At 60.8% G+C, this 81,693-nt stretch carries 74 protein-coding genes and 3 pseudogenes (1 of these 77 running past the window's edge); 44 read left to right on the top strand and 33 right to left on the bottom strand.

The annotated features are described in order from the left end of the window. Nucleotides 1-266 precede the first annotated feature (266 nt). From AC3WXD_RS26745 to AC3WXD_RS26720, 6 genes are all read left to right on the top strand, one after another. Entirely contained in the window at nt 267-1,127 is an 861-nt protein-coding gene (locus AC3WXD_RS26745) for a phytanoyl-CoA dioxygenase family protein (protein WP_003118418.1), read from the top strand. 24 nt (nt 1,128-1,151) lie between these two features. Next, the gene (locus tag AC3WXD_RS26740; protein ID WP_059414254.1) at nt 1,152-2,048 is read left to right on the top strand and encodes a phosphate/phosphite/phosphonate ABC transporter substrate-binding protein; all 897 of its coding nucleotides are present in this window, start codon (nt 1,152-1,154) and stop codon (nt 2,046-2,048) included. A gap of 123 nt (nt 2,049-2,171) precedes the next feature. Next, the gene (gene phnE, locus AC3WXD_RS26735; RefSeq protein ID WP_059414256.1) at nt 2,172-3,020 is read left to right on the top strand and encodes a phosphonate ABC transporter, permease protein PhnE; all 849 of its coding nucleotides are present in this window, start codon (nt 2,172-2,174) and stop codon (nt 3,018-3,020) included. 33 nt (nt 3,021-3,053) lie between these two features. Next, a complete protein-coding gene (gene phnC, locus AC3WXD_RS26730) occupies nt 3,054-3,854 on the top strand; it encodes a phosphonate ABC transporter ATP-binding protein (protein WP_041682765.1) in 801 nt (266 codons plus the stop codon). A gap of 19 nt (nt 3,855-3,873) precedes the next feature. Further along, on the top strand, nt 3,874-4,875 hold the full coding sequence (locus tag AC3WXD_RS26725; protein ID WP_026485313.1) for a phosphonate dehydrogenase: 1,002 nt from the start codon (nt 3,874-3,876) through the stop codon (nt 4,873-4,875). Between the two features lie 4 nt (nt 4,876-4,879). After that, on the top strand, nt 4,880-5,749 hold the full coding sequence (locus AC3WXD_RS26720; RefSeq protein WP_013743899.1) for a LysR family transcriptional regulator: 870 nt from the start codon (nt 4,880-4,882) through the stop codon (nt 5,747-5,749). Between the two features lie 232 nt (nt 5,750-5,981). Here AC3WXD_RS26720 and AC3WXD_RS26715 read toward each other — a convergent pair. Both AC3WXD_RS26715 and AC3WXD_RS26710 read right to left on the bottom strand, forming a co-directional pair. Further along, nucleotides 5,982-6,221, bottom strand: a pseudogene (locus AC3WXD_RS26715) (integrase core domain-containing protein); the annotation flags it as partial. Nucleotides 6,222-6,627: 406 nt separating this feature from the next. Next, a complete protein-coding gene (locus tag AC3WXD_RS26710; RefSeq protein WP_049286361.1) occupies nt 6,628-9,612 on the bottom strand; it encodes a Tn3 family transposase in 2,985 nt (994 codons plus the stop codon). Nucleotides 9,613-9,939: 327 nt separating this feature from the next. Between AC3WXD_RS26710 and AC3WXD_RS26705 the strand changes: the two genes are divergently transcribed. The 10 genes from AC3WXD_RS26705 to AC3WXD_RS26660 all read left to right on the top strand — a co-directional run bounded on the left by AC3WXD_RS26705 (nt 9,940) and on the right by AC3WXD_RS26660 (nt 19,641). Continuing rightward, nucleotides 9,940-10,452 (top strand): hypothetical protein, encoded by a 513-nt coding sequence (locus AC3WXD_RS26705; RefSeq protein ID WP_017513000.1) that lies wholly within the window; start codon nt 9,940-9,942, stop codon nt 10,450-10,452. Nucleotides 10,453-10,467: 15 nt separating this feature from the next. Beyond that, nucleotides 10,468-13,344, top strand: coding sequence for a type VI secretion system Vgr family protein (locus tag AC3WXD_RS26700; protein WP_017513001.1), 2,877 nt, complete (start codon nt 10,468-10,470; stop codon nt 13,342-13,344). A 28-nt stretch (nt 13,345-13,372) separates the two neighbouring features. Beyond that, nucleotides 13,373-14,224, top strand: coding sequence for a DUF4123 domain-containing protein (locus AC3WXD_RS26695; RefSeq protein WP_017513002.1), 852 nt, complete (start codon nt 13,373-13,375; stop codon nt 14,222-14,224). Continuing rightward, nucleotides 14,221-14,763: a DUF3304 domain-containing protein gene (locus AC3WXD_RS26690; RefSeq protein ID WP_017513003.1), complete on the top strand. Its 543-nt coding sequence runs from the start codon at nt 14,221-14,223 to the stop codon at nt 14,761-14,763. The genes AC3WXD_RS26695 and AC3WXD_RS26690 overlap by 4 nt, the downstream gene beginning before the upstream one ends. Before the next feature lies 1 nt (nt 14,764). Beyond that, on the top strand, nt 14,765-17,044 hold the full coding sequence (locus AC3WXD_RS26685) for a T6SS phospholipase effector Tle1-like catalytic domain-containing protein (protein ID WP_039376341.1): 2,280 nt from the start codon (nt 14,765-14,767) through the stop codon (nt 17,042-17,044). Between the two features lie 365 nt (nt 17,045-17,409). Continuing rightward, nucleotides 17,410-17,727 carry a hypothetical protein gene (locus AC3WXD_RS26680; RefSeq protein WP_017514042.1) on the top strand — a complete coding sequence of 106 codons (318 nt, stop codon included), beginning with the start codon at nt 17,410-17,412 and terminating at the stop codon, nt 17,725-17,727. Between the two features lie 231 nt (nt 17,728-17,958). Next, nucleotides 17,959-18,618, top strand: coding sequence for a hypothetical protein (locus AC3WXD_RS26675; RefSeq protein WP_017514041.1), 660 nt, complete (start codon nt 17,959-17,961; stop codon nt 18,616-18,618). 59 nt (nt 18,619-18,677) lie between these two features. Next, a complete protein-coding gene (locus tag AC3WXD_RS26670; RefSeq protein WP_038316601.1) occupies nt 18,678-19,028 on the top strand; it encodes a hypothetical protein in 351 nt (116 codons plus the stop codon). After that, a complete protein-coding gene (locus tag AC3WXD_RS26665) occupies nt 19,021-19,365 on the top strand; it encodes a hypothetical protein (protein WP_017514039.1) in 345 nt (114 codons plus the stop codon). Before AC3WXD_RS26670 ends, AC3WXD_RS26665 begins: the two co-directional genes overlap by 8 nt. Before the next feature lie 21 nt (nt 19,366-19,386). Beyond that, nucleotides 19,387-19,641 (top strand): hypothetical protein, encoded by a 255-nt coding sequence (locus tag AC3WXD_RS26660; RefSeq protein ID WP_017514038.1) that lies wholly within the window; start codon nt 19,387-19,389, stop codon nt 19,639-19,641. A 37-nt stretch (nt 19,642-19,678) separates the two neighbouring features. Here AC3WXD_RS26660 and AC3WXD_RS26655 read toward each other — a convergent pair whose 3' ends face one another. The 5 genes from AC3WXD_RS26655 to AC3WXD_RS26635 are packed head-to-tail and all read right to left on the bottom strand — an operon-like array spanning nt 19,679 to nt 22,869. Next, entirely contained in the window at nt 19,679-20,875 is a 1,197-nt protein-coding gene (locus AC3WXD_RS26655; RefSeq protein ID WP_017514037.1) for a tyrosine-type recombinase/integrase, read from the bottom strand. 46 nt (nt 20,876-20,921) lie between these two features. Further along, nucleotides 20,922-21,563: a DUF6904 family protein gene (locus AC3WXD_RS26650; protein ID WP_017514036.1), complete on the bottom strand. Its 642-nt coding sequence runs from the start codon at nt 21,561-21,563 to the stop codon at nt 20,922-20,924. A gap of 14 nt (nt 21,564-21,577) precedes the next feature. After that, complete coding sequence (locus AC3WXD_RS26645; RefSeq protein WP_017514035.1) at nt 21,578-21,853, bottom strand: type II toxin-antitoxin system RelE/ParE family toxin; 276 nt, start codon at nt 21,851-21,853, stop codon at nt 21,578-21,580. After that, nucleotides 21,853-22,122, bottom strand: coding sequence for a CopG family ribbon-helix-helix protein (locus tag AC3WXD_RS26640; protein WP_017514034.1), 270 nt, complete (start codon nt 22,120-22,122; stop codon nt 21,853-21,855). The genes AC3WXD_RS26645 and AC3WXD_RS26640 overlap by 1 nt, the downstream gene beginning before the upstream one ends. 51 nt (nt 22,123-22,173) lie before the next feature. After that, nucleotides 22,174-22,869, bottom strand: a complete 696-nt coding sequence (locus AC3WXD_RS26635) for a GIN domain-containing protein (RefSeq protein WP_017514033.1) — start codon at nt 22,867-22,869, stop codon at nt 22,174-22,176. 254 nt (nt 22,870-23,123) lie between these two features. Between AC3WXD_RS26635 and AC3WXD_RS26630 the strand changes: the two genes are divergently transcribed. Then, a complete protein-coding gene (locus AC3WXD_RS26630; protein WP_017515764.1) occupies nt 23,124-24,161 on the top strand; it encodes a DNA-binding protein in 1,038 nt (345 codons plus the stop codon). Between the two features lie 7 nt (nt 24,162-24,168). On the opposite strand, the gene AC3WXD_RS26625 is transcribed toward AC3WXD_RS26630, so the two are convergent. The 7 genes and pseudogenes from AC3WXD_RS26625 to cadR all read right to left on the bottom strand — a co-directional run bounded on the left by AC3WXD_RS26625 (nt 24,169) and on the right by cadR (nt 30,797). Beyond that, entirely contained in the window at nt 24,169-24,333 is a 165-nt protein-coding gene (locus AC3WXD_RS26625; protein ID WP_156174057.1) for a hypothetical protein, read from the bottom strand. 48 nt (nt 24,334-24,381) lie between these two features. Further along, nucleotides 24,382-24,906, bottom strand: coding sequence for a cytochrome b (locus AC3WXD_RS26620; RefSeq protein ID WP_049286305.1), 525 nt, complete (start codon nt 24,904-24,906; stop codon nt 24,382-24,384). Between the two features lie 148 nt (nt 24,907-25,054). After that, nucleotides 25,055-25,981, bottom strand: coding sequence for a cation diffusion facilitator family transporter (locus AC3WXD_RS26615; RefSeq protein WP_017511440.1), 927 nt, complete (start codon nt 25,979-25,981; stop codon nt 25,055-25,057). A 113-nt stretch (nt 25,982-26,094) separates the two neighbouring features. Continuing rightward, nucleotides 26,095-26,580 (bottom strand): annotated as a pseudogene (locus AC3WXD_RS26610) (TolC family protein); the annotation flags it as partial. Nucleotides 26,581-26,612: 32 nt separating this feature from the next. Next, on the bottom strand, nt 26,613-29,585 hold the full coding sequence (locus AC3WXD_RS26605; RefSeq protein WP_003056098.1) for a Tn3 family transposase: 2,973 nt from the start codon (nt 29,583-29,585) through the stop codon (nt 26,613-26,615). A gap of 2 nt (nt 29,586-29,587) precedes the next feature. Continuing rightward, a complete protein-coding gene (locus AC3WXD_RS26600) occupies nt 29,588-30,145 on the bottom strand; it encodes a recombinase family protein (RefSeq protein WP_001162010.1) in 558 nt (185 codons plus the stop codon). Nucleotides 30,146-30,377: 232 nt separating this feature from the next. Then, entirely contained in the window at nt 30,378-30,797 is a 420-nt protein-coding gene (gene cadR, locus AC3WXD_RS26595) for a Cd(II)/Pb(II)-responsive transcriptional regulator (protein ID WP_005303894.1), read from the bottom strand. Between the two features lie 85 nt (nt 30,798-30,882). Between cadR and AC3WXD_RS26590 the strand changes: the two genes are divergently transcribed. Genes AC3WXD_RS26590 through AC3WXD_RS26580 form a run of 3 tightly spaced genes read left to right on the top strand, consistent with a single transcriptional unit; the run spans nt 30,883 to nt 36,341 of the window. Then, entirely contained in the window at nt 30,883-33,288 is a 2,406-nt protein-coding gene (locus AC3WXD_RS26590; protein WP_005303896.1) for a heavy metal translocating P-type ATPase, read from the top strand. Continuing rightward, nucleotides 33,285-34,376, top strand: a complete 1,092-nt coding sequence (lspA, locus tag AC3WXD_RS26585; RefSeq protein ID WP_096450781.1) for a signal peptidase II — start codon at nt 33,285-33,287, stop codon at nt 34,374-34,376. Before AC3WXD_RS26590 ends, lspA begins: the two co-directional genes overlap by 4 nt. A gap of 18 nt (nt 34,377-34,394) precedes the next feature. Continuing rightward, complete coding sequence (locus AC3WXD_RS26580; protein ID WP_005303902.1) at nt 34,395-36,341, top strand: cytochrome c/FTR1 family iron permease; 1,947 nt, start codon at nt 34,395-34,397, stop codon at nt 36,339-36,341. An 87-nt stretch (nt 36,342-36,428) separates the two neighbouring features. Here the strand turns inward: AC3WXD_RS26580 and AC3WXD_RS26575 are convergent, their stop codons facing one another. The 18 genes and pseudogenes from AC3WXD_RS26575 to AC3WXD_RS26490 form a co-directional block, all read right to left on the bottom strand. Further along, a complete protein-coding gene (locus AC3WXD_RS26575; protein ID WP_005303904.1) occupies nt 36,429-37,043 on the bottom strand; it encodes a recombinase family protein in 615 nt (204 codons plus the stop codon). A gap of 60 nt (nt 37,044-37,103) precedes the next feature. Beyond that, nucleotides 37,104-38,321: a TniQ family protein gene (locus AC3WXD_RS26570; RefSeq protein WP_102079432.1), complete on the bottom strand. Its 1,218-nt coding sequence runs from the start codon at nt 38,319-38,321 to the stop codon at nt 37,104-37,106. Continuing rightward, nucleotides 38,318-39,226 (bottom strand): TniB family NTP-binding protein, encoded by a 909-nt coding sequence (locus AC3WXD_RS26565; protein ID WP_027011230.1) that lies wholly within the window; start codon nt 39,224-39,226, stop codon nt 38,318-38,320. The genes AC3WXD_RS26570 and AC3WXD_RS26565 overlap by 4 nt, the downstream gene beginning before the upstream one ends. Before the next feature lie 2 nt (nt 39,227-39,228). After that, nucleotides 39,229-40,947, bottom strand: a complete 1,719-nt coding sequence (locus tag AC3WXD_RS26560; RefSeq protein WP_019576674.1) for a TnsB C-terminal domain-containing protein — start codon at nt 40,945-40,947, stop codon at nt 39,229-39,231. Between the two features lie 135 nt (nt 40,948-41,082). Next, nucleotides 41,083-41,517, bottom strand: coding sequence for an EamA family transporter (locus AC3WXD_RS26555; protein WP_102079473.1), 435 nt, complete (start codon nt 41,515-41,517; stop codon nt 41,083-41,085). Nucleotides 41,518-41,543: 26 nt separating this feature from the next. Continuing rightward, complete coding sequence (locus tag AC3WXD_RS26550) at nt 41,544-42,899, bottom strand: ATP-binding protein (RefSeq protein WP_102079431.1); 1,356 nt, start codon at nt 42,897-42,899, stop codon at nt 41,544-41,546. Further along, the gene (locus tag AC3WXD_RS26545) at nt 42,875-43,540 is read right to left on the bottom strand and encodes a response regulator transcription factor (protein WP_102079430.1); all 666 of its coding nucleotides are present in this window, start codon (nt 43,538-43,540) and stop codon (nt 42,875-42,877) included. The genes AC3WXD_RS26550 and AC3WXD_RS26545 overlap by 25 nt, the downstream gene beginning before the upstream one ends. 31 nt (nt 43,541-43,571) lie before the next feature. Beyond that, the gene (locus AC3WXD_RS26540; RefSeq protein WP_102079429.1) at nt 43,572-44,123 is read right to left on the bottom strand and encodes a cytochrome b; all 552 of its coding nucleotides are present in this window, start codon (nt 44,121-44,123) and stop codon (nt 43,572-43,574) included. A gap of 39 nt (nt 44,124-44,162) precedes the next feature. Further along, the gene (locus AC3WXD_RS26535) at nt 44,163-44,921 is read right to left on the bottom strand and encodes a COG4705 family protein (RefSeq protein ID WP_102079428.1); all 759 of its coding nucleotides are present in this window, start codon (nt 44,919-44,921) and stop codon (nt 44,163-44,165) included. A gap of 9 nt (nt 44,922-44,930) precedes the next feature. Beyond that, nucleotides 44,931-45,380 (bottom strand): hypothetical protein, encoded by a 450-nt coding sequence (locus AC3WXD_RS26530; RefSeq protein ID WP_102079427.1) that lies wholly within the window; start codon nt 45,378-45,380, stop codon nt 44,931-44,933. 28 nt (nt 45,381-45,408) lie between these two features. Beyond that, nucleotides 45,409-46,191, bottom strand: coding sequence for a COG4705 family protein (locus tag AC3WXD_RS26525; RefSeq protein WP_154205951.1), 783 nt, complete (start codon nt 46,189-46,191; stop codon nt 45,409-45,411). Nucleotides 46,192-46,260: 69 nt separating this feature from the next. Next, a complete protein-coding gene (locus AC3WXD_RS26520; protein ID WP_102079425.1) occupies nt 46,261-46,857 on the bottom strand; it encodes an undecaprenyl-diphosphatase in 597 nt (198 codons plus the stop codon). A 56-nt stretch (nt 46,858-46,913) separates the two neighbouring features. Further along, complete coding sequence (locus AC3WXD_RS26515; RefSeq protein ID WP_102079424.1) at nt 46,914-47,249, bottom strand: PepSY domain-containing protein; 336 nt, start codon at nt 47,247-47,249, stop codon at nt 46,914-46,916. 150 nt (nt 47,250-47,399) lie between these two features. Beyond that, nucleotides 47,400-48,176: pseudogene (locus AC3WXD_RS26510) on the bottom strand (TolC family protein); the annotation flags it as partial. After that, a complete protein-coding gene (locus AC3WXD_RS26505; RefSeq protein ID WP_062739608.1) occupies nt 48,173-51,286 on the bottom strand; it encodes an efflux RND transporter permease subunit in 3,114 nt (1,037 codons plus the stop codon). The gene AC3WXD_RS26505 and the pseudogene AC3WXD_RS26510, both read right to left, overlap by 4 nt. After that, on the bottom strand, nt 51,286-51,576 hold the full coding sequence (locus AC3WXD_RS26500; protein ID WP_492324978.1) for a hypothetical protein: 291 nt from the start codon (nt 51,574-51,576) through the stop codon (nt 51,286-51,288). The genes AC3WXD_RS26505 and AC3WXD_RS26500 overlap by 1 nt, the downstream gene beginning before the upstream one ends. A 1,292-nt stretch (nt 51,577-52,868) precedes the next feature. Continuing rightward, nucleotides 52,869-53,183, bottom strand: coding sequence for a hypothetical protein (locus AC3WXD_RS26495; protein WP_492324977.1), 315 nt, complete (start codon nt 53,181-53,183; stop codon nt 52,869-52,871). A 511-nt stretch (nt 53,184-53,694) separates the two neighbouring features. Next, nucleotides 53,695-54,795: a DNA-binding protein gene (locus AC3WXD_RS26490; RefSeq protein WP_034396223.1), complete on the bottom strand. Its 1,101-nt coding sequence runs from the start codon at nt 54,793-54,795 to the stop codon at nt 53,695-53,697. A 413-nt stretch (nt 54,796-55,208) separates the two neighbouring features. On the opposite strand from AC3WXD_RS26490, the gene phnF reads away from it, so the two are divergent. The 16 genes from phnF (at nt 55,209) to AC3WXD_RS26410 (ending at nt 71,324) form a co-directional block, all read left to right on the top strand. Further along, nucleotides 55,209-55,937 (top strand): phosphonate metabolism transcriptional regulator PhnF, encoded by a 729-nt coding sequence (gene phnF / locus AC3WXD_RS26485; RefSeq protein WP_059414262.1) that lies wholly within the window; start codon nt 55,209-55,211, stop codon nt 55,935-55,937. A 77-nt stretch (nt 55,938-56,014) separates the two neighbouring features. After that, the gene (locus AC3WXD_RS26480; protein WP_423200970.1) at nt 56,015-56,929 is read left to right on the top strand and encodes a phosphate/phosphite/phosphonate ABC transporter substrate-binding protein; all 915 of its coding nucleotides are present in this window, start codon (nt 56,015-56,017) and stop codon (nt 56,927-56,929) included. A gap of 87 nt (nt 56,930-57,016) precedes the next feature. Continuing rightward, nucleotides 57,017-57,814: a phosphonate ABC transporter ATP-binding protein gene (gene phnC, locus AC3WXD_RS26475; RefSeq protein ID WP_034396216.1), complete on the top strand. Its 798-nt coding sequence runs from the start codon at nt 57,017-57,019 to the stop codon at nt 57,812-57,814. Between the two features lie 11 nt (nt 57,815-57,825). Next, entirely contained in the window at nt 57,826-58,857 is a 1,032-nt protein-coding gene (phnE, locus tag AC3WXD_RS26470; protein WP_080747452.1) for a phosphonate ABC transporter, permease protein PhnE, read from the top strand. Between the two features lie 26 nt (nt 58,858-58,883). Next, entirely contained in the window at nt 58,884-59,363 is a 480-nt protein-coding gene (phnG, locus tag AC3WXD_RS26465; RefSeq protein WP_003118414.1) for a phosphonate C-P lyase system protein PhnG, read from the top strand. After that, nucleotides 59,353-59,940, top strand: a complete 588-nt coding sequence (phnH, locus tag AC3WXD_RS26460; protein WP_079263529.1) for a phosphonate C-P lyase system protein PhnH — start codon at nt 59,353-59,355, stop codon at nt 59,938-59,940. Before phnG ends, phnH begins: the two co-directional genes overlap by 11 nt. Next, complete coding sequence (locus tag AC3WXD_RS26455) at nt 59,940-61,061, top strand: carbon-phosphorus lyase complex subunit (RefSeq protein ID WP_034396212.1); 1,122 nt, start codon at nt 59,940-59,942, stop codon at nt 61,059-61,061. Before phnH ends, AC3WXD_RS26455 begins: the two co-directional genes overlap by 1 nt. Further along, nucleotides 61,058-61,963, top strand: a complete 906-nt coding sequence (locus AC3WXD_RS26450; RefSeq protein ID WP_003118411.1) for an alpha-D-ribose 1-methylphosphonate 5-phosphate C-P-lyase PhnJ — start codon at nt 61,058-61,060, stop codon at nt 61,961-61,963. The genes AC3WXD_RS26455 and AC3WXD_RS26450 overlap by 4 nt, the downstream gene beginning before the upstream one ends. After that, nucleotides 61,960-62,790, top strand: a complete 831-nt coding sequence (locus AC3WXD_RS26445; RefSeq protein WP_034396209.1) for an ATP-binding cassette domain-containing protein — start codon at nt 61,960-61,962, stop codon at nt 62,788-62,790. Before AC3WXD_RS26450 ends, AC3WXD_RS26445 begins: the two co-directional genes overlap by 4 nt. A 13-nt stretch (nt 62,791-62,803) precedes the next feature. Beyond that, nucleotides 62,804-63,529: a phosphonate C-P lyase system protein PhnL gene (gene phnL, locus AC3WXD_RS26440; RefSeq protein ID WP_003118408.1), complete on the top strand. Its 726-nt coding sequence runs from the start codon at nt 62,804-62,806 to the stop codon at nt 63,527-63,529. Then, nucleotides 63,526-64,680, top strand: a complete 1,155-nt coding sequence (locus AC3WXD_RS26435) for an alpha-D-ribose 1-methylphosphonate 5-triphosphate diphosphatase (protein WP_003118407.1) — start codon at nt 63,526-63,528, stop codon at nt 64,678-64,680. The genes phnL and AC3WXD_RS26435 overlap by 4 nt, the downstream gene beginning before the upstream one ends. A gap of 13 nt (nt 64,681-64,693) precedes the next feature. Then, entirely contained in the window at nt 64,694-65,263 is a 570-nt protein-coding gene (gene phnN / locus AC3WXD_RS26430; RefSeq protein ID WP_003118406.1) for a phosphonate metabolism protein/1,5-bisphosphokinase (PRPP-forming) PhnN, read from the top strand. Next, nucleotides 65,254-66,021, top strand: coding sequence for a phosphonate metabolism protein PhnP (gene phnP, locus AC3WXD_RS26425; protein ID WP_003118405.1), 768 nt, complete (start codon nt 65,254-65,256; stop codon nt 66,019-66,021). The genes phnN and phnP overlap by 10 nt, the downstream gene beginning before the upstream one ends. Beyond that, a complete protein-coding gene (locus AC3WXD_RS26420) occupies nt 66,018-66,866 on the top strand; it encodes a DMT family transporter (RefSeq protein WP_023121731.1) in 849 nt (282 codons plus the stop codon). The genes phnP and AC3WXD_RS26420 overlap by 4 nt, the downstream gene beginning before the upstream one ends. A gap of 79 nt (nt 66,867-66,945) precedes the next feature. Then, nucleotides 66,946-68,280, top strand: a complete 1,335-nt coding sequence (locus tag AC3WXD_RS26415) for a site-specific integrase (protein ID WP_003118403.1) — start codon at nt 66,946-66,948, stop codon at nt 68,278-68,280. Nucleotides 68,281-68,336: 56 nt separating this feature from the next. Further along, nucleotides 68,337-71,324, top strand: coding sequence for a Tn3 family transposase (locus AC3WXD_RS26410; protein ID WP_492324976.1), 2,988 nt, complete (start codon nt 68,337-68,339; stop codon nt 71,322-71,324). An 8-nt stretch (nt 71,325-71,332) separates the two neighbouring features. On the opposite strand, the gene AC3WXD_RS26405 is transcribed toward AC3WXD_RS26410, so the two are convergent. Continuing rightward, nucleotides 71,333-71,665 carry a DNA-binding protein gene (locus AC3WXD_RS26405; protein WP_492324975.1) on the bottom strand — a complete coding sequence of 111 codons (333 nt, stop codon included), beginning with the start codon at nt 71,663-71,665 and terminating at the stop codon, nt 71,333-71,335. A 911-nt stretch (nt 71,666-72,576) separates the two neighbouring features. Between AC3WXD_RS26405 and AC3WXD_RS26400 the strand changes: the two genes are divergently transcribed. The 8 genes from AC3WXD_RS26400 to AC3WXD_RS26365 form a co-directional block, all read left to right on the top strand. Next, nucleotides 72,577-75,012, top strand: a complete 2,436-nt coding sequence (locus AC3WXD_RS26400; RefSeq protein WP_156173992.1) for a DUF6531 domain-containing protein — start codon at nt 72,577-72,579, stop codon at nt 75,010-75,012. After that, on the top strand, nt 75,009-75,251 hold the full coding sequence (locus tag AC3WXD_RS26395) for a hypothetical protein (protein WP_059414330.1): 243 nt from the start codon (nt 75,009-75,011) through the stop codon (nt 75,249-75,251). The genes AC3WXD_RS26400 and AC3WXD_RS26395 overlap by 4 nt, the downstream gene beginning before the upstream one ends. 472 nt (nt 75,252-75,723) lie before the next feature. Continuing rightward, entirely contained in the window at nt 75,724-76,071 is a 348-nt protein-coding gene (locus tag AC3WXD_RS26390; protein WP_059414328.1) for an ABC transporter permease family protein, read from the top strand. 138 nt (nt 76,072-76,209) lie between these two features. Next, complete coding sequence (locus AC3WXD_RS26385; protein ID WP_059414326.1) at nt 76,210-77,118, top strand: LysR substrate-binding domain-containing protein; 909 nt, start codon at nt 76,210-76,212, stop codon at nt 77,116-77,118. Between the two features lie 295 nt (nt 77,119-77,413). Continuing rightward, complete coding sequence (locus AC3WXD_RS26380) at nt 77,414-78,424, top strand: Bug family tripartite tricarboxylate transporter substrate binding protein (protein WP_059414324.1); 1,011 nt, start codon at nt 77,414-77,416, stop codon at nt 78,422-78,424. Next, complete coding sequence (locus AC3WXD_RS26375) at nt 78,424-79,791, top strand: MmgE/PrpD family protein (RefSeq protein ID WP_059414322.1); 1,368 nt, start codon at nt 78,424-78,426, stop codon at nt 79,789-79,791. The genes AC3WXD_RS26380 and AC3WXD_RS26375 overlap by 1 nt, the downstream gene beginning before the upstream one ends. Next, a complete protein-coding gene (locus AC3WXD_RS26370) occupies nt 79,788-81,479 on the top strand; it encodes a rhodanese-like domain-containing protein (protein ID WP_059414320.1) in 1,692 nt (563 codons plus the stop codon). Before AC3WXD_RS26375 ends, AC3WXD_RS26370 begins: the two co-directional genes overlap by 4 nt. A 2-nt stretch (nt 81,480-81,481) precedes the next feature. Continuing rightward, nucleotides 81,482-81,693 carry the beginning of a dienelactone hydrolase family protein gene (locus tag AC3WXD_RS26365; RefSeq protein ID WP_059414318.1) on the top strand. Its footprint extends 547 nt past the window's final position, so 212 of the gene's 759 nt are visible here — the first part of the coding sequence; it begins with the start codon at nt 81,482-81,484; the stop codon falls past the right edge of the window.

Raw genomic sequence — 81,693 nt, 5'->3', positions numbered from 1 at the left:
GACTTCTTCATCTGCAGAACTCCCTCTTAACGAGAAAATTCTACTTCTCCCAGCGGTGGATTTCAGGGGGTATTACCCTGCGACCATCCTTCTGTGTTGCATTCCGCGTCCCGCTGTCATGCCTATGCCATACCGACGATCTACCATCCTTTCATGATCGATCTGTAGATCAAAGTTACTTATTGATTACATGATCGAATCAGCATGCCGGAAGGAGCCGCAGTTTGCCCTCCCGATTATTCGTTGGAAGACCTTGGAGCATCACCATGTTTGCAGAGCAGCAACGCGAATATCTCGACAAGGGATATACGAAGATTGAAAGCTTTTTCTCCGCGGAGGAAGTAGCGAAGATTCTTGAAGACGTCAAGCAAATTGAATTGGGAGCTATTGGCGTAGCTTCGGACAATGAGACTTACCAGTTCGAAAAGAAGAATGGCGAGACGACGAAGCTACTGCGTCGCGTCGAGAATCCTCACCTTTATTTCGATGCAATAGATTCTTTGGTCAGGTCGGAAAAAATCGTCGATTTGCTTCGGCATTTCCTGGGCGAAAACATCCGTTTGCACAATAGCAAAATCAACTTCAAGCCGCCATCAGGCGCGCCAGTCCAGTGGCATCAGGACTGGGCATTCTATCCCCACACAAACGATGATTTTCTTACTCTCGGAATTTTCCTCGACGAGACAAGTGAGAAAAATGGCGCGATGGCATGCTTGCCAGGCTCCCACAAAGGAAAAGTGTACGACCACCGGAACGTCGAGACGGGCGAGTTTTGCCACGCGATCTCTCGCTCCAACTGGGACGAAGCGCTCGACCCGACAGAAGGGGAGTTACTGACGGGACCCGTAGGAACTGTCACGTTGCATCACGTCCGGACCCTTCATGGTTCAGGCCCAAACCACTCAACGATCAGGCGGCGTTTTCTGCTCATCGGCTATGCCGCGGCTGATGCCTGGCCACTTCTGGGCTGTGGCAACTATGGGGATTATGAAAGCCTCATGGTCTCTGGCCGATCCACCGTATTCCCGCGCATGGTGGAACTCCCTTTGACTGTCCCGTATCCGTTGTCGATGTACGGTGATCGCATCTTTGAAAGTCAACGAGCTTTGACTCAAAAGTACTACTGAAGTCTTTAACTCACTGAGGTCATAATGCAAGTTTTTACTCTGTTTTCGAAATTCAAGAAGGCGTTAACGCGCGCCATTCTTGCCTTTATCGCCACAATCATAGTGTGCACACCCGCGCAGGCAGCTGAGGTTGTCAATGGTAAACTTCACCTGCGTTTTGCAATTGCGCCGTTGCGTCCAACGCCTAGCCAGACCATCAAAGAGTTTGAGCCGATATTCAAGTATCTCGCCGACCAGCTCGGCGCGACCTATGAAATCGTCTCCCCGGAAAGCTGGGCGGCAATATCTGTGGCAATGACAAATGGCCATGTCGATGTGGGCTGGCTCGGACCCTGGGGCTATGTCTTGTCGAATAAAAAGGCCGGCACCGAAGTGCTTGCAATGGCCAAGTACCGCGGGAAGCCGTTCTACAAAGCCCTCATTGTCGGTCGCGCCGATCTGCCGATCAAAAAATGGCCCGAGGACGCGAAGGGTTTGAAGCTGTCACTCGGTGATCAGGGCAACACTTCTGGCTGGCTCATCCCGATGGCGTACTTCAAGAGCATCGGCATCGACCCTGCGAGCTATTTTGAATATCGTGAAGGTGCCACGTTTGGCCAGAACGAATCACAGATTCAGCACGGACTGATCGACCTCGGATCCGATATGGATCGGGGCCGGAACGGGATGATCGAAGCGGGTCAAATCGATCCTTCGAAGTCCAAGATCGTGTGGGAATCCAGCAAGCTGCCGAACGACGCGATATCCGTGCCGAAGGATTTTGATCCTGCTCTGAAAGCGCGCATCACGGAAATACTGACGTCCTTGTCCGAAGAGAAAGCACAGTCGCTGATGGGCTCGGGCTATAACGGCTTCGTGAAGGCAAAGCACAGCGATTACAAGGTAATCGAAGACGCCGGCCGCATCCTGGGAAAACTATAAAGCACGAGGGGTCCGTTCTTGGATGAGGGCAGCGGACGACAAGGTGGACTGACGCACGCCAGCTCCTTGTCTCCGCTGCACGAACATACGGGCGCGCATCGCGATACCACAGAGGATGAACCAATGAATCAGCGAATCGAAGAAGTCATGCTGGCTAATGTCAAGAGGGACGTAGCCAGGAGAAAGCGGCATTTTGCAACGTCGGTCGTAGTACTCAGTTTGCTGGCAGTGGCCTGGTACGTGTGTCAGATAGAATTCCAGAAGCTAGGCGCCGGTTTACCGAGACTATGGTCATTCGTCGTGCAGATGTTTCCACCCGACCTGAGCGACCTGGACGTCATTCTAAAAGGGGCTGGCGAGACGCTCGCCATGGCGACGATTGGCACGATATTCGCCACAATCATGGCATTTCCGCTGGCACTCATGGCTGCGCGTAATACCTGTCCGAACAAGTGGACCTATCGGGTATCCCGCGCCATCCTGAACGCCAGCCGCGGCACGGAGACATTTGTCTATGCACTTGTATTTGTAGCAGCAGTGGGCTTCGGTCCGTTCTCCGGCGTACTGGCCATTACTTTCCACATGGTAGGGGCAATCGGCAAAATGTTTGCTGAAGCCATCGAGCCCGTTGACCAAGGGCCATTGGATGCGCTCGCCTTGACCGGTGCCAGCAGGGCAAAGATTATCCGCTACGGTCTGATCCCGGATGTTATGCCGCACCTGATCGCGAGCGTTCTATACATTTGGGAATTCAGTGTCAGAACGTCCACAGTACTGGGCATCGTAGGCGCAGGTGGAATTGGGCAGACCCTGAAAGATACTGTGGACTTGTTGGAATTCAACAAGATGATTACGGTACTGGCGGTTATATTGCTGATGGTGTCGGCAATCGATTTCATCAGTGACCGGCTCAGGTACTTGATATTGGACACAAAACGCGAGGGATTCGAAACTCTCCCTGCGAATAACTGATTGCTTCACGTATTACTGGAAGGGCGGTTCGCAATGAAAGATGTAGCGTTGCAGTTAAAGAATGTCGGTAAGTCATACGGCAATAAAGTTGTCCTGGAATCGATTGACTTCGAAGTACGTCACGGCTCAATGGTTGCCTTGCTCGGCACAAGCGGGGCAGGGAAGTCGACGCTTTTCCGATGTCTCACTGGCCTTGAGCCGATTGACTCCGGTTCTATCGTGGCGCTCGGAGAATCCATACATGAACTGTCTCCGGCGCGTCTGCGGGCAGTACGTGGCCAGATCGGGTTCGTGTTCCAACAACTGCACCTGGTGAAAAGGTTCTCAGCACTCGAGAATGTATTGGGTGCGCGTCTGGCAGAGATGCCCATTTGGCGCGTCACATTGAAAAGCTTCAGCCGGGCTGACAAAGTGCTCGCGTTCGAATGTCTGGACCGGGTCGGCATGCTCGATTATGCAAACACGCCTACGCAACTGCTGTCAGGCGGTCAGCAACAGCGTATTGCGATAGCGCGAGCCTTGGCGCAGAAGCCCAAGATTATTATTGCGGACGAACCCGTCTCCAGCCTCGATCCGCTGACGGCGCGCTCGGTTCTGCAAACGCTGAAAGCCGCGGCTACAGATCTTAATGTCGCGGTCCTGTGCAGCCTGCACCAGGTAGACCTGGCACTTGAAGTGTCTGATCGAGTCGTGGGATTGCGGGATGGGCGAATCAGTTTGAATATGGCTAACCAACCGAATGATCAAGGCATGATGCAAAAGATACGATCCATTTATCAGCAGCGTGCCGTACACAGCGACAGAGACGAGCCGTTGCAGCGGCATGTCGCGTAGTTCGTTCCTCAGAGGTCCCATGAAACCAAGAATCGTAACAACGCATCGAATCCACCCTGACACGCTGGCCCTCCTTGAGACCGCCGCTGAAGTAATTTCCAATCAGTCCGATTCAACCATGTCGCGGGAAGAGGTACTGTTGCGCACCAATGATGCGGACGGGATGATGGTGTTTATGCCGGATAGCATAGATGCGGATTTTCTATCCGCGTGCCCCAATCTGAAGGTCATCGGCGCCGCGCTTAAAGGATATGACAACTTTGATGTCGAGGCATGTACCCGCCATGGGATTTGGTTTACGATTGTTCCTGATTTGCTTACGAGTCCCACAGCTGAACTAACGATTGGCCTGTTGCTGAGCATCACACGGAATATGCTGCAAGGTGATAATTACATTCGATCACGCCAGTTCAATGGTTGGACCCCGCGGTTTTATGGCACAGGTTTGACGGGTAAAACCGCCGGCATCATTGGGACGGGAGCGGTCGGGCGGGCGGTCGCAAAGCGGCTGGCCGCCTTCGATATGCAAATTCAGTACACGGATCCGCAGCCTTTGCCGCAAGAGTCGGAAAGGGCATGGAATGCGAGCAGAACATCGCTGGACCAGCTATTGGCGACAAGCGATTTCATCATTCCCATGCTGCCGATGTCGTCAGATACCCACCACACCATAAATGCTCGGGCATTAGACCGCATGAAGCCCGGTGCGTACCTCGTCAATGCCTGTCGCGGCTCCATCGTAGATGAGCGGGCCGTGGTGCATGCGCTTCGGACGGGGCATCTGGGCGGTTACGCCGCAGACGTCTTCGAGATGGAGGAATGGGCGCGTCCCGACAGGCCGCATTCTATTCCTGACGAATTGCTTGATCCTGCTTTACCCACATTCTTTACGCCTCACCTGGGTTCGGCGGTCAAATCGGTACGGATGGAAATCGAGCGTGAAGCCGCCCTCAGTATCCTCGAAGCGTTGCAAGGGCGCATTCCACGCGGAGCGGTCAACCATGTTGGAGCGGGGAGATGACTGAGTGATTAATCTCGATCACGTTGAGAGTTTTCTGGCCGTAGTCGCAGCCGGGGGCTTCCGCGACGCCGCAAAACAACTCGACATTTCGCAGTCGACGGTGACGCAGCATATCAAGAAGCTTGAAGAGTCGCTTAAGATGGAAGTGATCGTGCGAAGCAATGCCGGTTGCAGCTTGACAGCCGAGGGTGAAACTTTTTTGCCGTATGCGCAACAGCTCGTCAACCTGGCGTGTAAAGCCGGAACTCTATTTGAAAAGAAAGATGAAATCACGATTGGTGCGAGTTCTAACACGGGCATATACTTGCTTCAGCCATATATAAAAGAGTTTGAAGAGCGAACGCCATTTTCAGTCAAGGTGGTCATCGATAGAAACGAGGCGATAGCGCGGACCATAGAGAATTACGACCTGGACATCGCTGTCGTCGAAAGATGGGACGAGCGCCCGGGATTCGCTGCCAAGCTGTGGCGACGAGAAGAGCTGGTACTTATCGTACCGCTGGGGCATCCGTGGGCGGGCATGCGGAGTGTTGGGCCGAACCAGCTTGAAAACCAAGTCTTGATCGGAGGCGAGGCGGGCTCGGGCACCGGACGGGTCCTTCGGCAGTATCTCGGTACACGGGCAAATACGCTGAGTGTTTCCTTGCAACTGGGCAGTACCGCCGCTGTAAAAAGTGCTGTGCAGGCAGGACTGGGGATATCAGTCGTGATGAAAGCGTCCGTCGAGAACGAGTCCCGACTTGTCTTGTTTTCAACGGTTCCCTTTGAGGGCGATCCGCCCCGGAAGGAGATCTACATCGTGTTTCGGAATGGCATGCTGAAGCATCCGTCCATCGCTGCTTTCGTCGACATACTTTTGAGCCGTCCGCACTAAATCGGCTTGTGAGCTCGGCTTGTAATGCCGCCGCCGACCCTGGGCGCCGAAGTTCGGGCTGTGGCGTCGCCACACCGATTCTTTCCACGGCAGCTTCGGCTACGACGGAGTGAAAGATATGGGCGAGGGCAACAAACAAAATAGCCAGTCAAACGACTGGCTCTTGAAATTTTGAGGACAAAACCTTTGAAGTCTAGCCTCTCATCCCGATAAAGTGACCTGCTCCGTTTTTTCATACCACCGCCATTTGGGAAATGGCATGGATTGATAAACAGTTCCTCAAGCTTTGGGCCATTTGCAACGGCGTCAGGTAGCCCAAGCTGGAATGCGGTCGTACCTCGTTGTAATGGCGCCGCCAATCCGCGATGACGATTCTGGCCTCGATCCGGTTGCGAAACCATTCCAGACTGAAGCACTCGTCACGCAGTTTGCCATTGAAACTTTCGGTGGTGCCGTGCTGCCATGGCTTGCCCATAGCGGGGATACCGAAAAGCTAACTCCTTCAGCAGAAGTTTGCCTGCCGGAGCCTCTCTTCGCTGTGAGATGGTATCGGTTGCGCAGGTACAGATTAGACGGTATTGAGCTGGTACTGTGCAGGGCCATAGACCGACGCCCGCATCGCCCCATACAAGCTTATTAATAACTCGTAATCTCGCAGTAAGGTCAACTACAACTTGGCAGCCTTTCGGACAACTCCGAGTTTAGTTTGATCTCGGTGAACTCTTGGCGGCGGTTGGCTCAGCAACTGGGCATCCAGGCCCCGGTTGCTAGCGTTGTAAGCCCACACAACAAACTGCTCCAGCAGTCTTTCGTTCTCGACCTTAAGCCGGGCATTTTGAGGGTCGGCCGGGATTCGTAAAATTTCCGCCAGAATGAGTCTAAGCGGCTGATTTGAAAGAGAAATCGATCGTCGGATCAAGCGGCGGCACCTTCTTGTGCAGGTCCATCAAGTAATCGCCGAACCGGTTGATGTGGTCCTTCCGGTAAGGCGACAGCACCTTCAGCACTTCGGCGTCGATCGGCAACCCCTTCTCCTGAAGCTCCTTGAGCTTGCGCGACATCCACTGCACGTTGTACAGGATGACCATGTTGGCCACGAGTTGGTTGTACTTGATGACCTTGCGCTGCTCGTGCCGGATGTTCTCGGCGATGACGCCCTCTCCCCCGAACATCAGCCACTGCGCGTAGTCGTTGAACTGCTCGCTCTTGTTGGTGGCCGCATGGATGGCCCGTCGCATGTCGGGGTTGCTGATGTACTTCAGCAGGAACATCGTACGGATGACGCGGCCCAACTCTCGGAAAGCGAAGTACAGCTTGTTCTTGCGGCTCTCGGAGCCGAGGCGCCGGAGGATCGTCGACGGCGTCATACGGCCGACCTTAATCGAGATGGCCACGCGCAGCATGTCCGGGAAATGCCGCTCGATCAGTGCCCAGTCGATGGTGCCCCGGAACAGCGAATCGATGTTTTTGTAGCGCCGGCGCCGGTCGGCCTTGTAGAACACCAGATCCTTGATGTTTCGGATGCGCGGCATCAGGTTGATCCCCAGTAGATGTGCCAAGCCGAACACCGGCCCGCTCTGCGCCTGCGTGTCGCCATGGACGGTGTCGGGCTGCACGCTGGAGGCATTCTTGAGCAACCCATCCAGGATGTAGACGGCCTCGTGCACGCCGCAGGGAATGAAGTGGCTGAACAGCGCGATGTACATGTCGGAGACATGGTAGTAACCGATGCCGCCATAGCCACCGTACCGGATGTGATATTCCGACAGCAGGTTCTGCTCGTAGAGGTTCCACTTCGTGCCGTCGGCCGACACCCGCTTGCCGGAACCCCAGAACTTCGGCAAAGCGAACCGGTTGTAGGCATTGATGACCTGCACGATGGCTTTGTCCAGGCGCTCCTCGGTGACGTGTCGCAGATTCAGCCAGGCGACCTGCTTGCGGCTCAGGTTCTTCACCGAGCGCGCGGTCTGGCTCGGTCCGAGATTGCAGCCATAACAGAACAGCGTTGTGATGAACCGCTTGCGCGGATCGTCGATCTTGGCTTCGAACCCCGACAGCGGACCGAACAGCTTGTGCAAGTCGAGCCACCGCTCGGTCTCGATCAGGATGTCCAGAATGCTCACCGGTGGCATCGACGCGGTGATGGCCTGATCGATCAGCAGCTTGTTGGGCGGATCGGGATCTTTCTCCAGCCGATGCAGGATGAGCCCCTGTTCGCTGATCTCCACATGGTCGTTGGCAGGGAACTCAGAGTCCACCGCGTCAGCGAGCGTACCCAATTCTTCTTTCAACGCCTGGACGAATGCCTTGCCGTCGACCGGGAAATTGACCAGCTCGCTGTAGCGCGGTAGTTCCGCCCGGAACTCCTCCCACGACACCTGGTGCACACGTGGATCGTCGTACTGGTCACTGTTCTCCACATAGATGTCACCCGATTTCAACTCCCGCATGATTTGGCTGAATACGCACAGCTCGAAGTACTTGCGGTGCATCAGCCGGCCGCTCTTGCCATTCGGGAAAATCGGCTTCTCCCACTTGTCCGGTATCCAGCCCAGCGGTAGGTTGGCCGCGTCACGGTCGCTGAGCATCAGGTATTCGCGGTGCGAGGTCCTGTAGCTGCGCATCCAGTCCAGCGCTCGCAGGAGCGCATCGTCTTGCGAGCTGGCCCTGAGCGATAGCAGATCGAGGCACTGGAACAGCAGCGCCCGCAGGTTCCGATACGGACGCAGCATGAAGGGAAACGTATGGTTTCCCGCGTAGGCGATGTGTTCATTGCAGCGGGTCAGTACCCCATCGGGATCGCCGCCCAGCGCCGCGCGCATCTTCGCGACACGGGCTTCCGCCGGCAGCGTGTCGTCCTGCAGCACACCGAGCACGTCTCGAAACTGACCGACCAGGGCCTCAAGCTGGTCCGCGTGCGCTAATTGGTACTGCTGCAGGCGCAATTCGGCCGTATGTTCCAGGTTGCGCACCGTCTTGATGAAGATCTCGGCCACGTCGTCCAGTGCTTTTTGCAACTGCGCAAGGATGAACAGGACAGCCAACGCATAGCGCTTGGTGGGCTTGAGCGACCGCATTTCCTGGACATCCAGGGCGCGCGCTTCCGTGACCAACTGCGTGCACTTTGGCGCGGTGAGGATCTCCGGTGCCACCGGCATGCCATCAGCCAAGACACGCAGCGCCTCGATGTGCTTGAGGAACCCGGCGATCTCCCGTGGCGCGGGCCGCTTGGGTTCCCGTTTGACCTGATCCCAGCCGGTGCGCCCGCCACGGTTGTCGAAGAGCGCATCGATTCTGACGATCAGGTCGGGCCCCAGCGCCTCGACGATCGTGCGGTAGATGGTTTCGTTGACCTGACTGCGGGCGTGGGCAGCGATCCTGGTCAGCGCGGCCAGCGGCGGCAATTCATAGCGGTGCCGGATCAGCTCCTCGATCAGGACGTTGATGATGTCAGGCAGTTCCGTTTTGATGCGCGCCGCGTGCGCGGCCACATCGGCAAGCCACGCGTGTGTCTGCGCGTCCGTGGTGCGAATGCCGATAAAGTCGCGCAGGAGCTTTTGGTGGCGGGATTTGCTTCCTGAACGGTCGTATCGTGCCAGCACGCTGCGCAGCAGTGGGCGGATGCGCAGCACCGAACACACGTGATGCACGATGGCCGTCGGAACGCCCGAAACTGGCGGGCAGTAGCCCAGCCGCTGGTACAGCTTGAGCTGGACGAGGATCAGCGCGCGCGTGGGCGCTTGCCGATACTGGTCGGCAACAAAGCGGATTTCGGCCGGGCTCGGGGTGAACACCGTGGCCAGTTCCGTTTCCCCCAGTTCGGCCGGCAGCATTGGGTAGGCCGTGTCATGGATCTGCTGCATCGTCTCAACCGCCGAGAATGTTTGCGTCTTGAGTCTCGTCACGCCAGGCTACGCATCATAAGGGCTGACCGGTGCGATATCGGCCCCGCCTCGGGCTGAAAACCGTGTCAGCGCGCATGCAAGCAATGCCAGCATCGGGTCTGGTGGACAGTTCTTTTTAAGTCTGATTTCGATATTTTTCAGCGATAACGGGCCACAGCCGCTCTACCATCCCGGGTTTTGGTCAACCCGTGCTGGTCGTCGATGAGGTCAATCAGGTCACCCCGCAAAGCCCGCGGAACCCGACCGCCCACTGTCTGGGAGCAAGGCCGATGGATCAAGGCCGGCTTGCCGCGCGATGGGTGGATTCGCGTCGCTGCCGACGAGGGCGACGCCGGTGTCGGCACGTGTGACCGATGCCGTGGCGTGTTCACGGGGCCGGTGCACGTATTACGTCATCACAACTACCACGGCGTGCTGCGCGTCGACGAAGACTGTTCCCGCGAGTTGCGGGTGAAACCGCAACAGAGCGAGCCGAAGCCGCCGCCGCGCAGCCGGGCGACCAAGCGCCTCTTATGGCTGACCCGCGCATGGAAGCGCGGCGGCAGTTTCGATGGCCCCATGTCGCTTCCGGCCGATGGCTATGTGACCACGGTGTGGCGGCAGGAGAACGGATGGCGTTACGAAATTCGCCCCATCCGGCAAACCGAAATCTGTCGGGCAGAAACGGGCTATGCCTCTGATGAGGCTGCGCGCCTAGCAGCGTTCGATGCCATTACCGAACTTCTCGAAAACAAATCCCCCCGCCCAGATCCTGCGCGCGTGCAGCCGCCGGTGGATGGTTGGACATTGCACCTGTAACGGGCAGATCGCCGCATGGAAGTCACAACCCTTCTTCAGAACCTCTTCGCCCCCACACGCCGCCTGTACACGCTGGAAGGCGACGGGCCGCTTGCGGATCTGGCGGTGGAAGCCTGGCTCGGTCGCGAGGCACTGTCCGAACTGTTCGAATGGCGCGTGGTGGCCGTCAGCGCCAATGCGCGCATCGCGCTCAAATCATTGCTGGGCCAGCGGGTCACGCTGGTCACGACGCTGGCCGATGGTACGCAGACCAAGCGCACGGGCCTGATCCGCCTGGCTGAGAAGCTCGGCGCGGACGGCAGCCTCACGCGCTATCGCCTGACGGTGGTGCCATGGTTCTGGCTGACCACGCAGCAGCGCCACAGCCAGGTGTTCCAGAATCGGCCGCTCGCTGACATCATTGAGCAGATGCTGTCGCCGTACGAGCCGTACGCCTCGTGGCGCTACGCGGCCGGTGCCGAAGCACGCATGAGCGATTTCGGTACACGCGCGCACATCGCGCAGTTTCGCGAGACGGACTACCACTTCGTCACACGCCTTCTCGCCGAGGCGGGGCTCGGCTTCACCACGGTGGAAGACGACCAGGCGCACGGCGGCCACACGCTGGTGATCTTTGCCGACAGCACGCAGCTGCCGGAAGACACGGAGTCGGCTGCGGCCGGCGGCATCCGCTTCCACCGCGCGCACAGCCTGGAAGAGCGCGACGCCATCCAGCAACTGGCCTGCCACACCCGCACAACTGCCGGCGGCGTTGCCGTGGCCGCGTGGGACCCGGAAGGCAAGCACAGCGTGCGTGCCCATGCGCCCGCGCGCTTTGCCACCAGCGCCGGCAGCCCCGACGCGTATCTGTCCATCAGCCCGTCGCTGGCGCCGGATTCCGCCAATGCCCAGCGCATTGCCGAGCAGGTCATGGAAAGCCTGGAGGCGCGCGCACTGCTGTTCTCGGGGCGAGGCACGGTGCGCACGCTGCGCAGCGGTACGCGTCTGCAGGTGGTGGATTGCCCGCACCTGCCGCAAGACGTGGAAGGCGCCTATCCGCTGTTGATGGATCTGGTCGAGCACTGCGGCATCAACAACCTGACCGTCGATACGCACAACGCGCTCAGCCAGCGTTTGGGCGGGCTCGATGCCGCGCTGGCATTCGATACGCCGCCCAGCGCGCCGGAATCCGGCCCGGGCGTTTTTGGTTTCCAAGAAGCAGAAGGCCCCGTCGAACGCAGCACGCCGACTGGCGATCTGCTCAAAGCAGCACGCGCGCACGGTTACGCTGGCGTCTTCCGCGCCGGCGACGCACGCCGGCCCTGGCGCCCGGCCGTGACTGAACCCGATTGCGGCCGTCTCTACGCGGCGCCCACCGCGCAAGGCGTACACAGCGCCATCGTGGTCGGCCCGGACGGCCAGACCCAAGCCGGCGGAGACGGCGAGCACCATGCCAGCCCCGCAGGTGAAATCCGCGTGCGCTTTCCCTGGCAACAAGGCGAGCGTGCAGATGACCGAAGCAGCCGCTGGGTACGCGTCGCGCAGCGGCAGGCCGGTTCCGGCATGGGCTGGCAATGGCTGCCGCGCATTGGGCAGGAAGTGCTCGTCAAGTTCAGCGAAGACGATGTCGACCAGCCGGTCGTCATTGGTGCCCTCTACAACGGTCAGGGCGAGGCCGGCGTTGCGCCGACGCCCGGCGGCCAAACCGCAGCTCAAATGGACACGGCCGCACTCTACAAACAAGGCAGCGATACGGCCCCGAGCGCCCAGGGTAACGTGGCGGGCGGCCACAGCCCCGCCTGGCACGGCATGGGCACCGACGCGGACGGACACCGCAACGCTGCTGCGCACACCGGCTTCAAGAGCGCCGAACACGGCGGCAGCGGCTACAACCAGCTCGTCTTCGATGACAGCGATGGTCAGTTGCGCACGCAGCTTGCCACCACGCAGCTACACAGCCAGATCAACCTTGGCCACCTCGTTCACCAACAGGACAACCGGCGCGGCAGCTTCCGTGGTCAGGGCTTCGAGCTGCGCACCGACGGCCACGCCGCCGTGCGCGGCCAGGCCGGACTGCTGCTGACCACCTACCGCGACGCCGCCAGCGGCAAAGCTGTGCCCACAGGCGACAACGCCGCCGGCATTGCCCTCATCAAGCAGGCCAAGGCGCTCACCCAATCGCTGGGCCAAGGGGCCGTCACCCATCAGACCGCTGGCCTGTCGTCGGCGAAGGACGAGAATGCGCCGCTGGCCAAGCAGGAGAAGGCCGCCGCCGGCATGGTGGACGGCAAGGCGCTCGATGCGGCGAAGCAGGATGCCAGCGCCGGCAACACCAGCACGCCGGGCAAGGTGCCACACCAGGGCGAGGCGATGGTGCATGCGAACGGCCGCGCCGGGTTGGTCATGGTGGCCGGTCAGGATCTGCAGTTGGCCAACGGCGAGAGCATCGCCCTGGGCAGCGGCCAGGACACCAACATCGCCGTCGGCAAACAGGCGCGCATGCACGCTGGGCAAGCGATCGGCGTGGCGGCGGGCCTGTCCAAGGCGGGTGACAACAACATCGGCCTGCAACTGACCGCCGGCCAGGGCAACATCGACGTTCAGGCGCAGCACGACACGCTGAAGCTCATGGCCAAGGATGACCTGAAATTAGTGTCGGCCAACATGAACGTGGATTTTGCGGCGGCCAAGCGGATTCGCCTGGCGACGGCGGCCGGTGCAGCCATTACGCTGGAGGACGGCAACATCACCGTCGAGTGCTCCGGGCCGATTACCTACAAGGCCGCGCAGCGCACCTTTGATGGGCCGGTGAACCAGTCGTATCCGTTGCCGGCGTTTCCACAGAGCATCTGTGTCGAATGCATGTTGCGCGCAATGGCTGGCGGTCATTCGCTCGGTAGCAGGAACGGCTGATTTAGCAGACATCGAGGTCATTGGCACCATGGCAACCCGTTTCCAGATTCAACGCAGACGCTCGGATGAACCTGCTTGGGTGAACGATTTCCCGGATAGCGCTCTGGCACAACTTTTTGGCGCATTGCCGGAGGCGAACGTGTATGCCTTGGTCGACAACGCGTTCGATACCGGTTTCGCGCAGCGGCTACGCTCGCGGTTTCCGGGCTTGCATCCGCAGTCACTCTACGAGGGGCGCTATGACGGGCCCGGCTTGGCAGAAATCGCCCCCTCCGTGGTCCGCATACCGGTTGAAGAATCCGAACGGCGTACGTTCCTTGAGTTCGTTCTGAATGAGACTTCGGGCAAGCCGATGCTGAGCTTCTTGCATCGCATCGCGTCGGCTCTTGATCCAGTCGCGCACCTCCAGGACCAGATGGAAGCTGTGGACCATGAGGGGAAGGCGTTCCTGATCCGCTTCGCGGATACCCGCTCGTTGGATGCGCTGCTGCAGGTGTTTGATGACGCGCAGCGTGAGCGCTTCCTGAATGGGTTGCGGTGGTGGTACTTCCGACGCGATGGCAGGTTGCAGGCTGTCGGTCACCCTGACGATGCTTCAGCCGACCGGACTGACGAACCCTATGTCTTCAGTCGGGAGCAGATGGATCGTCTTGATGCGCTGGCTCGCCCGGATGGCCTGCTGAGACTCATTCAGACGAACGTGCATTGGTGGGGAGAACTAACAGGTACACCATCTCAGGCGCATAGCTGCATTCGGATGGCGCTGGATAGCCCCGAGTTCAACGCGGGCGCGCATGACGCAGTGGTTTTTCGAGTAGTCGCCGGTGCATTGAGTGAAGCTGGTTTGCTGCAGTCGCAAGAAACGACGGAACAGTCATGAAAATTCGAACATGGATGGCACTCGTGTTGGTGGTGTTGGCCACGCTCAGCGCCGGCTGCAAGCCTGCGGAGCAGGCGAATGCTGCCCAGCAAGATGAAGACCTCGGCCTTGAGGTCCGAGTGCTCAACTACATGGATGAGGGACTCGACATCGTTTATGTAAACGGCGTTTGGGTAGGAAGTGAGAAGCGCCATGCAGGGGGTTTTGGTGTTGCAGGGGCAATCGGTGTGCCACGCAAGTGGCATCCAGGTCTTACAGTAGAAGTTGAATGGCAGGACGACACGCTCTACCGGAAGGACCATGATGCGACATACAAGGCACAGGTCCCCGTCGAGCCGTATCCTGACGGCGATCCAAGTTCGCTTTGGCTAGCGTTTTACCCAGGCAAGAAGATAAGAGCCATTGCTTCGCGCTATACGCCTCTCAATCCCAAATTTCCAGGCGGACTGAAGTATCCAGAAGACGCTTGCATGGCGGACAAGGCGTGCGCCGCCAAGTTCTATCCCGAGCGCATGGCGTCATCCAGCCAGGAGCGATGAGATGGCCGAACTCGAACGACTGCAGCCAAATCCCTTCGCCCTAACGCTGGACGAGAAGGGACGGTGCATGGCGAACAACATTGAGGCCTTCTCAGGGCAATGCACCGAGGAATTGCGAATCGGGATCTTCTTCGATGGCACCAACAACAACAAGGATCGGGACGCACCCAAGCACGCCCACAGTAACGTAGCGCGGCTGTACGACATCTTTGAGCGGAAGAAAAATCAGGTGGCCTTCTATGTGCCCGGCATCGGGACACCGTTCGAGAAAGAAATCGGCGACACCGGCCGCGGCTATGACGCACGGGCGGGGCTGATGGCGGGCTGGGGCGGTGAAGCCCGCATCAATTGGGCATTGCTGAAACTAACCGATGCGCTTTACCAGCTGTTTTACGGAGATGATCTGAGTAGGGCGATGGGCACCGAAGATCTGAAGGTGCTTCGCAAAATCTCGGGCGATTTGAGCTTCCCTGTACATAAGCGCGCGGAAGCCGGCGCACGCGACGAGGCGCAGAAGATCAAAGACGAAGTGGAGCAACTGAATGACGCAGGGACGGGGCGCACGCTCGCCGTCGCGTTGGACACGGCGGACAACATTCCCAATGCCATTCCGCGCAAGCAGGAGTTGCAACGGCGGCGCGAGTTCCTTTCGCAAAAGCTGAAGGCACTCATCGCCGACCGCAAGCCGAAGCTCCAGCGCATTCGCCTGTACGTGTTCGGATTCTCACGCGGCGCGGCGGAAGCTCGGGTGTTCAGCAACTGGCTGGAAGATGCGTTCGACCCAGGTATGACGCTGGCTGGTGTCGAGGTGAGCTTCGATTTCCTCGGAATCTTGGATACTGTCGCGTCCGTGGGGTTCGCCCAAAGCTCCATGTTCTCCACCGGCCACGGCGGGTGGGGCCAAGAGGAATTCCTACGCATTCCGAAATATGTCAATCGGACGGTCCACTTGATTTCCTCACACGAAATACGTGGCTCGTTCCCGTTGGACAAGGCGGTCGCCAGGGATCTGCTCGAAATCGCCTATCCAGGCGTCCACACGGATGTGGGCGGGGCATACCGGCCAGGGGACCAAGGCCGTGGTTGCAGGGCCGACGGAACACCCGACGACAGCACCAAGCTCTCGCAAGTGACACTTGCCAAGATGTATCGGGAAGCCGTTGCTGCCGGCGTGCCGTTGAAGCCGTCAGCGGATCTTCCACCTCGGGTTCTGGATGCACTCAAGATCTCGCCCCAACTGATCAAGGACTACAACGCGTACGTTGATGCGGTGAATCCGCTTATCAAAAAGAAGGGCGGAGGAACTACTGGCGCAGCACACGTGCAATACGGCTTGTACCTGCGTTGGCGTCGGCTGCGCCTGGGCAGCGGACCCGATGCCTTTGAGAACCAACCCTTTTTCAGGCGAGCACAGAATTACAGTGCTCAGTGCGCACAGGATCTGAGCGGCGCAAACGAAGAATTGCGCGAAGAAGCCAAGACGATGTCGGAGATGGAAAACTCCATCCTGTACTCAGATGGCTGGATGGCGGCGGTATTCCGCAGGTCAGGTGTGGCCGCTGAGGCGTTGATCAGACTCCACCGTGCCATATGGGGCGACAAAGTTGCACAGTGGCGAGAGGTCAAAGAGTATTGGAATGACACGTCGCCGTTGGACCCGAGGATCGTCAAGTTCTTTGACGACTACGTGCACGACTCGCGTGCGTGGTTCAAGCCAATGGGCGCCACCAATGAAGGGGTCTGGAAGCTGAGGGAAAAAAACCGGCTGGAAGACCTCAAGCGCAAAGATGCCGAGTGGAACGCCAGATGGAAGGCGGAGTGGCAGAAGATGAGCGCGGACCTCCAGCGGGACCCGCGCGGAACGATCGAGCGCTATGCGCCGGTTTCTGACGGCGGCAAGGGTGAAGTCGCGCCGCCACCGCCACCAGTTATGGGTCAGGATCGCATCGATTTGGACCGCTATCTGAAGGACGGCACGCTGCCGTTGGAGAAAACCGGACGCGAGTTCAGTTCAGTATGGGGGTATCTACGCTGGCGCACACACTTCGCGCCGGAGCTGACGCTGGGCGAGCGTGCGCAAGCGGCGTGGGACCGTGTGGCGGCGGTGCCTGGCAAGGTAGCGGACACAGTCTCCCAGAAGGTCGGCGAAGTCGCGCATAGCGCAGAAGAGGGTCTAGCGAGCACAGCTCGCAAGCTCTTGTCTGCCGGCCAAGACGCGCTGGAACGTGGTGCGAAGCGCGTCCTGGAGCAGTACTCAGGCGGCGGGGTCCCCATGCTTTGACGCAGCCAGGAAACAGGCATTTCCTCAGCTGACTTCGACCTCCCAATCGTCCTGCTCGGACTCGGGATCGCGAGCCTGCTCGCTTCCATGGGGATGACTGATACGGGTGCCTCCACGGATGAGGAGGCGCTGCGCTCTATGGCCGCACAGCGACGTGTATTGCGTGCAATCGCCTATGTCTTCATGGGAATCGGAGGGTTGATGCTGCTGCCGTTGCTGGTCTTCAGCGTTGTCGGAATCTCCGGGGCGCCTTGATCGCATAAACAGCATTTCCGTCCTGTTTTCGAGAGACCTCCATGCCTGACCGATCCGACCCACCTTCGCCACATTCCCGCGCCGCTGTCGACTGCCAAGGTGGGCAGCGGATGGACTACCCCGACGGTAGCTTCATGGTCACGTTGCCAGGCGTCGCCACGGTTCACTGCTCACGCGACGGTGACATCGACGGGCGGACGCCGGCTATCCGCGCAGTCACCATCGCCGATCTCTCGAAGGTTGTGAAACACAGCATCATCCGCCTCTACGACACCGTGTCCCATACGGTGCACTTCGCAGGCGGCGGAGTTGTTTCCTACCTGCACGGCGTCGATGGGACCGGCTTTGAATTCAACTGTCGCAACGTCGTTTTCGAGATTTCCGAGGCGGGACAGGTGCTGGTGCTCGGCACCTATATCGAGCAGTAGTCGTTTAGATCCGCCCGAGGGCAGACCATCGTTGCCATCTTCGTGACTGCGTTTGCGTTTGGTTCGGACCAATGGCAGAATCATCACGGGCGCGCATCGCCGCCTGGGCTCCCAGCCCAAGTTTTGAGCGGCTTAAACTGGCACGAATTCATCTCTTCCTTCCGCGTCGCATGATTGTCAAAGGCGGCGGACGCTAAACGCTCAACGTTCGCTGTGCTCTGAGAGACAACCATGGACCAGTTCTCCCGCTGGAGCGGCATCGCGCACGCCCTCCTTGTCAAGCAAGCTCCCAAAATCAAACTCGGCCAAGTGCATCAGCTCCTCGCTGCCTGCCTCGGCCACCGAACGTACGCGTCGCTTCGCGCGACGGATCTCGACACCCTGAATGGCAAGCCCCACTATGTCCTGTTCGACGATGCGGCGGGACTCGCACGCGCGGAGGACCTCGGACTTGCCGTGACTGAAGCGCAGTGGCGAGACGTTTCCTTGGCGCTTCGACCCAGCGGCATTACGCCATTTTGGCTGACCACCATCGGCGGCATGCACAACGCGGCTGAACTTGTTTTCGAGGACACGTCCAATTCCCGAATCCACGCCATCCAGCGATTGGTCGGTTACCCGGATGTCAAGAGAGCGACCTCAAGCCGCTGCCATTGCGCCGAAGATCAAGTGCCGGATATTCTGAGGATTGAGGTTTCAGGGGACGCCTACGCCTACAACCAAGAAACATCGTTCGCGGTACCCGTGATCGCGATCGTGGAGTTTCCAAAGGTCGGCCAACGCATGTACGGACACGGCACGATTGTCTCGGTCGAGCAGAAGGGAGCGCCGGAGCCGCGTATCTTGGAAGACGTGGATGCGGGTGAGTTTTACTGGATGCCTGAAGAATAGCGGCCCGCTGACCGCGCTCTGACTTTGCCGGCTCAGGCCGTATCAACAAGGGAGAAATGGTGGGACAAGCAAAACAACGCGGGACCAAAGAACAACGGGTGGCGCAAGCGCACGCCAAACTGGCGGCGCTGCGCCCGGAGACGCTGGTGTGCGGCAGCTGCAAAACGGCGTTTGCCGAGTTTGAGGCGCTGGGCACGCGCGGCCTGGCCGGTATCGATGCGGCCTTTGGCGGGCCGTGCCCGACGTGCGGGGAGTCGGTCGTCGCATTCAAGGGCGACTCCGATGCGGTGGCCGATTCCATCCTTGCGTGGCAGGACATGATTGGCAGCGAAGGCGTCGTCGGCAGCCAATCGTCCGATGGGCGCTACCTCCCGCTCGACGGCCCGTCCGGAGGTACTCACCATGGGTGAGGCCAAGCGGCGCGGCAGTCAGACAGAACGTGTGGAGGCTGCCATTGGCGCGGTACCGAGCCCCGAGGCCATGCGCGAAAGTATGGGTTTTGCGGCGTCCGCGAAGTTCGTGGGCTACGTCGTGCACCTGCCCGATAGCGACGAATTCCTGGCCGATGCCATGGAGTCCCAACGCGGGGTCACGGTCTATCGGTATGGTGCCAACCCGGACCTGGCCAAGGTGTTCGCAGACTATCGCGGCGCCGCCAAGCAGGCGGCCCAGATCCAAAAGCATAGGACCGTGGTGGCCTACTTGTTCGACCACGACAATCAGTGGCTGGTCGGTTTCACGGACTGACCTCGGCCCGTCGGTAGTGCAATGAAGACCTTTTATGGGTTCCGTCTGAGGCCGAAATCGGGTGCGAGCGGTTCGCACTCGCATCCGATTCTTCCGCCACCGCTCAACGTGGAAGCCCGCGAGCGGTTGCGTTGGCGCATCGTAGACCTCGACAAGAACCCGGTCGAGATGAATGAGGATGAGCTACGTGCCTGGTTGCTCTCGATCCCAGACGACGAACTGAACGAGTTGATCGCCTTGTCGGATTGGACGCACCCCGACGACAAAGCTGGATGACTCAGGCTGTCCCTCTACGGTACCTACCTGGGTACGCTTAGGTGCCCCAGCCCAGCCGGTGGTTCGCCTGCGTCGCCGCGTGGCGCAGATCCTCTTCGGTGTGCAGGTAGATGCTGGTCGTGGTGAGCGACGCGTGGCCGAGGTTGTCGCGCACGAAACGCAGGTCGACATGGCTGTCGGTCATGTGGGTGCCGGCGGTATGGCGCAGCCAGTGGGACGATGCGCTGGCCAGCCGATCCGCCTGCACGTTGAACTCAGGCCCCTGAGACCGCAGCCGGTCAGCCGCCAGCTTGAACACCTCTTTGACGATCAAGTGAATCGCCGCGCGCGAGAGCGGCTTTTCCGGTCTGATCACGGGCAGCAGCAAAGGGCGCGTTTCACCGGCCTGCGGCGACGGCGGCAAGCCACAGATGCGCCGGTAGCGTGCCAGTTCCGCGATCAGTTCGTCGGTGGCAGGGACCAGTCGTGTCTTGTCGCCCTTGCCCTTGACCTCGATCCACCAGCGCTCGACGCCAGTGGCATCGCGTCGGCAGAACACCGCGCCCATCGGCGTACTGGCGATTTCCGCCGCACGCAGGCCGGCGAGGTACAAGACCGAGAACAGCCACCGGCAACGGGCCGCATGCAGCCGGTCGCGTTCGGTCGTGACGGGCATCGTCTCGATCGTGGCTCGAACGGTATCCCAAAGGTCGTGCGTCAGGTACCGCGTCACGCGCGGCGGCGCCTTGGTGCCGCGCCGGCGTGCGAGCGACAACGGATTGCCGGCCAGATACCCCGCTTCGACGAGCCAAGCGAACAGCGCGTTGAGGATCGTCATCGCATGCCGCACGCTCGTGGGCGACAGCGGGCCGGCAAACGGGCGCCAATCGGGCGATGTTCGCGCCAGCTTCTTGCGCGAGGCCATGACCCAGCGCCATGCCGGCTGCGGGTCGGCCAGGAAGCGCTCATACACCAACAGGTCTTCGTGCGTGAGCGAGGACAGCGGCTTGCCGTGCTGCAGGATCGCCCACAACATCAGGCGCTCGGCTTCCTTGCGATAGGTCGCAACCGTGCCTGGAACCGCGGCATAGCGTGCGAGCCACGCAGCAACGGCGGACAGATCATCGTCCGCCGTGATTTGGCGGGTGCCTGCGCGCGCACGGTTGCCGCCGTTGGCCCCCGATAGTACCGGCGGGATGCGCAACTGCTCGATGGCCTGTGCGGGGCCGTTGAACGAAGGAACAAGCTGGGTCATCAATGAAGAGGTGCGGTCAGGTCAGCCGGAATGGACTGCATGTGCATCACCACTCGAAGTCCGGCCAGTCTTCATCGCTGTCGATGAAGGCGGTGGGCGGGATGACATCGGGGCGCATCGTGACATCCGACTTGGCCAGGTATCCATACATCGGATCGAATGTCGCCATCACCTTGGGCAGCATCTTGAGGCGCTGTTTGGGCGGCAGCGCAATGAAGTACCGACAGCGGCTATCGAGCACGCTCTCCAGGTGCACGTAGGTCGCGTTCGAGGCGGACCGTGTGCGGTGGATGACTTCATCGGCCAACACCGGCGTGGCGGCGCGTACTGCCGATTCGACCACGTGCTCCAACTCGAACATGATCGCCTGGTCGAGCTTGTTGGTCGGGACGAAGGCCATGGCCTGGCGCAGCACGCCGACCTGGGTCAGGAGCACCGGCCACAGGACTTCGACGCCGTAAATGCGGCAGCGGTCGTCCTTGGTGTCGCCGCGATGGTCGACGCTGCGCTGCCCCGAGTAGGCTTTGCGTACGTCGTACGCGAGGCCGAGCACAAAACCCTCCTTGTCCTCGATGTAGACGCTTTCCTGCACGACGTAGTGGATGAAACCATGCAGCCGTTCCAGCGCCGCGAAATCGCCCCACAACGCGACGCCGGCATGGTTCGGCGTCAGCCGGTACTCCAGCATGGTCTTGCCTCCTGTTATCGGTCTTCGCGGGTGTGCCACAGCCGCAGCACGTAGATGGTGTCGCCCTGGATCTCGTAGCGCATCTCATACTGGCCGACGAGGATGCGCCGTACTTCGCGTGGCTCGAATTGGAACAGTTGCTCACCCACGCGCGGATTGGTCAACAGGGTCTCTGGCGCCTTGATCAACGCCTGCACTGCGCGCGCTGCCGCTGGCTGGTTCACCGGGGCGAGAAACTCGTACAGGCGTGCGAGGTCTTCCTGCGCCTTTCCAGTCCACTGCAGTTCCATCAGCGCGGCACCGCCAGCGGTTCACCGGTGCCCAGGCTGTCCGCCCAGGCCTGCACCGCTTGGTGACCGATGACGCGGCCGGCGTCCACATCGGCCAGTGCCTCACGGGTGAGGCGATCGCGCTCCTCTTCCTGGGCAATCCAGGCAGACAGCGCCTGCTTCATGATCCAGCCGCGCGAGCGTTCGAGGCGGTCGGCCAGTTGGTCAACCTTTTCGGCCAGCGGCACCGGGACGTGGGCGGTCAATACGCGGGTTTCGGTCTTGGACATGGCGTCCTCCTGAAATCGGGTCAATACAGTCGGGCGAAGTGCCCGGCGCCGTCAGCGGAATTTGATCTTGCCGGAGCCGGCCACCCGGTCGTCCCGGCGCGGCGGGTTGCCCCGCACGACGATGTCTCCGGAGCCCGCGACGCGGGCGCGCACGTCGGAGCGCACGAAGGCCTCGATGTCGCCGGAACCCGCTACTGACAGGTCGGCCGACTCGGCGATCAGCTCGCTGGCATCGACATCGCCGGAGCCCGCGACCTGCACGTGCAGGCGGGTGACCTCGCCGGAGACGGTGATGTCGCCCGAACCCTGAATCTCCAGGTCCAGGGCATCTTGCCGCAGATCGAGCAAGGTGACGTCGCCGCTGCCCTTGATCTTGACCGCGGGGGACTCGGGCAGCGCGAGGCTCACCACCGCGCGAGGCTGGCGAAGCGAAACCGTCTGCCCGGTGGCTTGGCCGTTCACGATGTCGCCCATCACCACCGAGCCGACCGTGCCGTGGAAAGTCATGTGGCCGCTGCCAAAGCTGATCGATACGCCTTCGCGCTCGATGACCAGCTTGTCGCCTTTGTACTCGGTCCGGACCGCCGCCACCGCGTCGGCACTTTCACCGGCTACCACGAGTGCGGGCGTGTCCGCGCGCCGGAACACCACATCGACCGAGCCCCTGATGACGAGCTTGCGGATCGGTTGCAGGGGACGGTCCTCCTTGATGGCGTTCTCAAGGCGATCCCAGGCAGTGTCTTTCATTGGGGAGGGCATGTTGAGGCTCATCGGCTATAGCACAGGCAAATCATTGTGATTAAAAACCAATCATAGTGATTGAACGCCGCGCAATCAACTGTCCGCCAAGTCACTTTGAGCGAGACGCGTTAGGCCGGGCCACTGTGACATGATCACTAGACAGAAGCGCCATTATGTCTAAAGACTGCGGCGGATAATAGGGAATCAATCGGTTTACGTTGTATTATTTTTCTTCCAAGACGCAAACAAAGCCCGCGACCATGACGCTCGACCCCGCTTCCACTGTGGAAGACCAAGCCCTGCAAGCCGATATCGCCGCGCTGCGCGGCCGTTTCACCGATACCCGCGAGCTTTACCGGGAGGTCTGTGCGCTGCTGTTTTTTCGCTACGGCGTCACGCCGACGGCCAACAAGCTCTACAGCCTGGTGCGCAAGGGCAGCATGAGCACGCCGACCGACGTGCTGAACCGCTTCTGGCAGGACTTGCGGGAAAAGACGCGCGTCAAGATCGACCACCCGGAGCTCCCCGACGCCATGAAGCAGGTCGCGGCCGAGGCCGTGCTGACGATCTGGCAGGCCGCCTCGTCGGCCGCGACCGGTGAACTTGCCGCGCTACGGGCCGAAGCGCGCCACCAGGTGCACGCTGCCGAGACGGCACGTGACCAGGCGGCCGCCGAATCGGAAGCTGCCCGGCAGGCGACGGCAGCGACCCAGACGCAGCTCGATGCCGTTCGCGCACAGCTCACGGAGCAGCAGGAGGCGCTGTCCACCGAACGCCAAGCCCATGCCGCGACCGATGCCCGTCTGCAGGAGGCCCGCCGGCAACTGGATGAAGCGACACGGCAGTTGACGGAGCTGCGGACCGAGTTCGGCGCTCAGCTTGAGCGTGAACGGGAACGTGCTGACGCAGCCGACATGCGCGCGGCCAGTCACGAGAAGCGAGCACTGCGCGAGATCGACCAGGAGCGTACCGCTCGCCAGAAGAGCGAGAAGCTGGCGGAAGAACTGCGCGCGCAGCTTGTGGCCACTCGGGCCGAGATACAGCAGGCGGCTGTTCAGCACGCCAACGCGATCGGCGCCTTGCGCGCGGAACTGGGCGGGGCGCAGCAGCAGGCAGACGCCGCCGTGGCTCAGCTGCGCGCGGCGGCCGATCAACTGGCGCAGACTCAGTTGCAGCTGCAGGAAGCGCTGCGACGCGCTGAGCGCGCCGAGACCGAGGCGGCAACGACGCGCCGGTTGGTAGATGTGTTGAAGAAAGCGCCAGTTGGACGCGCTGGCCAGCGGCCAAAACCGGCCTGACGCCTAATTACCAAACGAAATAACAAGCGCCGCCTTCATCACCGAGAGGCTTATGATAGCGGGTCGGCTTATCTTGGTCGGCCCGCAGGTAGCGCGCCAACAATCCGGCCGCCAGCGTCGCGGCCGAGACAGCGAGCAGCGCTATATTGAGATGACGGAAGCCGGATTCCATGAACGATGGGCCTGCACGAATAGCGACCTGGAAGAACCGTTTGCTGCGCTAGATCATGCGACGCAACAATCGGTCTTTCAGCATGAACTCATGCCAGAGCGCTGCGGCCGCATGCAGCCCAACAAAGATGTACACGAGCGTGGCACCTGACTCATGCACCTCCTTGCTGAGGCTCGCCAAGCTCTTGTCCTGCAAAAGGGGGAGCGTCAAAGTCAGCCCGAACGGCTGAATCGGCTTACCACCCCAGGCCAGCGCCAGCACGCCAAGAATGGGCATCCCGACCATCAACAGGTAGAGCACGCCATGCGTGAGGCATGCTGCACGCTGCAGCAGTTGTGGGCCAGGGACCGGTGCCGGCGGCTGGGTTCCCCAGCGGACAAATAAACGCAGCACCATCAACGCGAGCACGGACAGCCCCGCGGTCTGATGAACCGCAAATGCCGCGGTGCGCGCGGTGCTGCCTTTGGGAAAAAAGTCGTGGATCTCGATCGCCACCACGGCAATCGTGACGGCCAGGAATACCAGCCAATGCAGGGATCGCATGGCAAGGGAGTACTTCTGTTCAGAGCGCATAAAACCACCTAGAAATTGGAGTGTGTGAATCATGGCTGCGCAGTACAACATCTATGTACTCGCATGCCCCGTTACGGAGCAGCGACTTCTGATCGATCGCCGCCGCGATACGGAAAACAGTTGTTGCAGATCAAAAAGGAAAACACGTTTAGGTCGGTGCCTCCACAGGGTCCACGTGGGTCATTACGTTGAGCACATCGCGGCGCAGCATGACGCGGCGCCGCGCTTCCAATGCAATGTCGTGGCCTTGTCTCACGTTGGCACGCGCATCGACTTCCAGGTGGACATCGACCAGGATCATGTCGCCCATGCGGCGGGTCTTGACGTCGTGTACGCCGTGCACGCCCGGCGTTTCCAGCATCGTTTGGTGGATCGCCTCAACGGTTTCCTGGTCGACGGCACGGTCCATGAGATCGTGCAGCGCCTCCCACCCGAAGTGCCAACCCATGCGCGTCACCATCAGGCCGACGATCAGGGCAGCCACAGGATCAAGCAGGCGGTAGCCGAACACATTGCCCACAATGCCGAGCGCCACCACCAGCGACGAGGCGGCGTCCGAGCGTGCGTGCCAGGCGTTGGCGACCAGCATGCTGGAGCGCACACGCTCGGCAACGGCCAGCATGTAGCGGAACAGCAGCTCCTTTGCCGCCAGCGCCCCGAGAGCGACCCACAGGCCGATGAGCTTGACTGGCTGAATGGCCTCGGGGTGCTCCAGCTTCACCACTGCATTCCAAAGCATGCCGACGCCGACGGCCAGCAATAGCAAGCCGAGCACTAGCGACGCGGCGTTCTCGAAGCGCTGGTGGCCATAGTGGTGAGTTGCATCCGGTCCTTTCTGGCTGTGGTGGCTGGCAAACAGCACAACGAAGTCCGAGATCAAATCGGACAACGAGTGGATGGCATCGGCCACCAACGCCTGGGAGCCGGCCAGGATGCCCGCCACGACTTGTGCAACGGTCAAGCTCAGGTTGACGCCCACGCTCACCAGCGTGGTGCGCCGTGCGGCTGCCTGGTTGGTCGCACTGTCTTCGGTATCCAGGTCGATCTTGAGATCGAGGTCTTCGGGATGTCGCATGATTCATCTACGTTAGGACACGTGGAGTACGCCGCTGCTTCGGTCGTTGCGAACGCACCCACGTTGATGGTTATCGCTATCTATTCATGGGGCATGTAAGGTGTTGCTCAAGATCAGTCATCGAAATCCCACATGCGATGCAGATCCAGCTGGAGCCGGCTGTCCGCCTCCAGTACGTTCACCCGAGCGAGCCGCTCGGCCAACACTGCGTCGGCAAGGCTGCGGCGTGCCACCAACAGCTCGGTCAAGCCGGACTCGCCGGCGCGAAACGCGCGGGTGGCGCGATCGGCTGCGCATCTCTGTAACGTAGCCGCTTCGATCTGTGCCTGCGCGGCTCCCCCTTTGCCTTGCAAGTCACGATAGAGCACGTCGAATTCCGCACCCAGGCGTCGTTCTGCACCGAGTCTGCGGCGAGCTGCAGCTTCCGCATCGGCCGCGGCCGCTGCTGCGGCAGTACGGCGATGCGCAGAGCCGAGCGGCATCGCCACGCTCACTCCCATGATGCGTTCCGCACCACCACGCTCCACCGATACGAACATGCCGACGGTGGGATCGGGCCGGCGCTCCAGATCTGCACGCTTGGCCATCTGCTGTGCCTGGGGTCGTCTCAGAAAACGGAAAATAAAGCACGCTAAGCCGGTGGCAGCGGTCGCAATGGCCTGAACTTCCCCGCACCGACCTTGGCACTGCTGCGCCATAGGTAATCGCCGGTCAGGTTGATATGCTCCCACCCCAGCGGTGACAGATATTGCAGCAACGTGTCGTCCAGCGCCTTGCCGTGGGCACGCAAAGCACTGGTGGCACGCTCCAGATAGACCGTGTTCCACAACACGATGGCCGCCGTCACCAGATTGAGGCCGCTGGCCCGGTAGCGCTGCTGCTCAAAACTGCGGTCGCGGATTTCACCCAATCGGTAGAAGAAGACCGCCCTGGCCAGCGCGTTGCGCGCCTCGCCCTTATTCAGCCCCGCATGGACGCGGCGGCGCAGCTCCACGCTTTGCAGCCAATCCAGAATGAACAGCGTGCGCTCGATGCGCCCCAGCTCGCGCAGGGCGACGGCCAAGCCGTTTTGGCGCGGATAGCTGCCGAGCTTGCGCAGCATCAGCGAGGCCGTCACCGTGCCCTGCTTGATCGAAGTGGCCAGCCGTAGGATTTCATCCCAATGAGCGCGAATAGCCTTGATGTTCAGCCTGTCGCTGCTAATCATCGGCTTGAGTGCATCGTAGGCAGTATCGCCCTTGGGAATGAACAGCTTGGTGTCGCCCAGGTCGCGGATGCGCGGCGCGAACCGGAATCCCAGAAAGTGCATCAGGCCGAACACATGATCGGTGAAGCCCGCCGTGTCGGTGTAGTGTTCCTCGATACGCAAGTCAGACTCGTGGTACAGCAGGCCATCGAGCACATAGGTCGAGTCGCGCAAGCCGACGTTGACCACCTTGGCGCTGAAGGGCGCGTATTGGTCGGAGATATGGGTATAGAACGTCCGCCCAGGGCTACTTCCATACTTCGGATTGATATGCCCGGTGCTCTCTGCCTTGCTGCCGGTTCGGAAGTTCTGGCCGTCCGACGATGACGTGGTGCCGTCGCCCCAGTTTCCGGCGAAGGGTTGTCGAAACTGTGCGTTCACCAGCTCGGCCAGCGCCGTCGAATAGGTTTCGTCGCGAACGTGCCAGGCTTGCAGCCAAGACAGCTTGGCGTAGGTGGTGCCAGGGCAGGACTCGGCCATCTTGGTGAGCCCAAGATTGATACCATCAGCCAGAATCGTCGTCATCAGCAAGGTTTTGTCCTTGGCCGTGTCGCCGGTCTTCAGGTGTGTGAAGTGGCGCGTGAAGCCCGTCCATTCATCGACCTCCATCAGCAACTCGGTGATCTTGAGGTGCGGCAGCAACATCGCCGACTGGTCAATCAAGGCTTGCGCGGCGTCTGGCACCGCTGCGTCCAGCGGCGTGATCTTCAGGCCCGATGCAGTGGTGATGATGGCATCCGGTAAGTCGTTGGTCGCCGCCATGCGGTTGACTGTGGCGAGTTGCGCCTCCAATAATTCCAGTCGGTCATGCAGATATTGGTCGCAGTCGGTGGCCACGGCCAGTGGCAATTCGCTGGCCAGCTTCAGGGTGGCGAACTTCTCGATCGGCACCAGGTATTCGTCGAAGTCCTTGAACTGGCGCGAACCCTGCACCCAAACATCACCAGAGCGCAGTGCGTTCTTCAGCTCCGACAGGGCGCATAACTCGTAGTAACGCCGGTCAATACCCTCGTCGGTCAGAACCAGCTTTGCCCAGCGCGGCTTGATGAATGCGGTTGGCGCATCGGCGGGCACCTTGCGCGCGCTGTCGCTGTTCATGCCGCGCAGCACGTCGATGGCATCGAGCACACCCTTGGCGGTGGGCGCGGCGCGCAGTTTGAGCACGTCCAGGAACTGCGGCGCATAGCGGCGCAGCGTGGCGTAACTCTCGCCGATATGGTGCAGGAAATCAAAATCGGCAGGCCGCGCCAGCGTTTGCGCCTCGGTGACGTTGGCGGCGAAGGTGTCCCACGGCATGACCGCTTCGATGGCGGCGAACGGATCGCCGCCGCTTTGTTTGGCTTCAATCAGCGCCTGACCGATGCGCCCATACATCCGCACCTTGTCGTTGATCGCCTTGCCGGAAGCCTGGAACTGCTGTTGATGCTTGTTCTTGGCCGCATTGAACAGCTTGCCGATGATGCGGTCGTGAAGGTCGATGATTTCATCAGTGACGGTGGCCATGCCCTCGATGGCCAGTGCTACCAAGGTGGCGTAACGCCGCTGCGACTCGAACTTGGCCAGGTCGGCGGGCGTCATCTGGCCGCCCTCGCGGGCGATCTTGAGCAAGCGGTTTTGGTGTACCTGCCGTTCGATGCCAGCAGGTAGGTCAAGCGCCTGCCAGGCTTTGAGGCGTTCGATGTGTTCAAGCATGTGGCGCGAGTTCGGCTTGGCGGGCGATTGGCGCAGCCACGCTAGCCACGTCATTTTGCTACCATCCTTGCGCTTGAGCAGTTCGTCCAGGCGCTGGCGATGGACAGGTATCAAGGAATCGGCCAATGCCGCATGGATGCTCCGGTTGGCACGGGTAATGGCCTCGGCGCTTGCGCGCTCGATGGCATTCATGGCGGGTAGGATGATGCTCTGCCGCCGCAGGTTTTCAACAAGGGTGCTGGCCAGCACAATGCCTTTGTCTGTTTGCAAGGCCAGTTCGGTCAGTGTATGCACGGCTTGCCGGTAGTGACTCATGGTGAAGGGCTTGAATCCAAACACCGTTTGCAGCTCGACCAAGTGCTCCCGCCGTGTCTGCTCGCGCTGGCCGTAATCGTTCCAGCTTTCCACCGGCACCTTGAGTTGTGCGGCCACCATGCGCAGCAGGGGCGGAAATGGAGGTTCATCGACGCCCAAGAAGATGCCAGGGAATCGCAAGTAGCAAAGCTGCACGGCGAAGCCCAATCGATTCGCGGCGCCGCGACGCTGACGGATCACCGACAGGTCGGTTTCGTTGAACGTGTAGTGCCGTATCAGTTCGTCTTTGGCATCTGGCAGTGCCAGCAGACTTTCGCGCTCGGTGGCGGACAGGATTGAGCGGCGTGGCATGGTCAGTCTTCCCGCAGGTACTGGTACAAGGTTTCGCGGCTGATGCCGAAGTCACGGGCCACCAAGGTTTTTTGGTCGCCTGCCGCAACTCGCCGTTTCAACTCGGCAATTTGTTCGCTGTTCAGCGATTTCTTTCGTCCCCGGTAGGCACCGCGCTGCTTGGCCAGCACGATTCCCTCGCGCTGACGTTCGCGGATCAGGGCGCGCTCGAACTCAGCAAAGGCTCCCATGACCGACAGCATCAGATTGGCCATCGGTGAGTCCTCGCCGGTGAACGTCAGCCCTTCTTTGACGAACTCCATGCGCACGCCCCGTTGTGTCAGCCCTTGGACGATGCGGCGCAGGTCATCAAGGTTGCGTGCCAACCTGTCCATGCTATGCACCACCACGGTGTCGCCCTCGCGGACGAAGGCCAGCAGCCTTTCAAGTTCGGGACGTTGTGTGTCCTTGCCTGAAGCCTTATCGGTGAATACCTTGCCGACTTCTATTTGTTCCAGTTGTCGATCAGGATTCTGGTCGAAGCTGCTGACGCGGACGTAGCCGATACGTTGACCTTGCAAGATGCCTCCAAAGGTAAAAATGTCAGGATGAAATCTATTACCCTTGACTGAATGTGTCAATAAATATAAATTCACACTCTACTCTGACGTTGTTTGTGCTCAACTGTCATTTTCAGAAGACGACTGCACGGAATATCAGAAGTCAGCCGCACGACCTTCTCCGATGCCAATTAGGCAGGCCGCTCACGAATCCAAAATCGCAGGCCAATGTCGGCGTGCGAAACAACTCATGCTATGCGTTGCATCCCGGATGATTGCAATCTGATAAACCTTGCAAGATGCCACATGCCTCTATTCGTCGAGCGCCCGAGCATTTTTCACGCAGCGAGAGCAAGTGCCGCTTCAATTGCAACAGCGCTTCGACGCGATCTTCGGTCTGACGAATATGGGCATCCAGTAGTGTATTGACGTCGCCGCAGTCCTGAGCAGGGTTATCTCGTAGGCCCAGCAGTATCCTGATTTCGCTCAGCGTCATGTCAAGCGAACGGCAATGACGAATGAACTGCAAACGCTCGATGTGCACATCGCTGTACAACCGAAAGTTGCCACCGCTTCGCGCTGGCTTTGGCAGCAGCCCTTCCTTTTCGTAGTAGCGGATGGTCACGACCTCGCACCCAGAGCGCTTGGCTAGATCGCCAATTCTGATTTCCATGCCTCAATCTCCATTTATCACTTGACTCTATAGTAACTATAGAGTTTTTAATGGAGGTTGTACAGAAGATTTGAAGGAGTTATCCATGAGTGAATGCGCTTCAAAGGCGTGTGGCTGCTCGGCTGGGCCGATCATGCAACCCACGACACAAGCCCCGCCGACAACCGGATCGGCTCAAGCGGTGTACCGCATCGAGAACATGGATTGCCCCACGGAAGAGGCGCTGATCCGAGGCAAGCTGGTTGGGCTGGCGGGTGTGGTTGGTCTTGAGTTCAACCTGATGCAGCGTACCTTGACCGTGCAGCACGAATTGCCTTCGCTGTCTCCCGTTGAACAGGCACTGAAGGCCATCGGCATGCAAGCTGTGCGCATGGATGAGGCGTCGGCTGGGCAGACAACCAAGCTGTCCATTGCCAAGATGGATTGTCCGACAGAGGAAGCATTGATCCGCAACAAGCTCGGCACCGTGGCCGGGGTTACCGGTCTCGATTTCAACCTGATGCAGCGCACGTTGTCGGTACGCCATGCTGACGGGGTTCTGCCGGATGTGCTTGTGGCACTACAAGCGCTCGGATTCGAGGCGCAGGTCGAGGACAAGGCCATGGCCGCGTCGCCATCGGCGTCCCCTGTGACAACGCAGACCAACTGGTGGCCACTCGGTATTTCCCTCATCGCCGCATCAGCGGCCGAAGCGGTCTACTGGTTCCACAACGGCAATCATTGGTCGGTCGTCATTCTGGCGCTTGTAGCGGTCTTGACGGGAGGCCTGTCCACCTACAAGAAGGGCTGGATCGCGCTCAAGAACCGTAACCTCAACATGAACGCCCTGATGTCGATTGCTGTCACAGGTGCCATGTTCATCGGCCACTGGCCCGAAGCTGCGATGGTGATGGTGCTCTTCGCGCTGGCCGAGGTGATCGAGGCCAAGTCATTGGATCGCGCCCGCAACGCCATCCGTGGACTGCTCGACCTGACCCCGGAGCAGGCCACGGTGCAACAGCCTGACGGCACCTGGCGAGAGGCAAGCGCCAAGCAAATCGCCATTGGCAGCCGAGTCCGGGTCAGACCGGGTGAGCGCATCGCGCTCGATGGCGAGGTGCTAGACGGACGCTCCACGGTCAACCAAGCCCCGATCACGGGCGAAAGCCTCCCGGTCGAGAAGTCCCCCGGCGATCCGGTGTTTGCGGGCACGATCAACGAATCCGGTTCCTTCGAGTACCGCGTTTCCTCCTTGGCCAGCAACTCCACTTTGGCCCGCATCATTCACGCGGTAGAGGCTGCACAAGGTAGCCGTGCGCCGACCCAGCGTTTTGTCGATCAGTTCGCCCGTTGGTACACGCCTCTCGTGTTCGCCCTAGCCATCGCCGTCGCACTGCTGCCCCCGCTTTTCATGGGCGCGGCATGGATGGACTGGATTTACCGTGCACTGGTTCTGCTGGTGGTTGCCTGCCCATGCGCCTTGGTGATCTCCACGCCGGTCAGCATCGTCAGCGGCTTGGCCGCCGCTGCCCGCCACGGCATTCTCGTTAAGGGCGGTGTCTATCTGGAAGAAGGCCGCAAGCTGCGCTGGCTGGCTCTGGACAAGACCGGCACAATCACGCACGGCAAGCCTGCTCAGACCGATTTTGTCGCATGGGGTCATGCACTCGCCTCGGATAGCCGCAGCATCGCTGCCAGTCTGGCGGCCCGCTCAGACCATCCGGTATCCAAAGCGGTGGCGCAGGCTGCGCAGCGGGATGGGGTTGCCTTGCTCGACGTGGCCGAGTTCAGCGCGCTGCCCGGTCGAGGTGTGCAAGGCCAAATCGACGGGGAGACCTACCATCTGGGCAACCACCGGATGCTGGAAGAGCTGGGGCAGTGCACACCAGAGCTGGAGCAGCGCATCGCAGCGCTGGAAACCGCAGGCAAGACCGTCGTGATGCTGGTGGGCGCAAAAGGGGTACATGGCTTATTCGCCGTTGCGGACACCATCAAGGACAGCAGCAAGAGAGCCATCGCCGAGCTGCATGCTCTGGGCATCAACACCGTGATGTTGACCGGCGATAACCCCCACACGGCACAGGCCATCGCCGCACAAGCCGGCATTGACCGCGCGCAAGGCAACCAACTGCCCGACGACAAACTGCGCGAAGTGGAGCAATTGTCCAGAAACGGCAAGGTTGGCATGGTCGGTGATGGCATCAACGACGCACCGGCCTTGGCGCGTGCGGACATTGGCTTTGCAATGGGAGCGGCGGGCACAGATACCGCTATTGAAACCGCCGACGTGGCCCTGATGGACGATGACCTGCGCAAGATTCCGACCTTCGTGCGCCTGTCGCGTGCGACAGCACAGGTGCTGATGCAAAACATTGTGCTGGCCCTTGGCATCAAGGCGGTATTTTTGGTGCTCACCTTCACGGGTCACGCGACCATGTGGATGGCTGTGTTCGCCGATATGGGTGCCAGCTTGCTTGTTGTCGGCAACGGCTTGAGGTTGTTGCGCCGATGAGCTGGAAACTCTTTCTCTATGACTGGGGTGGCCTGAACATCGCGTTGTTTCAAGCCATCAACACAGGCACGCCCGCCACGCTGAAACCACTGGCATGGTTCTTTGGCCTCGTGGGAAGTTACTGGACAGCGCCGCTGATGCTGTTGGGTCTGTGGTGGTGGTCGAAATCGGCTACAAACCCGGCGCGTGGTACGGCCGTTCGGCATCGCCTTATTGGTTTTAGCGCGGCCTTCTTGCTGGCGTTATTGGTCGCCACCGCCTTGAAGCTATGGTTCGACTTTCCACGCCCGCCTGCCGTCCTTGGCGACCTGGCGCGCGTCATCGGGGACAAAGAGCTTCACTACAGCCTGCCCAGCGGGCATGCCACCTATGCCGCGATGGTGGTCGGCGCGCTCTGGCCTTTGATGGGCCGCCGTGGTCGTCTCAGTTTAATGCTGTACGCCACATTGGTCGGCTGGTCGCGCATCGCGGCCGGAATGCACTTTCCGGCCGATGTGTTGGCGGGGTGGACGCTGGGATGGAGCTGCACGGCACTCGCCGGGTGGTTGCTGCCGTTGGCCGCCCCTGTGTGGCAATCGGCCCGCCGCACATCGGCTTGGGTCTGGTTCACCGTGGCCGCCAGTGCTGTCATGACCGATCAGCTCACGAAGTTCGCCATCATCCGCACGTTTGCCTACGGTGAGCAAGTCGAAATCACCCCGTTTTTCAACCTCGTTCATGTCCTGAATCCGGGTGCGGCATTCAGCTTTTTGGCGAACGCTGGTGGCTGGCAACGTTACTTTTTCATCACGCTGGGTCTGGCTGTTTCTGCTTGGCTGGGGCGCATGCTGTGCCAGCAACGGCCACGTCTCGAAGCGATGGGCTACAGCCTGATCCTTGGTGGTGCGCTCGGCAATGTCGCGGATCGTGTGCTGCGTGGATCGGTTGTCGATTTCCTCGACTTCCATTGGCAGCTTGTGCACTGGCCCGCCTTCAACCTCGCAGATGTGGCGATCACATCGGGTGCTGCTTTGCTCATCATGCAGATGCTAACCCAAGGCAAGGCGGTGGACACCGGCGCAAATGGGAATTATAATCATTCACAATGATATAATCCGAGAGTTTCCATGACTTGCCGAGCAACCTATCGCTGGCTGATGACTTTGCTGTTGGCGACTTGCGCGTTGATTGGCGGGCCAAGCTACGCAGCCGACACCACCGAACTCAAAGCCAAACAGATTTGGCAGCTTCTGGACTACGTCGCCGTCGATTACGGCGGCGCGGTCGCCAACGGTGCTGTCCTGAAAGCGTCGGAGTACGCTGAAATGCAGGAATTTTCAGCGACAGCCGAACGTCAACTGGGAGAATTACCTGACCAGACCGACAAGGGTCGCTTGTTGCAACAAGCGACCGCTTTGCGTGCTGCGGTAGCTGCCAAAGCCGATCCGGCCAGCGTAGCAAAACTGGCGCACGCGCTGTCCAGTGCGGTGCAAAAGGCGTACCCGTTTCCAGTCGCACCGACTGCCATGCCGGTCTTAGCGAAGGGAGGGCAGTTGTTTCAGGCCCAGTGTGCGGCCTGTCACGGTCAGCAAGGGCGCGGTGATGGCCCCCTAGCGGCATCCCTCAACCCCAAGCCGACCGCGCTGGCCGATCACATGCGGGCGCGCGAGCGCAGCTTATTCGCGCTACACCAAATTATCAGCAACGGTGTCCAGGGCACCGCTATGCAGGGCTTTGGCGCGTTGTCGGATGAAGACCGATGGGCATTGGCGTTCTTTGTTGGCACGCTACCTTATACGCAAAGCGACAAGGACGAAGGAGCCAAGCTCTGGCAAGCCAACGCGCAGGTTCGCCAGACGCTCGCCAGTCTGGATGTGCTGACGCAAACATCTGAGCATGTCTTGGCGGACAGGCTGGATGAGCCTTCCGCCAGAGCCCTGACGGCCTATTTGCGCGCCAATCCGAGCGCGCTGAATATCAGCAGTCCGAAGGGCACCGCGATTGCCAAAGCCAAACTCAGTGAGAGCGTGACGGCATTGCTGGCTGACGACCGTGCAGGTGCGACCAAGCTAGCCTTGTCTGCTTACCTCGATGGCTTCGAGCCGGTCGAACCGGCGTTGGCCACTCGCAATCGGCCGCTGTTCGAGAAGATCGAAGCCGCGATGGTGTCCTACCGGGCATTGATAGCCAATGGTTCGCCTGCCGATGTGCAGACAGCGGAGCTGCATTTGCGCGGCTTGCTGGATGAAGCGGACAAGGTGCTTGCCCCCTCCGACGACGATGCCGTGGCGGCCTTCATCGGTGCGTTAACCATCTTGCTACGTGAAGGATTGGAAGCCCTGCTGGTGGTCGTTGCCATGCTGGCGTTTCTCAAGAAAGCCGAACGGAAAGACGTATTGATCTACGTGCATGCAGGCTGGGCATCCGCGCTGGCCGCAGGCGGCATTACATGGGCAGTGGCAACTTACTTGGTCGGCGTCAGTGGGGCAAGCCGGGAGCTAACGGAAGGCTTTTCGTCACTCTTTGCCGCCGTGGTCTTGCTGGGTGTGGGCATGTGGATGCACCAGAAGAGCGTTGCCGGTCGTTGGCAGGTCTACCTCAAGGAAAAGCTGTCTTCGGCGCTCAACAAGCGCACGGCATGGTTCTTGTTTTCGCTGGCCTTCGTCGCCGTCTACCGTGAGGTGTTCGAGACGGTGCTGTTCTACGCAGCGCTCTGGACAGAAGGAAATGGCTGGCCCCTGCTGGCGGGCTTGGGCACTGGCATGGGAATCCTGGCCCTGCTGGCAGTCGTGCTGCTGCGCACCAGTGCGCGCCTGCCGATTGGCCAGTTCTTCGCTGCCAGCTCACTGCTGGTGGCCATACTTGCCGTGGTCTTGGCAGGCAAGGGCATCGCAGGTCTGCAAGAAGCAGGGTTATTGCATACCAGCCCAATATCGATCCCACGCATTGATCTGCTGGGCATCTATCCGTCGTGGCAAACACTCTCAGCGCAATTCGCTGTGTTATTCATCATTGTGGTGGTTTTTACGATCAATTCGCGGTCATCGCGTCAAATGGCAGTACAAAAAAGCTGATTTGACGGCGTGAATAGGTGAATTGATGCCGCGATGAGCGCCGTCATCCTCGAATCCGTGCTGACCATGTAGAGGCCAGTTTTTCTTTTACATCTTGGACAGCAGTCGTATTCCATCTGCGCGCAATTCCCCCTTGGGAGAAATATGCCGGTACAAGGTCTGTCGCGTGATGCCGAGCTCTTGGCACAGGTCGCCGACCTTAGTTTCAGTCTGCCCCATTGCCGCCATCGCCAGGCGCAGCTTGGCGGCGGTCATCTTGAAAGGCCGACCACCTTTCCTACCGCGCGCCCGCGCCGAGGCCAAGCCCGCTACTGTGCGCTCTGCGATCAGCTCGCGCTCGAATTCGGCCAGTGCGGCGAAGATGCCGAAGACCAGTTTGCCAGCAGCGGTCGTCGTGTCGATGGCCGCACCGTGGCCGCTCAGCACCTTGAGACCGACGCCACGCCCAGTCAGATCGTGCACGGTGTTGATCAGGTGCCGAAGGTCGCGCCCGAGCCGGTCGAGCTTCCATACGACCAAGGTATCCCCTGAACGCAACGCCTTCAAACAGCTCGCCAAGCCGGGACGATCCTCGCGCTTGCCGGATGCCTGGTCTTCGTAAAGATGCGCCGGGTCGACATCGGCGGCGATCAGCGCGTCGCGCTGCAAGTCAGTGGCCTGGGAGCCATCCGCCTTCGATACCCGCATGTAGCCGATTAGCATGTCATACCTGTCACATATACGTTCGATTATGTGACAGTATGCGCCGGAAAGTTCTAACCGTCAAAAGTTGTCACTTAACCCGTCACTCTGTTTAAGACATGCAAAGGGCCCATTAGGCTCGTAATGTGACAAAAATTCCGGGGGGATGCCTTCCTTTGCAAAGGTGGTGCGCAACTGTTCCAGGGAAGCGGGATCGCGCCGACCATAGGAAGCCAACGCGAACAGCGAGCGTGCCGTCTCGGGGTCGTGCCGCGCTTCAATGATCGCCTCACTGATAGCTTGGACCGCCCGTTGCCAGTGATTGACGGGTTCGGGCTTCGGCGCTTTCGCCGGCAGACCACTGGTGAACCCGGTTTGGGGCTCGGACCAGAACAGCTTTGCATGCTCGCCTGGCGGGCTGATATCCCTCACCTCGATCAAGCTGATTGCCGTTGCCGCTGCCTCCAGCATCTGCAACCGTATTGCCGGGTTCAGGGTTTCATACGGTCGCCACAGACTTTGCCCAGCACGCAGCGGATGCCCGCAGCCTTGCCAGACTTGGCGAAGATACCCCGCGTAGGTTCCGCACGCCGAAAGCGGGGTGTTCAGCTCATCGAGCAGCGTGCGTAGCAGTCGAAACCACAAACCAGCGTGGATGCGTCGGCGCGGCAGTTCCACATGGCCGGTCGTCAGTGCCTGCCAGGTACGCCGGTCCATCACTGCAATCGCGTCGCTGGCGGTGCGCGACGCAGTGTCGGCGTTCTCCCAGCCGAGAAACCGCCCAGGCACGCCCCAATAGGATTCCAGCCAGCAGCCATGCAGCGGGCAGCTCAGCATCAGGGGCAGCTTCCATGCAAGCAGTACGGCGTGGTTTGCCGGGTCGTTCAGACAGAGCGGACAGGCGCGATGTATCGGCTGGCTGGGCAGCCAGGCACGCCAGCTCGTGATGGATCGCGTCCTACGGCGGAGTTTCGGCAGCAGCACCGAGAGCTGGAACGCATAGGTTTCCAATGCGTCTGGAATCTGATCATCAAGGCTGTCCAGTAGCCAAGGCACCCAGCCGGCGAAACTCATGCAACGCAGCCGGTCCGGCTCGATGCCGCTCCGCTGGGAGAGCATCGCCAACAGCGCCAGTGGTGGCGCGGTATCCAGGTCATCAACCTGAGCGTGACCAAGATCGTGCTCCAGCAGCTCGGACACCTCCATGTGATAGCAAAGGGCCACGCGGTTGAGCCACGAAGACAAGGCTTCGCCTTCTCTGGGGGCCGGATGCAGTGGCCAGCGTGGCGCTGGCTTCACATCAGTTCCCGCTCGAATTGCCGCCGCCGCTCGCTGGGGCCGGTGTAGTCGGCCATGCTGAGCGTACGGTGGTTGATCGCTTCCTCTCCGCTCTCCACGGCGACGATGGCCGCCGCCATCAGCAAGTGCGCCAGTTCGCCTATGGTGCCCTCGCTGCGTGTGAGCAGGTAGCGGGCCATGTCCAGCGTGGCAATCGACGAGGGTCGCCGCAGTGGAAGCGAAGCGGCGAAACTGGCCAGCAGTGAGCAGCAATCGTGATTGGCCTCCCATACCGGCAGCATCATCGGCTCGAAGCGATTTTCCAACTGGTCATCGGAGCGGATGGCCAGGTAGGCGTCGCGCGTGCCGACCCCGACCAGTGGGATGCGCAGTTCATTGCCGAGGAAGCGCAGGAGATTGAGGAATTCCCGGCGATTGACGCTGTTACCGGCCAAGACGTTGTGCAACTCGTCGATCACCAGCATGCGCACGCCGACCTTGCGCAGCAGTGCCAGCGCCAGTTGTTCCATTTCTGGCAGCCGTGGGCGCGGTCGCAATGGCGCACCCATCGCCGCGAGCAGCGCGACGTAGAAGCGGATTACCGACGGTTCGGATGGCATCTGCACGACCAGTACCGGAATGTGCTCCTGGTCGGCGTCGGCTCTGGCCGGATGCGTGCGCCGGAACTTCTCGACGATCATCGACTTGCCGTTGTTGGTCGGGCCTACCAGCAGCAGGTTGGGCATGCGTTGCTTGTTTGGCCACGCATACAGGGTTTCCAGCCGGTTCAGCGCCTCGACTGCTCGCGGATAGCCGATCCAGCGGTCGGCGCGAAGGCGATGGATGCGTTCGTCCGCCGGGAGACGGGCCAAGCCCTGGGCCGCCGGCAGCAGGTGGGACAAGTCGATGATGGGATATTCTTCCACGGCTACCACTCCTCAATCTGGTCGAACGGTTTGGCCGGCAACTGGTTGTCTGCCTGCTGCCCATCCATGTCAGCGCCCGGTGGTGGCGTGGTTTTGACAGGCGGTGCCGTTGCCTTGAGATGCTGGCGTCGATCCGCGTCGCGCCGCGCCTTGCGCGTAGCCTTCTGCGCGGTGGTAACGATTTCGCGCATCTGGCCGATCATGCGGAACAACGCCGACTCATCCACCTGTTCGCGCCCTTGCTGCCGCAATTTCGCCAGCGCCTGTCGTTGTTCCCAGAGGGTGACAGCCGGGTGCGACAAGGTACGGTAGGGAATTTCCAGGTAGTGCTGCCCCTCTGGTTCCAGCACCCATATGCGGCTGATGTCGCGCGGGTCGCGCCGGATCAGGAACGCAGGCAAGCGGTCCCGCCGAGCTATCCACGGCTTGAGCGCATCGGCGTAGTAGTGGATGTGGTCGATGACGAAGCCGGTGCGGGTCAGCGTGCGGCGGATGATGGGCAGAAAATCGACCAGAAAAGCCGTAGCGCGAGTGATGACGGTTGGCACGCCGGTCCGCGTGATAGCTTCGGCCCAGCGCGCGGCCGGCGGTTGGAGCAGGCCGTTGTGCACAGAGCCGTGATAGGTGCCGACCGCCAATGTGAGCCAGCGCTCCAGCTCGCGCAGTGTCAGGGCGGCCATCTTCTCGGAGGCGTATTCCCCGCGCTGGTCAGGATTGGAGAAGGTCGTCCCCGGCAATTCGTCGTGGATCATCTGCATCGCCGTGCCGATGATCCGTTCCACGATACCGCCGTAGTGCGGCTGCCCGAGCGGGCGATAGTCCAACCGGATGCCATGCTGCTCGCAGCCACGGCGCAGCGCCTCGCTCTTGAACTCAGCCGCGTTGTCCAAGTAGAGCAGTCTGGGCTTGCCGCTCATCGGCCAATCCATCTCTACGTTCAACCCTTCCAACCAAGGGCGCTTGTCGCAGGCGGCATGCACCAAGCACAAGCCGACCGAGACGGCGGACGGGGCTTCCAGCGTAACGACCATGCCAACCACGCAGCGGGTGAATACGTCGATGGCGAGGGTCAGGTACGGACGGCCAATCGGTTGCCGGTCGCGCTCGTCCACCACGATCAGGTCGATGACTGTGTGGTCGATCTGCACCTGCTCCAGCGGCGCGGAGACGGGTGGCGGAACACCACCAACACCTTGCAGGTCGCGGGCGGCATCTTGTCCTTCCCGGCGGTGAGTGACCTCGCGCGGATCGAGGCCGGCGATCCGCAGTGCCACCGTGTTGCGCGCCGGCACCCGCAGCTTTTGCAGCTTGCACGCCCGCACAACTTCGCGGTGGAACGCCGCCAAGCTACGCTTCTGCTTGGTCAGGAAGCGCTTTTGCAGTAACTCGCGGATGATTCGTTCGACCGACTCCGGCAAGCGGCCTTTACCTTTGCCACCGCTCGACTGCCCAAGAGCCAAGTCAGTGACCAGCCCCGAACCTAGCCGGGCACGGCGGATCAGGACGTAGACCTGCCGCCGGGACAGCCCCAATGCCTGGGCTGCCGCGTCGGCCGCTTCATGCCCAACCGTCTCCGACTGCGCCAACGGCCCAATGATCTCCGCACGACGACGCGCACGCTCCCATGCCTGTTCTGGCAGGGTGGCCACGCCGTGCTCGGTAATCGGTGCGGTATCGGTCGCCATGCTCACCTCGCTTTGGTGCACACGAGTATTGAGCATAGACGAGTTTTGTGCAGAGGAATCCTGATATCGGGTTATCAGGATCCGTATGCACAACAGGCTTCAAACCGCGCTGAATGGTGCAGTCGTCTTCTGAAAATGACATCAGGATAGGGTATAGCTCAAGTTGACGCATTAGCGCTTGAACGCCAGTAACAAAACACCACCAGCGACCATCGCAATACCAGACCACTCGCGGAGCGACGGGCGTTCACCAAGAAACGTGAACGCAAACACCGCCACCAGTACGAGACTGAGTTTGTCTACCGGCGCGACTTTGGATGCATCGCCGATCTTGAGCGCCCGGAAGTAGCAGACCCATGACGCTCCGGTCGCCAAGCCGGACAACCCGAGGAAAAGCCATGTCTTGGGGGACAGATCCAAGGGGTTGGCCCATTTTCCCGTGTAGGCGACAAACGCCGACAGGACGACGATGATGATGGCCGTTCGGATCAAAGTAGCCAGATCGGAATCAACTCCCTGAATGCCCACCTTGGCAAAAATCGCCGTCAGCGCCGCAAATACAGCCGATAGTAGTGCCCAGTAGAACCAACCAGTTGAACTAACCAATTCGCTACACTCCCTCATTTCTCAAGTCATTGCTTCATGGGAACGATAACGGATACCTTTAAGCCGGTTTGCTGAATTTCGTCCACGAAGTCGAGGCGGATTTCTGCACCGATGCGATGGGCAATCGTTTGGACGATTGATAGTCCTAGACCCGAACCAATCTGCTCGCTGCCCAGTGTGCGGTAGAAGGGATCAAAAACCCGATCCCGTTCTGTCAACGGAATGCCAGGCCCGCTGTCCTGAACACGCAGCTCGGCTTTCCCTTTTGATATTCCCACGGAAAGATCGACCCGCCCTCCCTCTGGCGTGTAGCGAATGGCGTTATCGACCAGATTCTTGACCACGGCGATCATGTCCAGCTCGCTGGCCCACACTTCGGCGTCTTGCGTGCCTTCGACCCCGATGTCGATGTGCTTGGCCTCGGCCAGCGGCATGAGGTCTTCCAGCACGCGACGGTAGATGGCCTGAACGGATATCGGTGACTTCGGCGAGTCGGCAGCCGACTGCGCCTTGGCCAAGGTTAGGAGTTGATCCAGAAGGCTTCGGCCGCGCTCGATTCCTTGGCGCAACACCGTCAATCGTTCGCGCGCCAGGGCGGACATTTCTGCCTCTGCCAGCCTCTCTGCTTGCAGCGAAAGGGCGGTCAACGGCGAGCGCAGTTCGTGCGCGGCATCCGCCACAAAGCGGCGCTGAGAGTCCATTGACTGGCCGACGCGGGCGAGCAACCGGTTGATCGCCACGGCAAATGGGCGCACCTCGACCGGAAGGTGACGGTCTTCGACGGGGTGCAGTTCCTGCTCGGCCCGCAGGTCAATTTCCTTGGAAAGTGCCGCAATGGGGCGGAACATCTTGCGCACCAGGTCAGCGACGATCAATAGCAGTACCGGCACGAGAATCAGGAAAGGCATCACGGTGCGTAGCGCTCCATCGCGGGCAATTTCATTGCGGAAGCCCGCTTCCTGCGCCACGGCGATGCGTTCACCGGTTGCCGTGGTCTTGACCAGCACGCGGAACGACTCTCCACCGATCTCCAGCGTGTGCAGCCCATCAGCCGGTGTTGTGGGCAGGGAAAGCGTACCGCCTGCATCCACACTTGCCTCAGATGGGTTAGCCTCATTCAAGCGCTGGACGATAACGCGCGATTCTTCATCGACATCTTTGGGGCGCGCGTCGGGCGTCGGCGTGGCCGGCGACAGGCGCTGCCGGTCCATGAGCTGCGCCACCTGGCGTAGAACGTCATCCTGTAGCTCGTGCGCCTCGTCAAAAGCCGACAGGAACGAGAAGATGCCCGCCACGATGGCTACCACGAGGATGGCCAGCGACAAGGTGAAGGACAGCTTGAGCTGAACCGATTCGTTCAGGCGTCTTTTGAGACCATCCATCCGACCCCCCTGACGTTTTTGATGACCTCACTGCCCAGCTTGCGCCGCAGTGCATGGATCAGAAATTCGACGGCGTTGCTTTCGACCTCTTCTCCCCAGCCGTAGATGCGGTCTTCCAGCTCGCTGCGCGAGAGGATGGCTCCGGGCCGAACCAGCAAGGCTTGCAGCAGCGAGAACTCCCGGTTGGACAGTTGCACCGGGGAGCCACCGTTAACGCTGGCTTCTTTTGTGGCCGGATCGAGCGACACCACGCCATTGGTGAGCACTGGCGTAGCCGTGCCGCCTTTGCGCCGCAGAACGGCGCGCATCCGGGCCAACAGCTCTGCCATCTGAAAGGGCTTTGAAACGTAATCGTCGGCTCCGCCGTCCAAGCCACGCAGGCGGTCATTCAGTCCATCACGCGCCGTGATAATGAGCAGAGGAACCGGGTTGTCCTTGCCGCGGATGCTGGCCAGCACCTCCAGTCCATCCTTGCCGGGCAAGCCCAGATCGAGCAGAACCAGGTCATAGTGCTGGCAACCTAGTGTCGAGAGGGCGGTCTGCCCGTCCTTCACCCAGTCGGCGGCGTAGGACGCATCCTTCAATGCGCCTTGGATCGCGTCACCGATCATGGGATCGTCTTCAACCAGCAATACCCGCATTCCCCCTCCTCTTGAAATTATTACGCCCGCATTACGGCAACATCGAGACAAGAACCTTATCTTTTAGTCTGATATGGTGATATATAGCAGCCATCGCATGAATGCCTGCCAACCATATGATGACATCACCAAGCAGTTTGTGAATCTCGCCCCAATCTGCAAGGTTGGAAAAATAAGAATTCCCAACTGCAGGGAACACGTTAATTCGGATTCCGCCCAATAGCGTCAAAGGATGAGATTCGCTTCCCAGAGCCAGCAGCGCAGAAATCGGCAGCAAAAGAAGTAAAGCCCACAGTGCAAAATGTGCCAATCGGGAAAGGCCAAACATCCATACCGACATCTGATGCCGTGGAGCACCCGGACGTATTGCAGCCCAAATCAAGCGCAAGAATGTGAGCACAAATACGGCGACACCCAAAGATTCATGCCACACGATGTCATTTCGTGTGGCTGGATCGACTCCACCATCAACTATTCGCCCGAAGTCGCCAGGCCCTAACACGAATGCTGTGACAACAATTGCGGCCGTAATCCAATGAAAGGCTTTGCTTAATTTGTCATATTGATCAGGACTATTTCTCATGGCATTGTTTCCTCCATATTGGCTGGGATGACCGTATTTTCAATGCGCGGTCCGGGCTGCCCTTTGCCTGAACAGCAGGATCGCGGTCAGCATGAAGGCCAGCAGCGCGGCCGATGCCGAATAGCGGCTCAGCGCCAGACCGCCAGCGCTCAGCGGCTTGTCCAGAAAGTCGCCGACCACGGCTCCCAGCGGGCGGGTCAGGATGAACGCCGCCCAAAACAGCAGTGTGCGGGACACTTCCGTCCTGTAGTAGGCCACCACCACCAGGGCGAGCAACCCGCTGAACACAACAGCCGCGCCGGTGTAGCCCAGGCCTGCCGTATCCGCCATCCAATCGCCCAGCGCCGTACCCAGCGTCTGGGAGAACATGATCGTCAGCCAGTAGAACGCTTCCGCTTTGGGTGAGCTGACGGTGTTCACTGATACGGAGCCGAGGGTGCGATGCCAAACGAAGAGCGAGCCGAGCAACAAGGCCAGCAGCAGGCTCGAACCGCCAGCGTACCCGATGCCGAGCGAACGATCTGCAAAGTCGGCCAACGTCGTGCCGACCGTGGTGGTGGCGATGATGGTGGTCCAGTACAGAAAGGGATGGAAGCCCTTGGCCTTGACTTGCGCGATGACGGCAGCCAGGAAGATCACGGCGAAGATGCCGGTGCCGGCCAAATATCCCAGGTTCATGGACATCGAGACGGCATCGCCGCCGGTTTCGCCAAGCGTGGTTGCGGCAATCTTGATGAGCCAAAAGCCAAGCGTGACTTCTGGCACCTTGGCCAGAGCGTGTTCAGTGGATGTTTTCATGGGGTAAGCTCACTGTCCTTCGAGCGTGTCGAAGGTTTTTAGCAGAGTACCCATCGCAGCCTTGCAGTCAGCTTGGCTTGGCGCATCGGCACGCAACGCAGACAACGCCTTGTCGATGGCTTTGTCGAGCAGATGCCAGTCGTCGGCTGCGCGCGGTTTCAGTCCAGCCTCAGCCGAATCCCAGGCCACCTCCAAATCCTTGATGCGGGTCTTGGCGGCGGGCAGATCACCCTTGTCTACGATGGTGGACACGTCAGTGGCGATGCTGCGAAATGCGGTCAAGTCGCCCAGCTTGGAAGCGGCTTTGCCCGGCGATACCGTGCTGGCGTTAGTAGTCGGTGCAGGGGCGGTGCTCGCGCGGCCTTGGTCGGCAGGCTTGGAGCAGCCGGTGGCCAGGGCCACGAGCGCCACCGCCGACACGGCAGCGACAAGGCGGGCGATAGCGTGCTGATTGGGCATGATTTCTCCTTGGAAGTTGGGAAGATGGTTACTCGGCGGCTTGGGCGGAGCGGCCTGCGCTCATGCCGATCTGCGCAACGGCCACGAGAATGACGATGACTGAGAGGAACAGGGTGCTGGTCCACATGGCCCCCATTCCGAGGCCACCGTAAGTCTTGGCTTGTGTCAGCAGGTCGCCGAGCGCAGCGCCGAAGGGTCGGGTCAGGATGTAGCCGATCCAGAAGGTCAGCACGGCGTTGCCACCCATGCGCCACACGGCATAGGTGATGCCGATTAGCGCACCAAAGGCGACAGCACCCCAGGTAAAGCCCAAGCCCAGCGCCTCGGTCGCCAGATCACCGGCAGCAGTGCCCAGCGCAAACGTGCAGAGGATGGCGGACCAATAGAACAGTTCTCGGTTTTGCGTCACGATGTCGTGGATGGACAAGGTACGTTCGACCCGATACCAGACAGCGAAAATCACGGCGAGCGTGACGGCGAACGCCGAAGTGCTGATGTACAAGCTGACGCCCAGGCCGTCGGTCAACAGGTCGGTGATCTGGGTACCGACCACGCTGACCAACACAACCGTGAGCCAGTAAATCCAAGGGGTGTAGCGGCGGGTGCGCAGTTGCGTGAACAGGGCGACTGCCAGTAACGCCCCCATGACGGTGCGCGTCAAGCCTTGGCCAAAACCCGCGTTGACCGCCAGGAAGTCGGCCCCCGTCTCGCCCACCGTCGTGGACATGATCTTGATGATCCAGAACGACAGCGTGACTTCAGGGACTTTGTTGAGCCAGTCGCTTGCTCTGACCGTGGGCAAATTGTTCATAGTGTTCTCCTGCCGGTGTGAAAGGGACTGCCGCCAGTCTGAGCAGGCAGACTTAGCCCATCCATAGGCTCACTCGCGCACCCATCCCTGCGCGATCAGCTTGCCGAACAACAGGCAATGGATACGGCTCACCTGCCGGTAGACCGGCCCCAGATACCAGCGTGCTGCGTGCAATGTCAGCGCGGCACCGAGCGATGCGACCGCGATGGCACCAAGCATGTCCAGTGGAAAGTGAACCCCCAGGTAGATGCGTGACCAGGCGATTGGTATGCCAAACAGTGCCAAAGCTACGCCAGCCCTTAGTAGTCTTCTCTGTAGCAGAAAGCTGAAGGCAACCGACCACCACAGTGTCAGGTGATCGCTGGGGAATGACGAGTCGGCAACATGGGGAATGAGCGTATGACCTAGCCCGATCATGAAAGGCCGGGGGTGCGACCAAGCTAGACCGATGATTTGGTTGGTCAGCAGCCCAAGCAGGCCGGATGCGGTAGCGATCAGCAGCGTTTTGCGGGTGTTCTCGTTGCCACGCAGCCAGCTGATGCCGATCAGAATCGGGACGGCCCAGATGAGCCATTCCGCAAAGAAGGTGGCCAGCGTCACCACCAGAGCGTTCGGGTGTTCAGGCGCGTTGAGCCACAGGAAGAATGTTTGGTTGAGATGTTCCATGAAGTCTCCGGGCCGGATCACGGCGTCATGCGCAATCCGGCCACACTGGCAGGCGGTCAGTCTTGCTTGTCGTGGTCGTCATCGTGATCCGCCTTGTCCTCGGCAGACGAGATGACGGTGCCCTTGTCGGCATCGACCCGGACATCGAAGACCTTGGCCCCGCTGACAACTTCCACGTCATAGACCCAGCCTTGCTTCGAGTTTTCGTACTCGGCGCGCGATGCCTTGCCATTGGCGTGCTGCTCGGCAACGGTGACGGCCTGGGCGAGCGGAATTTTGGCCTTGGTGATCGCCAGGGCGTCGTTTTCCATACCGCCTTTGGCGGCATAGGCGACAGCGCCAGTCGTAGCAATGGCGATGGCCAGCAGGGAAAGTTTGGTGTAGCGGTACATGATGCTTCTCCAGAAGAGTGCAGGGATTTGCACGGTGGAGAAGTTACGCAGGCAGACTTAGCTGCTACTGAGCTGAGCCGTCGCCGTTATCGTCGGAGATTGTTGGCAATGGCTTAGCGTGCTTTATTTTCCGTTTTCTGAGACGACCCCTGCCTGCACCTCTTCCGCCATGGCAAGCCGGTACTCGTGGCTGTCCTGTATGTACTGCGTGCGCAATCGTTCCGGTGGGTCCTGCGGCAACACAGGCAGCGCGGTGTCAGCGGCCATCATGGGCCGGGGCAACCCCGGAAAACGGGCCTGCAGTTCCGCCTGCGCGGCCTGTTCGGCTGCAGCGGCCGTCGCCAGTGCGGCTTGCATGCGAGCCTGGTCAGCTGCTGCCAGTTCACCGTCCAAGCGCGAAGCGTCACCCAACTGGACCCGGCGGGCCGTCAGCGTCGCCAACTCGGCCGCAGCCCGGGCATTCTCCTGAGCGGCCTGGCGTGCTTGCCCTGCCCGCACAGCAGCAAACCACAGCGAGAGGATCTGCCGCGATGCTTCGTGGCGTGCGTCCTTCACCGCAAGTTGCCCAGCCTCGGCCGCCGCATCAGCAAGCTGGCCATCGGCTTGAGCCTTGCCCCACAGCCTCAACGGCCGCTCCACGGCGATCTGCCCTTCGGCATGTCGCTCAGATGGATCTCGGACCTGACGCCCCTGTCCGATCGCTCTCACCACAGTCTCGGCCGTCCCCGCTCGAATGCCTTCGGCACGGGCCAGCGTGGCATCGCGCCGGGCTTCGGCCGTCATCACCTCGGGCGATTGCGCCACCGCTTCACGCACCGAGCTCTCAGCGGGTAGGTAGCCCGGCGTGTTCTGCGCTTGCGCGGCGGTGCCGCAAAGCAGCATCACGCCGGCTCCGGCCAATGCGAAGCGAAACATGTTCAACCTCATTGCAAATCTCCCTGCCCGTCGGCCGTCCGGGCCCGGGGCATACCAAAGCGTTCAAACAGCAAGGGGAGCAGGAGCAGCGTCAGTGCCGTCGAAGAAAGCAACCCGCCCGACACTACGATCGCCAGCGGGCGTTGAATCTCCGACCCTGGCCCGCTGGCCAATAGCAGCGGAATCATTCCCAGTGCGGTAATGCAGGCTGTCATCAGCACCGGCCGCAGGCGGTCTTGCACGCCCACACGCACGGTTTCCGCCATGCTTGAGCCCGACTCCAGCAAGGTGTTGAAGTGCGAGACCAGCACCACACCATTGAGCACCGCGATCCCGAGCAGCGCGATAAAGCCGACGGAGGCCGGCACCGACAGGTACTCGCCCGATATCCGCAGCGCGGCGATGCCGCCTACGAGGGCAAACGGAATGTTCGCGACGACCAGCACCGCCTGCCGCACCGAGCGGAACGTGAGCATCAGCAGCAGAAAGATGGCGCCCAAGGCCAGCGGCACGACCAGTGCTAGACGCGCCGCCGCACGTTGCTGATTCTCGAACTGGCCGCCCCAGACAACACGCAGTCCTTTCGGCAGCGTGCTGATGCTGCCAACCGCACCCTGTGCTTCCTGCACAAAGCCGGCCAGATCCCGGCCTTCAACGTTGGCCTGGATCACAGCAAACCGGGCTCCGTCTTCATGATTGATGCGCACCGGCCCGTCCACGCGTTCGATGCGGGCCAGAGACGAGAGCGGCCAAGTTTTGCCATCTGGCGCCGTCACCAGGAGGCCGGTGAGGTTCTCCGGCGCTTGGCGCAGGCCCGCTCCGCCGCGCAGGATCAGCGGTGTACGCATAATGCCTTCGGGCACTACGCCAATCCGGTCACCTTCGATCAGGGCTCGCAACTGCGTTTGCAGGGCATCTCCGGTAAAGCCAGCGTGGCCGACTGCCGCGCGATCCAGCGAGACCTTCAGGTACTGCACACCACTGTTGCTGGGCGCGATCACCTCGGCGGCGCCACGGATGGAGCGCACCTTGGCAGCAATGGCCTGTGCGGCCGCGTCAATAGCGGCGAGATCGCTGCCGAAGAGCTTGATGGCGATATCCCCGCGCGTACCGGTCAGCATCTCCGACACGCGCATCTCGATCGGCTGCGTGAAGCCATAGATCACGCCGGGAAAGCGCTCCATCACGTGACGAATGGCTGTCGCGATGTCCTCCTTGCTGCCGCGCCACTGGTCCTTGGGCTTGAGCACCAGGAAGGTGTCGGTCTCATTCAGACCCATCGGGTCCAGGCCCAGGTCGTCGGAGCCGGTGCGCGCCACGATGGAGCGGATCTCGGGCACCTCTTTGAGCAGCGTTTGCTGCACGCGTTGGTCCAGGTCCAGCGATGCTGCCAGGGAAACAGACGGCGCCTTTTGCAACAGCACAATCAGATCGCCTTCGTCCATGGTCGGCATGAACGTCTTGCCGACTGACATGTACAGCACCACGGCCACGACCAGCGCCGCCCCCGCCACGCCAAACACGATGCGGCGGCGCGCCGTGGTCCAGGCCTGCAGGCGGGCAAAGCCACCCGCCACCTTGCGCATCAGCCAAGGCGCCTCATCCGCATGCGCGAGCAGCAGCATGGAGGCCAACGCCGGCACGACCGTAAAGGCGATCACCACAGACGAGGCCAGTGCCAGCATGATGGTCAGCGCCACCGGCCCGAACAACTTGCCCTCCAGCCCCTGCAATGACAACAGCGGCAGGAACACGATGGCGATGATGGAAACGCCGGAGAGCATCGGCACCGCAACGGTAGCCACTGCGTGACGGATCACGGCCCCGCGCAGCGCTGGATCGGTCTTGTGGTCTTGGGCACGCGCCATGGCGGTCTCAATGTTCTCCACCACAACGACCGCCGCATCCACCAGCATGCCCAGAGCAATGGCCAGTCCACCCAGGCTCATCAGGTTGGCGGTCAGGCCCACGTAGCGCATCAGCAGGAAGGTCGCCAGCATCGACAGCGGCAGCGTGGCCGCCACCACCAGCGCCGCCCGCACACCGCCCAGGAACAGGTACAGCGTGATGACCACCAACACGCTGGCTTCAATCAGCGCACGCACCACCGTGTTGGCTGCGCGTGTCACCAGCTCGCCACGGTTGTAGAACACGTGTGCCGACATGCCCTTGGGCAGTTGAGGGCCAAGCGTGTCCAACCGTTCCTGTACCGCCTCGACCAGCTTGCGGGCATCGCTGCCGCGCAGGCCCAGCACCAGCCCTTCGACTACCTCACCGTTGCCATCCTTGCTGACGGCGCCGTTGCGGGTCGCCTCACCCAGCTGCACGGTGGCCACATCGCCCACGGTGACGGCAGGGTTGGACGCCGGACTCTGCGCTGGCACCACGACAATCGCTCGCAGATCGTCGAGCCCGCGCACGCCGCCTTCCACGCGGACCACCCAGTGCTCGTCACCGCGATCAAGCCGGCCCGCACCATCGTTGCGATTGTTGGCATCCAGCGCCTGGCGCAGCTGCTCCAGCGTCACCCCCCGTGCACGCAAGCGTGCCGGATCGGGCGTTACCTCATAGCTGCGGACCTCGCCACCCAATGCGTTGACATCGGCCACGCCAGGAACGGTGCGCAACGCCGGCCGGATGACCCAGTCCAGCACTCGGCGCCGCTCCGCCAGCGAGTAGCCGTCGCCCTCCACGGTGAACATGAACATCTCGCCCAGCGGCGTGGTGATCGGCGCTAGGCCACCCACGGCTGTCGACGGCAGGTCGCGGGCAAGACCTGCCAGGCGCTCCGACACTTGCTGGCGTGCCCAGTAGACGTCCACACCCTCTTCAAAATCGACCGTCACGTCGCTGATGCCGTATTTGGACACCGAGCGCACGATCGTCTTATGCGGAAGGCCGAGCAGTTCCTGCTCGATGGGCGTCGAGACACGCTGCTCGACTTCTTCCTGCGTCATGCCCGGCACCTTGAGCACGACCTTGACCTGCGTCGGCGAGATATCGGGAAACGCATCAATCGGCAGGTTCAGGTAAGCCCAGACGCCAGCGGCAGCAAGCACGCCGGCCGCGATCAGCACCAGTACACGCTGGCGCAAAGAAAACTCAATCAGGCGGGACAGCATCATTGTTCTCCCGCCAGCAAGCCCTTGAGTGCACCGACGCCCGCAACCGCTACGCGTGTCCCTGTGGGCAGATTGGCGCGCACGACAGCGACGGCGTCATCCGTACTGGCAACGGCGACCTCCTGGAAGCGGAAGCCTTTGTCGGTGGCGACAAACACGCCCGGAACGCCGGACACGTAGGCCAACGCGGCCGCCGGAATGCGGTCAGTGCAATCGATGCGCCAACCACCACAATTCGTTTGAGAAACATGCCTGACTCCAATCCACGAAGGCAACGCTGTCGGCGTCATCCTCCAACTGCGTCGCCTCCCGAAGCGGCACGAACACCGACTGCGGCGTGGCGCTTCGAGGCGACGCGAACAAGAATGTAGGAACAGTGGATGGCCAGCGGATAGCAATGCAGCTACCGCCTTGTGGCGTCGAGCGAACGTGATGGGTCAGAAGCCAATGCTCCTAACGAATTCATGATCGCTACGGTGGGCGTGATGGGGCTGTTGCAGATCAACTCAACGAGTGTTCTGCTGCACCGTGACGCGCGTGCCGTCCGCCTGCTTAGGATCAGCAGGCCGGTGGGGGAGCCTGCGCTGGAGGCGTTCGATTGATGCGATCGCGCCAGCGCGCGCGAATTGGTGCTGGCCGAAAGACTGGGCGTGATATGGCTGAACAGGCAAGCGCTGCCAGCAGAAGAAAGGTGAGTGCCGATAACCCAGGCCCCGCAGCAGCCCAAAGAAATCCGGCGAGATCCGATGGACCGATCGAGGGCTCTACATCAACCTCAAAGGGTTCCCTGCTCGTCAGAGCCAGCTCGCGATCAAGAGCATACCCCTCATGCGCGGAGGCTCGATGATGGGAAGATCCGAGGGATTGAAAATGAGAATCAACCGCGCCAGAAAGCGCGGTGTGCACGTGCAGGCCAGTCTGTTTCGGAATTCCGAAATGGCCGTGCAGAAGTGGGCTCAGCAGCTGCAGCAACACGATAAGAAGCAGCAACACAGCCCGAAGCGAGATGCTTAGGGTTGCACGTGACATGCGCGCATTGTAGCGCATGGCATCGCGTTGAATGTACTGATGGGAGATGCTGCCGTACTAAGGCGTACGCAAACGTACAACGTAAGCGCGAATTTAGCCAAACGTAGCCCCCAGTCGGGAGGCGGCAGATGATTGTGTCCATCACTATTTTGATGGACACAATTCATGACGCCAGAAGACCTGGAGGACTTGTTGCCGTTGAAGGTTCTCCATGTGGGGGCGAACGGCAAACGCACCTTTGACCCACGAGGCAACCGAACCTATCCGTGAAGAGCTCCCCTCTATAGCCCCTCTCCATTTTTTTCGGTTGCCACGTTTCTGCAAGCCCGGTAGATGGGATTCAACGTGTTCCGTTAGCTCTCTCAGAAAGACTGTCTCGTCAACTCCAGCTGCCTCTCAGCGCACCAACCAGCCACCTTTGCTGATTCAGTAGCGTTCCTGCCCTGTAATGGGCGACGCCGATGCGCTTGGCGATCTGATACGGATTCGTGCTGCATGACGCCGCAAAATCCGATCTTGATCGGAAATTCCCTTTTGAATCATCGCCTTAGGATCATTCTGGCGAGAAATACACGAATCCCGGCCAACCCTCATTTTCGGCCTCAATACGCTCAAGACGTTCTAAAAGCGCCTGTGCTTCTGTAGCTCCCAAGCCAAGGGAGCTTTTTGACCGAGCATTTGGAAGCCCTGCAACGCGGCTCTTCGTTAATTGGAAGGCCTGCTTTATGCGAACCCGCTGATTTAGGGCTTGTCTTGTGTATCGGGCGTTAAGTCGTTGCTCGACAATCTCAATGAGTAATTCCCAAGTAAGCTTCCCCTCCCAGCCGTCGAGAATGCTAACTATGGCTTCTATATCCTGGTCTTCCAAGTTACGTGCTCGAACTTTCGGCCTATTTCTAGCCATCATTTTTCTCCATCGCGAGCATCAGGTTGCGCATGGTTTCAGTCGATATAATCGCACTAGGAGAGGGCTCCGGCCGGTGCGTTAAAGCGGCCCGAGCTACTTTGGCTTGCTCGATTCTTGACGGGACAGGAAGGTTTGACAGTTGGATGACCGCACCATGAGGAATACTGGGGTCATCAAGAAGGGCACACAATTGAGCCAGCCTTTTTACCGTCAGCTCGTGATGGTCTACCCACCGACTAGCTCCAAAGTAACCGTCAGCATGAGCCTGCTTGGCTGCCTCTAGATTCTCTCTAGCAGTCACCAGCTCATCCCGAATCCTGGCTGACCGAACCTCATCGCCTTTTACGCAGACCTGCTCAGAACAATTGAGGCAGTCAGCATGTAGCTGGCAGGGAGCCATGGTGTAATCATGGATACACACACCGAATTCGAGGGTCGGCAGGGATTCATGTAAAAAACCGCAGAAACAGGCTTAAGTCCCTGTCACAGTTGGGTTTTTATCATTCCTCTGTGTCATTTTTTCTGCCCCTTCAACAGGGTCTTTCGCGGACGCATCAGGACTGGGCACCGTAGCGCTGAAACGCTCCAGCATGCTGACCACGACCTGCTCTTGCGCCGTGACGGATGACTTGGCTGCGGTCAGCGCCAGTTCCAGCTGTTGCTTTGCCGTGAGCAGTTCGTTGGCCTTGGCCTCCAACTGTTCGTTCGAGGCGTTGAGTTGCTTGACGGCCGCCTCCTGCTCAACCAGGCGCCGACCCAACTCCTCGGTGCGCCGTTGTGAAAACCCAAGTTCATCCTTGAGCGGCCGCAGGCTCCGCAGCTCTTCCTGGAGCTGGTGCAGATCGCCCTGGGCACGGGATAGATCACCCAACAAGCGCGCGTTTTCCTGAAGGGTGTGGACGGCTTGCTGCTGCTTGGTTGCCAAGGCTTCATTCACGGTGCGCAACTCAGCCTGCAGGTACTGCACCTGCTGCTCATGCTTGCGCTGGTCCTGATCGCGCTGCTCTTTGGTGGACTGCCGGAAATGCTCCAGTGCCTGGCGGGCATGCTGGTGCTTTTCCTCCAGGGATTGCCGGTGGCGTTCTTCGGCCTCGATGCGCTCCTGCAGATCGACTACCTGTTGCGTGAGTTGTGTGCCTTCCAGGATCTTGCCGCGCAGTGACTCGCTGGTTTTTGCATGGGCTGCTTTTTCATCGGCCAACGCCCGCTGGGTTTGTTCCAGTTGCTGGCGGGCGGACTGGGCCTCGGTATTTAGGGCCGCGGCGGCGTGCTGATACTGCGCCAGCTGCTCCGCGTGCCTGGCCTGCGCCGAAATGACCCGCTCTTCGGCTTCCTCGTTCACCCGGGTGGCCAACCGCCCCACCAGATCCTGGATCGCCTCGCTGACAGCCACGCGGGTGCCGGTGGCTCCGCCTTCCTCTTCCTCGATCTCCTTCAGATAGCGGTGGATCGTGGTTTTGGAGCCGCTGCCCAGCTCTTCGCGCACCGCATCGATGGACGGATTCCGCCCGGTGGCCCGCAATTTATCGCGGGCGCGCAGCACTTCTGATTTGTAGATCCCGGCTCTGGCCATGGCTCACCTCTCTATTTCGTACCATAGTATGTATTATGATATTACATACTATTTATGAAGTCAAGAAATTGGGTTTTCTGCCATTTCTAACATTCGGTAATGGTGAATTATTCAATGTGATGCTGGTTTTCGCCCGTTTCCGCGATGGCGTGGGTACGGATGGCTGTGGATTCGAGTCGATGTGCAATACCTGCAATGCTTTGGTGAGATTCCCTCATCCAGGCCGCAACTTCACCTGAATCCGTGTGCTCGGCTCGACCGCAGCTTCATGTTCGAGCTACAACATTAATGATGTTGTAGCGCTACGTCCTGGCATCTCGAAAAACCCCGGATAGTCGTAACGCCAGGGTGTCATGAAACGGACATGGGCACCTCGTAAGCTCACGCTCATCCGCTTATCTAGATAACTAAACATGAGCCTCTACGTTGTCAATCGTGATTCTGGTCTGGCCCTGTACGCACAGATCGCTCAACAACTGGAGCTGGTCGTACACAACCAATACGCATCCGGGGAATGCTTGCCGTCGGAGGGGGATCTGGCAGTGCAATTTGGTGTCAACCGCCATACCTTGCGCCGCGCAATAGACGAGCTGGTCGAGGCAGGCCTACTGGAACGCCGTCACGGCCTGGGCATCTTTGTGCTCGACACACAACTGGACTACCAGATTGGCAAAGGCACGCGTTTCACCGAAAACCTGGCCGCACTTGGGTTCATGACCGAGAACCGCATCCTTCGCAAGCAGACCATTGGCGCCCTGCCTAGGGTGGCACAACGCCTGACCATTCAGGAAGGGGATGCAGTGCACTGGATTGAGACGTTACGCATGGTGGAGCAACGCCCCATGTGCTTGATATCGCACTTCGTGCCCGCCGAAAAATTCCCAGACCTCTTCGAGCGTTTCGAAAGCGGATCGCTGCATGCGCTGCTGGGTGCCACATATGGCTGCAAGTTACGCCGAACAGAAAGCCTAGTGACAGCGGTGCTCCCGCAAGGGGACGACGCCAAGACGCTGGGGATGCCGCAGAACCGACCGGTGCTGCGGGTCAAGAGTGTGAACGTGGACGACCGGGATGGTACCCCGGTCGAATACGCCATTACCCGGTTCCGTGCAGACCGGATCCAACTGCGCATCAACCCCTGACGGTCTCGCAAACCTATCTCTTTGTCTTCCCACTCACATGAGCCTTTGTAATGTATCTGAAACAATCCATCCGCCGTATGCTGTTGGCCACCGGCCTGGCTCTGATGGCCAGTCCGTTTGCTGCCGTGGCCGCACAAAACGACGGCACGGCCGCCAAGCCGCTGCGCGTAATTTTGGTGCCCGCCGACGGCGGCACCGAAGACGGCACCAAGAAGGACTTCCAGCCCATTTTCTCGGCCATCGAACAATCGACGGGCCTGAAGTTCGACATCAAGGTCGGTCAGAGCTACGGTTCGGTGGTGGAGGCCATGTGCAGCGGCGCGGCAGACATTGCCTGGTACGGCCCGCTGTCTTACCTTCAAGCCAAGAGCCGAGGCTGTTCCGAATTGCTGGCGCTGGCTGTCAGCAAGGGCCAGTCGGTGTACTACTCAGGTCTGTTCGCACGCACCGACAGTGGTATCAACAGCGTCGCCGACCTCAAAGGCAAAAAAGTGGCCTTGGGCGACGTGAATTCCACCTCCAGCTTTGCCGTGCCAGTGGCCATGATGATGGCCGGTGGCGTACTGCCTGCGCGTGATCTGGGCACCATCAACATGGCCGGCAGCCATGCCAATGTGCTGAAGGCCTTGGCCGAGGGGCTGGTCGATGCCGGTGGTGCGTCGTTCGACTCCTTCGAAAAAGCCGTCAACGGCAAAGCGATCGACCCCTCCAAGGTCAAAGTGATCATCAAGAGTGCGGCCATTCCCTATCCGCCGCTGGCCATCCACCCCAAGGTAGATGGTGCCGTCAAGGCCAAGCTGCGCGAGGCGTTCAACAACGTCGACAAACTGCCCGGCATCACCAAAGACCAGATCCGCGGCTACGGTGGTGGCAAGGTGGACGGCTACACCGCCAATGTCAGTGAAGAAGACATGGCCAATGCCGGCAAGCTGTTTGAGATGGTCACCGACCCAGTCAAGCAGGACATCATGAAAAAGGCCAGCGCGCGCTAAGCAGCGCCGCGCTACTCAAGCACCCCGTGCACGACAGTCAGGCCCAGGTCACTGGGTCGGGCTGCTGCATGAAAGAAAGGAAGCGACATGATCCGCTTTGAATCTCTCCAAAAAATCTGGCCCGATGGCACCCGGGCGATCAGCGAGGTGTCGCTGGAGATCCCGCAGGGCCAGTTCTGCGTGATCCTCGGCCCTTCGGGTGCGGGCAAATCCACGCTGTTGCGCGCGGTCAACGGACTCATGCGGCCGACCTCGGGCCGGGTGCTGATCGACGGCATCGAATTCAACACTGCCACGCAGCGCGCGTTGCGCCAGCGCGTGGCCATGATCCACCAGCACTTCAACCTGACCAACCGCATGAGCGTTGCGGCCAATGTGCTGTCCGGCCTGTTGCCCACGGTCTCCACCTTGCGTGCCCTGTCCGGCTGGTTCAAGCCTGAGCAGCGCCAGAAAGCCTGCCAGTTGCTCAACCGCGTCGGCTTGTCACCCACACACCTCCAGCGCCGTGCGGGCGACTTGTCGGGCGGTCAGCAGCAGCGGGTGGGCATTGCCCGCGCTTTCATGATGGACCCCGAAGTGGTGCTGGCCGACGAACCGGTGGCTAGCCTGGACCCCAAGATCTCGCGTGACATCCTGAGCCTGATTCGCGACGCTGCGCGCGAGCGCAACGCAACCGTGTTGTGCAGCCTGCACCAGGTCGATCTGGCCCGTGAGTTTGGCGACCGCATCGTGGGCATGCGCGACGGACGTGTCGTTTTCGACGGCACGCCAGCGGAATTCACCGACGAGCGCGTGCATGCGCTTTACCAGGGTGCCCGCTGGGAAGATGCACCAGCGGCCGAGAGCGACGCGCAGCACTCGGTGGCCGGTCTGGCTGTGGCATGAGGGGCGAAGCGATGACCACATCCACACGCCCCATACCCGTGCCGCCCCAGGGCACCGCACTGCACTGGCACCTGAGCGCGCCCTACAACGCCAAACATCTGCTGGTGCTGATCGCCGTCATGGTGCTGTTGTTCGTGACCGGACAACGCACCGAAATGGACCGCATGGTGGCCATGACGGCACAGGCCGTGGCCAAGACCGTGGGCCTGGCTGACGATTCACAAGTCGCGCGCGGCTTGTCGCGCGTCGGTCAAGCCATGTGGCCACCCGCCATCGCAGAAACCGAAGAGGTGGGCCGGATTCAGGACCTGGATCGCCAGAAGCTGCCCCTGTTCTCGCACATCGAGACCCAGGAGCGCGTCGAGCAGAAGATGAATCTGGACACGCTGAAGATGGAAGCCACGACGGAAACCGTCGAAGTGCTGGTCAAGCCGGTCGGCTATGTCTGGACGGTTTTCATCAAGATGATCGAGACCCTGGAGATTGCGCTGTGGGGCACGATCCTGTCGGTGCTGGTGTCGATTCCCCTGGCGTATTTCGCGGCCCGCAACTACAGCCCCAACCGTTTTACCTACACCGCTGCCCGCGGCACCATCAGTCTGCTGCGTTCAGCGCCGGAACTCATCGTCGCTTTGTTCCTGGTGCTGGCCTACGGCTTTGGCCCCATCGCTGGCGTGCTGGCGCTGGGCCTGCATGCGGCCGGCTTCCTGGGCAAGTTCTACGCCGAGGACATCGAGAACGCCGACAAGAAGCCGCAAGAGGCGCTGGAGGCCATCGGCGCGGGCAAGCTCAAGACGCTGTGGTACGGCGTCATCCCCCAGGTCTTGCCGCAATACATCGCCTACACCGCCTACATCCTGGACCGCAACCTGCGCATGGCCACCGTCATCGGTCTGGTGGGCGCGGGCGGCATCGGCCAGGAACTCAAGGGCCGTTTTGACATGTTCCAGTACGGCCATGTCATGACCATCCTGATCGCGATCTTCGTCTTTGTGTTCGTGCTGGACCAGTTGCAGGCGCGCATCCGCGCCAAGCTGATCTGAGGCGACCGCTGACAACAAGGAACAACATGACAAACACTTCTGAAGCACCGGATCGTGCGCAGTGGCTGCGGCTGTGGTCGGCCTTGCCGGCCGCAGCGGTCAAGGCCCTGGCGGCCGATCTGGCGGGCCAGCACCGGGTCGAAGACCTGGCGTTGCCGCAATCCGGTCTGGGCCTGCTGCCGCTGACCGACAGCGCCCTGGGCGATACCTATTTCATCGGTGAGATTCCCTTGGCACAAGCGCATGTGCGGGTCACGACCACCCAAGGGCAGTCGATCGAAGGCGCGGCCATTCTGGTGGACGACCGTGCCGGTGTGGCCCGTTCCATGGCCATCCTGGACGCGGTGCTGGCGGCCCGCATGCCAGGTTGTGAAGCGGCCCTGCGGTTGCTCACCCAGGGTGCGACCGCCGTGGCGGAACAAGGCCGCCAGCGCCGCGCCTTACTCGCGGCCACGCGGGTGGACTTTGCCCTGCTGGGAACGAACGAGGAGGACGATGATGAATGAGACTGGGATGGCGGCGGCACCGGCAGAAGCCGCGTGGCGCATCTGGCAAGCGCCGCGCCAGCAAACGGCGTTTCGCCAGTTGATGACCGCGTTTTCCTATCCGGGCCGCGTGGTGCCACTGGCCGATGGCGCTGAATCGGCGCTCCTGCTGGTGTTGACCACCCTGGTGGACAGCGCCTGTGCGCTGGCCGATCCGCTGCACGCGCTATCAAGCGACGATCTGCGCCGACTGGGCGTGCGCTCGGCCAGTGTGGAGGCGGCCGAGTTCGTGCTGGCCGATGGCAACCGTTTGCTGGAGGCCACGCCGCGCCTGGGATCGCTGGAAAACCCCGAACAAGGCGCGACCGTGGTGATGCGCGTCTCCCGTTTCGGTGAGGGTCCCCATCTGCGGCTCACCGGGCCGGGTATTCAACACGAGCAGGTGCTGCAGGTCAGCGGCATCGATCCGGGCTGGTGGAAGCAACGGTCCGAATGGAATGCCCACTTCCCGCTGGGCGTGGACCTGATTCTGGTGAGCGGGCACGAGGTCGCGGTATTGCCCCGAACCACCCACATCAACCTCAAAGGAGCCCACTGATGGGATACGTTGCCATCAAGGGCGGTGGCCGGGCCATCGCCGGTGCCGAAGCCGCCGTCGAAGCCCTGCGCTGCGCCGAAGGGCCAGCGGGTACGCCGCTCACGCTGTCGGCCATCGAACAGCAGTTGCGGTTGCTGACATCGCGCGTCGTGTCGGAAGGGGGCCTCTACCACCCACGCCTGGCCGCTCTGGCCATCAAACAGATGCAGGGCGACACACTGGAAGCGGCGTTCGCTCTGCGCGCCTACCGCTCCACCAAGCCACGCCTGATGGATGTGCCGGTGCAGGACACGAGCCGCATGCGCCTAATCCGCCGGATTTCGAGCGCTTTCAAGGACATCCCCGGCGGACAGATGCTGGGCCCGACCACCGACTACGCGCTGCGCCTGATGCGTCTGGATTTGGCCAACGAGTCGCCCGAGGACTTTCGCGCGGTCTCGCGGCGGTTTCTGGACGGCGTGGCCGACACCGACCTGCCCGACAGCTTCCCCAAGGTGGTCGATGCCTTGCGTGACGAAGGCTTGCTGCCGCCGCTGACCCGGCGCGCCCATGCGGCGTTCGACATCACCCGCGACCCGCTGGTTTTCCCAGTGCCGCGTTCGGCGGCCCTGGCCACCATGGCACGCGCCGAAACCGGCTCGCTCTTGGCGATTGCGTATTCCAACATGCGTGGCTATGGCGACGTGCACCCCACCATCGCCGAGCTGCGCGTGGGCTATGTGCCGGTGATGCTGCCGCACCCGGTGACAGGCGAGCCCATCGAAGCCGGTGAGGTACTGATGACCGAATGCGAAGTGGTGGCCATGTTTGAGGGTGATGCTACCGACGGCCCACCCACTTTCACCCTAGGCTATGGCGCCTGTTTCGGTCACAACGAAGTCAAGGCCATCGCCATGGCCATCCTCGACCGCGCCCTGCAAAAGGGTATGCGCGACGGTCCCAGCAACCCGTCGGAAGACCCGGAATTCGTGCTGCTGCACGTCGATGGCGTGGATTCGATGGGCTTTGCCAGTCACTACAAGATGCCGCACTACGTGACCTTCCAGTCCGACATGGACCGGCTGCGCACCACGCAGGACAAGGCAACCGCACAACCGACCCAAGAAGGAGCGCCATCATGAACCCGGGCTACGAACTGCCCCTGGACGAGGCGGGCTACAGCTTCGGCTTCCTGGACGAATACGCCAAGCGCGAGGTGCGCCGCACCATCCTCAAGGCGATCAGCATCCCCGGTTACCAGACGCCCTATGCCTCACGCGAAATGCCTATGGGGCGCGGCTTTGGCACCGGCGGTCTGCAGGTTACGCTGTCGCTGATTGGCGAGGGCGACACCCTGAAGGTGATCGACCAGGGCGCGGACGACTCCGTCAACGCGGTGAACCTGCGTCACTTTGTGGAACTGACCTGCCCGGGCGTGGACACCACAGAACACACGCTTGATGCCACTCTGATCCAGTCGCGCCACCGCATTCCGGAAACGCCGCTGACCGAAGCGCAGGTGTTGATCCTGCAAGTGCCGTATCCGGACCCACTGGTGGTGGTGGAACCCTCCGAGGCTCGACGCAAGGTCATGCACGGCGAAGGCGACTATTCGCGGCTGCTGACCAAGCTGTACGAGGACATCGTGCAGTTTGACGAGATCACCATCTCGCACCGCTACCCCACGCGCATCAACGGCCACTATGTGATCGACCCCAGCCCGATCCCGCGCTACGACGTGCCGCAGTTGCACCAGAGCCCGGCGCTGATCCTGCTGGGTGCGGGGCGCGAGAAAAAAATCTATGCGGTGCCGCCGTACACCCGCGCCGACCCGCTGGCGTTCGACGACGTGCCATTCCGCACCGAAGACTTCACCAACGAACACGGCCAGCGCCGCGCCTGCGAACGGTGCGGCGCCACCGACAGCTTCCTCGACGAGCTCATTGCCGACGATGGCGGCAAGCACTGGCATTGCTCGGACTCGGATTTTTGCAATAGCCGTATGGCCCGCCAGGCTGAACAAGCTCAGGAGACCACGGTATGAAAAAAATTCTGGAAGTACGCGGACTGACCAAGATCCACGGCCGGGGTTGCGAACTCTGCCTGGAGAGCACTGGCCCCGACATGGACACCAACATCTGCCCACACTGTGGCTCGGTGGTGGCCTGCCACAACATCAGCCTGGACCTGCACGAGGGCGAGATCCTCGGCATCATGGGCGAGTCCGGCAGCGGCAAGTCCACCGTGGTCAAGACGCTGTTCTTCGACGATGCGCCCACCGCTGGTGAAGCCCTGTTTTTTGACGGCGAGCGCCAGTGGGACATGTTCGCGCTCAACGCCGCGCAGCAGCGCTGGCTGCGCAACCACCGCTTTGGCATGGTGTACCAGAACCCGCATCTGGGACTCAATTTCAACGTCTCGGCCGGCGGAAACATTGCCGAGCGCCTGCTGATGAGCGACCTGGCCCACTACGGCGAAATCCGCGAACGGGCGCGCAGCTTGTTGGCGCGCACTGAGGTGTTGGCAGAACGCATGGACGAGTCGCCCAAGAAGTTCTCGGGCGGCATGCAGCAGCGCGTGCAGATCGCCAAGGCACTGGCCACCCAGCCGCCGCTGCTCTACCTCGACGAGGTCACCACCGGCCTGGACCTTTCGGTGCAGGCGCGCATCCTGGACCTGATTCTGGAAATCCAGCAGGAGCTGGGCACCGCCATGATCGTGGTCACCCACGATCTGGGTGTCATCCGCCTGCTGACCGGACGCACGATCGTCATGAAATACGGCCGCGTCATCGAGTCCGGGCTGACCGACCAGATCCTCGAAGACCCCCAGCACGCCTACACCCAGCGCCTGGTCGCGTCGGCTCTCTGAGGAAACCTGAATCATGCAAGAAGCCATCCTCAAAATCGAAGGTCTCTCCAAACAGTTCCAGCTGCACGACCAGAACAAACTGATCCCGTCGTGTGCACAGGTTCAACTGGAGGTGTTTGCCGGCGAGCTGACCGCGCTGATCGGCCCGACCGGCGCCGGCAAATCGTCGGTGCTCAAGGCCATTTACCGCACCTACCTGCCCAGCAGTGGGCGCATCCTTTACCGGGACGCCAACGGTGCCATCACCGATCTGGCCCAGGCCAGCGAACACCGCATGCTGGAGCTGCGCAAGCAGGACCTGGGTTTCGTCACCCAATTTCTGCACTGTCTACCGCGCAAGTCGGCGGTCGAGGTAGTGGCCGAGCCGCTGGTGCAGCGGGGCAGCCCGCGCGAAGCTGCTGCCGAGCGCGCGCGCGAACTGCTGGCCCTGCTCAACGTGCCGGAACGCTTGTGGGCGGTACCACCCGCCACCTTCTCGGGCGGCGAGAAACAGCGCGTCAACCTGGCACGCGGGCTGATCGCCCGGCCTCGGCTGCTGTTGCTTGACGAACCCACGGCCAGCCTAGACCCGTCCACCACCGACCGCGTGGTGGAGCTGTTGAAGTCCATCAAGGCCGAAGGCGTGGCCATGCTGGCCATCTTCCACGACCCCGAACTTGTCCGACGCCTGGCCGATCGCGTCGTAACCCTCACGCCCCCGGTGTCTGCGGCGGCATTGCTGGAGACCTGTGCCTCATGAATCCCATTTTGCTGACCCATGCCCGCGTGGTGTTCCCCACCGAAGTCCGTGACAACGTGGCCATCCTGATCGAAGGCGACACCATCACAGCCATCGACCCGGCCAGCAGCGCAGGTGCCACCGAGATCGACCTGCGCGGTCGCACCCTGATGCCAGGTCTGATCGACCTGCACTGCGACGCAATGGAGAAAGAGGTGGAGCCGCGGCCCGGCGTGCACTTCCCGCTGGAGTTCGCCTGTGCCCAGGCCGACAAGCGCAATGCGGCGGCCGGCATCACGACGGTGTTTCATGCCCTGTCCTTTGCCAACCACGAGCTGGGCGTGCGCAACAACGCCTTCGCCGCCGAGATCGCCCGTTCGATTGGCGACTGGCAGGCCCATGCCCTGATCGACAACCGGGTGCATGTGCGTTACGAGGTGACGGACGAAACGGCGCCGCCGGTGCTGTCGGCGCTGCTGCAGGACGGTCATGCGCACCTCATGTCTTTCATGGATCACAGCCCCGGTCAGGGTCAGTTCCGCGATGTCGAGGCGTACCGCGCCTACCTGGCCAAGACCTACAAGACCGATGAGGCGCAGATCGACGACATCCTGGCGCGCAAAGCCGGGGCCGCACAGGGCGCCATGCGGCGCATGGAGCAGCTTGCGGAACTGGCCCGTGCGTGCGGCGTGTCCATTGCCAGCCACGACGACGACAGCCCGCAGAAAGTGGCGACCGTCAAGGCCCTGGGCGCTGTGGTGTCGGAGTTTCCGGTGAACCTGGAGACGGCACAGGCCGCCCGTGCACAAGGCCTGGCCACCTTGTTTGGCGCTCCCAACATCCTGCGCGGCAAGTCCCAGTCGGGCAACATGCGTGCCCTCGATGCCGTGCTGGCCGGTGTCGCCGACTGCCTGTGCGGTGACTACTCGCCAGCGGCGCTGTTGCCGTCGGTCATGCGCTTGCCCGATCTGGCCGGCATCCCCCTGGCCGAGGCTGTGGCCCTCGTCACGTGCAACCCAGCTCGTGCTGCAGGTTTGCACGACCGGGGCGAGATCGCCGTGGGCAAGCGCGCAGACCTGATTGCGGTCAAAACCATGGGCGGACTGCCACAGGCCGAGCGGGTCTGGTCGGGCGGTAAAGCTTCGCTGGTCGCGCATTTTGACCACGCCTGAGAGGGACTGGCACATGCGAACTCGCCTCATCTACGTGGTCGGCGCCTCGGGCAGCGGCAAGGACACGCTCATGGGCCATGCCCGCCAGAAGCTGGCGGGTGATCCCAGGGTGTGTTTTGCCCATCGCTACATCACCCGACCCGCAACGGCAGGCGGCGAAAACCATGTGGCCTTGACCACGGAGGAATTCACCGCTCGCCAGAACGGCAAGCTCTTTGCCATGCACTGGTCCAGCCACGGCCTGCATTACGGAATCGGCATCGAGATCAACCAGTGGCTGGGCAAAGGCATCACGGTGGTGATCAACGGCTCGCGGGAATACCTGGACGAGGCCCGCCAACGTTACCCGGAGCTGCTGCCGGTGACGATTGACGTGGCCACCACCGTGCTGCGTGATCGGCTGCTGGCCCGTGGCCGCGAGGATGCCGAATCCATTGAGCAGCGCCTGCACCGCCATGAAACGTTGCGCCTGCAGCCCGTGCCCGGTGTGCTCATCCAGAACAACGGACCCGTCGAGGTGGCCGGCGAAGCGCTGATCCGGTTGATCGCAGAACACACCCAAGGAGCGCCAGTATGCGTGTGAGTTTTCTGGGCACGGGCGCTGCGGGCGGGGTTCCGCTCTACGGTTGCACCTGCCGGGCCTGTGAACGCGCAAGGACCGAGCCACACTTCGTCCGCCGCCCTTGCAGCGCCCTGATTGAATCCGGAGGTACCCGGGTGCTACTGGATGCCGGGCTGATGGACCTTCACGAACGGTTTGCGCCGGGTAGCCTGGACGCGATTGTTCTCACGCACTACCACCCCGACCACGTGCAGGGACTCTTTCATCTGCGCTGGGGTAAGGGGACGCCCATCACAGTCTATGGCCCACCAGACAGCGAAGGCTGCGCCGATTTGTTCAAGCACCCTGGTGTACTGGCCTTCGAGACGGTGCACAAGTTCGAGGCCTTCACCGTCGGGGCGCTGCGCCTGACGCCCCTGCCGCTGCTTCACTCCAAACCCACGCTGGGCTATGCCATCGAGGGCACCCAGGGCCAACGCTTCGCCTACCTCACAGACACCCTGGGTTTGCCGCCGAAGTCGGCCAAGTTCCTGCGCGCCTGGGGCGACTTTGACATGGCCATCGACTGTTCCTATCCGCCGCACCCGACCCCGAAAAACCACAACGATTGGGACGAAGCACATCGGTGTGCCATCGAATCTGGTGCCCGCATCACCTGGCTCACCCATGCCGGTCATGCGCTGGACGACTGGATGATGGAAGAGACGCCGAGCGTCGCAAGTCATATCCGGCTGGCCCGGGACGGCAGCACGGCCGACATACCGTCCCAAACGCAATGAACGCGCCGCTGGCACTGGCCCTGTCGGTGGCCATGCACGTCACCTGGAACCTGATGGCACGGCATTTGCCCAGGGAATCGAACCCGCTGTGGTGGGTGTTGCTCGCCCATCTGGTGCTGTTTGCGCCCTGGGGGTTCTGGGAGCTGGCGACAACCGTCGTTTGGTCACTGGAGATGACGCTGCTACTGATCGTATCGGCCACTGCGAATGTGGTTTATTTCTCCGGTCTGGCCAGGGCCTACGAGCACGCACCGGTCGCACTGGTCTATCCTCTGGTGCGCAGTTCACCTCTTTTCATTGCGATCTGGGGCACGCTGTTCTTCGGTCAAAATCTCCCGCCCATTGCCTGGCTGGGCATTGGCATCAGCGTGCTGGGCTTGCTCGTCATGGCATCGAGTGCTCAACAGGGGTCGGATCGACGAGCATTCCGATGGGCCATGCTGGCCATGTTGGCGACAAGCGTTTATTCCCTGAGTGACAAGGCGGCCACCGAACACATCCCAAGCTTCATGGGGCTCGTGGGTTTTCTGTCCGTCGGCTACCTGGCATCCTGGATCAGCATGACCTTGCGCATGCATCGGCACACCCGCAGTTGGGTGCCGGCACAGCGCATTGATCTCGCGTCGCTGGCTCTTGGCGGAACCTGTATCGGTCTCGCCTACGCCTTGGTTATCCACGCCATGCGCCAGTTGCCTGCGGCGGAGGTCGTGTCGTACACCAACGCCGGTATCGTGCTCGCTGCAGTTCTCTCCATTTTTTTGTTCAATGACAAAGTCGGATGGCAAAAGAGAATCATGGGGGTCGTGATCATCACGAGTGGTTTGGGGGTGCTTGCCATGAGGTGAGCGACACAATACCAACCATCGCACACCAGCATTCCAACCCGGCTCGCGACCTGCCGGTGAAGTAAAAGCGACTTCCGATATGTCCCAAATTTCCCGATACGTCGAGGCCGCCGAGCGTGACAACACGCGTCGAAGCTATGCCGCAGCCATTCGCCATTTCGAGGTGGAGTGGAAAGGCTTGCTGCCAACGACCGCTGATGCAACCTCCCGTTACCTGGCTGACCACGCGGCCACGCTGGCGATCAGCACCCTCCGTCAGCGGCTCGCCGCGCTCTCGCGCTGGCACATCGACCATGGTTTTGCAGACCCGACCAAGGCACCCTTGGTGCGCCAGGTTCTCAAAGGCATTCGCTCCATTCACTCGGTTGCAGAAAAGCGGGCACGCCCCCTTGAAATCGATGTCGTCCAGCAGATCGATCAATGGCTGGGGGTGGCCATCGGCAACGCAGAACGCAGCGATGACCGATTGGCGCTGCTTCGCCACACCCGCAACCGCAGTTTGCTGCTGCTGGGTTTCTGGCGGGGATTTCGATCGGACGAGTTGGTCAACCTGCGGGTGGAGAACGTGGAAGTCTCGCCTGGCGAAGGGCTGTCGTGCTACCTGAGCCGCAGCAAGGGCGATCGGCAGATGCTGGGCCGCGTATACAAATGTCCGGCGCTGTCCCGCCTGTGTCCTGTGACGGCTTTCACGGCATGGGTCAGTCTGGTCGGCCTGACCCAAGGCCCGGTGTTTCGCAAGATCGACCGCTGGGGGCGAATCGGTCAAGAAGGGCTGCATGCCAACAGCCTGATCCCATTGTTGCGCAGCCTTTTGGCTGAGGCCGGGGTCGCCGCTTCCGAGGCATACAGCAGCCACTCCCTGCGTCGCGGATTTGCCGGTTGGGCTCGCGCCAGCGGTTGGGACATCAAGGAACTCATGGAGTACGTGGGCTGGAAGGATGTCAAATCGGCCATGCGTTATCTGGATGCCTCCGGCAGCGCACTTCAGGCCCGGTTTGAGGCGGGTCTCGCAACACTGGCCCCAGCAGATCGAGCGGATCGGTCACCACCGCCTTCGATGCACGCGCCGGCCGAGCAAACCAAGGAACAGGCCCAGAGGCCCCGTCTGCCTGAGCTCGCAACACCATCGGCAATCCTGCGCGTCACAGTGTTGCTGGCCCGGTTCAGCCCACAATCGCGCGGGCTGACGAGAGGCCGGCGGCTGATCGAGCAGACCTGCTTCGAGCGCTACGCCATGCAGCGCTTGAATACCGAGGGCACACAGTACGAACTGACAGTGCCCTACGAATCCAGGGATTCACTGGAAGAGGCGATTGCCGCTTTGCTCGATGACATGTACCGCATCGCCGAGGACAACCAGTGCCTGCTGGAGGCTGCGTTTCACGAGCCGGCCACCGACTCGTATTGGGACTGAAGGGCTGGGATGATGACGGCGGATGGCACGACGCACCAGCGGGGGAGGCCTCACGAATGACTACGCTTCATGAGACGGCCTATCCCCATCTGAAGCCCGACCCCACTGAGAGGGAGCTGGCAGAACTCTTCACACCCACCGAGGCGGAACGGGCGCTGGTGGCGGGAGTCGGCAAACGGCCTTTACCTCGCGTGGCCGCCCTCATTCACCTGAAGGTTTTCCAGCGCCTGGGGTATTTTCTGACACTGTCCGATGTGCCGCAGGTGATCAGGGAACACGTTGCACAGCACGCGGGTGTTCCGCGGGCGCCAGCGCTGGCGGACCTCAAGCGCTTTGAGGCCTCGGGCTCGCGCATGGTGGTCTTCACAGCATTGCGTCGCTATCTGAACGTCAAACCACTCAACCCGGCGGGGTACGCCTGGCTGGGCGTTGTGGCGGACACCGCGGCCGAGACGAAACACGCCGTGGCCGACATCATCAACGTGATGCTGGAGGAGTTGGTCCACCATCGCTGCGAATTGCCCGCCTTCTCGACGCTGGATCGGATGGCGTTTCGTGCCCGGGAAAAGAGCAACAACCAGCATTTCTCCGCCATCGCTGGGCAACTGACGTCACAGACGAAGACATTGATCGATGGCTTGCTCAAGACGGCCACGGGCGAGTCGGCGTCACCCTGGCAAATGCTCAAGCGCGAGCCCAAGCGGCCCACCAACAAAGAAACACGGACCTACATCCAGCACATCCGGCGTCTGCAGCACCTGGTGGAGCAACTTCCCAAGCCCGACGTGCCCGTGCCCAAGCTCAAGCAGTTCCGGCTGCTGGCGCGCGCGCTCAATGCCACTGAGATGGCTGAACTCAAGCCACAAAAGCGCTATGCGCTGGTGGTGATCTTCATTCGGGCGCAGCATGCCCAATCGCTGGACGACGCTGCCGACCTGTTCATCCGTCTCATGCAGAACCTGGAGAACAATGCCCGGCAGAAACTGTTGTCCTTCCAGCAGGAGCGCGTCCACAAGACCGACATGCTGGTCGGGCAGCTCAAGGACATCCTGGGTGCCTACCAGTTGGTTGGGACCGACACCCAACGCGTCGAAGCCATCAGCACGACCCTGGTGGCCGAAGTGGACGAGCTGCTGAACGAATGCGAACAGCATCTGGCCTATGCCGGGCGCAACCACCTGCCGTTCCTGCTGCAGCCGTACAAGATGGTGCGAGCGCAGCTGCTCAACTGCATCGACATCGCGTCGCCCAAGGCCAGCAGCGAGGACCTGGTGGTGGAGCGGCTGATGGAAGCCCTCTCCAAACTGCGCGACAACCGTGCCGACACCGTACCGCTGGACATGCTGGGCCTGAGTGAAGACACGGATTTGCGCTGGATGTCGGCCCAGTGGAGAAAGCTTGTGCTGGTCAAACCGGCAGGCAAGGGCCGCGCGGAGTCCGTCCGCCGCCGGTATTTTGAGCTGGCCGTCATGCACGCCGTCAAGGACGATCTGAAGTCCGGAGACCTCTTCATCAAGTTCGGGGAGCGCTACGACGACTACCGCGAGCAGTTGGTCGATGACGAAACCTTTGAACGCGAGCTGGGCGACTATGGGCAGGTCACGGGCATCGAGACGGAGCCCGGCGCCTTCGTGTCGAAGCTGAAATCGTCCATGGCGCTGCGAGCCATGGAAATCGATGCCGGATTTCCAGAAAACGCCCATGCTGAAATCGGCGATGGACGCCTGATCCTCAGAAAACCGCCTCGCTCAGACATTGTCGAGGCCGCCGCGCGCATCGACGGCATGATCACCGAGCGGATGGAGGCGGCCAGCATTGTGGACGTGATGATCGACACCGAGCGGTGGCTGGACCTTCACAAGCTGTTTCGTCCGCTGGCGGGGACCGACAGTCGCCTTGAGGACTTGCGCATGCGCGTGATCACGACCTTGTTCTGCTATGGCTGCAACCTGGGACCCGTTCAGACCGCCAAATCGATCAAAGGTCTGAGTCGGCGTCAGATTTCCTGGCTGAACCTGAAATACGTCAGCGAAGACCTTCTGGACAAGGCCATCGTCAAGGTGATTAACGCCTACAACAAGTTCGAACTGCCCGGTTACTGGGGCACCGGCAAACACGCATCGGCCGATGGCACCAAGTGGAACCTGTACGAGCAGAACCTACTGTCCGAGCACCACATCCGCTATGGCGGCTACGGCGGCATCGGCTACTACCATGTCTCCGACAAGTTCATCGCACTGTTCAGTCACTTCATTTCTTGTGGCACCTATGAGGGGATCCACATCCTGGATGGGCTGATGAGCAACGAGTCCGACATTCGGCCCGACACGATCCACGGTGACACGCAGGCACAGAGCTACCCGGTTTTTGCGCTGGCTCACTTGCTTGGCATCCAGCTCATGCCGCGCATCCGAGGCATCCAGGACCTGAAATTCCATCGCCCGCAGGCGGGCACCGTGTACCAGAACATCAATACGCTGTTCAGCGACGTGATCGACTGGCAGTTGATTGAACTGCATCTGCCGGCGATGCTGCGGGTGGCTGTGTCTATCAAGACGGGAAAGATCACGCCATCGGCCATCCTGCGCCGACTTGGCACTTACAGCCGCAAGAACAAGCTGTACTTCGCCTTCGTCGAACTCGGCAAAGTGATCCGGACCATGTTTCTGCTGAGCTACATCGGGGACGTCGGACTGCGCAAGGTGATCCACGCCGAAACCAACAAGAGCGAACAATTCAACGGCTTTGCCGGCTGGTCGTTTTTCGGGGGAGAGGGGATCATTGCCGAAAACATCCGGCACGAGCAGCGCAAGGTCATCAAGTACAACCACCTCGTGGCCAACATGATCATCCTGCACAACGTGGTGGGCATGACACGTGTACTGCGAGAGCTTCGCGACGAAGGCACCGAGATCACGCCGGAGATATTGGGCGGCCTTGCGCCGTTCCGCACGGCCCATATCAACCGATTTGGAGACTACACACTCGACTTCCGCCGGAAGATCGGTCCGCTGGATTTCGAAGTCACCATTATTCCAATATAATCATAAGGTTAGGTTCGTTTCTGCGGTTTTTTACATGAATCCCTGCCGACCCTCTTCATGGCCTGAGCCAGGTTCGCTTCTGCCTCGCTCGCAGCTTCTTCCGCGGCTTTCGATAGCTCTGTACCCAAAGCCTGCAGCAACCTGGTATTCGGTTCGTTGATTTTTCGGGGTGCCGGCTTGTGCTGACCGCTCCAAAGCGTCCAGTGCCGATGGATGGTGTTCATGCTGCCGGTGTTGCCCAGCCGCTCTCGCACCGCACTCAAGGTTGGCTTCTGCCCTTCAGCGACGAGAGCATCTGCGGCCACCGCCACACTCTCATAGGAAACACCCGTTCTGGCCATGTTGGCTCCAATCGTATCGTATGATAATACTACGATACGGTAACCCTAACCGCAAGACTTCCGAGCGGTTAAACACATCTCCCACCGGGAAAGAGAAGAGAACTGTGCCTTGCGTCTTTCGAATATCCATAGATATGAACACATCACATATCAGTTGTAAATAAAACGATACATTAACGATATAGGGATCCGTACACTCTAGTCGGTCGGCGAAACAAAGGAGGGCACGGGTGAGACTATGGAGTGAGCCATGCGAGCTCATCGATCGACCAAATGCAACCAACAGATCGCCGCACTAGTGAGCCTTTCCGCTGTATTTTGACGCTCGTACGAGACCCCTCGACGAAGGGCCTCTTCCTCACCCTGCTCTTGATGTTGTTTCACGCTCGCCTGGTACAGGTGGAACTTTATGCTTGGACGACCCAGGTGCCGACATAAGCGGACCATTTTCTTCTGAACAAGCGCTGTGTGATGTTCGTGTGACGTTTTTTCTGCCCCATACATAGGGAATTTTAAACTCAGATCTGGTCCCGATGGTTTCTTCAGCAGTCCTTGCATAATGCAAAGTACTTGGTAGCAACCATCATACGCTAAATATGGTTTAGCGAGCCCTATATGCACGGGTCCGTCACTTTAGATGATGAATAATATGAGGAAAGAAATTGAAACGAATAAAGGAATGGGCCGGTTGGTGCAATCGAGGCACTCCCAATTTGTTTCCGGAGACAACGAATTTAGCTCTTTCCAGGTTGTTCATCCGTTTCTTGGCGATAGCATCTATACTGACTCCGCTAGCAGTGCTCGCTGAGATTCCAGTTACATCATATCGCGTTACCACCTATGACGTTTGGCAACCCAGCCAGGATCTCGCATGCCTAGCCTATTTAGCGCGAGCAGATCGTGGCCAAGGCATGTACCATTTCGTCGGCGCTACCCCTACTTGTCAATATGAGTATGGACCAAATCCTCGGTTTGTACACTCCGATACTTACGTCGTAGGGACCAATTGTATTGACGGGTCTACACCGAATCTTGCCAAGCCACTTGGTCAGCAGTGTGGAGGAGCTGAATACTGGTCGACCGGTATAGCGCGTGACCAAATTATCGAGAAATCTTGTCCGGTCGGGAATCCTATCTATCCGGGCACGAGCATAAAAGCGCAAATTGAGGTGGATTTCCAAGGGGCAGGTCTCAATGCTCTCACGCTCAGCCGGGTCTATCGATCAAGCTACTTTTCTGGCCCCTATGACGGTTTCTCGCAGCTCTGGATGCATCAATGGCAAAGACGACTAGTTGTCCCGTTTGATAAGGGTAATGGGGCTCGCCTTTTTGTCATTAGAGCAGATGGCGCATTCAAGCAGTTTATTGCCACGGGCGGAAACACGTGGACTGCGGCAGATGGAAATCATGATGCACTTAAGGTCGCGCTCGATAACACAAACTTAATTTCCGGGTGGACATATGTGGAGGCTGCTACCGATACCATCGAGTCATATGACAGTACGGGCAAACTCTTGACTGTCCGTGAGCGAAATGGCTGGACGACAACGCTAACTTACAGCGACACCAACACGCCGGCTGGGGTAACTCCGCGGACCGGCCTGCTTATTAATGTCAAGAACCAATTTAACCAGATCCTGAGTTTTGGCTACGATGCGCAAGCCCGCATTACGTCGGTTACAACGCCTGATGGCAAAGTCATCCAATATAGCTACGATTCAGCCGGAGTTCTAGCTAGCGTCACTTGGCCGGATGGAAATTCTCGCCATTATCACTATGAGGATACACGCTTCACCACAGCGCTAACGGGTATCACCGATGAAGCCGGAGCACGTTTTGCTTCCTACGCATACGATGAGCAGGGACGCGCAATCAGTTCGGAGCATGCTGGCGGTGCCGATAAAGTCCAGGTGCAATACTTGAGTCAGAGTCAAAGCGTCGTGACATCCGCGGACGGCAGCAACCGGACCTATACATTCGATCTGCAAAACAATGTATTGCGGCCGACGAACGTGTCGGCACCGTGTGTCGAGTGTGGTGACGTTGCGAAAACCAGCACTTATGACACAAGCGGCAACCTGTCGAGCACGGTCGATTTTGCCGACAAGGAAATCCGTTACACCTATGATGCGCTCGGGCGTGAGACTCAACGCATCGAAGGTTACGGAACGGCTGGCGCGAAGACAACGACCACCGAGTGGCATCCGACCTACAACTTACCGCTAAGGGTTGCGTCTCCAAATCGGGTAGATGGATTTACTTACGATGCAAAGGGGCAGACTACGAGCTATGTCACCTATGCAACGAGCGATCAGAACGGATCGCTGGGCTTCGGAGCGATCCAACTCGGTCAAAGCACCGGTCTGCGATGGGAGTACGATGCAAATGGCCTTGTCATCGCGGCGATGGATACCATTGACAATATAGAGAGTGCAAGATGGACCTACTCCTACGATACGTCAGGCAATCTTGCCATCTTGACGAATCCTCAGGGGCAAATCGGCCGAGCGCTGACCTATGATAGCGCGGGAAGACTTCTTACCGCCATCGACACGTCTGGTAGGCAAATTGAGATCCGGTACAACAATCGGGGTAACATGACGCTGTACCAGCGCGGAACAGACACCGTCGTATACGGGTACAACCAAGCGGGTTTTCTCACAACGGTGTCCGGACCGGGTTCATTCCGATATGAATTGGAATACGACAATGCACACCGATTGGTCGCATATTGGTTGCCTGCAGAGCTGACTACGCAGAGCTTGACTTCATTATCCGAAAATCCTTTTGGTCAAGCGGCCAGATCCGCCATCAGCGTTCCGCCAACAAGCGAAAACGCTAGTTGGCTAACGTCGATGTGGAATACGATCAAAGGTTGGTTCGGATGGTTGTTCACAAATGCTCATGCGCAGGCTAGCCCGACACAACTGATACGAATTCCGGTAAATCCCAGGAATGGACAATCAGGACCTGGGATGGCTCCAATGCCGGTGCCAGCTGACGTGCTAGAGCCGGGCAATGGGGAGAAGCATAGTCCGGATACATTACTGACGCGCCTAGGTGCAGAACTGGGCTCTGCAGGCATCCGCATGGTCAGACATGTCAGTGGAACAGTCATTGGTGCGGCTCGCTTGCTTTCTTGTGACATGAGTGGAGGCGATGATGATGATTGTGAACGCCAACGAGACCAAGATGAGGGAAATTGCCAATCCACTGTGAAAGCTCGCTACGGCTCAGCCGGCGCGGCAATTTGCATGAGATCGGCAATGACCCGATATGCCGAATGCCTCCGTTTTGGAACAGGTGGGATTCGTACACCACTATCTGGCTTTGAGACACCACTATGAACTCCAAAGGTATCCAGTTCGAATATGACGCCGAGAAAGAATGCTTGCTCGTGAAATATCCTGACAAGCCAATGCTGCGTCCCTACGAGATCAAGAATCTGACGTTGAAGAACATGACGTTCGCAGAAGCCGCAGCGTTCATCGGCGAAAAAGTCCTGCTAATGCATCCCGTCTACAAAGAAATGTTCAAGGATTATTTGTGGTCAGACGATGGGACTGTTCCGCCGGCGAAACCATAAGTGAATCATGGGACGGATCCGGACCGGGAAATATAGCGTGCCCCGGATCCAGCCGATTGATCAAGCGCAGGCGTTTCGTGTTCTGAGCGAGGTGCGCCTGGCGCGGCGGCTCGCGCAATAGCGTGCGTGCGAGGTAGATCTGGTGCTGATCATCCCACAATGCCTGGACCTTTGCCGCAATGGTCGGCACATGCTCCGGCCGCTTGTGCTCCACGAGCATGCCCTAATCGATCTCGGCCAGCCGATCATAGGTAGTGTAGGGGAGAGCGATACCATATCAGGCGGTGCAGATTACGTGGGTGGGTAGCTTTTAGGGCTTGGGAAAGTCCACCGCGGACAAGGCGGGTTGCATCTTTGGTTCCGGATAGAGCAGACGCGAGATATCTACTCTCGTTGACCCCAAATTTGCAAAGCAGGAATTCTTCGTTGGGAACAGGGGGCACCACACATATGATCGACTGCTTCGATCGGGATGATGATCCTGCTTCTCGGAAGGCTGCTGCTGCAAGGTGCTGTCACGTTGCTCCTCGTCACGTTGCTGATCTTTGCCGGCACTGAAGTCTTGCCGAGAGACGTAGCGATTGCCACGCCAGGCCAATCCGCCCTCAGCGAAACGCTCGCCGCCGCGCACGAATCACTAGGCCTCGAGAAGCCGGCGGCCGTCCGTTACTGGCAATGGCTGCGCGGCATGGCCACCGGCAATCCCAGGCAATCGCTGGCCAATCGCATCGATATCGGCCCGGAGATCGCGAGCCGGCTCATCAACACGCTGTGGCTGGCGGGATCGGCGTTGATCGACACTCGTGGAAAACAAGGTTAGCGGCATTGTGGAAAGCGAGGGCCACAGCCTTTCGCGACGAAGCACAATTTTTCTCTTACGTATGCGAGCGGCGCGATTAATCGCCTTCTCGCCATGCACCGGAAGAGGCCTTATCCGGACAAAGGCGGGTTGGCAATAATGGCAGAAGAATCGGAACGCTTTCCAGCCGATGCGTCGGCTACCCTTGACCTGATCTTGCTGCGCGCATTTGTTGAGGTGGAGCGCCAGGGGACTTTCCACGCCGCCGCCTCCGCACTCCACTGCACGCAATCAGCGATTTCGCAGCGCATGCAGAAGCTCGAACAACTGATTGGGCAACCGCTGTTCCTGCGTACGGGCCGTAGCAAGGTGTTGACGGATACGGGCCGACATCTGCTCCGATACGGGCAGGAAATGCTCGCGCTCCACGACGATGCGATGGCCTTCCTGCAGGCGCGAAGTCCGCGCGGCTCGCTGCGCCTCGGTTCATCGCATGATGCGGCGGAAGCCTTGCTGCCAATGATACTCGCCCAGCTCTCCCGGCTCATGCCCCACCTCAGCTACGAGGTGACGATCGGCCGCAGTCCGGAATTGCTCAAGAATCTGCATGATGCGGGGCTAGATCTGGCGCTCGCGACCCGGCGCGACGATGCGCTGGAATCGTTCGTCGTCCGCAGTGCGCCCGTTCTCTGGCTTTGTTCCGCCAATTTCAAGTTCGCGCGCGGCGAACCTTTGCCGCTGGTGCTTGGCGACGAGCCCAGCGTGTTTCGTCGCTTTGCGCTGGAGGCCTTGGCACGACATGGCCAGCCGTGGCGCCAGATCTATACGTCGTCGAGTCCGGTCGGCGTGCGCGCCGCGGTGCGGGCGGGGCTAGGCATCACGCCGCGCACCGTCGAGATGCTGACGCCGGATATGCGCATCCTTGGCGATCGCGAAGGGTTGCCGCAAATGCCGGACGTGAGCTACTACCTCTACTGTCGACAGAATTCGGTGAACCCGGTGGTGTCCCAGGCGTTCCAGATGCTCCGGTTGTTCTTTCGTCATCAGGATGCCGGTGCTATTGCGTGAGCGGCGAGCCCGTCTGAAACATCAGCAACAGCACCGAAATGATCACCGCTACTGATCGCGGGCGTGATGATGGCGGCTGCAAGCGCCGTTGGATATCCGCCAAAACCCTTCTGAATCAGGTGCTTAGCCACCCTTGGAAATCTGTGGCGGCTCAGTTGCGACAAGCAATATATAAGCAAAGTCGCGATGGGCATTTTGAATACACCACGGCGCCCCAGACAATGACCTGACCCCACGGGATGCCGCTACTTGCGGCGGCCACTCAGTGGACGTGGAAATTGTTCTGGAGTGTGTGATGTTTGTTTCTTTCCGCCCATCGACCTCGCTCATGCCGCGACGCATAGTGAGCCTGCTGTCGATGGCATCTCTGGCGTTGGCCGGTGTTTTCGTTACCCCTGCGGCACAGGCGCAGTGGCCCGAGCAATCCATTCGTCTGGTGGTGCCGTTTCCGCCGGGCGGCCTTGCCGATCTGGTAGCCCGACCACTGGCGGAGAAGCTGAGCATCGCGTTAAAGCAGCCCGTGGTCGTCGAGAACCGTGGCGGCGCCTCGGGTACTTTGGGAACTGCACACGTCGCGGCGTCCAAGCCTGACGGCTACACGCTCCTGTTCGCCACCGCCAACGAGATCGCGGTCAGTCCAATCTTGTATCCGAACCTGCGCTACACGCCGTTCGACTCCTTCACGCCCATTGCCTCTGTCGTGGACTTTCCGTCCGTGCTCGTGACCGCGCCCAACAAGCCGGCGACCTATCAAGCCCTAGTCGCCGACGTCAAAGCGCATCCTGGCTGCGTGTCGTTTGCGTCTTCCGGTGCGGGCACGACCAATCATCTGATGGCCGAGCTCTTTCGCGAGGCCGAGAACACCCAGGTCCTGCATGTGCACTACAAGGGCGGCGGCCCCGCGATGGCAGATGTGGCGGCCGGCCATGTCGATGCCATGTTCGCGACCCTGCCATCCGCACTGGGCCAGATCCGCGGCGGCAGCTTCCAGGCGATCGCGGTCAGCAGCCCCAAGCGCTCCGCGGCGCTCCCCGATGTTCCCAGCCTGGTGGAACTGGGCCGTCCCGAGCTGGCCGTCACCATTTGGGCCGGCGTCCTGGCGCCGGCAGACCTACCCTCCGAGATTACGCGGCGCCTGAACAAGGAGATCGGCCGCATTGCGCAGGACCCACAGTTCAAGCGGTTTCTCGAACAGCACGGCGCCACGTTGCGCTTCAGTTCTCCGGAGGGCTTGAAGCAGAGCATTGCCGAGCACTACCAGCGTTGGTCTAAGACCATCCAGTCGGCTGGCATCGCCTTGAACTGATGCACATCGACCATCCTCCATTGCTGCTGCCCCGCATCGCCGGCGACGCACAGCGCAAATTCGACCAGTTGCTGGGCGCCGACGGCTTGCCGCCCGAGGTGCTGCACGCCGCCCGAAACTCGTTGCTGGACTGGCTTGGCGTATGTCTGGGCGCGCGACGGGATCCGCAGGCCGTCGTCATCACGAATACCGCACGCCTGTGGTCCAGCCACGGAGCCGCATGGTGGCTGTCCGGCGGGCGCTCGGCGGCGCCGGTGGCCGCCTGGGTCAACGGCTCGTTGTCCCATGTGCTGGACTATGACGACACTCATGTCGACGCCATTCTCCATGGCAGCGGGCCCCTTTGGGCGACGTTGCTCGCGCTTGGCCAACAATACCGGCTGCCGGAGAACCGCCTCATCGCTGCCTTCGCCGTGGGGCTGCAGACAGGCGCCAGGCTGGGCATGCAGGGGCGTGGTGAAAGGCTGACGGCGCATGGTTGGCACGTGACGCCCGTGCTCGGGCGCATCGCGGCAGCGCTGGCCGGCGCGCTCGCGCTGCGGCTGGATGCGTCGAAGGCCAGCCACGCCGTCGCATTGGCCGCGACTCAGGCCGGTGGTCTCGCGGCGTCCTTTGGTACGCCGGCGAAGCCACTGCACGCGGGCTATGCGGCGCTCGATGCCGTCATGTCCGTCGAGCTGGCCAGCCAGGGCTGCGAAGGCGCACCCGGCGTGCTGGACGGCCCGCGTGGCTTGCTGCAAAGCCTGCTCCAGGACGAAGCGCTGGCCATCGACGTCGACCTGGATGGCGCCTGGGAGATCTCACGCATCAGCTTCAAGCCTTATGCCTCGTGCCAGTTGACCCATGCAGCCATCGACGCCGCGCGGGCATTGCATGCGTCGCTGGACACGGACGGTGTCGAGCAGGTGATCGCGTATGTGCACCCGCTGGCCATTCGCATCGCGGGTAGCGCCGACGCCCATACAGCCACGCAGGCGAAATTCAGCCTTCCCTATTGCATCGCGCTTGGGCTGGCCGGCCATACGGGCAGGGCCAGCGACTTCGAACGGACGCGACTTGGCGATCCTACCGTGCAGGCGCTGAGCCAACGCGTGGCGCTCGTCCCGGACCCGGCGGCGACACGTTCCTCGGCTCGCCTTGAACTGCATGCGGCCAGTGGGCGGACGCTGGAACATGCCGTCACCGCTGGCTATGGCAGCGTGGCGTGGCCAATGCGGTGGAACGATCTTCGCGCCAAGTTCCTCGACCTGGCCGAGCCGGTGCTGGGAGCGCATGCGGCATCGCTGGCCGATGCGGTAGCCGGTTTTGGCCGGGCTAGCAGCCTGGATGCCATCACTAGCTTGATCGGACAGGGAGACATGGCGTGACGCAAGCAGAGATCGGGCAGCCGGTGCCACGCATCGATGTCGAGGCACTCATCGCGCGGCTTTGCGACCCGCGGACGGAACTGGCGCTGCTCGACGTGCGCGAGGAGGGACAGTTCGGCATGGGACATATGCTGTGGGCAGTGAATGCACCCTATAGCCGGCTGGAGGCGGTGGTGCCATCGCTGGTGCCCCGGCACGCAAGCATGATCGTCCTGGTGGATGCCGGTGACAATGTCGCGCAGCGCGCGGCATCGCGCTTGCGATCGCTCGGCTACCTGCAGGTGTTCGCGCTGGACGGCGGCATCCACGCATGGGAGGCTGCGGGGCATCCGGTATTCCAGGGCGTTTATGTCCCAGGCAAAGTATTGGGCGAATGGGCCGAAGAACACCTGGAGACACCGTCCATTGATGCCGTTACGCTCGACCGACTTCAGGCGGAAGGAGCACCGCTCGTCGTGCTCGACCCGCGTAGCGAGGCCGAACATGCCGCACGCCATATCCCTGGCGCGCTGTCCTGTCCGAATGGCGAGATCCTGCTGCGTTTCGAGGCCCTGGCGCCGTCGTACGACACGCTGATCGTGGTGGCTTGTGGCGGACGCACGCGGGGCATCGTGGGCGCACAGACCTTGATTGATGCCGGCGTCGGCCACCGTGTCGTTGCCCTGGCAGATGGCAACCACGGCTGGCAACTGGCCGGACTGAATCTGGAGACGGGCCTGAGGCACAAGGCGCCCGCTCCGGACTTTGCCCAGGAAGAGAAGGCGCGCAAGCGCAGCCTTGGCATCGCCCAAGCTCAGGACGTGCCCGCCATCGATGCAGCCCAGTTGGCTCGCTGGCGCACCGAGGACCACCGGACGACCTACGTGCTCGACGTCCGCACGCCCGCGGAATTCGCCCAGGGCCATCTGGAGGGCGCACACAACGCGCCTGGCGGCCAACTGGTCCAGGCCAGCGACCGCTGGCTTGGGACGTTGCACGCGCGGGTCGTGCTGGTGGATGACGACGGCGTCAGGGCCATCCAGTCGGCGCTCTGGTTGCGCCGGCTGGGTTGGGATGCCTACGCCCTGGCACTCCATGGCAGCAGGGCGCCGCGGGCTGAACCGGTGGCGCGCGCGGGCAAGGAGGGCGTGTCGGCGGACCAGGCGGCACGTATCGATCCCCCCTGGAGCGACGTTCTCAGGCTTGCCCCTGAATTGGACGTCGACCAAGCCCGAGCGCGGATTGGGCAGGGCGGTTCCGCGTGGTGCGTGGGCAGCAGCGAGGCTTACCTGCTGGCGCACCCGCCCGGCGCGGCGTGGGCAACCAGGGCGCGCCTGGACGGCCCCATCGCGGCAGCGGCATCTGGGCAGGACGTCATCCTGTTCTCCGAGGACGACCGCCTGGCGCATCTTGCCGCGGCAGACCTGTTGGATTCCGTCCAGCATGCCAGTGTCTTCGTGGTACGCGGCGGGCAAGCGAGCTGGGAAGCCGCCGGCGAGCCGGTCGAGGCTCCCCCGGCGGATGCGTTGACGCGTGAGCAACGCATCGATTTCCTGTTCTGGGCTCACGACCGCCGAAGCGGTAATGCCGCATCGATGCGTGCCTATCTCGACTGGGAAAAACAGCTGACCGCGCAAGCACAGCGCGAGCCAGCGGGATTTCCGCTGGCTCGCGTGCATCGGTCCCTCGAATCCACCCAACCACAATGACAATGCCTGCTCGAACCCTCTCCATCCCCGTCGACGATGGCGCCATTCGCGCCTGGTTCGTCGAACCCATCATCCAACCCGACACGCCGCTGCCGGCTGTGATTCTTCTGCCGGAGATCTACAACATCAACAGCTGGATTCGCGAGGTTGCCGAACGTTACGCCGCGCTGGGCTATGTCGCCCTCGTGCCCGACCTGTTCTGGCGCCAGGAGCC

The organism is Cupriavidus sp. FW216-B1 (assembly GCF_058789195.1).
Note: the sequence above shows the minus strand (reverse complement) of the source record. Positions and strands in the feature narration are given on the sequence as shown.

Bases quoted from the DNA above. Each gene is read 5' to 3' on its own strand.
- AC3WXD_RS26615 (WP_017511440.1), bottom strand. From the start codon at position 25,981: ATGCGACATCCCGAAGACCTCGATCTCAAGATCGACCTGGATACCGAA.
- AC3WXD_RS26620 (WP_049286305.1), bottom strand. From the start codon at position 24,906: ATGCGCTCTGAACAGAAGTACTCCCTTGCCATGCGATCCCTGCATTGG.
- phnP (WP_003118405.1), top strand. From the start codon at position 65,254: ATGCGTGTGAGTTTTCTGGGCACGGGCGCTGCGGGCGGGGTTCCGCTC.
- AC3WXD_RS26490 (WP_034396223.1), bottom strand. From the start codon at position 54,795: ATGGCCAGAGCCGGGATCTACAAATCAGAAGTGCTGCGCGCCCGCGAT.
- phnL (WP_003118408.1), top strand. From the start codon at position 62,804: ATGCAAGAAGCCATCCTCAAAATCGAAGGTCTCTCCAAACAGTTCCAG.
- phnE (WP_059414256.1), top strand. From the start codon at position 2,172: ATGAATCAGCGAATCGAAGAAGTCATGCTGGCTAATGTCAAGAGGGAC.
- AC3WXD_RS26540 (WP_102079429.1), bottom strand. From the start codon at position 44,123: ATGAGAAATAGTCCTGATCAATATGACAAATTAAGCAAAGCCTTTCAT.
- phnN (WP_003118406.1), top strand. From the start codon at position 64,694: ATGCGAACTCGCCTCATCTACGTGGTCGGCGCCTCGGGCAGCGGCAAG.
- AC3WXD_RS26630 (WP_017515764.1), top strand. From the start codon at position 23,124: ATGACGCTCGACCCCGCTTCCACTGTGGAAGACCAAGCCCTGCAAGCC.
- AC3WXD_RS26700 (WP_017513001.1), top strand. From the start codon at position 10,468: ATGGAAGTCACAACCCTTCTTCAGAACCTCTTCGCCCCCACACGCCGC.
- cadR (WP_005303894.1), bottom strand. From the start codon at position 30,797: ATGGAAATCAGAATTGGCGATCTAGCCAAGCGCTCTGGGTGCGAGGTC.
- phnE (WP_080747452.1), top strand. From the start codon at position 57,826: ATGACCACATCCACACGCCCCATACCCGTGCCGCCCCAGGGCACCGCA.
- phnF (WP_059414262.1), top strand. From the start codon at position 55,209: ATGAGCCTCTACGTTGTCAATCGTGATTCTGGTCTGGCCCTGTACGCA.
- AC3WXD_RS26680 (WP_017514042.1), top strand. From the start codon at position 17,410: ATGGACTACCCCGACGGTAGCTTCATGGTCACGTTGCCAGGCGTCGCC.
- AC3WXD_RS26725 (WP_026485313.1), top strand. From the start codon at position 3,874: ATGAAACCAAGAATCGTAACAACGCATCGAATCCACCCTGACACGCTG.
- AC3WXD_RS26675 (WP_017514041.1), top strand. From the start codon at position 17,959: ATGGACCAGTTCTCCCGCTGGAGCGGCATCGCGCACGCCCTCCTTGTC.
- phnG (WP_003118414.1), top strand. From the start codon at position 58,884: ATGACAAACACTTCTGAAGCACCGGATCGTGCGCAGTGGCTGCGGCTG.
- AC3WXD_RS26660 (WP_017514038.1), top strand. From the start codon at position 19,387: ATGAAGACCTTTTATGGGTTCCGTCTGAGGCCGAAATCGGGTGCGAGC.
- AC3WXD_RS26635 (WP_017514033.1), bottom strand. From the start codon at position 22,869: ATGAAAGACACTGCCTGGGATCGCCTTGAGAACGCCATCAAGGAGGAC.
- AC3WXD_RS26420 (WP_023121731.1), top strand. From the start codon at position 66,018: ATGAACGCGCCGCTGGCACTGGCCCTGTCGGTGGCCATGCACGTCACC.
- AC3WXD_RS26690 (WP_017513003.1), top strand. From the start codon at position 14,221: ATGAAAATTCGAACATGGATGGCACTCGTGTTGGTGGTGTTGGCCACG.
- AC3WXD_RS26405 (WP_492324975.1), bottom strand. From the start codon at position 71,665: ATGGCCAGAACGGGTGTTTCCTATGAGAGTGTGGCGGTGGCCGCAGAT.
- AC3WXD_RS26590 (WP_005303896.1), top strand. From the start codon at position 30,883: ATGAGTGAATGCGCTTCAAAGGCGTGTGGCTGCTCGGCTGGGCCGATC.
- AC3WXD_RS26480 (WP_423200970.1), top strand. From the start codon at position 56,015: ATGCTGTTGGCCACCGGCCTGGCTCTGATGGCCAGTCCGTTTGCTGCC.
- AC3WXD_RS26515 (WP_102079424.1), bottom strand. From the start codon at position 47,249: ATGTACCGCTACACCAAACTTTCCCTGCTGGCCATCGCCATTGCTACG.
- AC3WXD_RS26385 (WP_059414326.1), top strand. From the start codon at position 76,210: ATGGCAGAAGAATCGGAACGCTTTCCAGCCGATGCGTCGGCTACCCTT.
- AC3WXD_RS26650 (WP_017514036.1), bottom strand. From the start codon at position 21,563: ATGCTGGAGTACCGGCTGACGCCGAACCATGCCGGCGTCGCGTTGTGG.
- AC3WXD_RS26400 (WP_156173992.1), top strand. From the start codon at position 72,577: ATGTACCATTTCGTCGGCGCTACCCCTACTTGTCAATATGAGTATGGA.
- AC3WXD_RS26665 (WP_017514039.1), top strand. From the start codon at position 19,021: ATGGGTGAGGCCAAGCGGCGCGGCAGTCAGACAGAACGTGTGGAGGCT.
- AC3WXD_RS26455 (WP_034396212.1), top strand. From the start codon at position 59,940: ATGGGATACGTTGCCATCAAGGGCGGTGGCCGGGCCATCGCCGGTGCC.
- AC3WXD_RS26640 (WP_017514034.1), bottom strand. From the start codon at position 22,122: ATGTCCAAGACCGAAACCCGCGTATTGACCGCCCACGTCCCGGTGCCG.
- AC3WXD_RS26550 (WP_102079431.1), bottom strand. From the start codon at position 42,899: ATGGATGGTCTCAAAAGACGCCTGAACGAATCGGTTCAGCTCAAGCTG.
- AC3WXD_RS26375 (WP_059414322.1), top strand. From the start codon at position 78,424: ATGCACATCGACCATCCTCCATTGCTGCTGCCCCGCATCGCCGGCGAC.
- AC3WXD_RS26500 (WP_492324978.1), bottom strand. From the start codon at position 51,576: ATGACGCCGACAGCGTTGCCTTCGTGGATTGGAGTCAGGCATGTTTCT.
- AC3WXD_RS26390 (WP_059414328.1), top strand. From the start codon at position 75,724: ATGATGATCCTGCTTCTCGGAAGGCTGCTGCTGCAAGGTGCTGTCACG.
- AC3WXD_RS26575 (WP_005303904.1), bottom strand. From the start codon at position 37,043: ATGCTAATCGGCTACATGCGGGTATCGAAGGCGGATGGCTCCCAGGCC.
- AC3WXD_RS26395 (WP_059414330.1), top strand. From the start codon at position 75,009: ATGAACTCCAAAGGTATCCAGTTCGAATATGACGCCGAGAAAGAATGC.
- phnC (WP_041682765.1), top strand. From the start codon at position 3,054: ATGAAAGATGTAGCGTTGCAGTTAAAGAATGTCGGTAAGTCATACGGC.
- AC3WXD_RS26545 (WP_102079430.1), bottom strand. From the start codon at position 43,540: ATGCGGGTATTGCTGGTTGAAGACGATCCCATGATCGGTGACGCGATC.
- AC3WXD_RS26655 (WP_017514037.1), bottom strand. From the start codon at position 20,875: ATGACCCAGCTTGTTCCTTCGTTCAACGGCCCCGCACAGGCCATCGAG.
- AC3WXD_RS26560 (WP_019576674.1), bottom strand. From the start codon at position 40,947: ATGCTCAATACTCGTGTGCACCAAAGCGAGGTGAGCATGGCGACCGAT.
- AC3WXD_RS26745 (WP_003118418.1), top strand. From the start codon at position 267: ATGTTTGCAGAGCAGCAACGCGAATATCTCGACAAGGGATATACGAAG.
- AC3WXD_RS26645 (WP_017514035.1), bottom strand. From the start codon at position 21,853: ATGGAACTGCAGTGGACTGGAAAGGCGCAGGAAGACCTCGCACGCCTG.
- AC3WXD_RS26505 (WP_062739608.1), bottom strand. From the start codon at position 51,286: ATGCTGTCCCGCCTGATTGAGTTTTCTTTGCGCCAGCGTGTACTGGTG.
- AC3WXD_RS26435 (WP_003118407.1), top strand. From the start codon at position 63,526: ATGAATCCCATTTTGCTGACCCATGCCCGCGTGGTGTTCCCCACCGAA.
- AC3WXD_RS26710 (WP_049286361.1), bottom strand. From the start codon at position 9,612: ATGCAGCAGATCCATGACACGGCCTACCCAATGCTGCCGGCCGAACTG.
- AC3WXD_RS26525 (WP_154205951.1), bottom strand. From the start codon at position 46,191: ATGAACAATTTGCCCACGGTCAGAGCAAGCGACTGGCTCAACAAAGTC.
- AC3WXD_RS26520 (WP_102079425.1), bottom strand. From the start codon at position 46,857: ATGGAACATCTCAACCAAACATTCTTCCTGTGGCTCAACGCGCCTGAA.
- AC3WXD_RS26740 (WP_059414254.1), top strand. From the start codon at position 1,152: ATGCAAGTTTTTACTCTGTTTTCGAAATTCAAGAAGGCGTTAACGCGC.
- AC3WXD_RS26695 (WP_017513002.1), top strand. From the start codon at position 13,373: ATGGCAACCCGTTTCCAGATTCAACGCAGACGCTCGGATGAACCTGCT.
- AC3WXD_RS26445 (WP_034396209.1), top strand. From the start codon at position 61,960: ATGAAAAAAATTCTGGAAGTACGCGGACTGACCAAGATCCACGGCCGG.
- AC3WXD_RS26530 (WP_102079427.1), bottom strand. From the start codon at position 45,380: ATGCCCAATCAGCACGCTATCGCCCGCCTTGTCGCTGCCGTGTCGGCG.
- AC3WXD_RS26685 (WP_039376341.1), top strand. From the start codon at position 14,765: ATGGCCGAACTCGAACGACTGCAGCCAAATCCCTTCGCCCTAACGCTG.
- AC3WXD_RS26380 (WP_059414324.1), top strand. From the start codon at position 77,414: ATGTTTGTTTCTTTCCGCCCATCGACCTCGCTCATGCCGCGACGCATA.
- AC3WXD_RS26605 (WP_003056098.1), bottom strand. From the start codon at position 29,585: ATGCCACGCCGCTCAATCCTGTCCGCCACCGAGCGCGAAAGTCTGCTG.
- AC3WXD_RS26580 (WP_005303902.1), top strand. From the start codon at position 34,395: ATGACTTGCCGAGCAACCTATCGCTGGCTGATGACTTTGCTGTTGGCG.
- lspA (WP_096450781.1), top strand. From the start codon at position 33,285: ATGAGCTGGAAACTCTTTCTCTATGACTGGGGTGGCCTGAACATCGCG.
- AC3WXD_RS26450 (WP_003118411.1), top strand. From the start codon at position 61,058: ATGAACCCGGGCTACGAACTGCCCCTGGACGAGGCGGGCTACAGCTTC.
- phnC (WP_034396216.1), top strand. From the start codon at position 57,017: ATGATCCGCTTTGAATCTCTCCAAAAAATCTGGCCCGATGGCACCCGG.
- AC3WXD_RS26410 (WP_492324976.1), top strand. From the start codon at position 68,337: ATGACTACGCTTCATGAGACGGCCTATCCCCATCTGAAGCCCGACCCC.
- phnH (WP_079263529.1), top strand. From the start codon at position 59,353: ATGATGAATGAGACTGGGATGGCGGCGGCACCGGCAGAAGCCGCGTGG.
- AC3WXD_RS26535 (WP_102079428.1), bottom strand. From the start codon at position 44,921: ATGAAAACATCCACTGAACACGCTCTGGCCAAGGTGCCAGAAGTCACG.
- AC3WXD_RS26625 (WP_156174057.1), bottom strand. From the start codon at position 24,333: ATGGAATCCGGCTTCCGTCATCTCAATATAGCGCTGCTCGCTGTCTCG.
- AC3WXD_RS26415 (WP_003118403.1), top strand. From the start codon at position 66,946: ATGTCCCAAATTTCCCGATACGTCGAGGCCGCCGAGCGTGACAACACG.